At 41.5% G+C, this 115,343-nt stretch carries 88 protein-coding genes and 1 tRNA gene (1 of these 89 running past the window's edge); 50 read left to right on the forward strand and 39 right to left on the reverse strand.

From position 1 onward, the window contains the following. The first annotated feature begins 582 nt into the window (after window positions 1-582). The 5 genes from AC2FA3_RS05215 to rnr all read left to right on the forward strand — a co-directional run bounded on the left by AC2FA3_RS05215 (window position 583) and on the right by rnr (window position 8,079). Window positions 583-1,107 carry a hypothetical protein gene (locus tag AC2FA3_RS05215; protein ID WP_490508633.1) on the forward strand — a complete coding sequence of 175 codons (525 nt, stop codon included), beginning with the start codon at window positions 583-585 and terminating at the stop codon, window positions 1,105-1,107. A 449-nt stretch (window positions 1,108-1,556) separates the two neighbouring features. Beyond that, entirely contained in the window at window positions 1,557-3,491 is a 1,935-nt protein-coding gene (thrS, locus tag AC2FA3_RS05220; protein WP_201612079.1) for a threonine--tRNA ligase, read from the forward strand. 23 nt (window positions 3,492-3,514) lie between these two features. Beyond that, window positions 3,515-4,018 carry a translation initiation factor IF-3 gene (infC, locus tag AC2FA3_RS05225; RefSeq protein WP_201545000.1) on the forward strand — a complete coding sequence of 168 codons (504 nt, stop codon included), beginning with the start codon at window positions 3,515-3,517 and terminating at the stop codon, window positions 4,016-4,018. A 366-nt stretch (window positions 4,019-4,384) separates the two neighbouring features. Continuing rightward, window positions 4,385-5,629 (forward strand): toxic anion resistance protein, encoded by a 1,245-nt coding sequence (locus tag AC2FA3_RS05230; protein WP_490508634.1) that lies wholly within the window; start codon window positions 4,385-4,387, stop codon window positions 5,627-5,629. A 155-nt stretch (window positions 5,630-5,784) separates the two neighbouring features. After that, on the forward strand, window positions 5,785-8,079 hold the full coding sequence (gene rnr, locus AC2FA3_RS05235) for a ribonuclease R (protein WP_490508635.1): 2,295 nt from the start codon (window positions 5,785-5,787) through the stop codon (window positions 8,077-8,079). A 170-nt stretch (window positions 8,080-8,249) separates the two neighbouring features. On the opposite strand, the gene AC2FA3_RS05240 is transcribed toward rnr, so the two are convergent. The 3 genes from AC2FA3_RS05240 to hisA form a co-directional block, all read right to left on the reverse strand. Next, a complete protein-coding gene (locus tag AC2FA3_RS05240) occupies window positions 8,250-8,570 on the reverse strand; it encodes a hypothetical protein (RefSeq protein ID WP_490508636.1) in 321 nt (106 codons plus the stop codon). 119 nt (window positions 8,571-8,689) lie between these two features. After that, the gene (locus tag AC2FA3_RS05245; RefSeq protein ID WP_490508637.1) at window positions 8,690-10,486 is read right to left on the reverse strand and encodes a mechanosensitive ion channel domain-containing protein; all 1,797 of its coding nucleotides are present in this window, start codon (window positions 10,484-10,486) and stop codon (window positions 8,690-8,692) included. A 70-nt stretch (window positions 10,487-10,556) separates the two neighbouring features. Then, window positions 10,557-11,297, reverse strand: coding sequence for a 1-(5-phosphoribosyl)-5-[(5-phosphoribosylamino)methylideneamino]imidazole-4-carboxamide isomerase (gene hisA, locus AC2FA3_RS05250; protein WP_201545005.1), 741 nt, complete (start codon window positions 11,295-11,297; stop codon window positions 10,557-10,559). A 983-nt stretch (window positions 11,298-12,280) separates the two neighbouring features. Between hisA and AC2FA3_RS05255 the strand changes: the two genes are divergently transcribed. The 18 genes from AC2FA3_RS05255 to AC2FA3_RS05340 all read left to right on the forward strand — a co-directional run bounded on the left by AC2FA3_RS05255 (window position 12,281) and on the right by AC2FA3_RS05340 (window position 31,571). Beyond that, window positions 12,281-13,633, forward strand: coding sequence for a Na(+)-translocating NADH-quinone reductase subunit A (locus tag AC2FA3_RS05255; protein WP_490508638.1), 1,353 nt, complete (start codon window positions 12,281-12,283; stop codon window positions 13,631-13,633). 5 nt (window positions 13,634-13,638) lie between these two features. Further along, window positions 13,639-14,874: an NADH:ubiquinone reductase (Na(+)-transporting) subunit B gene (locus AC2FA3_RS05260; protein WP_490508639.1), complete on the forward strand. Its 1,236-nt coding sequence runs from the start codon at window positions 13,639-13,641 to the stop codon at window positions 14,872-14,874. Continuing rightward, entirely contained in the window at window positions 14,855-15,787 is a 933-nt protein-coding gene (locus AC2FA3_RS05265; protein ID WP_490508640.1) for a Na(+)-translocating NADH-quinone reductase subunit C, read from the forward strand. Before AC2FA3_RS05260 ends, AC2FA3_RS05265 begins: the two co-directional genes overlap by 20 nt. Window position 15,788: 1 nt before the next feature. Then, window positions 15,789-16,460: an NADH:ubiquinone reductase (Na(+)-transporting) subunit D gene (locus tag AC2FA3_RS05270; RefSeq protein WP_490508641.1), complete on the forward strand. Its 672-nt coding sequence runs from the start codon at window positions 15,789-15,791 to the stop codon at window positions 16,458-16,460. Then, window positions 16,460-17,068, forward strand: a complete 609-nt coding sequence (gene nqrE / locus AC2FA3_RS05275; RefSeq protein WP_149490233.1) for an NADH:ubiquinone reductase (Na(+)-transporting) subunit E — start codon at window positions 16,460-16,462, stop codon at window positions 17,066-17,068. The genes AC2FA3_RS05270 and nqrE overlap by 1 nt, the downstream gene beginning before the upstream one ends. Before the next feature lie 123 nt (window positions 17,069-17,191). Next, window positions 17,192-18,427 (forward strand): NADH:ubiquinone reductase (Na(+)-transporting) subunit F, encoded by a 1,236-nt coding sequence (gene nqrF / locus AC2FA3_RS05280; RefSeq protein ID WP_490508642.1) that lies wholly within the window; start codon window positions 17,192-17,194, stop codon window positions 18,425-18,427. Window positions 18,428-18,630: 203 nt separating this feature from the next. After that, window positions 18,631-18,882, forward strand: a complete 252-nt coding sequence (locus AC2FA3_RS05285; RefSeq protein ID WP_490508643.1) for a hypothetical protein — start codon at window positions 18,631-18,633, stop codon at window positions 18,880-18,882. 184 nt (window positions 18,883-19,066) lie between these two features. Further along, window positions 19,067-19,867 (forward strand): SDR family NAD(P)-dependent oxidoreductase, encoded by an 801-nt coding sequence (locus AC2FA3_RS05290; protein WP_490508644.1) that lies wholly within the window; start codon window positions 19,067-19,069, stop codon window positions 19,865-19,867. A gap of 181 nt (window positions 19,868-20,048) precedes the next feature. Continuing rightward, window positions 20,049-21,179, forward strand: a complete 1,131-nt coding sequence (locus tag AC2FA3_RS05295; RefSeq protein WP_490508645.1) for an FAD:protein FMN transferase — start codon at window positions 20,049-20,051, stop codon at window positions 21,177-21,179. A 122-nt stretch (window positions 21,180-21,301) separates the two neighbouring features. After that, window positions 21,302-21,547 carry a (Na+)-NQR maturation NqrM gene (gene nqrM / locus AC2FA3_RS05300; protein WP_490508646.1) on the forward strand — a complete coding sequence of 82 codons (246 nt, stop codon included), beginning with the start codon at window positions 21,302-21,304 and terminating at the stop codon, window positions 21,545-21,547. A 391-nt stretch (window positions 21,548-21,938) separates the two neighbouring features. Continuing rightward, window positions 21,939-23,225 (forward strand): MFS transporter, encoded by a 1,287-nt coding sequence (locus tag AC2FA3_RS05305; protein ID WP_490508647.1) that lies wholly within the window; start codon window positions 21,939-21,941, stop codon window positions 23,223-23,225. Between the two features lie 112 nt (window positions 23,226-23,337). Continuing rightward, window positions 23,338-24,168 (forward strand): arylesterase, encoded by an 831-nt coding sequence (locus AC2FA3_RS05310; protein WP_490508648.1) that lies wholly within the window; start codon window positions 23,338-23,340, stop codon window positions 24,166-24,168. Continuing rightward, window positions 24,165-24,902 (forward strand): ABC transporter ATP-binding protein, encoded by a 738-nt coding sequence (locus AC2FA3_RS05315; protein WP_490508649.1) that lies wholly within the window; start codon window positions 24,165-24,167, stop codon window positions 24,900-24,902. The genes AC2FA3_RS05310 and AC2FA3_RS05315 overlap by 4 nt, the downstream gene beginning before the upstream one ends. Next, window positions 24,880-27,486: an ABC transporter permease gene (locus AC2FA3_RS05320; RefSeq protein WP_490508650.1), complete on the forward strand. Its 2,607-nt coding sequence runs from the start codon at window positions 24,880-24,882 to the stop codon at window positions 27,484-27,486. Before AC2FA3_RS05315 ends, AC2FA3_RS05320 begins: the two co-directional genes overlap by 23 nt. A gap of 195 nt (window positions 27,487-27,681) precedes the next feature. Next, window positions 27,682-28,254, forward strand: a complete 573-nt coding sequence (locus tag AC2FA3_RS05325; RefSeq protein ID WP_490508651.1) for a hypothetical protein — start codon at window positions 27,682-27,684, stop codon at window positions 28,252-28,254. Between the two features lie 77 nt (window positions 28,255-28,331). Further along, window positions 28,332-29,660: a reverse transcriptase domain-containing protein gene (locus AC2FA3_RS05330; RefSeq protein ID WP_490508652.1), complete on the forward strand. Its 1,329-nt coding sequence runs from the start codon at window positions 28,332-28,334 to the stop codon at window positions 29,658-29,660. Between the two features lie 262 nt (window positions 29,661-29,922). Then, window positions 29,923-31,254, forward strand: coding sequence for a valine--pyruvate transaminase (locus AC2FA3_RS05335; RefSeq protein ID WP_490508653.1), 1,332 nt, complete (start codon window positions 29,923-29,925; stop codon window positions 31,252-31,254). 14 nt (window positions 31,255-31,268) lie between these two features. Further along, window positions 31,269-31,571 carry a hypothetical protein gene (locus AC2FA3_RS05340; RefSeq protein ID WP_490508654.1) on the forward strand — a complete coding sequence of 101 codons (303 nt, stop codon included), beginning with the start codon at window positions 31,269-31,271 and terminating at the stop codon, window positions 31,569-31,571. A 27-nt stretch (window positions 31,572-31,598) separates the two neighbouring features. Here AC2FA3_RS05340 and AC2FA3_RS05345 read toward each other — a convergent pair whose 3' ends face one another. From AC2FA3_RS05345 to hisB, 3 genes are all read right to left on the reverse strand, one after another. Beyond that, window positions 31,599-31,991 (reverse strand): hypothetical protein, encoded by a 393-nt coding sequence (locus tag AC2FA3_RS05345; RefSeq protein WP_149490242.1) that lies wholly within the window; start codon window positions 31,989-31,991, stop codon window positions 31,599-31,601. 153 nt (window positions 31,992-32,144) lie between these two features. Continuing rightward, window positions 32,145-32,789: an imidazole glycerol phosphate synthase subunit HisH gene (gene hisH / locus AC2FA3_RS05350; RefSeq protein WP_490508655.1), complete on the reverse strand. Its 645-nt coding sequence runs from the start codon at window positions 32,787-32,789 to the stop codon at window positions 32,145-32,147. Continuing rightward, entirely contained in the window at window positions 32,790-33,464 is a 675-nt protein-coding gene (gene hisB, locus AC2FA3_RS05355; protein ID WP_490508656.1) for an imidazoleglycerol-phosphate dehydratase HisB, read from the reverse strand. 422 nt (window positions 33,465-33,886) lie between these two features. Here hisB and AC2FA3_RS05360 point away from each other — a divergent pair, with 422 nt between their 5' ends. From AC2FA3_RS05360 to ilvD, 5 genes are all read left to right on the forward strand, one after another. Continuing rightward, complete coding sequence (locus AC2FA3_RS05360; RefSeq protein WP_490508657.1) at window positions 33,887-34,309, forward strand: hypothetical protein; 423 nt, start codon at window positions 33,887-33,889, stop codon at window positions 34,307-34,309. Between the two features lie 122 nt (window positions 34,310-34,431). Next, a tRNA-Phe gene (locus tag AC2FA3_RS05365) sits at window positions 34,432-34,507 on the forward strand. A 195-nt stretch (window positions 34,508-34,702) separates the two neighbouring features. Next, window positions 34,703-35,203, forward strand: coding sequence for a DUF4385 domain-containing protein (locus AC2FA3_RS05370; RefSeq protein ID WP_490508658.1), 501 nt, complete (start codon window positions 34,703-34,705; stop codon window positions 35,201-35,203). Window positions 35,204-35,304: 101 nt separating this feature from the next. Next, window positions 35,305-35,982: a phosphoglycolate phosphatase gene (locus AC2FA3_RS05375; protein ID WP_490508659.1), complete on the forward strand. Its 678-nt coding sequence runs from the start codon at window positions 35,305-35,307 to the stop codon at window positions 35,980-35,982. 126 nt (window positions 35,983-36,108) lie between these two features. After that, window positions 36,109-37,791 (forward strand): dihydroxy-acid dehydratase, encoded by a 1,683-nt coding sequence (ilvD, locus tag AC2FA3_RS05380; protein ID WP_490508660.1) that lies wholly within the window; start codon window positions 36,109-36,111, stop codon window positions 37,789-37,791. Window positions 37,792-37,952: 161 nt separating this feature from the next. Here ilvD and AC2FA3_RS05385 read toward each other — a convergent pair whose 3' ends face one another. After that, a complete protein-coding gene (locus tag AC2FA3_RS05385; protein WP_490508860.1) occupies window positions 37,953-38,453 on the reverse strand; it encodes a magnesium chelatase subunit ChlI family protein in 501 nt (166 codons plus the stop codon). A 3-nt stretch (window positions 38,454-38,456) separates the two neighbouring features. On the opposite strand from AC2FA3_RS05385, the gene AC2FA3_RS05390 reads away from it, so the two are divergent. The 10 genes from AC2FA3_RS05390 to AC2FA3_RS05435 all read left to right on the forward strand — a co-directional run bounded on the left by AC2FA3_RS05390 (window position 38,457) and on the right by AC2FA3_RS05435 (window position 48,781). Continuing rightward, complete coding sequence (locus AC2FA3_RS05390; protein WP_490508661.1) at window positions 38,457-39,122, forward strand: TnsA endonuclease N-terminal domain-containing protein; 666 nt, start codon at window positions 38,457-38,459, stop codon at window positions 39,120-39,122. Window positions 39,123-39,126: 4 nt separating this feature from the next. After that, window positions 39,127-41,019: a TnsB C-terminal domain-containing protein gene (locus tag AC2FA3_RS05395; RefSeq protein ID WP_201598526.1), complete on the forward strand. Its 1,893-nt coding sequence runs from the start codon at window positions 39,127-39,129 to the stop codon at window positions 41,017-41,019. A 3-nt stretch (window positions 41,020-41,022) separates the two neighbouring features. Then, the gene (locus tag AC2FA3_RS05400) at window positions 41,023-41,925 is read left to right on the forward strand and encodes a TniB family NTP-binding protein (RefSeq protein WP_201598527.1); all 903 of its coding nucleotides are present in this window, start codon (window positions 41,023-41,025) and stop codon (window positions 41,923-41,925) included. Then, window positions 41,922-42,947, forward strand: a complete 1,026-nt coding sequence (locus AC2FA3_RS05405) for a TniQ family protein (protein ID WP_490508663.1) — start codon at window positions 41,922-41,924, stop codon at window positions 42,945-42,947. The genes AC2FA3_RS05400 and AC2FA3_RS05405 overlap by 4 nt, the downstream gene beginning before the upstream one ends. Window positions 42,948-43,224: 277 nt before the next feature. Further along, a complete protein-coding gene (locus tag AC2FA3_RS05410) occupies window positions 43,225-44,220 on the forward strand; it encodes a CBASS cGAMP-activated phospholipase (protein ID WP_201598529.1) in 996 nt (331 codons plus the stop codon). Next, window positions 44,213-45,529 (forward strand): CBASS cGAMP synthase, encoded by a 1,317-nt coding sequence (locus AC2FA3_RS05415; protein ID WP_201598531.1) that lies wholly within the window; start codon window positions 44,213-44,215, stop codon window positions 45,527-45,529. The genes AC2FA3_RS05410 and AC2FA3_RS05415 overlap by 8 nt, the downstream gene beginning before the upstream one ends. Window positions 45,530-45,538: 9 nt before the next feature. Further along, window positions 45,539-47,368: a ThiF family adenylyltransferase gene (locus AC2FA3_RS05420; protein ID WP_490508664.1), complete on the forward strand. Its 1,830-nt coding sequence runs from the start codon at window positions 45,539-45,541 to the stop codon at window positions 47,366-47,368. Continuing rightward, window positions 47,365-47,862, forward strand: a complete 498-nt coding sequence (locus AC2FA3_RS05425) for a Mov34/MPN/PAD-1 family protein (RefSeq protein ID WP_201598537.1) — start codon at window positions 47,365-47,367, stop codon at window positions 47,860-47,862. Before AC2FA3_RS05420 ends, AC2FA3_RS05425 begins: the two co-directional genes overlap by 4 nt. Before the next feature lie 78 nt (window positions 47,863-47,940). Further along, window positions 47,941-48,282, forward strand: coding sequence for an IS630 transposase-related protein (locus tag AC2FA3_RS05430; protein ID WP_490508665.1), 342 nt, complete (start codon window positions 47,941-47,943; stop codon window positions 48,280-48,282). After that, on the forward strand, window positions 48,221-48,781 hold the full coding sequence (locus tag AC2FA3_RS05435) for an IS630 family transposase (RefSeq protein ID WP_490508666.1): 561 nt from the start codon (window positions 48,221-48,223) through the stop codon (window positions 48,779-48,781). The genes AC2FA3_RS05430 and AC2FA3_RS05435 overlap by 62 nt, the downstream gene beginning before the upstream one ends. 256 nt (window positions 48,782-49,037) lie before the next feature. On the opposite strand, the gene AC2FA3_RS05440 is transcribed toward AC2FA3_RS05435, so the two are convergent. The 6 genes from AC2FA3_RS05440 to AC2FA3_RS05465 all read right to left on the reverse strand — a co-directional run bounded on the left by AC2FA3_RS05440 (window position 49,038) and on the right by AC2FA3_RS05465 (window position 64,270). After that, on the reverse strand, window positions 49,038-49,472 hold the full coding sequence (locus tag AC2FA3_RS05440; protein ID WP_490508667.1) for a DUF5376 family protein: 435 nt from the start codon (window positions 49,470-49,472) through the stop codon (window positions 49,038-49,040). Window positions 49,473-49,556: 84 nt separating this feature from the next. After that, window positions 49,557-49,877 carry a hypothetical protein gene (locus AC2FA3_RS05445; RefSeq protein ID WP_490508668.1) on the reverse strand — a complete coding sequence of 107 codons (321 nt, stop codon included), beginning with the start codon at window positions 49,875-49,877 and terminating at the stop codon, window positions 49,557-49,559. Between the two features lie 9 nt (window positions 49,878-49,886). Next, window positions 49,887-59,075, reverse strand: a complete 9,189-nt coding sequence (locus tag AC2FA3_RS05450; protein WP_490508669.1) for a two-partner secretion domain-containing protein — start codon at window positions 59,073-59,075, stop codon at window positions 49,887-49,889. 73 nt (window positions 59,076-59,148) lie between these two features. Beyond that, window positions 59,149-60,966 carry a ShlB/FhaC/HecB family hemolysin secretion/activation protein gene (locus tag AC2FA3_RS05455; protein WP_490508670.1) on the reverse strand — a complete coding sequence of 606 codons (1,818 nt, stop codon included), beginning with the start codon at window positions 60,964-60,966 and terminating at the stop codon, window positions 59,149-59,151. 209 nt (window positions 60,967-61,175) lie between these two features. After that, complete coding sequence (locus tag AC2FA3_RS05460; RefSeq protein WP_490508671.1) at window positions 61,176-62,951, reverse strand: hypothetical protein; 1,776 nt, start codon at window positions 62,949-62,951, stop codon at window positions 61,176-61,178. Window positions 62,952-63,106: 155 nt separating this feature from the next. Next, window positions 63,107-64,270, reverse strand: a complete 1,164-nt coding sequence (locus AC2FA3_RS05465; RefSeq protein ID WP_490508672.1) for a YifB family Mg chelatase-like AAA ATPase — start codon at window positions 64,268-64,270, stop codon at window positions 63,107-63,109. 378 nt (window positions 64,271-64,648) lie between these two features. Between AC2FA3_RS05465 and AC2FA3_RS05470 the strand changes: the two genes are divergently transcribed. Further along, entirely contained in the window at window positions 64,649-67,138 is a 2,490-nt protein-coding gene (locus AC2FA3_RS05470; RefSeq protein WP_490508673.1) for a penicillin acylase family protein, read from the forward strand. 551 nt (window positions 67,139-67,689) lie between these two features. After that, complete coding sequence (hemN, locus tag AC2FA3_RS05475) at window positions 67,690-69,234, forward strand: oxygen-independent coproporphyrinogen III oxidase (protein WP_490508674.1); 1,545 nt, start codon at window positions 67,690-67,692, stop codon at window positions 69,232-69,234. Between the two features lie 117 nt (window positions 69,235-69,351). On the opposite strand, the gene AC2FA3_RS05480 is transcribed toward hemN, so the two are convergent. From AC2FA3_RS05480 to grpE, 6 genes are all read right to left on the reverse strand, one after another. Further along, window positions 69,352-70,728 (reverse strand): esterase-like activity of phytase family protein, encoded by a 1,377-nt coding sequence (locus AC2FA3_RS05480; RefSeq protein WP_490508675.1) that lies wholly within the window; start codon window positions 70,726-70,728, stop codon window positions 69,352-69,354. Window positions 70,729-70,907: 179 nt separating this feature from the next. Beyond that, window positions 70,908-71,768 (reverse strand): SPFH domain-containing protein, encoded by an 861-nt coding sequence (locus AC2FA3_RS05485; protein WP_490508676.1) that lies wholly within the window; start codon window positions 71,766-71,768, stop codon window positions 70,908-70,910. A 15-nt stretch (window positions 71,769-71,783) separates the two neighbouring features. Beyond that, entirely contained in the window at window positions 71,784-72,263 is a 480-nt protein-coding gene (locus tag AC2FA3_RS05490; protein WP_201545037.1) for an NfeD family protein, read from the reverse strand. Window positions 72,264-72,462: 199 nt separating this feature from the next. Beyond that, complete coding sequence (locus AC2FA3_RS05495; RefSeq protein WP_490508677.1) at window positions 72,463-72,993, reverse strand: porin family protein; 531 nt, start codon at window positions 72,991-72,993, stop codon at window positions 72,463-72,465. Window positions 72,994-73,331: 338 nt separating this feature from the next. Next, window positions 73,332-75,275: a molecular chaperone DnaK gene (gene dnaK, locus AC2FA3_RS05500; protein WP_490508678.1), complete on the reverse strand. Its 1,944-nt coding sequence runs from the start codon at window positions 75,273-75,275 to the stop codon at window positions 73,332-73,334. A gap of 253 nt (window positions 75,276-75,528) precedes the next feature. Further along, window positions 75,529-76,128 (reverse strand): nucleotide exchange factor GrpE, encoded by a 600-nt coding sequence (grpE, locus tag AC2FA3_RS05505; RefSeq protein ID WP_490508679.1) that lies wholly within the window; start codon window positions 76,126-76,128, stop codon window positions 75,529-75,531. 503 nt (window positions 76,129-76,631) lie between these two features. Between grpE and AC2FA3_RS05510 the strand changes: the two genes are divergently transcribed. Next, window positions 76,632-78,098 carry an alpha/beta hydrolase gene (locus AC2FA3_RS05510; protein WP_490508680.1) on the forward strand — a complete coding sequence of 489 codons (1,467 nt, stop codon included), beginning with the start codon at window positions 76,632-76,634 and terminating at the stop codon, window positions 78,096-78,098. 126 nt (window positions 78,099-78,224) lie between these two features. Here AC2FA3_RS05510 and AC2FA3_RS05515 read toward each other — a convergent pair whose 3' ends face one another. The 9 genes from AC2FA3_RS05515 to fmt form a co-directional block, all read right to left on the reverse strand. Further along, entirely contained in the window at window positions 78,225-79,361 is a 1,137-nt protein-coding gene (locus AC2FA3_RS05515) for a metallophosphoesterase (RefSeq protein ID WP_490508681.1), read from the reverse strand. Between the two features lie 114 nt (window positions 79,362-79,475). Then, window positions 79,476-80,549 carry a metallophosphoesterase gene (locus AC2FA3_RS05520; protein ID WP_490508682.1) on the reverse strand — a complete coding sequence of 358 codons (1,074 nt, stop codon included), beginning with the start codon at window positions 80,547-80,549 and terminating at the stop codon, window positions 79,476-79,478. A 170-nt stretch (window positions 80,550-80,719) separates the two neighbouring features. Next, window positions 80,720-81,685, reverse strand: a complete 966-nt coding sequence (locus AC2FA3_RS05525) for a TIGR01777 family oxidoreductase (protein WP_490508683.1) — start codon at window positions 81,683-81,685, stop codon at window positions 80,720-80,722. Window positions 81,686-81,916: 231 nt separating this feature from the next. Beyond that, on the reverse strand, window positions 81,917-82,612 hold the full coding sequence (locus tag AC2FA3_RS05530; protein ID WP_490508684.1) for an L-threonylcarbamoyladenylate synthase: 696 nt from the start codon (window positions 82,610-82,612) through the stop codon (window positions 81,917-81,919). A gap of 104 nt (window positions 82,613-82,716) precedes the next feature. Beyond that, window positions 82,717-83,985 carry a DNA-processing protein DprA gene (gene dprA / locus AC2FA3_RS05535; RefSeq protein ID WP_490508685.1) on the reverse strand — a complete coding sequence of 423 codons (1,269 nt, stop codon included), beginning with the start codon at window positions 83,983-83,985 and terminating at the stop codon, window positions 82,717-82,719. 61 nt (window positions 83,986-84,046) lie between these two features. After that, entirely contained in the window at window positions 84,047-85,144 is a 1,098-nt protein-coding gene (locus tag AC2FA3_RS05540) for a LysM peptidoglycan-binding domain-containing protein (RefSeq protein WP_490508686.1), read from the reverse strand. A gap of 348 nt (window positions 85,145-85,492) precedes the next feature. After that, complete coding sequence (thrC, locus tag AC2FA3_RS05545; RefSeq protein ID WP_490508687.1) at window positions 85,493-86,914, reverse strand: threonine synthase; 1,422 nt, start codon at window positions 86,912-86,914, stop codon at window positions 85,493-85,495. Between the two features lie 41 nt (window positions 86,915-86,955). Continuing rightward, entirely contained in the window at window positions 86,956-88,521 is a 1,566-nt protein-coding gene (locus tag AC2FA3_RS05550) for a transcription antitermination factor NusB (protein ID WP_490508688.1), read from the reverse strand. A gap of 85 nt (window positions 88,522-88,606) precedes the next feature. After that, window positions 88,607-89,698: a methionyl-tRNA formyltransferase gene (fmt, locus tag AC2FA3_RS05555; protein ID WP_490508689.1), complete on the reverse strand. Its 1,092-nt coding sequence runs from the start codon at window positions 89,696-89,698 to the stop codon at window positions 88,607-88,609. A 233-nt stretch (window positions 89,699-89,931) separates the two neighbouring features. Here fmt and AC2FA3_RS05560 point away from each other — a divergent pair, with 233 nt between their 5' ends. Then, window positions 89,932-92,904, forward strand: coding sequence for a response regulator (locus tag AC2FA3_RS05560; protein WP_490508690.1), 2,973 nt, complete (start codon window positions 89,932-89,934; stop codon window positions 92,902-92,904). 83 nt (window positions 92,905-92,987) lie between these two features. Here AC2FA3_RS05560 and AC2FA3_RS05565 read toward each other — a convergent pair whose 3' ends face one another. The 8 genes from AC2FA3_RS05565 to rpmH form a co-directional block, all read right to left on the reverse strand. Beyond that, window positions 92,988-93,662: a riboflavin synthase gene (locus AC2FA3_RS05565; RefSeq protein ID WP_490508691.1), complete on the reverse strand. Its 675-nt coding sequence runs from the start codon at window positions 93,660-93,662 to the stop codon at window positions 92,988-92,990. Between the two features lie 529 nt (window positions 93,663-94,191). Then, complete coding sequence (gene ribD, locus AC2FA3_RS05570) at window positions 94,192-95,247, reverse strand: bifunctional diaminohydroxyphosphoribosylaminopyrimidine deaminase/5-amino-6-(5-phosphoribosylamino)uracil reductase RibD (protein WP_490508692.1); 1,056 nt, start codon at window positions 95,245-95,247, stop codon at window positions 94,192-94,194. Window positions 95,248-95,371: 124 nt separating this feature from the next. Continuing rightward, window positions 95,372-95,830, reverse strand: coding sequence for a transcriptional regulator NrdR (nrdR, locus tag AC2FA3_RS05575; RefSeq protein ID WP_149490272.1), 459 nt, complete (start codon window positions 95,828-95,830; stop codon window positions 95,372-95,374). A 113-nt stretch (window positions 95,831-95,943) separates the two neighbouring features. Further along, window positions 95,944-97,404 (reverse strand): tRNA uridine-5-carboxymethylaminomethyl(34) synthesis GTPase MnmE, encoded by a 1,461-nt coding sequence (mnmE, locus tag AC2FA3_RS05580; protein WP_490508693.1) that lies wholly within the window; start codon window positions 97,402-97,404, stop codon window positions 95,944-95,946. Between the two features lie 192 nt (window positions 97,405-97,596). After that, window positions 97,597-99,279, reverse strand: coding sequence for a membrane protein insertase YidC (yidC, locus tag AC2FA3_RS05585; protein WP_490508694.1), 1,683 nt, complete (start codon window positions 99,277-99,279; stop codon window positions 97,597-97,599). A 216-nt stretch (window positions 99,280-99,495) separates the two neighbouring features. Next, complete coding sequence (gene yidD, locus AC2FA3_RS05590; RefSeq protein ID WP_490508695.1) at window positions 99,496-99,870, reverse strand: membrane protein insertion efficiency factor YidD; 375 nt, start codon at window positions 99,868-99,870, stop codon at window positions 99,496-99,498. A gap of 1 nt (window position 99,871) precedes the next feature. Next, window positions 99,872-100,243, reverse strand: a complete 372-nt coding sequence (rnpA, locus tag AC2FA3_RS05595; protein WP_490508696.1) for a ribonuclease P protein component — start codon at window positions 100,241-100,243, stop codon at window positions 99,872-99,874. Between the two features lie 200 nt (window positions 100,244-100,443). Next, window positions 100,444-100,578, reverse strand: coding sequence for a 50S ribosomal protein L34 (rpmH, locus tag AC2FA3_RS05600; RefSeq protein WP_007394757.1), 135 nt, complete (start codon window positions 100,576-100,578; stop codon window positions 100,444-100,446). A 637-nt stretch (window positions 100,579-101,215) separates the two neighbouring features. On the opposite strand from rpmH, the gene dnaA reads away from it, so the two are divergent. From dnaA to AC2FA3_RS05625, 5 genes are all read left to right on the forward strand, one after another. Continuing rightward, on the forward strand, window positions 101,216-102,661 hold the full coding sequence (gene dnaA / locus AC2FA3_RS05605; protein ID WP_490508697.1) for a chromosomal replication initiator protein DnaA: 1,446 nt from the start codon (window positions 101,216-101,218) through the stop codon (window positions 102,659-102,661). 191 nt (window positions 102,662-102,852) lie between these two features. Further along, window positions 102,853-104,028 carry a DNA polymerase III subunit beta gene (dnaN, locus tag AC2FA3_RS05610; protein ID WP_490508698.1) on the forward strand — a complete coding sequence of 392 codons (1,176 nt, stop codon included), beginning with the start codon at window positions 102,853-102,855 and terminating at the stop codon, window positions 104,026-104,028. A gap of 78 nt (window positions 104,029-104,106) precedes the next feature. Further along, window positions 104,107-105,357 (forward strand): DNA replication/repair protein RecF, encoded by a 1,251-nt coding sequence (recF, locus tag AC2FA3_RS05615; protein WP_490508699.1) that lies wholly within the window; start codon window positions 104,107-104,109, stop codon window positions 105,355-105,357. A gap of 573 nt (window positions 105,358-105,930) precedes the next feature. Beyond that, window positions 105,931-108,552, forward strand: coding sequence for a DNA topoisomerase (ATP-hydrolyzing) subunit B (gyrB, locus tag AC2FA3_RS05620; protein ID WP_490508700.1), 2,622 nt, complete (start codon window positions 105,931-105,933; stop codon window positions 108,550-108,552). Window positions 108,553-108,677: 125 nt separating this feature from the next. Then, entirely contained in the window at window positions 108,678-109,286 is a 609-nt protein-coding gene (locus AC2FA3_RS05625; protein ID WP_490508702.1) for a manganese efflux pump MntP, read from the forward strand. Between the two features lie 106 nt (window positions 109,287-109,392). Here the strand turns inward: AC2FA3_RS05625 and rlmF are convergent, their stop codons facing one another. Together rlmF and AC2FA3_RS05635 are read right to left on the reverse strand one after the other, a co-directional pair. Next, window positions 109,393-110,481, reverse strand: a complete 1,089-nt coding sequence (rlmF, locus tag AC2FA3_RS05630; protein ID WP_490508703.1) for a 23S rRNA (adenine(1618)-N(6))-methyltransferase RlmF — start codon at window positions 110,479-110,481, stop codon at window positions 109,393-109,395. A gap of 14 nt (window positions 110,482-110,495) precedes the next feature. Further along, window positions 110,496-111,233, reverse strand: a complete 738-nt coding sequence (locus tag AC2FA3_RS05635; protein WP_490508704.1) for a LysE family translocator — start codon at window positions 111,231-111,233, stop codon at window positions 110,496-110,498. A 203-nt stretch (window positions 111,234-111,436) separates the two neighbouring features. Between AC2FA3_RS05635 and AC2FA3_RS05640 the strand changes: the two genes are divergently transcribed. From AC2FA3_RS05640 to AC2FA3_RS05650, 3 genes are all read left to right on the forward strand, one after another. After that, the gene (locus AC2FA3_RS05640; RefSeq protein ID WP_490508705.1) at window positions 111,437-112,264 is read left to right on the forward strand and encodes a crotonase/enoyl-CoA hydratase family protein; all 828 of its coding nucleotides are present in this window, start codon (window positions 111,437-111,439) and stop codon (window positions 112,262-112,264) included. Window positions 112,265-112,281: 17 nt separating this feature from the next. Next, the gene (locus tag AC2FA3_RS05645) at window positions 112,282-113,268 is read left to right on the forward strand and encodes a hypothetical protein (RefSeq protein ID WP_490508706.1); all 987 of its coding nucleotides are present in this window, start codon (window positions 112,282-112,284) and stop codon (window positions 113,266-113,268) included. Window positions 113,269-113,513: 245 nt separating this feature from the next. Beyond that, complete coding sequence (locus AC2FA3_RS05650; RefSeq protein ID WP_490508707.1) at window positions 113,514-114,695, forward strand: MalY/PatB family protein; 1,182 nt, start codon at window positions 113,514-113,516, stop codon at window positions 114,693-114,695. Here the strand turns inward: AC2FA3_RS05650 and AC2FA3_RS05655 are convergent. Continuing rightward, on the reverse strand, window positions 114,688-115,343 hold the end of the coding sequence (locus AC2FA3_RS05655) for an FGGY-family carbohydrate kinase (RefSeq protein ID WP_490508708.1). It continues 913 nt past the right edge of the window; the window shows 656 of its 1,569 coding nt (coding positions 914-1,569); the start codon falls outside the window, past its right edge — the gene reads right to left on this strand; the stop codon is at window positions 114,688-114,690. The genes AC2FA3_RS05650 and AC2FA3_RS05655 overlap by 8 nt on opposite strands.

Below are 115,343 nucleotides of genomic sequence, written 5' to 3' on the forward strand. Positions count from 1 at the left end.
AACTTTATTTTTTAGCATTCTGAATCAGCAAAAATCCACACAAGTTGTTCTTTAGTTATGCTTTTAAATAGTGTCAAGCTACTGTCGTCCAGTAGTTGATATATAGGGTATTACTTTCACTTCATTGGCTTAAACCATATTGGTTATGCCTTGAAGCGAGCTGACTATCATATCACAATGATTTGGTTTGTCAAGCTTTTTTATAAATTGTTTCAGTAAGTTAGTCAGGTTTGTTATATGTAAATTTACATATAAGTCATTCCGTTTGTCTTAATGAGGTGCGTATTATAGACGTTTAAATCAGTAAGTCAAGTGGTTATTTTAAATGAATCTAAAATTAGAAATAACTTACTTAAAGCTGGTTAGAATTATTTGAATGACAAGTCATTCTCAATCCGCCTTCCCTTCGACTGGGTGGCATTATACGCGGTTTGATGTGGGGGTCAAGGGGGTTTGGACGTTTAAATTAATATATATCCTAACCCCTTGATTGCTTACGATTTAACTTTGAGACTTTAGCTTTATTCTATAGTCTTATAAATCTAAGCTTGTAGTAATGCCAAAACATTATTAAGGATGTTTATGAAATTAGGCTTATTAATAGTTGGCTGGGTCACTCTTTTAGCAACTACTGCTGCGCTTGCTAATATTAGTTCTAATTATACCTCTCTTAAAGAGGAAGACTGCCAAACTTTGAGTATGGTCGAAAATCTATATCAGGCAAATTGCCCTTCAAAAGCTAACTATTTATTGCATACATTCAGTCGTGATTTGAGATCTGGGGTAGATTTAATATATAACAATCACAAGGTATCTTATCAGCCTATACCGCCTTTTCATGTGGGTGAGACTGTTGAGTGGAGATATGAGAAAGTTGGTAATGCACAGAAGTATCATGCTCTTATCTATCGTATTTATACGGCTCAAATAGATCCCTTGGATGGTGATTCGTTTTATTTACCGAGGGAACAGGACAAGCAGCAATTGGTTGTCATTCGTTTAAATAAAGAGAAGTCGTGTTTGTTGGGTGTTATTGAACCAAGTAAAAATATGAATATAGAAGCTCGAAAGCTTGCGGACAATAAGTCTGCTAGATGTATTAAGTAATTCAAAATTTTTTATTACTGTCATGATGCTTATTGATAACCCCCTTCTCTATGTGCATAGCTATCTGTATATTTATCCTTCTTGATATTTATACAAATAGCACCTATATATAAAAACTGACGTAACCCCTTGCTTGCTAGTGTTAATAGACGGTTTTTGCTATAATAGCTGCTTTTATGACATTACTTCATAGCATGTCTGCTTACCTTTATTAGAAGGGTGCTTATTTGACATCATACTAAGTTGATTACGGGTCATTAGATGACTTAATAATTGTCCTACTATATATGATGCTATATAAGTTTAAGCGCAGTGCTTGTAGTTAATGTCCATTTCTTACAACATATCCAACATATCAAAGCGGTTAGATATAATTGACGCAGTCTTACGGTTATATGATTGATGGTTGCAATCATCACTGCCAACGGACGCAAAAAGGTGAATAGATTATGGTAGCGATTACTTTACCCGATGGTAGCGTAAAAAACTTCGAAGGCAATACAACGGTCATGGAAGTGGCGCAAAGTATTGGGGCAGGATTGGCGAAAGCGACGGTCGCTGGGCGCGTAGATGGTCAGCTAGTCGATGCGCACGACCCTATCGCCCATGATGCTAAAGTTGAAATCGTAACGCCAAAAGATGCTGACGGTGTCGATATCATTCGCCACTCGGCTGCCCACTTATTAGGTCATGCCGTTAAGCAGCTATATCCTGATGTAAAAATGGTGATTGGTCCTGTCATTGAAGATGGCTTTTATTACGACATCTATAGTGAGACGCCATTTACGCCTGAGCACATGGAGAAAATTGAAAAACGTATGATGGAGCTGATTAAGCAAGATTATGACGTTATCAAAAAAATAACGCCACGCGATGAAGTTATCAAGATATTTGAAGAGCGTGGCGAAGACTATAAGCTTAAGCTGATTAATGATATGCCTGGCGAAGAAGCTTTTGGTCTATATCATCATCAAGAATATGTCGATATGTGCCGTGGTCCACACGTGCCAAACACTCGCTTCTTAAAAGTTTTTAAACTAACTAAAATGTCAGGTGCTTATTGGCGTGGCGATGCCAAAAACGAACAGCTACAACGTATCTATGGTACGGCGTGGGCAGATAAAAAAGATTTGAAAGCCTATATCCAACGTATTGAAGAAGCCGAAAAACGTGACCATCGTAAGATTGGTAAAGCATTAAATCTGTTCCATATGCAAGAGCAAGCGCCGGGTATGGTGTTTTGGCATGCTAACGGCTGGACGATTTATCAGGTACTTGAGCAATATATGCGTAAAGTACAACATGATAATGGCTATGAAGAAATTAAAACGCCACAAATCGTCGATCGCAGCTTGTGGGAACGTTCAGGCCATTGGGGTAACTATGCCACCAACATGTTTACCACCTCGAGTGAAAACCGTGATTATGCGGTAAAACCAATGAACTGCCCGTGTCACGTGCAAGTCTTTAATCAAGGTTTAAAGTCTTACCGTGAATTACCGCTACGTATGGCAGAGTTTGGCTCGTGCCATCGTAATGAACCATCAGGCTCATTGCATGGTTTGATGCGCGTGCGTGGTTTTACCCAAGATGATGCGCATATCTTCTGTACCCAAGCGCAGATTCAGCAAGAAGTGGCGGACTTTATTAAGCTGACCCTTGCCGTTTATGAAGATTTCGGTTTTGACAATATTATTATGAAGCTCTCGACCCGCCCTGAAAAACGGGTTGGTAGCGATGAATCTTGGGACTTTGCCGAAAAGGCCTTGGCAGATGCGTTAGATAGCTCAGGACTAGATTGGGCTTATTTACCGGGTGAAGGCGCGTTCTATGGTCCAAAAATTGAATTTAGTCTAAAAGACTCGCTAGGTCGCGTCTGGCAGTGCGGTACCATTCAGGTTGACCCAAATATGCCTGAGCGCCTCGATGCCGAATTTGTTAATGAGCAAAATGAGCGTGAAGTGCCTATAATGTTGCACCGTGCTATCTTGGGTTCGTTTGAGCGCTTTATCGGTATCTTAATTGAAAACTACGCCGGTTGGATGCCAGTATGGTTGGCACCACAGCAGGTTGCAGTAATGAATATCACTGATAAACAAGCTGATGCTTGCGAAAATGTGGTGCGTGAGCTGAAAAATGCAGGTCTGCGAGCCACTAGTGACTTGCGTAACGAAAAGATTGGATTTAAGATACGAGAGAAAACATTAGAACGCGTTCCCTATATGCTAGTATTGGGAGATAAAGAAGTCGAATCGGGCAGCGTCAACGTCCGAACTCGTGAAGGTGAAAACCTCGGCGTCATGAGTGTTGCAGAATTTATTACATTAGTACAGACCGCTGTTGGCAAAAAAGGCCGACAGACCCCAAAAACAGATGAGGAGTAATACCTATTAAACAGTCAAACCGTTTGAACATCAACGAAGATATCACAGCCAAAGAAGTCCGTCTCGTTAAAGAAGACGGCGAACAGATGGGCGTGGTAGATATCGATACCGCGATGAAAGCGGCACGTGAGGACAGTCTAGATTTGGTCGAATTGGTTCCAGATGCCAAGCCGCCAGTATGCAAAATCATGGATTATAAGCATTTCCTCTATGATCAAAAGCAAAAAGCGAAAGAAGCTAAAAAGAACCAAAAGCAAACTCAGCTGAAAGAGATGAAGCTGCGTCCTAGTACTGAAGAAGCCGATTATCAGGTCAAACTGAAAAAAATCGTCAGCTTCTTAGAAGACCAAGACAAAGTTAAAATCAGTATTCGTTTCCGTGGTCGTGAAATGGCGCACCAAGAGATTGGTCGTAAGCAACTAGATCGCATCATCGAAGACACTGCTGAGATTGCAAACGTCGAGCAATATCCAAAGATGGAAGGTCGTCAAATGGGTATGCTGTTAGGTCCTACCAAGAAAAAATAGTCTGTTCAATAGCTTGCGATTTGTCGTGGCTATCAGCAGCCTATATAGACATTTAAATAGCTATTTAAATTCAAGCCATCAATATGCTACGGGATATTGATGGTTTTTTAATATATAAACCAGCAAATCATTATTTTTTAATCTATGAAACTTGCGAAACCTAGTTTACAAAACCTATCTTCTCAACCTTTTCATTACCAGTTAATCTAAAGGTCTGTTCTATTACGCTTAAAAGCAATCCAAATAACAATAATCAATAACATAACAATTAAGAGCATAGCCATTAAGAGGACAGCCATAGTCGATACTAAGACTATTAATATCTTTAATAACTACATTAGCTCTTTAAATATTATAGGAAATTCCATGCAAGAACTAACCCCACCCGAAAACGCCTCAACGCCAAGCATTACTTTAACTGCACCTGAGCCGGTGAAAGAAATACAAAAAAGCGAAGCCGATCAAATGGTAAAGCTGGATGAAAGCCATATTCCAGAACTTGATGCCAAGGTCGATGCCTTTGTTGATCACGTGATTAACAACTCGGTACACAGCTCTGAGTTTCAGCAAAACGTGCAATCTATCCATAATTTGGGTAACAAAGAAATCCGTGAATCGGCGCAAGTGTCGAACCGTATGCTTGATCTGCCAGCGAAAAGTCTCAATGAGAGCTTGTTTGACAATTCGCCTATTGCCAAGTCATTGACTGAGTTGCGCGGGATTGTCGAAGATTTAGACCCGAGCAAAAAAGAGCTCACCAGCTCACGTAAGCTATTTGGTCTTATTCCATTTGGTAATAAAGTACAAGATTATTTCCGTCAATACGAATCGGCGCAATCGCATATTAACGCGGTAGTGACCAGCCTTTATAATGGCAAAGATGAGCTGCTCAAAGACAATGCCATGATTGAGCAAGAAAAGGTCAATATGTGGGAATTGATGCAATCAATTCGCCAATATATCTATGTTGGCAAAAAAATCGATGAGCAGCTTGAACAAAAGGTTTATGCTGTTGAAGCCACTGACCCTGAAAAAGCGCGTATTATTAAAGAAGAAATGCTGTTTTATGTGCGTCAAAAAAATACTGACTTTTTAACCCAGTTAGCCGTAAACGTGCAAGGTTACTTAGCTCTTGATACCATTCGTAAAAATAACTTAGAGCTTATTAAAGGCGTAGACCGCGCGACCACGACGACTATCTCGGCACTACGTACAGCAGTGGTTGTCGCTCAAGCAATGACCAATCAAAAACTGGTACTTGACCAAATTACGGCGTTAAATAAAACCACCAGCAGCTTGATTGAATCGACATCGGCAATGCTCAAACGCCAGTCACTTGAGATTCACGAGCAGGCAACCAGTAGCACGATTGAGCTTGATAAACTGCAGAATGCCTTCAATAACGTCTATGATACAATGGATATGATTAGCAATTATAAAATTGAAGCATTAGAAAATATGAAGCAGACGGTCAATACTTTGACAGCTGAAGTTGATAAAGCGCAGAAATATCTCGATAAGTCGAATCAAACAACGGTACTTGAAGTATCGAAAGAGTTAAATATTAAAAAGATAACCAATCAATCAAATACGGTTGATATCGATATTTAGTATTTGGTTTATCTCGCATGTTGAATACTGTTAGCTATTAACGCTAGCAGCGACTTGCTATCTGATGCACATAAGACAATTGACCTAAGATATTACGGCGTTGTTCGTGTTAAGATAGTACTTATTAATAATTTTAAAAATAGATACGGTAATTTATGAGTTGGAATGATCCAAACGCCTCGAATGAGGCACAAAAATACGTCAACCCTATTCCTAGTCGCGAACTGATACTCAGTACGATTAATGAATATGGCGAGGTCACGCATCAACAATTGGCAAAAGCCTTTAATATTGATGACCCTGACCAATTTGACGCTTTAGGCAATCGCCTAAAAGCAATGGCGCGCGATGGTCAAGTAAATCGCGATGGGCGTCCTTATCGCTATCGCACCGTGACCGAGCACGATATTGTCACGGGCACAGTGTCAGCCCATCCTAAAGGTTTTGGCTTTGTTATATTAAGCGATATGCCTGACCTATTCTTGCATGAAAAGCAGATGCGTTGGGTATTTAATGGCGATACAGTACAGGCGGTTGGTACGTCTACGGATAACCGTGGTCGCACTGAAGGTCGTATTGTCGATGTCGTTGAACGTCGCCAAAATAACTTCATTGGGACATTGGCGCATGATGAAGACGGTTACTGCGTTGAGCTTGGTAGTCCAAACAATCATCAGCCGATTACCGTCACTGAAGAAAACGTACAGGCGTTCAATGCCAAGCAAGGTGCGCCAGTCAAAGTCGATATTATCGATTGGCCGAACCAGCATGAATTTGCCACTGGTAAAATCACTGAAGTATTATCTGATGATAATGACCGTGAATTGATTATTGAGACTACCCTACTCAACTACGATATTCCGTCAGACTTTAGCGAAGCTGCGCTACAACAGGCTAATGCGTATCAAGAGCCGACCGAAAAAGATTTGAAAGGTCGTACAGACCTGCGTAATTTACCCCTGATTACCATTGATGGTGAAGATGCGCGCGACTTTGATGATGCCGTATTTGCCGAAAAACGCTCAGGTGGTAACTATCGTGTGTTAGTGGCAATTGCCGATGTGAGTTATTACGTGACACCAAACTCGCCTCTTGATAAAGAGGCTTTCGAGCGCGGAACGTCCGTCTACTTCCCGCATCGCGTCATTCCAATGCTGCCTGAAGTATTATCTAATGGTTTGTGTTCATTGAACCCTGAGCGTGACCGCCTTTGTATGGTTGCCGATATCAAAATATCGCGTGCCGGTAACGTTACTGGCTATGAGTTCTATCCTGGGGTTATGCATTCGCAAGCGCGTCTCACTTATAATCAAGTGAATGCTTACCTTGCTAATCCAAAAGATAACAGCGTACCTACATCATTAACCGGTAATAAAGACGTCAAAAAATCGGTCGATACCTTACATCAATTGTATGAGCTGCTGCTGAAAAAGCGTGAAGAACGTCATGCAATGGAGTTTGAAACGGTTGAAACTTATATTAAGTTTAATGAAAAAGGTGGTATCGAAGCCATTTTACCGCGTACGCGCGGCGATGCGCAAAAGCTTATCGAAGAGTGCATGTTGCTTGCCAATACCTGTGCGGCAAACTTTGCCCTGAGAAATGAGCTGCCTGTTTTATATCGTAACCATGATAAGCCTGATGGCGAAAAATCGATGCGTATTCATGAATATGCAAAAAACTTTGGTCTAAGCTTCCCAGAAGAAAATCCAACGCAAGCGGATTATCAGCGGATTATCGAAGCGACTAAAGAGCGTCCTGACGCGATTAGTATCCATAGCATGCTGCTGCGCTCGATGATGCAAGCGAACTATGCGCCTGACAATATCGGTCACTTTGGTTTGGCTTATGACGAATATAGCCACTTTACCTCGCCGATTCGCCGCTATCCTGACTTAATGCTGCATCGCGCAATCAAAGCGAAAGTGACTAATAGTCAGCAGCCTGTGATGGACTTCTCGCTTGATGCTGCTGGCACGCAAACCTCAGATACTGAGCGCCGCGCTGAAAAAGCATCGCGCTATGTAGAATCTTGGCTTAAGTGCCATTATATGAAAGATCATGTCGGCGAAGAGTTCGATGGCGTCGTGACTACCGTGACGAGTTTCGGTCTATTTGTGACCTTGACTGATTTATATATCGATGGTCTAGTGCACATCTCAAACGTTGGTGATGATTTCTTTGTCTATGACGAGCAGCAACAGCAGCTTATCGGTAAAGACAGAGGCACTGTATTTGGGCTTGGTGATTTGATAAAAGTGAAAGTAGCGGGCGTCAATATGGACCTACTACAAATCGACTTTGACCTCAAAGCCAAACTGCAAGCGAGCCAAATGAATCAAACCAAAAGAGATCAGCCAAAGAAAACTCCGACTAGCAACACTTCGGCTAATAAAACCTCTGCTAAAAGAAGCAGCAGCCGTGGTAAAGGTGCTAGTAAGAAAAGCTAAAGTAGTCTAAAACTTAAGATTAAAAAAAGACTAACGTTATCGTTAGTCTTTTTTTATGTGTCGATTAATTGGTAGTTCATTGAATGGCTGGATTAAGATGCGGGATATTTGAGACCTAAAAACTCTAAGTACTAATAACTCTAAACATTAATTATTCTAAGCTCTAAAAATTATTGCGTGTCCATCATTTGCTCGCTACGTTGTTGGTTTACCTGCTCTGCTTGCTCTATCTGAGTGGTCGCCTTATCAAGAATAGCTTTTGGCTGCTGCCCTAAAGGCTTGCTTGCGATATCTGACGTATTGGTAGTGGGATTAACAGTGCTAGCATTAGCGTCATTGCTCTCAGCTGCATTAGTAGCAGTTTTTTCTACTTCATTACTAGCGGCTATTACTTCTCTATTTTTTTCACGTTGGCTGCCGCTAATCATATTAAATCCTAATAAAATAACCATACCTGCCAAAGCAAAAATAATCAGATGTTTCATTTGCATAAAAAATGTCTCGTCTATTTCGATAAAATGTAGATAGATGTTTCGTTGCATTTTTTATGCCGACTTTTATCTTTAGTATTCACCTTTCTATATGGAATATTTACCATTATCCTTGCGGGCTATTCTTGCGGGCTATTGTTACTTAATAAATCAGTTTCATCTGAATTTTCGGCAATCTCTTGCTCAACTTTTTCCATTAGCTTCTCATCAGGACGTGCATCAAGCACTTCGTCGGCATTCCGACCTTGCAGGATATGTTTCGCACGTGCCTTCGCCTGTTTTTTATCCTTATCCTCAACTGTAGTTTCGACAGCTTGAACTTTATTAGACGTTTTAGAAGCACTAGAGTCGTCAGGAGCGTTAGAAGTATTGGATGTTGCGGTTACCTCAGCGTGAGCGTTATCAAGACTTTGAGTGCTCTGACTACTTTGGAACTGCTCAAACGCTTTTTCTAGCTTATGATTAAAGCGCAACTGATAAATCGGCTCGGGCAGGCTAAAGCCCTCGTCTTCCAACGCATGCTTAGTCTCGCGAATGGCAATACTGCGGGCTTTATAAAAATCAGCTTCTAATTGATTGACCCACACTTGAAACTGCAAAATAATATTTGAGTCGCCAACTTCTTTGATAACCGCTGTGACCTTTGGCTTATCTAGAGCAAAACCCAACTGACATATCGCATCGATACCTACTTTGATAGCAGCAAGCGGATCGTCATTGGCATCTACGCCTAGCTCAAAAGTAAAACGGCGCTCAGGGTTTTTGGTGTAATTTAAAATCGTCGCTTTAAAGACTTCGGCATTGGGAATACGTAACTGGTTACCATCTAAAGTCATCAAAATAGTCGCGCGTGAGGTTAGGCGTACGACAATGCCTTCTTGTTTGTTAATCAAAATATGATCGCGGGCGCGAAACGGTTGGCGAATACTGAGCATGAGCGAGGCAATATAGTTCTCAATCGTGTCCTTGACGGCAAAACCAACGGCGATACCAATAACGCCTGCGCCGCCAAGTAGCGTGCCCAAGATAGTCTCAGCACCAATCAAACTTAACGCTAAGATAAGCCCCAAAACGATAAATATAACTTTGACAGTCTGCGCCAGCAATTCTGCGACAAAAGGGTTGGGCGTGAGACGTTGCCACATTTTTTGCCGATTAGATAACCAACTGCCAAACCAAGTCACCAAGGCAAATAAAAGAATCCCTACCAATAGTAGCGGTAAAGCTTTGACTAAGTTTTTGCTTTGTGCCTTGAGGCTTTGGTAAACGGTCGAGACATTATCTTGCACATCAAGCGTACGATTGATTCTATCTTCTACCGTCACCACGTCCGTTAAACGATTGGTTAAATTAATGGCTTGCTGGGCTTTTTTTTCATTAGGAGTCTCACCCGTTAAGGTAACAACCCCTTGGTTGACGCTTACATTGACCGCTTGTAAGCCTTCAATCTCGGAAAAAATACCACTGATACGTTGACGAATGTCATTGTCTTTTAATGGGGTTGGTGTGGTTTCAATTTGAGCATTATTGGTACTTTCACCACTGATAACCGGTGGTAGCTCAACTGGCGGAGACGTCGACACAGTAGAGTCGGAAGTATTCGGAATCGCAGGCTTGATAGCTATAGTACTATTCAAACTGCTATTTGGGTTATTGATAGCTGTGTCGTTAATAGCTGGTACGGTAGTCGGCTGATTGCTTGACTCATTATCAGTTGTACTATTATTAGCAACCTCATCAGTGACTACAACATTCTCACTTGTGCTACTTTTTTCAGCCGCATAACTGGGCAGGTTTAAAAGGATGCTTAATAGCAATAACAGCTGAGCGCAAGCTTTTGTCGTTATGCGTGACTTGCCTAGCCTGCTGAATCTGCGTAGCCTACGTAATTCGGGCTGGTCAAAATACGCTGCCATAAGCATCCCTTTATTATTCTAGCTTTATGCTACATTGCCAATAACATTATCTAGATATGACCATTAAAAACTATTTACCATCTAGATAAAGCTGAGCTTCACCCAAATCTAGAGTACCTTCATAGATAGCGCGACCAGTAATGATACCTTCGATACAATCACCATAAGGTTTTAGCAATTCAATATCTTTCATATCGGTGACGCCACCTGATGCAATCACAGGTAAGCCGCCTTCACGCGCTAAGTTGACCGTCTGCTCGACGTTGACGCCTTGCATCATGCCATCGCGGTTGATATCGGTATAAACGATTGAAGATACGCCGACATCAGCGAAACGCTTGGCAAGCTCAGTGGCCTTGGTATCAGTGACGTTTGCCCAACCGTGCGTTGCAACCATACCGTCTTTGGCATCGATACCGACGATGATATGTCCGGCAAATTCGCGACAAGCTTCCGCCACAAAATCAGGATCTTCAACGGCTTTGGTGCCGATGATGATATAAGTCAGACCAGCAGTAATATACTGCTCGATAGTTTTCATATTACGTACACCGCCGCCCAATTGAATCGGCAGCTTAGGGAAGGCTTTGGCAATGTCATGGACCACTTGCTTATGGACTGGGATGCCGTCAAATGCGCCATTTAAATCGACCAAATGCAAGCGACGCGCGCCTTCGTTGACCCAACGCGCCGCCATAGCGACTGGATCATCAGAAAATACCGTATCGTCTTCCATACGACCTTGTTTTAAGCGCACACATTTACCATCTTTTAAATCAATAGCAGGGATAATGACAGGGACAGCACACATATAGCATTCCTTATAAAAACGATATGAACAATAAAAAACTCAAAAACAAAACAAGTATCAATAGCTACTTAATCAATAGCCAGTTAAAGGGTGACTAAATAACAGTCATTTAGCATAGCAAATTAGAAGTGGCTGTTAGGAGAAATTCGCTAACTATTAAAATGACAATGAAAAACAAGAAAACTGCCTAAAATTTGGCTCAATAATGGCAAAAACCAGACAATCATAACTATAAGTTTTAGCACGTAGATTCACTGGTAACATTAGGTAAATTCACTTACCAACTGGCAATTTTAGGTCAGTTTAGCGTATAATCCTAGGTAAATTTGTATTTGTGCGATAAAACCTAATCGTCTGCTACCTATTGACGATTTTAATCAGCACAAGGTAAATATAAGCTTAGTATTAATAACCAGATTAATGCTTAGGCTTATAGATTGCGCTTATCAAGCAATTGAATTTACCCTGTAATCATAGGTCATTAAAAAGCGCTTAGATAGTTTTCTAAAAGATGGCTTGCATAAAGCATGAACAAGTCTCTTATTTCTCATTTATATTCACTCGAATGAATAGCGCTGCTTAAATCACAAAGATTCTATGATTTACAGATATTCTGATTTATAGATATTAGGATTTTGAATACTACAAATTTTGAGATTTTAATAAATCGTATGCTAAAACTGTCTTTTATCTAACGTCATTCTAGTTAAGGATAATATTAGATTGGAAGGTTTTAGCATACACCTTGGTAGCCAGTCGTCACTTTGGTCATTCGAATAAGACATTAACGTGTTGTTAAGGAGTCTAAGGTCAGCGTTAATACTCTTACTTGTAGTTATGATGATGTGTTATGTCTAGAGCGCTTTTTCACGCCCTTTTTGGGGCTTGATAAAGGACTTTATTGATGACGCTGTTAGTCATGCTGCCGATATACCAAACAGGACGTCTGGTATCGTTTTAGACTATGGACTAAGTTTTCGCTTATGATTACCATCAAAAAAGGTTTGGATTTACCCATCACTGGTGAACCCTCCCGCGAGATATCTGAGCACAGACCCGCCTATGTGGCACTTGTTGGTCATGATTATGTGGGCATGAAGCCCACGATGAATGTCAAAGAAGGCGACATCGTAGCAAAAGGTCAGCCCGTTTTTGAAGATAAAAAACGAGTCGGCGTTATCTATACTGCCCCTGCTGCTGGTAAGGTCATCGCCGTGAATCGCGGTGAGCGTCGTGTGTTCGAAAGTCTTGTGATTGCGGTCGACCCAAACGGTGAAGAAGTAGAATTTCAGCGCTACGACTCCCAGCAACTTGCTGACCTAGATTCTGAAGTCGTTGAAACCCAACTGCTTGCCTCTGGTGAATGGACCGCGTTTCGTACGCGGCCCTTTAGCCGTGCTCCTGAAATCGGTGCCCGTCCGCATGCCATCTTTGTCAACGCCATGGATACCAATCCATTAGCATTTGACCCGATGTTGATCATTAATGAGCAATTGCAGGCGTTTAATGACGGACTTGCCGTATTATCAACGCTCAGCCCCAAGACCTTTGTCTGCCATCATGGCGATGCTCAGTTGACGCCAGTTGCCAAAACGGCGGCTAATAATGTCACTGAGTATCATAGCTTTGCCGGTAAACATCCAGCCGGTCTTGCTGGTACGCACATTCACTTTTTGCATCCCATCATGCGCGGCGTGACCGTTTGGACGGTTGGCTATCAAGACGTGATTGCCATTGGTAAACTATTTACCACGGGGCGCTTATATACGCGCCGCATGCTTAGCCTTGCCGGTCCTGCGGTCAAAAACCCGCACTTAATCGTCACCGAACGTGGTGCTGATATCACGGCATTGACCAAAGGTCAGCTCGAGGCTGGTGAGAACCGTATTATCTCAGGTTCTGTGCTATCAGGTCGTAAAGTGTTTGGCAATACTGCTTATCTTGGTCGCTTTGATAATCAAGTCAGTGTGCTATCTGAAGGTCGTGAGCGTCCAGCGTTCCATTTCTTAAGCGTCGGTAGCAACCGTTTCTCAAAACTGCCTATCTATATTTCTAAGTTTTTTGGTAGTAAGAAATATAACTTCACAACTACCAGTAATGGCTCACCGCGTGCGATGGTGCCAATTGGGGTTTATGAAGAGGTGATGCCGCAAGACTACCTGCCAACGCAGTTATTACGTGCTTTGATTGTCGAAGACATCATCACCGCCGTCGATTTGGGCGTACTTGAATTGGACGAAGAAGATTTGGCATTATGCACCTTCGTATCTCCTGGCAAATATGAATTCGGCGATATTTTGCGTGATAACTTAACGCGCATTGAGCTGGAGGGCTAACCACGATGAAATTTTTACACAATATGTTCGATCGTATGGAGCCGTCTTTCACCAAGGGTGGCAAACACGAAAAATACTATGCCATCTTTGAGATGTTTGATACGTTTTTGCGTCAACCAAGCTCAACGACATACGCATCATCACACGTACGCGACGGTATTGACCTCAAGCGTATTATGATTACCGTATGGTTATGTACCTTCCCAGCCATGTTTTGGGGTATGTACAATATCGGTCATCAAGCATTAACTGCGATTGCAACGCTTGGCTTACAGCCTGACGGCTGGCGCACTGTTATCACCAGTATGGCAGGCTATAACCCAGACAGTATTTGGGCAAGCTTTGTCTACGGTGCCATGCAATTCTTACCCATTTATCTTGTGACTTTTGGCGTTGGCATTCTCTGCGAGATTATCTTTGCCGTCGTGCGCGGGCATGAAGTCAACGAAGGTTTCTTTGTCACCTCGGTACTGTTTGCACTCTGTCTACCACCAGATATTCCATTGTGGCAAGTTGCCTTAGGTATCATCTTTGGTGTGGTCGTGGCAAAAGAAGTCTTTGGCGGTACCGGTAAAAACTTCCTTAACCCTGCCCTATCGGGTCGTGCGTTCTTATATTTTGCTTATCCAGCTTATATGTCGGGTGACTCAGTATGGACCGCGGTTGATGGTTTCTCAGGCGCAACGCCTCTTGGTCTTGCCGCACTTGGCGTCGTTCCACAAGATTTTGTCGATGTCTATGGTAATGCCATCACCTGGAGCGATGCGTTCTTAGGTAACATGCAAGGCAGTATCGGTGAAGTATCAACCCTAGCTATCTTAATGGGTGCAGTGGTTCTACTGTGGACGCGCATTGCCTCATGGCGCATCATGGCAGGTTGTGTGGTTGGTCTGATTGCCACTTCACTGGTCTTTAACATGATTGGTTCTGAAGACAATATGATGATGAAACTGCCGTTCTATTGGCATCTAGTCATCGGTGGCTTCGCCTTTGGTGCCGTGTTTATGGCAACAGATCCTGTTTCTGCCGCGCACACCAATAAAGGCCGCTGGGCTTATGGTATCTTGATTGGTTTTATGACCGTATTGATTCGTGTCGTCAACCCAGCCTTCCCAGAAGGTATCATGCTAGCCATTCTATTCGCTAACTTATTTGCGCCACTATTTGATTATTTTGTGACGCAAGCAAATATCAAGCGCCAAACAGCACGGAGGGTTCGCTATGTCCAAGCCCAAAAGTAATAATGCAAAAACCATCAGCGTGGCGTTGACGCTATGCTTGGTGTGTTCTGTATTGGTCTCAGCCGCTGCTGTTGGTTTAAAGCCAGCGCAAGTTGAAAACGCGCGCTTAGACCGTAACAAAAACATCTTAGTAGCAGCCGGTATGTTTGACCCGGCTTCCGACACCAATGAAGATGTGGCTGAGCGTTTTGAAGATTTTGAGGTAAAAATTGTTGACCTTAATAAAGGCAACTACCTCGATGACGACGCGTTAAAGACCGCTGGTATTCCTGATCGTAACGCTTACGATGCCAGTCAAGCGACCAAGAACAAAGCCTTAAGTGAAGACTTGGGCAGTAATGATCCTGCTGGTATCGGTCGTGTTCCTAAATACGCCAAAGTCTATGTCAAAAATGATGACGCCGGAAAGCCGGAAATGGTGGTGCTGCCGATTCAAGGTTATGGACTATGGGGTACTATTTATGGTTTCTTAACGCTTGAAAGTGACATGAATACCATCAAAGGTATTAGTTTCTATGAGCATAAAGAAACCCCAGGTTTAGGTGCTCGTATTGAAGAACCAGAATGGCGCGCCATGTGGAGCGGCATTCACTCTTATGACGAAAACGGTGCGGTAGCAACAGGTGTAACCAAAGCCGGTAATCCAAAAGATAACTGGGTCGATGGTATCAGTGGCGCAACCTTAACCGGTCGCGGCGTCAGCAATATGATTCAGTTTTGGTTGGGTGAGCAAGGCTATAAGCCGTACTTAGATCAGCTACGTGAAGAAAGTGGTAAAACATTGGCAGATGCTGAAGTGAAAGCCAGTCAAAGCCCGTATAAAAAGCTGGGTCAGAACTTACATCAACAGCAGACGCATCCCGTAACCAAACTGGTCGCAGTAGTACCAGCAGCACACGGCAAGGAGGCATAACATGGCTGATACAAAAAGTATTTTAACCTCGCCTATTTTTGATAATAACCCCATTGCGCTACAAATCTTAGGTATCTGTTCGGCATTGGCGGTTACCACCAGTGTGGCGAATGCATTGGTAATGAGTGTGGCGTTGACCTTGGTCACCGCATTTTCAAGCTTTTTTATCTCTATTATCCGTAAGCAAATTCCAGCCAGTATTCGTATTATTGTGCAGATGACGATTATTGCGTCATTGGTTATCGTGGTCGATCAGATCTTAAAAGCGGTCGCTTATGACGTCAGTAAAGGCTTGTCAGTATTCGTTGGTTTGATTATCACAAACTGTATAGTAATGGGTCGTGCTGAAGCCTTTGCGATGAGCAATCCACCGATACCAAGCTTTTTAGATGGTATTGGTAACGGTCTTGGGTATTCGGCGGTTCTGCTATTTGTCGCCAGTATTCGTGAAATTTTAGGTGCAGGCAGTTGGTTTGGCATCACCCTTTTACAAACTGCGACCGATGGTGGCTGGTACGTACCAAACGGTCTACTGCTACTACCACCGTCAGCGTTCTTTATTATCGCCCTGTTTATCGTGATTATCCGTACATGGAAACCAGAACAGGTTGAAGAAGCTGAATTTGTAATGAAGCCGCAATCTAAAGGCATGGTACAAGGAGGCGGTCACTAATGGGACATTATGTCAGTTTATTTATAACCTCAGTTTTTATCGAGAATATGGCGCTGGCCTACTTCTTAGGCATGTGTACCTTTTTGGCGGTATCGAAAAAGGTATCAACCGCTATCGGTCTTGGGGTGGCGGTGGTGGTGGTAATGGCAATTACCGTACCGCTAAATAACTTACTGTTTCAGTTCATCCTAAAAGATGGTGCGCTGGCATGGGCAGGTTTCCCTGATATAGACTTAAGCTTCTTAGGTCTACTCAGTTATATCGGTTTGATTGCCGCTGTGGTACAGATTCTAGAGATGTTCTTAGATAAGTTCGTCCCAAGTCTGTATAACGCCTTAGGGATATTCTTACCACTCATTACCGTGAACTGTGCCATTTTAGGTGGCGTGCTATTTATGGTTGAGCGTGACTATAACTTTGGTGAATCGATGGTATACGGCGTTGGCGCAGGCTTCGGTTGGGCATTGGCGATTACCGCCTTGGCGGGTATCCGTGAAAAGCTAAAATACTCAGATATTCCAGCACCGCTGCGTGGTCTTGGTATTACCTTTATCACGGTCGGTCTGATGTCACTTGGCTTTATGTCTTTCGGCGGTATGTCAATTTAAACCGCTACGCTTAAAAGCCTATTTAGCGATTTGACCTATTTAATTCATTTATTCGGTAGGGGTTCAGGAAAAACGCAATGACGTCTTTTCGTACCCCTACTCCATAGATTAAGGATACCTACCATGGATTACGCTACGGCGATTGGTGGCGTTGCTATGTTTACCTTGATCATCATGGGCCTCGTTGCCATTATTTTGGCGGCGCGCTCAAGACTGGTCAGTTCAGGCGATGTTACTATCCATATCAATGATAATCCCGATAATGACGTCGTGACACCGGCAGGCGGAAAACTGCTACAAACACTGGCGAGCGAAGGTATTTTCTTATCTTCAGCCTGTGGTGGTGGCGGTACGTGTGCGCAGTGTCGTTGCCGCGTTATTGAAGGGGGCGGATCTATCCTGCCCACCGAAACGGGTTACTTCACCCAAGGTGAAATCCGTAACCACATGCGTCTTGCCTGTCAGGTTGCGGTTAAGCAAGACATGAAAATCGAGATTGATCCTGAGTTTTTTGATGTACAAAAGTGGGAATGTGAAGTTATCTCTAACGATAACGTTGCTACCTTTATTAAAGAATTGGTGCTTAAAATTCCAGATGGTGAAGAAGTTAACTTCCGTGCCGGTGGCTATGTACAGCTAGAAGCGCCACCACATGAAGTGCATTATAAAGATTTTGTGATTGACGAAGAGTATCGCGAAGACTGGGAAAAATTTGGTATCTTCAACTATGTGTCAAAAGTTGATGAGCCGGTGATTCGTGCTTATTCGATGGCCAACTACCCTGAAGAAAAAGGCCTTATCAAGTTTAATATCCGTATTGCCAGTCCACCACCACGTGGCCCTGACGGTATTCCACCCGGCAAAATGTCCTCTTGGGTATTTAGCCTCGTACCTGGCGATAAAGTGACCGTTTCTGGTCCTTATGGTGAGTTCTTTGCCAAAAAGACTGACGCTGAAATGATTTTCGTCGGTGGTGGTGCGGGTATGGCGCCGATGCGTTCGCACATTTTTGATCAGCTTAAGCGCTTAAATACTGATCGTAAGATTAGCTTTTGGTATGGTGCACGCTCGATTCGTGAGATGTTCTATGTTGAAGATTATGATCAACTAGAAGAAGAGTTTGATAACTTTGAGTGGCATGTGGCCTTGTCTGACCCCTTACCAGAAGACAATTGGGAAGGTCCAACCGGCTTTATTCATAATGTGCTGCTTGAGAATTATCTCAAAGACCATCCAAACCCAGAAGACTGTGAATACTACATGTGTGGGCCACCGATGATGAACGCGGCGGTCATCGATATGCTACATAGCTTGGGTGTGGAAGATGAAAATATCATGCTTGATGACTTCGGTGGTTAAGTGGGTGGTAAAGCAAAGAACGTATCTTTAAAGTCATGAATAAAAAGAGAGTCTCAGTGAGGCTCTTTTTTTGTTTCTAAAACCTTACAATTATAGTAAATATTTGTTAAAATTTAATGCTGGCTTACTACTTATTTTCAGGATTCCAGATCCTTTTTAACTAAGTTTTTGGTCAATAAATCATTTTTAACAAAGGCTATAACATGAAAACTAGTATCTTTACAGGCATAGTCGCCGCTACTTTAATACTATCTGCTTGTTCCTCTGCACCTACTGTTCAACCTACATGGCAAAAAGTAGGCATATCAAAACATGACACACATAGCGCTATACAAAAGTGTCGTTACCAGATTGGTATAGCTAAAGTGAATAATGAAAAAGAAAGTGTATTATTTAACTCTTGTATGGAATCAGAAGGTTATCGTTATACAAGTCAAAGACTCATCGAAAGATAATTCTTGTTATTTAGTTAAATAATTATTATTTGAGATTAAAGGCATCCTTTTTGGTGCCTTTTTTTGCTTTAAATTTACGACACGATATTATTTAACCAGTGGCTTTAAAATTGAAGTATTGTTAAGCTAAAAAATCAGTTGTTTAACTATATGAAAAAACTTCATTATTTAAGAAAGGATTCTTATGAAAACCAAAATTAAAGATTTAACCATTTGGATTACCGGCGCTTCTAGCGGTATCGGTGAAGCATTATCTATCGCCTTTGCCAAACGCGGTGCCACCATTATTTTAAGCGGGCGTGATAAAGAGAAATTAGAGACGGTTAAAAAACGCTGCAAAAATAGCAAAAAACATATCGTCGTCCCCTTTGATATCGCCGATGCTAAGCAAGCAAAAGAAGCCTATGAAGCGGTCAAAGCTAAAACTGAAAAAGTAGACTGGCTGATTAATAATGCCGGCGTCAGTCAACGTTCGCTCATTATGGAAACGACTGAGGACGTCGAACGGCAAATCATGGAGATAGATTACTTTGCGCAAACGCGGCTGACCAGACTGGTATTACCAGATATGATTGCGCAAGGTGGCGGCAAAATTGTCATGGTATCGAGCGTGGCAGGTTTACTTGGTACCCAATATCGCGGCGCTTATGGTGCTGCCAAAGCCGCCATCCATATGTGGGCAAACAGCCTGCGTGCAGAATTGCATGAGCAAGGTATAGAGGTGGCAACGATATTCCCAGGATTTATTCAAACCAATATCTCTATCAATGCGTTGACTGGTGATGGTAGCGTGCAGGGTACGATGGATGAGGCAACCAATAAAGGATTGACGGCGATTAGCTTTGCCAAACAGGTCGTCAAAGCGCTGACTAACGAAGAAGAGTATATTATCATTGCCGGTAATAAAGAAAAGCTCGCTACTAGAGTCAATCGTTTATCGCCGCCAAAGCTTTATAAGCTTATCCGTGAGTCAAAAGTAAAATAAAATAAACTAAGCAAGCTAAACAATTAGGTCTTAATTTGATGATTGGCCTTATGGGTGACAAGGGGTGTAAAATAGGCAACGCTTAGCTTGCTTAGTTATTGAATAACTGTCTTTACTAACGGTTTTTACTAGCTAACGCGCCCCACTCACCCCTTTGCTCTATCAAGCTGTGATGACTCCTATGACAAACTTAACCTCGCTTAGCGCTGCTAACCCATCAATGAAACCCGCCTTTCTGTCTGTGATTGCTATCGGCTCCGTACTTGCTCTTAGCGCTTGCCAGCAAAAGACTGATTATAACAATCTCAGCGGCGAGACCATGGGCACCAGCTACCATATCAGTTATCAATTGCCTAAAGGCGCTGATGAAGCTGCCATACAAGCCGCCATCGATAAGCGCCTGCAAGACATCAATGACAGCATGTCCACTTATCAAGCGGACTCTACCATTTCTAAATTCAACCAATTAGATAAAGATACCCCTATTGCTATCGACGCCGATTTCAGCCATGTCTTAGAAGCGTCTAGGCAAGTCTATGAGCTATCGGGCGGCGCGTTTGATCCTACGGTGATGCCATTGATTGAAACCTGGGGTTTTGGCAGTACCATGACGGTTGAGCGCTTACAAAGTCCGCCGACAGCGCTTGAGATTGCACAAGCAAAAGCATTGGTCGACTTTAAAAGCGTGATACAAAAAGACCAAAGCATTTATAAAACCAAAGATGGCGTCGAGCTTGATTTTTCGGCGGTGGCTAAAGGCTATGGCGTTGACGTTATCGCCGATGTACTCAGAGATGACTATCAGATTCGCAATTATATGGTTGAGATTGGCGGTGAAGTGGCGACCTCTGGTGTCAGTGCTCAGCAGCAACCGTGGCAAATTGCCATTGATGCGCCCATCGAAGGCAGCACGGTGAGCGCGCGCCAAACCGTGGCAGTGATTCGCCAGCCGATTAATATCAGCAATAATATGCATTTAGCCACCTCTGGCAACTATCGCAATTCAGTCGTTTTCGATGGTAAGCACTATAGCCATACCATTGATCCAACGACAGGCAAACCAATTATGGGCGGTGCTCCATCGGTAACCGTCGCTGCAGAAACAGTTGCGCTGGCTGATGCTTGGGCAACTGCTTTGACCGCGATGCCTTATGAAAAAGCGCTAGCAACTGCCAGAGAGCACAATATCGCGGCTTTATTTGTGATTTTGGCTAAAGACGTTTCAGCAGATACCGCTACCGACAGTACTGATGATTGGCAAGTGGTAGAAACTCCTGCGATGAAAACCCTGCGGGCTGATAAAAAGTCCTAATATCAAAAGCCTAGGCTTTAATGTACCTGTTAAGCACAAACGAGCAAGGTGAATTTTTGCTATACTATAAGCAAGTTATCGAGTAGATGACTGTCCCATATTTTAAACGAGAGGTTCCCTCTATGCTTAACCAATTGTTTCCTATGCTTGCCATTACCTTTACCGTCTTCATGTTGTTTTTTATCTTTATGGGTATCGGTTATATGGTCAAGAAAAAGCCGCTTAGAGGCTCTTGCGGCGGTGTGGCGAAATTGATGGGCGACGAACACTGCTCATTTTGTGGTAATGACCCCAATAAATGCGACTCACTGGTCGACCAACAGCAAGAAATCGCGCTTAAAGCTGCCCAACTAGGTAAGTCTGTCTAAACGCCTTATTTGTTACCATACGCTGGTAGCATTCACCTAACATCTGTTCCTATAATAGCGTCTAGTCCTTTGTAATTAATATTGCAAACTAACAGTGACTGACGCTATTTTTTTATGCGTTTAGCGTTTATAGCTTAGTATTGGTATAGAACGCTTTTTATAAGCAAAAAATTAAAGCCATTAGTCATATAGTAAGTTTGCCCTGCTCGATAGAACAACCATTACATATGGCTTGCTTTCGACAAGTGTTTTTATATTCTGAACTCTTACATTCTAATCTATTGTCTCAATCACCTTTTGGGTGACGTACTCTGGTGTTATTTTATAAGCGATGGTGCGCCTGCGCTTTTTAATGACGTGTCCTTTTTCTTATGCTGATAGTCGTGCTGCTATGTCTACCTCTCCTAATGTGCAAAATGATTTGCCGCTCCATTCTTCCGAGTCTCAGTCGGGTGCGCCGTCAAACTTTAAGCTGCCCTCTTCACGCTTTACGTTTTGGCTAGTGCTCTGTGCCATGATTTTATTGGCGACCAATATGCGCTCGCCAATTGTGGCGCTAGGTTCTATTGCGCCAGTGGTTCAAGGGGCGCTAGATATCTCTGAAACCCAAATTGGCTGGCTGGGTGCGGTACCGATGCTGACTTTTGCGCTTGGGGCTTTTATTTCACCAGCCATTGGTAAGCGTTTTGGACTTGAGAACACCCTGATTGCGATGATTGCCTTATTAACGGTAGGCATGATTATTCGTAGCCTTATTCCAACTTGGATTGGGTTTTTAGCTGGCACATTACTGCTGACGTTGGCCATTGGTTTTGCCAATACCCTTGCCGCTCCTGTTATCAAGCAGCGCACACCAAATCATATTCCGTTAATTACGGGTTTATTTAGTCTAACCATGACAGTGTCAGCAGGGATTGTCGCGGGCGTGGTCTTGCCATTATCTGAGCAAGTTGGCTGGCAATGGGCGCTTGGTGGTTGGTCAATTTTGGGCGTGTTTGCCTTAATTATTTGGGTGCTGCTACGGCTACGTTTGGGCTCGTCAAATCATCAGCCAATCATACCGCTTGCTGAAGGCGTAAAGGCCCCGTCCCCTATCTCAATGTGGCGCACACCTTTTGCTTGGCAAATCGCGGTTTTTATGGGTTTACAATCGCTACTTTTTTATACCGTTGCCAGTTTTTTACCTTCAATTTGGCTCAGTAAAGGGCTATCGGCGGTAAGCGCGGGGCAGATGAATTCGGTCTTCCAGTTTATGGCACCGGTAGCGATTTTAAGCTTAACCTGGCTCGTTAATCGCGGACGTCCTATTCAGGCGTTGGCGGTATTTGCTGCCGTCTTAAATGTGATTGGTATCTTAGGAGTCAGCTATTTATCAGCTGATTTGGCGTGGCTGTGGTCAGCGCTGATGGGTATCGGTTGTTCAGCGATTTTTACCTTGAGTATGATGCTGTTTTCGATGCGTACTTATACCGCTAATCAATCAAGCGAGCTGTCGGGTATGGCGCAGGCGGTCGGTTATCTGATTGCATTTTTCGGTCCATTGGGCACAGGCTGGTTGCATGAAGCAACGGACAGTTGGGATTTGCCCTTATTAATCATGTTGGTCTTAATGGTGGTAAACGTGGGTTTCGCTTGGATGGTTAGCCGTCCGGTAATGGTCGATGGTAAGAAGGCTTAATTTTTGCCCTTTATACTGACTGACAGGCGCGCAATACCGTTAACTGTCGCGCCATATTGCTCATAAGCTTAGTTTGCTACACTGGTTTGATTGTAAATAGGACAGCAAAATTATGATAAATATCTCTTCTTATTTGGCTAAACGCTTACCTGCCTCTGTATCCAAACCTTTAATAATAGCGGCAGCATTAAGCGTTACCCTTGCAGTCAGCGGTTGTCAAAAAGAGCCTGATGTTAATAAGGCTGACGATAGCACTCAAACCGTCACTACTCAAAGCACTAGCACCCAAACCAACGAAACCCAGAAAACTACAACTACAACTACAACTGAGCAGCAAGCGCCATTAACGATATTGGCATTGGGTGATTCATTAACCGAAGGGCTTGGCGTCGATAATGATGCCAATTATCCCGCGCAGCTAGAAGCACGCCTAAAAGAGCTTGGCTATAAAAATTTCAGAGTAGTCAATTCAGGCTTAAGTGGTGAAACCAGTACGGGCCTCGTCAATCGCTTAGATTGGGTTTTGCAAACCAAGCCCGATATCACGATTTTGACCGTCGGAGCTAATGACGCCATCCGTGGTATTGATGTGGCAACGGTCGAAGCCAATATTCGCACCGCTGTTAAACGCCTGCAGGACAATGGAAGTGAAGTTATCTTGGGCGGTATGCAGATTTATGACAATCTTGGTTCTGATTATGTAAAGTCGTTTGCCGCGATATATCCAAGAGTGGCTAAAGATATGAATGTACCGCTGATTCCTTTCTTTTTAGATGGTGTAGGCGGCGATCCTAAGCTTAATCAAGCCGATACCATTCATCCAACCAAAGAAGGTTATACCATTATCGTTGATAATAATATCTTGCCAGTGCTTAAGCCTGAAATTGAAAAGCTAGAAGCAAAGCTAACATCAACAAGCACGCCTACTGAGACTACGCAATGACATCTTTAGCTTCAGACTTAGGTTCAACTGCAACAATTACACCCACATCTAAACCTTCCCCATTACTAACGGCCTTACAACTTAATAAAACCGTGCAAGTCGGTGAGCAAAAGCTGTCTATCATCAAAGACGTAGATATCCATGTCAATGCGGGCGAGTTTGTGGTTATCATGGGCAAATCTGGCTCAGGAAAATCCACGTTATTAGGACTATTAGCAGCGTTAGATTATCCTGATAGTGGTTCCGTTGAGTTGGCAGGGCAAACCTTAAGCAACCTTGATGAAGATGCGTTGGCGGTCATTCGCCAACGTGATATGGGTTTTGTCTTTCAATCTTTTCATCTATTACCGACATTGACGGTAGCGGAGAACATTGCCTTCCCGCTTGATATCGCTCGCCGTCCAAACAAAGCGCGGGTAAACGAGTTGATTGCAGCGGTTGATTTGGGGCATAGGCGTGATAGTTTGCCCAACCAATTATCAGGTGGTGAGCAGCAGCGTACTGCCGTTGCCCGCGCGTTGGTTTCACAGCCGAAGATTGTCTTTGCCGATGAGCCAACAGGCAACTTAGATGAGCAAAATGCCAATCAAGTGATGCAGCTATTATTAGATTTACGCCAGCAAGTGGGCTCGGCACTGGTCGTCGTCACCCATGATGCCGCGCTTGCTCAGATGGCAGATCGTGTCATTACCATGCATGACGGTATGATAGATGGATCAAAAATTAATGGATAACATGGATAATGAGTCGAATTACTCGAGTGGCATAATAAGCCAACTATTTAATCGCACCTTAGGCACGCAAGCCTTAAGTCGCAGTTGGTGGCAACGCTGGATTTATCCGCTATTATTTTTATTGACGCTAACGTTATCGCTTGCAACTTACCTCACCCTCGACTCCGTTCAGCAATCGGTTGCTACCTATATCAACGACAATCAGCGTGCGCTCGTTGGCGGCGATTTAATATTAAACAGCAAGCAAGAATGGCCAAGCGAGGTATTAACGCAAGTAGAGACGGTCGCTGATACGCAAATAGTATATGACTATCAGTTTAGCGCGATGGTGGTGACCGATGAGCAAACTTTGCTTGCCAGCGTCAAAGCCGTCTCTCCGGCTTATCCATTATACGGAGAAGCCGAGCTTGCTTCAGGGCAACCGTTATGGCAGCAATTAAGCGCTAAGAATGTCGTCGTCGCGCCTGAAATACTTAACAGCTTAAACGCCAGTGTCGGTGACCAAATCACCATTGGTGATGCTGATTTTACCATTAGTGATGTGCTAACCAAAGAGCCTGACCGTCCGTTGACCGCCTTTGGTTTTGGCGGGCGGGTTTTGATGCATCAAGATGCGCTCGCAGCGACCAATTTATTGGGTCAGCGTAGCCGTATCAACTACCGTATTGAGCTGGCTGGCGAGCCTGAATTAATGGCCGTGCAGCGTGATAAACTCACGCAAATACTAAGCAATTATCCTGATATTGAGCTCTCTGATGCGGAGTCGGCCGATACCTCTGTCTCGCGTATTTCTGATAATGTATTGATGTTCTTAAAGCTGCTCGTCATTGCCGTGCTCTTGTTATCTGCGGTAGCGATGTATGGCGTGATTACCGCTTTTGTGACCAAGCAGCAGTCTAGTAATGCGATTCGCTTAGCATTGGGTGAACCGCTTAGCTCGCTGAAACGCAGCTACTATCAGCTATTGATTGTTACCACTATCATCGCCTGTATTGCCGCAGTTATCGTCAGTTTTGGCTTACTGAAAGTCGGTCAACCTTATCTTATTGCTATCTTGCCTGCTGATGTTGGTCTAGCCATCAATCCTATTAGCGCTATTAAAACCATTATTATCGCTTTAGTGCTGACTTTGCTTATCGCTCAGCGTGGTTTAAACACGCTAAGTACGACCAAGCCTGCTACTTTACTTAATCAAGGAGTAAGCACAAACTCGCAAAATATGCCGTGGTATCGACGCTTGCCGCTATTATGGTATGGGTTGATGCTAATCGGGCTTTATGCGTTTTTTGCTTATGAAGTCAATTCTCTGATACTAGGTGCGCAGCTCTTAATAGGCTTAACTGCCTTCGTAGCGATATTTTGGCTATTGGCGCGCGGTTGGTTATGGCTACTGACTAAGTTTGCTCAGTACTCTAATATCAGCTGGATGCAGCGTATTGCTATCCATAACCTTGCCCGTAAAGGCAATCAGTCCGCATTATTTTTTGTCACTTTATCGCTGTCAGTGGCGGTCTTAACTTTGATTACCACGCTTAATCATAGTATCAATGCGCAGTTTATTAATGCGTATCCTGAAGATGCGCCCAATTTATTTTTGCTCGATATTCAAAGTGACCAGCACGATGAAATTGATAACATCATTGCTGCGCCTGTGAGCTATTATCCCGTTATTCGTGCCCGTGTCGTCACAGCTAATGATGTACCCGTACAAGATATCGAACCTGCTGACGGCTTTGATGACCCTGCGCGTGTTTTTAATTTAAGCTACGCCGATACGGTGATGGATACTGAGTTTATTACTGATTCGCTAGTAAAAAACGAGCTTTACACTCCTATTAAGAATGCAGATAATGAGACAGCACAAACCGTCGAGCCGTTATCGATTTTGGATACGGCTGCTATTTTGTTAAACGTTGGCATGGGTGATCAGGTTCGCTTCAATATCCAAGGGATTGAAATTGTCGGGCAAATCACCAGTATCCGCTCGCGCTATGAGAAAGGACCCAGTCCCTATTTTTATTTCTTATTTGAGCCAGCGGTTTTATCAGCTGCTCCGCAAATCCAATTTGCCACCGCCCACGTCGCAGCGGAAGAAATTCCAAAACTACAAGGCAAACTGGTACGCGAATTTCCTGCTGTAACAACTATCGACGGCACGGCTATCGCGCAGCAAGTCCAAGAGTTGGTGGTGCAAATGAGCCGTTTGGTCTATGTCTTCACCTTACTGGCATTATTGACCGGTATCATGGTCTTGATTAGCTCGCTACTGTCTACCTCACAAGACCGCATGGCGGATAGCGCCTCATTTAGGCTGCTCGGTATGCAAAAGCGCGACCTATATATGCTCAATATCTTAGAGCTTGGCATACTTGGCATTAGTGCCGCCTTATTTGCGGTGATTATCGCTAACATCGGGGCTTGGGCTGCTATTACCCAATGGTTTAACCTGCGCTTTAGTGTGCCATGGGTTAGCTTAGGCATCGGCGGTGTGGCGTTAATTGGTTTGCTGTTTGCCATTGCCATTATTTATGTGCGCTTAGTGATTGGGCGCGGGATTATGGCGCGGGTAAGGGCGATGATTTAATGTAAAAAAGATCTCTAATCAATATGGATAGTCGTACAAATTAAATCGTAATAGAATAATTTTAATTAACAAGTGTTTTCTAATTCATAAATATAAAAAATTAATGTTATTATCTAATTAGCTCTAAAGAACGCAAACAATTTAACAAATTGTAAGCTTATTGTTGATGAGCTTGTCACACCATATGACAGCTATATGACGTACAGTTTCAAACGTGCGCTATATTCAAGTGGCGACATTGTTCAACGCTTAAGAAAGCTGGCTCATAGATTGCGTGTAGCACTTTTGCCCTTGCTACCTTGCACTCAAAAGGACGGAACAATATCTGGTGGTAGTGACATGGTGAATATATCGAAAATAGCTTTCCTGTTAAATAAACTCATTGAGCCTCTCGAATGGCTCGAAAGAGTGGTGTTGATAAACGGCGCACTATCGCCAACAGCACCATTTGCTGCAAAGACGTACATATTTGTAGCAGTATTGATAACAATTGCACACGCTTTTGTGTTAATATATAACAGTGAAATAATACGCAAGAAAATCGCAAAGCTAGTGGATACAGCTCTAGATAACGTTAACAATTTAACTGATTGTAAGGTTGTTGTAGATGAGCTTATCATTCCATATGACAGCTATATGACGTACAGTTTTAAACGTGCGCTATATTCAAGTGGCGACATTGTTCAACGCTTAAGAAAGCTGGCTCATAGATTGCTTGTAGCACTGCACCTTCATCATGGCTATCTAGTGAATAGACCTTTTGCATAAATTCTTTATTTCGTTGGTAATACTTAATATATGAATTTTTGCAAAAGGTTTGTTAAATAGAAGCAAGGGAGATAGTCATGATAGACAAGGTTAAGTTTTCATCCTATGTTCGTAAAAATTTCGAAAAAAATCTCGGTTTACTATCTAAAAAGAAACTGAAATCAGACAATGTTTATCACGCAAAGTATATTTCTGTTAATAGCTACCTAGAACAATTCAATGAAGTTACCCTCACTGCTATATGTCATAAAATAGTACAGCTAAAGTACAATTGTGATCCGTTAACACCCATCATTCTTCCTAAAACAAATTGTCTTAAACACGACGTAATGACGTTAGACAATACTCGTTTGGTTTGTGTCCCCTCAGTACAAGATAGAATCCTTCAAAAGCTGTTTTTGGAATACCTCAAAAAACATTACGATAAAATCTATAATAGATTTTGCGAGTATGATCATGCCTTGAATAAAGACATTCATAAAAAAGTTATAGATACTTTAGATGAGGCAGGGAAACCAAGTAAAAAAACTATAGATGGTATACGTAAAGCCTTAGATGACGTTATAGAATATCGGAGCAATTATAAATACGTTATCAAAGCGGATATTGTTAAATTTTTTGATAATATAAATAGAGAAATCGCTGTAAAGAAATTTGAAAAAGAGTTCATTGGCTTAAATGAAGATAAAGAGCTGATTGCTATTTTTAAAAGTTTTGTTTACTGCGATGCTAAGTTGGATTATGGCGATCTAAAGTACAAAAAACTGATAGAAAAATATTTAGAAGAACTTAAAGATAAGGGCGTTCGCCAAGGTATGCCGATAGCTTCTTTATGCTCTTCAATGTATTTATACGAATTTGACAATTTAATGATTAAGAACAGCATACCGTATATACGTTATGCAGATGATTTCCTAATCTTTGATGACTCTTATGGCAAGGCTAAGAAAATCAAAGAACACGTTCAACAAAATCTCAGAAATATTGGTTTAGACATTGAAAAAATGGCTGGTGAACAGAAAACCAAAATATACGGTGCTAAAGATAGTTTCACATATCTAGGTTTTGATATAGTTTATAGCTCTAAACTAAACTCCTACCAGCGACGCATTCCAAACCCAGTTTTTGATAAAGCTATAGGACGAATAGATAGCTTTAAATCAATGACTAAAGTCAAACGAGAATGTGGCAATTATGTCGATTTTAGTTTGTATCTCAGAATACTTATTTCAGGATATACAAACTTTTATAGTGAAGACTTAGCTGTTAATGGCGCAAAGTTTGAGAGAGATTTGATAGCAGCATCTAAAGATGTTAGAAAAAAACTTATTACAGATAATCTAAATATAGATTTTGAAGACATCAGCTCAGCAAATAAGAGAATGTTTTTCTTTGGTATCAAATAAATATAGTCGTTTTAAAGAGTAGCTTAACCTCGACAGTAGCGTATAGATAAGATATGAGCGCATGGCGGCTCCAAAACCTCAAGCACCTAAAACGTCTTCTATTCATGTAGAGGGCTTTTTTTTGCTTAACAGAGCGTATAGGAAGATAAACCAATATCAGCCATCCGCTTTGCTTATTTTATCGCAACCATTTGCTATACTAGCCCAACTTTATCGATTAAATGACACCTTACAAAATCCTCCAAAACAGCATGGTAGCCTTATGAAATTCTCAAAATTCGGTCAAAAATTCACCCAACCTACGGGTATCTCACAATTGATGGATGATTTGGGCGATGCGCTAAAAAGCGATCAGCCTATCAATATGTTAGGCGGTGGTAATCCTGCCAAAATTGATGCCGTCAATGAGCTGTTTTTAGAGACTTATAAAGCTCTTGGTAATGATAACGATGCTGGTGAAGCCAATAGTAGCGCGATTATCAGTATGGCAAATTACTCAAATCCGCAGGGTGATGCGGGCTTTATCGATGCGTTGGTTGGCTTCTTTAATCGTCATTATGACTGGAACCTCACCTCAGAAAATATCGCTCTCACCAATGGCTCACAGAATGCTTTTTTCTACTTGTTCAATTTATTTGGTGGGGCCTTTGTTGATGAGCACAGTCAGGATAAAGAAAGCCAGTCTGTCGATAAATCAATCCTACTACCATTAACGCCTGAATATATTGGCTATAGTGATGTGCATGTCGAAGGTCAGCATTTCGCAGCCGTACTGCCGCATATCGATGAAGTAACCCATGATGGCGAGGAAGGTTTCTTTAAATATCGCGTCGATTTTGAGGCGTTAGAGAATTTACCCGCGCTAAAAGAAGGTCGTATTGGCGCAATTTGCTGTTCGCGTCCGACCAATCCAACCGGTAATGTATTGACCGATGAGGAGATGGCGCATTTGGCCGAGATTGCCAAACGCTATGACATCCCGCTGATTATCGATAACGCCTACGGTATGCCCTTCCCCAATATCATCTATTCAGATGCGCATTTGAATTGGGATAACAATACGATTTTGTGCTTTAGCCTGTCTAAAATTGGCCTGCCCGGTATGCGTACGGGTATTATCGTTGCCGATGCGAAAGTCATCGAAGCGGTCAGCGCGATGAATGCGGTGGTGAATCTAGCGCCAACACGCTTTGGCGCAGCGATTGCGACGCCATTGGTGAATGATGACCGTATCAAGCAGTTAGCTGATAATGAGATTAAACCCTTTTATCAAAAGCAAGCCACGTTAGCGGTAAAGCTGTTAAAAGAAGCGTTGGGTGATTATCCATTAATGATTCATAAGCCTGAGGGCGCGATTTTCTTATGGTTATGGTTTAAAGATTTGCCGATTAGCACGCTTGAGCTGTACGAGCGTTTGAAAGAAAAAGGTACGATTATCGTTCCAAGTGAGTATTTCTTCCCCGGTGTCGATGTCAGCGATTATCAGCATGCACACGAATGCATCCGCATGAGTATCGCCGCTGATGAGCAAACGCTGATTGATGGTATTCGAGTGATTGGTGAAGTGGTTCGCGAGCTTTATGATGAAAGATAGGTTGGCTTGATAATATGACTTTGCGTGAGGCTTCTATGCGCTACGAATTTGAAAATATGAAAATTAGTAGAGAAAAAAGATACTCGCTAGGTAAAGAAACTACTACCAATAAATATTACTTATCTTTTCCAGTTAGTCCGCCAAATCAGAGGTATGTTGAGTTTGAAGAATATTATGAAATCTCTTCTGAACAGCTTGATGAGTTTTTAGAAAATGAAGATTTATTAATAGAATTTTTGGATAAATGTAGAAGAAGAAAAATGGATCATTTATTTCTCTTTTATCCTATAGCTCCTGTTCGGGGTTATCCAACTTAGATTACCTTCTTGAAGCAAAAAACGGACTTATGAATAGTCCGTTTTTTTCTGTCGTTTAATCATAGGTTTGACGGTGTTGATTGACTGAAATGTCTTTGTCCATACGGTGAAACCATAGATTATATAAGACAGCATACAGGTATTAACAATATCATGGATACTGGCCTTTATTTCTGCAGCTTGTAACCCTGCGAGTCCTAGCTCGGTAATCGTCTGGCGATTATCCAAATACTCACCCAGTAAGGCGATAGCTGTCACCATAATCAAAGCAATAAACGCTCTAACACTGTATTTTTTAAAAATTGGACGTAGCAAGATTAAACTTAATAGGTAGACGCCAATGCCCACATACATATGTAAGGCGTCTTTGTCTAATCCTGTGGCATCCACGACACCGTTTTTAAAGAGATAAAAATCCACGATTTTATTCCGCGTATAAGAGATAGAAAATAACTGAGTATAAATGAAAAACAACTAATTATATATTGAGAATAAAAAAGGTAGATTAAGCATTTGCTAACCTACCTTCCTGTTTAATCAAAACTGTCCAATCAAACATGTAATACATGCTTTTTAGATATTCCAATCTACAAAATTCTTTAGCAGCTGTAAGCCCGCGGTGTGGCTTTTTTCTGGATGGAATTGGGTCGCAAACAAATTATCTTGCAAAATACTGGCACAAAACGGCTGACCGTAGTCACAAACGGCAGCCACTTGCGAGCTATCGGCTGGCGCGCAGTAATAGCTATGGACAAAGTAAAAATGCGCATTATCTTCGATGCCGTTCCACAATGGATGGTCAAAATCCATACCGTTAATCGTATTCCAGCCCATGTGCGGCACTTTAATAGTCGCACCTTGCTCATCTTTCCAAGTAGGGTCAAACGCTTCTACGCTGCCATTTAAGATGCCCAAACATTTTGTGCCACCATTCTCAGCGGACTGCTCAAACAACGCCTGCATACCGACACAGATGGCCATGACGGGCTTATTGAATATCGCCTGACGTATGACCTCATCAATACCGGCCTCGTGCATGCCAGCGATACAGTCGCGCATGGCACCGACACCTGGGAAGAAAATCTTATCAGCCGCCGCGACGACTTTTGGGTCACTGGTAATAACGACTTCCGCGCCTACCGCTGACAATGCCTTGCTGGCCGAGTGTAAATTACCCATGCCATAATCTAATAGTGCAATATTTGTGGCTCGACTCATCTAAAAAGCCTCTTTGGTCGACGGCAAGGTATTAAGCGCACGCTCATCATATTCGCAAGCCATGCGTAGTGCACGAGCAAACGCTTTAAACGTAGATTCGATTTGGTGATGGCTGTTTTTGCCTTTAAGATTGTCTAAATGCACCGTCATCCATGAGTGATTGACGAAGCCGTAGAAGAATTCGCTGAACAAATCGACATCGAAATTACCGACGTGCGAGCGGGTAAAAGGAATGTCCATATGCAAACCAGGACGGCCTGATAAATCAACCACTGCACGGGTAAGCGCTTCATCGAGTGGCGCATAAAAATGCCCATAACGACGGATGCCTTTTTTATCGCCCAATGCTTTGTTGAATGCTTGCCCAAGCGTGATACCCGTATCTTCAACACTATGATGATCATCAATAAAGGTGTCGCCGGTACATTTGATATCTAAGTCAAATAAACCATGACGCTTAATTTGATCAATCATATGATCCAAAAACGGCACACCAGTATCGACAGTGCCTTGACCCGTTCCATCAAGATTAACGGTGCAAGTAACTTGCGTTTCAGCAGTATTACGGGTAACGGTGGCGGTACGAGCTGGGCGACCATGTAAATTTAGATTGGTAGATTGATTTTGCCCAGTTGCATTGGCTGTATTGGTTGTCGTCGTAGAATTGGCAGTCATGGCTACTCTCTATAAATGAAAAGCGGTCAATAAAATAGGGCGAAAAAGCGCCCAAAGCATTCTTACTAGCGTCTAAAATAAATAATAATAAATAATAATAAATAATAATAAATAATATAAAAAAATAAGCTAAAAGTGGGGTCAATGTTTATTCAAAAGGCTTATTCAAATTCTTACTAAAAACACTTATTGAAAAACCCGAAATATTAGGTTTTTTGCGTATAAACCATTGTCTATCCTCATCATAGCAAACCCTAGCATTTACTGCCACGACCAAGCAGTAATCCACGCACAAAATCGCCCTATTCTGCTAAAATAGTGCGTTCAGTATTATCAATCATACGCCGCGCTGACTCTACAATGCTACACTCGATGCCACGCTGTATCACCTTATAGCAACCGATTATTTATAGGAACTGATTATGCCTCTAGAAGCGATCGCCATCAACAGCTTAGATGCACCACTGATTAAAAAACCTGCGCGTGATAATGAACTGTCTGAGCGTCTGCATGCCTTGTATGACAGCGATGACAACCAGCCAAGTGGCGCAGAAGTATTAAATCTCGTTGAGCAAGGTTTTAACCGTGGTCAAACCCTGTATGTCGGCATGTTTAACGACAAGCCTATCGCCGCGGTTGCTTGCTTTGATGATGGGCAAACCGATGCCAAACGCCTGCAATATCTCACGGTACATAGCCAAAATCGAGGTCGCGCCATTGATGCTAAGTTTATCAAACTGGTCTATGATGCCGAAGTGAAAAAAGGCGTGCGCGAGTTTGTCCCGGTAGATGCCGATATTCATCGTATCATGAGCGAGTATGAGCTCCTGCGCGTTAAGGATTAAATACGAGTTTAAAACCTTGTATTTGGCTTATATTTGACTATTTATTGTTTTTTATCGCATATTATGCAAAAACCACTTGACAGTAACGGCTATATTTAGTTTAATAGCGCCTCAACGAAGACGGCTCGATAGCTCAGTCGGTAGAGCAACGGATTGAAAATCCGTGTGTCGGCAGTTCGAACCTGCCTCGAGCCACCATTCGTTTAAGCATTCTAAAAAGCCCCAAACATTTATGTTTGGGGCTTTTTTTATGCTTAATTTATAATTAAAGTCACGATGACACCTACCAAGCACACCTAATAATCGCACTAATAGATAACATTTTTAGGCTGTTTTTGAGGTGTAAATTCTCTCTATACTAAAGCGATGAATGCAACGCTACAGGTAAAAACCATGAGAGAGTTTGATTATGATTTGGATTATAAAAACCTAGACTTGCGCGCGCAGCCCGAGCTGTACCGTGTCGGTCGCGGTGAGCAAGGCGTATTATTGGTAGAGCCTTACAAGTCCGAAATATTGCCACATTGGCGCTTTGCTACGCCTGATATTGCAAAAGAGAGCAGCGAGATTATTTATCAGATGTTTTTAGATTATCTGGCTGCCGATGACTTTGTTGGTGCCGATATGGCGCGCAAATTTATTCAAATGGGCTATACCCGCGCCCGTCGCTATGCCAATCATAAAGGCGGTAAGAAATACAAAGGACCAGTCCCTGATGATAAAAAAGGTCAGAGCGGTGCGCATGGTCGCGAAGAGCTACCGCGGCAAACTGAAGACCCTATCAAAGCAGAATCAGCGCGTATTTTTAAGCAGAAATGGGATGAGTGCCGCGAAAACGCAGACTATTTAAAGATGAAAGACGAACATCGTCAGCGCTATAAAGATATTGAATAATTGAGCAAAAATAAGCTTTGAATGCGTTTATATGACTTCTTGTGCTATGGTTAAAGCATGAATTTAAGAAACAGACGTGATAACCCTAAAGGCTAGCAATAATGGATAAGCAACTTTTAATTTTTGATTTCGATGGCACATTGATTGACAGCGTACCAGATTTAGCTGATGCAACCAATGCAATGCTAACCACGCTTGGCAAAGCACATTATCCTATCGAGACTATCCGTAACTGGGTGGGTAATGGCTCAAAAATGCTGGTCGAGCGTGCCTTGGTCGGTAAGATAGAAGTCTTAGAAGGTGAATTAACCCAAGAAGAAACGGATCATGCTGAACAAGTATTTTTTGATGCTTATAAGAATCTCAGTGGTAGCAAAACTGTCGCTTATCCAGATGTCGATAGTGGATTAAAAAAGCTAAAATCAGCAGGATTTTCGCTGGCCTTAGTCACCAATAAGCCCATTCGTTTTGTCCCTAAAATCTTGCAATCCTTTGGCTGGCAGGATTTATTTAGCGAAGTGCTGGGCGGCGATAGTTTACCTGTGAAAAAACCAGATCCTACGCCGTTATTGCATGTCTGTGAGGCGTTAAATGTCACTCCAGAACAAGCGGTAATGATTGGCGATTCGAGAAACGATATCTTAGCCGGACAAAACGCAAATATGGATACGCTTGGTCTGTCTTATGGTTATAACTATGGGCAAGATATTCGTGAGCTCAATCCTACTGCAGCATTTGATGAATTTTCGGCATTGGTTGACTATCTTTTAGAAGATTAGAGCGTACTTATAATAGTTAAAAATAAGAAGAAAACCTTTTACCTTACACACTTGCAGACTGTGACTAGCCTTTAATTAGCTTAACCTTTAACAAGCCAATAAACCGTACGCTATTGGAGCAAGAGAATGATTAAAAAAGATGACACCAACAGAAAGTACTCCGCTATTTTGGTCGATGGCATTCAAAAAGCACCTGCGCGTTCTATGTTGCGTGCGGTTGGTTTTACCGATGAAGATTTTAAGCGCCCACAAGTGGGAATTGCCTCTACTTGGAGCCAAGTGACGCCTTGTAATATTCATATTAACGGCTTAGCGGAGGAAGTGGCTAAAGGCGTTTATCTTGCCTATGCCAAACCTATTATTTTTAATACCATTACCATCTCTGACGGTATCGCTAACGGTTATCAAGGTATGAAGTACTCCTTGGTATCGCGTGAGGTGATTGCGGATTCTATTGAAACCGTCTCAGGCTGCCAAGGCCACGACGCGATCATTGCTATTGGTGGCTGCGATAAAAACATGCCGGGTTGCCTGATGGCCATGGCGCGCTTAAACCGTCCTTCGCTATTCATTTATGGCGGCACCATTCAGCCGGGTAAAAACCACACCGACATCGTTTCTGTATTCGAAGCCGTTGGTGCCAATGCCCGTGGCGATATGACCGAAGAAGAAGTGTTAGAAATTGAAAGAACAGCTATCCCAGGTCCAGGTTCTTGTGGTGGTATGTATACCGCCAACACCATGGCATCAGCGATTGAAGCGTTGGGTATGAGCTTACCGGGTAGCTCTGCTCAAGAAGCTATTTCCCCTGAAAAACGTGAAGACTGCCGAAAAGCAGGTGAAGCGATTCAGTGGCTCCTTGATAACGACATTAAGCCTAGCGACATTATGACGCGCAAGGCCTTTGAAAATGCTATTACGATGGTTATTGTTTTAGGCGGTTCTACCAACGCTGTACTGCATTTATTGGCCATGGCCGATGCCATCGACGTAGAGCTAAACATCGATGACTTTACCGAAATAGGTAAACGCGTGCCGGTACTGGCCGACTTACGCCCATCAGGTAAATACTTAATGTCAGAGCTCATTAAAATTGGCGGTATTGCCCCATTAATGAAGCGTTTATTGGCAAAGGGTTTACTGCACGGCGATTGCTTAACGGTTAGCGGTAAAACCCTTGCTGAAAACCTAGCTAACGTAAAAGACTACCCAGCAGATCAGGACATTATCAGGCCTTTTAATAAACCCATTAAAGCTGACAGCCACTTGCGTATATTACGTGGCAACATTGCACCGACTGGTTCGGTGGCAAAAATCAGTGGCCAAGAAGGTACTCTGTTTACGGGTAAAGCGCGTGTATTTAACTCCGAAGAAGACTCCATGAGCGCTATTTTAAATGGCACTGTGGTGGCGGGTGACGTGGTTGTTATTCGTTATGAAGGCCCTAAAGGTGGTCCCGGTATGCGTGAAATGCTGTCACCGACTTCTGCCATTATGGGGCGTGGTTTGGGTAATGACGTTGCGTTAATTACCGATGGTCGCTTCTCTGGTGGTAGTCATGGCTTCGTCGTCGGGCACATCACCCCTGAAGCCATGGTTGGTGGCCCGATTGCTATTATTGAAAATAGCGACACCATTACCATTGATGCCGATAATAATGAAATAAACTTAAACATTAGCGAAGAAGACATTCAAAAACGTTTAAGCGCTTGGAAAGCACCAGAGCCAAACGTAAAACGTGGTGTACTGGCTAAATATGCCAAAACGGTTGGCAGTGCCTCACAAGGTGCCATTACTGATAAGTATTAATCGCTATTAAAAACATCTTGGGAAAAGGAATGTCTAAGGTGATTTGTGGCCTTATTATAAAAATGCCCGAACTACCTAAACGCCCTTTAGATAAATATAAAGGTTTAGAAGATTTAGATGGCGTTAGTAATATTACAGGGTTTTTCTAAGTTAATAATACATCACTTACTACGATAACTTAGCGCTTCAGATACATGGGCGCTAGTAATATCAGCACTATCAGCACTATCAGCACTATCAGCGAGGTCAGCAATCGTCCGCGCGACTCGCAAGACACGATGATAGCCACGCGCGGATAAATTTAGCCGTTGCTGAGCAAGCTGTAATAGTTGTTGTTCGGCTTCGCCTAGCTGAATGTATTTATCAATCTCGCTTGGGCTCAGCTCATTATTGACTTTTTCCTGCCGTATTAATTGGCGCTTATGTGCCGCAGATACTCGAGTGCGGACTTGCTCAGAGGTTTCGCCCGCTTGCGCATTTTGCAAATCGGCAATCGGTAACGTAGGCACGGTAATATGCAAGTCAATGCGATCAAGTAATGGTCCTGATAGCTTATCTTGATAGCGTTTGATTTGCTCAGGTCGGCAGCGACTGACAACTACAAAATTAACTGATAATATCGAGGAGCCACCGACTAAAACACTACAAAAATAGATGATAATCTGATGACGATGACTAAATCTACAATACTAAATGATAATTTTCCAGCTAGAATTATCCCTAGAAACCATAGAACCGTGACAGGTTTTATTCATGGTAATAGTAGTACATATTCAGGTTTCGAATCAAGTCTAGAACGTGATGCTCTGATATTGACTGAGTTTAATTTATCAATAGTAAACCATTTAGCTCAACCCAGAACATTTGAGTATTTTTATGATAACAAGAACAGGAAATATACGCCTGATATTTTCATAGAATATAGTAATGGGAAAAAACTATACGTTGAAGTTAAATATAGGGACGACATAAGAAAAGACTGGGCTATTCTAAAGCCTAAGTTCAAAGCAGCTATTAAAGAGCTATCCACCGAGGAAAATACACGATTTAAAATCTGGACAGAAAAAGAGATCAGAAGTCCTTTACTTAAAAACGCTACATTTCTCCTTCCTTATAGACACAGAAGTTTTGAAAACTATCAGCTTGAAATGATTAAAAAAGTAGTTTCAAGGTTTAATGAAACAACTCCTGAAGATGTGATTAGGATATGTTCTAGTAGTTTAGAAGCTCGTGCTGAATTCCTAAATACTTTATGGTACGCCTTATCTAATCAGATAATAAAGGCTGATTTGACTCGTCCCCTAACAATGAACTCTTCTATATGGATTTAATAAGATGTATGAAGTTAAATTAAATGTAGGTGAAGAAGTTTTTAGCGGTAACTCTCGCTATAGAATAACAGCTGTTCTTGATATAGAACACGTATGCGTTCGTAGCAGTTTTACTGGTAAATCAAAAAAAGTCCACATATCTGAGCTGTCTTCAAGTCCTGTCGATGAGGATGACACAAAGATAATACCAGCTACTGAGTTGATGCATATTCCAGATGAGGAATGGGTCGAAATTCACAATAAGGCTGGGCTTTTTAATAACATCCTTCAATCCGATTCTGATGAAAGGCGTGATGAAATAAAAAAAGCTGCTGAGGAACTAGGAGTATCAGAGCCAACACTGTATAGACAATTGCAGAAATACAAAGCGAGTAAGGGGGATCCAACTAGCTTATTAAGAAAAAAGCGTGTGGATAATGGACGCTTTGAGCCTGAGATAGAGACAATAATACAGTCATGTATAACTCAATATCTATCAACAGACAAACTAAAAGTTTCAGATGTTTTTAGAAATCTTGAAACTCAAGTCTACCAATATAACAAACTGCATGGAACTACATTTACAGCACCGCATATCAATACTATAAGGTACAGAATATCTCAGCTTACTGCTGCTGAGATTGGATCAACAAGGCTGGGTAAAAATGGTCAAGAGTCCTATCGTCCTATTATTGGTAAGTTTCCAGAAGTAATAAAACCTTTGGAGATTGTACAGATTGATCACACTCCCTTAGATCTTATGGTTGTTGATGACGTTAATAGACTGGCTATAGGTAGGCCAACAATCACGTTAGCGATTGATGTTTTCAGTCGAATGGTTACGGGTTTTTACATCTCGCTAGAAAAGCCAAACACCTTACTAACAGGATGTTGTATCACACACTCGATCTTAGATAAAAAGAAATGGTTGGCAGATCACAAAATAGATGCTCAATGGCCAGTATATGGCCTAATAGATACTATCCATACTGATAATGGTAAAGAGTTTCATGGTAAAGCCTTAAAAAGAGCATGTGAGAAATATCATATCAATCTAACTAAAAGACCCGTTGGGACGCCAAGGTATGGTGGACATATTGAACGACTGTTTAAAACTTTCAACGATACAGGTATCCATGCATTACCTGGAACGACTAAATCAAATATTGTAGATAAAGGCGAATACGATTCGGAGAAAAAAGCGGTATTAACTTTGTTTGAACTCGAAACTTGGTTTACGGAGCTTGTGGTCAATATCTATCACCATACGGTTCACTCTGAACTTGGAATGACTCCGTTTGAGAAGTATAAAGAAGGGATTTTAGGGAACGATACTACTTTAGGTAGAGGGCTTCCACCTAAGATAGAGCACGAACTACAGCTCAAAATTGATTTCTTACCCTATGAAGAGAGAAGCGTACAAAAATATGGGATCCAGCTTTTTGGTATTCTTTACTACCATGATCTTTTAAGAAAATGGATACGCCAACCTGATAAAACACGTAAAAACTCAAAACAATTTATTATCAAATACGATCCAAGAGATTTAAGCTCAGTATTTTTTTATGATCCTGATATGAAGTCATACATTACTGTTCCGTATAGAAACTTGAGTCGACCCGCGATATCTCTATGGGAGCTAAGAGAGATCAAGAGAAGACTAGCGGACGCTGCTCCAAAAAGTCAGGTTACAGAAGACGATATTTTTGAAGCTAGAATTAAAATGGCAAATATTGTTGAAAACGCATCGAAAGAAACAAAAAAAATAAGACGCTTGAAACAAAAAGAGTCAGTTAGAGTAAAAGAATCTATTCCACAGATGGCTGTGAAAGCTGAGCAACTAGAAGAGGTTCATTTAGAAGAATTTGAGGACTTAGAAGACTTTGATATTCAGCCATTCGAAGATATAGAGGAGTAGTATATGGAACATTTATCTGATAAAGCTCGAAGCTTAATAAATGCTTCAAACGATGAAAAAATATTCTATATAAATACAGATAGGTGGATTGGCTACCCACGATCTCAAGAAGTTCTTAACAGCTTAGAAGATTTAATGTGCTATCCAAAGACAGATAGAATGCCAAACTTATTAATTGTTGGTGATTCTAACAATGGTAAGACAAAAATATTGAAACAGTTCTTAAAACGTTATCCATTTGATATTGATGAAGATACTGCGCTCAATATTCAACCAGTTGTCATGGTATCAGCGCCTTCAAAACCAGATGAAAATAGTTTCTATATTCGTATGCTCCAAGAGCTTCACACCCCTTATGTAAAAAATGAAAGCGCGAGTGTCAAAAGAGAGCGGATTATTCGAGTACTGAAAAAACGTCAAACTAGAATGCTAATTATTGATGAAATTCAACACATTATCGCAGGATCACTTAATGCTCAAAGAAACCTGCTTAATGCGATAAAGGATTTAAGCAACACTCTTCAAATTCCAATTGTTGGCGCTGGTATTGAAGATGCTTTTAACGCTATTCAAGTAGACTCACAGTTAGCTAACCGCTTTCAGTTAGAGGTTCTACCAAGATGGAAAATAAACACTCTAGATGATACTAAGAATTTTGCTCGATTAATCGCATCTATTGAACAAAGCTTAATATTACCAGAGGCCTCATATTTATATAAAAAGCCGTATCTTGAGAAAATTCACTATCTAAGTGAAGGGCTGATTGGTGAAGTTTTTCAAATATTAAGGAAGTTGGCTATTTTTTCAATTAAAAACGATCAAACTTGTATCAACGAAGACACATTTGATTCCGTAACCTTGTCGACACCTTCAAACAGACGTAAATTGTTAAGTCAGATAAGATGAGCTGTAAATATCAAGGTCTAGAGCTATCATATAAATTACAGCTACTCCCAATATATCAGGACGAACTACTTAGATCTTGGATAATACGTAATGCGCTATTCCTTAATATGAAACCATCGCAGCTATCTACTATTATTTTTCAAAATACCGATATTTGGAAGTCAGATATTGATACTCAGCTCTCTACTAAAAGTATTGAATCACTATTAGGTACTGTAGAAATCAAAAAAGAAGATTTGAACAACACTTTAATCTCTTTAAACTGTGACTATTTTTACCCTCATTTGAATGATTCTAAGCAAATAAAATGGGTTCTGAGCATTGGTGTTCATCAAAGAGGTCAAAAAAGTAGTATTCAATATTGCCCATTATGCCTATCTACAGATCAGGCTCCCTACTTTAGAACATACTGGCGGTTCGGGTTTTTAACAAGCTGTCACATTCACAATGTCTGTTTCCTAGATAACTGTTATAGCTGTGGTGCCTCAATAGATTTAGTTCGTTATGATAAGAAAGGTGATGAGCATTTTAAGCAACTTGACTGTCTAAAATGCAGTCAATGCTCTTTTGACTTAAGAGATGCCCCAAAGATAAGACCTCATCATCATGAACTTAAAGCAAATCATGAGCATTTTGAACTGTTAGTCAACGGCTATGGTAGTGTTGGTAACTTACATTTTAATTATTCGCATATCTACTACGATGGTTTTAAGCGAATTATGTCATTTCTACTCTGTAGTAAAAACGGAGTTGAGATGTTCAATCACATTGTTAGTATAAATAACTTAGACCAGAATTTCGTCACCGACAGAAGCATAGTACGTCGGCATTCAGAGCCTGAACACCTATCACTTGATATGCGAAGAGTCAGTATTATTTTCTCATATCATGTAATGAAAGATTGGCCTATAAGCTTTATTAAAATCTGCAAAGAATTTGGAATTACTAAACGATTTATATACTCTCCACATCTTGACTATCCTTTTTGGCTGAAAAAGATTCTAGACTTAGAGTTGGCTTAGAATAGAAGCTTTAGTTACCAAAGTATGAAAGTATCTCAATTCTTGAGTAATGGCGATATAGTTTATATACTTGCTAATATATCCATCAAGCCTATCTACTGAACATTTTCAAAGAAACACCCTCTACAAGTCAGGGTATATCGTTTTTTGCATCGCTATCCAAATCTATTACCCCACTACATCCCTTCATACAAACAATTGTATAACCTTAACCTTTTAAAAATCACTATGCGCCCCAATGTCATCTGCTGTAAATAAATAATAAAAGAGACTCAAAATGGGTAAAGACTTTAGAATATTGACGCTTTCGGGAGGAGGCTATAGGGGATTATACGCTGCTAAAGTTTTGGCTGACTTAGAGGAGCAAACTAATCAGCCTATCGGGCGCTATTTTGATCTTATCGCAGGTACATCGATTGGAGGGATAGTAGCCTTAGCAGTAGCTTACGAGATTCCGATGAAAGATGTCGTTGAAATGTTTAAAACACATGGGCAGGATATATTTAAAAAACAGAAATTTAGTTTTTTTTCTATATTTAAATCTACTTACTCTGGTAATGGTTTAAAGGCTCAAATAAGCAAATTCTTTTTTGACAAAAAAATTGGCGATTTGAAGCATAATGTTATTATACCTGCTATTAACTATTCAGCAGGTGTACCTGTAGTATTCAAAACTCCTCACCATGAAAGCTTTGTTCGTGATTTACATCTCAAAATCGTTGATGTTGCTATGGCAACCTCGGCTGCGCCTATATACTTTCCAAAATATGAGTTCAATCATTCTAACTATGTAGATGGTGGGCTTTTCGCCAATAATCCAAGCTTGTTAGCAATACATGAAGCACAGCACTTTTTTGGTATTCCAAAAGATAATATATCTTTATTACATGTCGGTACTCTTTCTTCCCAAACCTCTGACGTAGTCAAGAAAAACCAAAAAGGTGGAATGACGGATTGGGCAAAAGGCATGTTACTGAACAAAGCGCCTAAAAATATCATAGAGCTTACTCTTGCAAGTCAACAACAAATGATGACACATATGACTAGACATATGTTAAACGAGAAATACTTTAATATAGACGCAAATGTATCTAAAGATGCGAACAGTTACATAGGTCTAGATAGACATGATGAATATGCAACTAATGTATTACTTTCTCATGCTCAACAGTCATCGAAAGAAGCTTTAGGCAATCCATTTATATCAGCTCTACTTGAAAAACAGACTAACGCACCTACTTGGATAAATATTGAGGAACAAATTAATGAATAATGAAATACCTACTAATAATTTTCATCGAGTGTTACGTAATGAACCAGAAGGTTTTTTTACTCAGTTATTACCTACAAGAGATCAGCTAGATATTTTTAAAAACTGCAAAGATCTTGTGCAGGAAGCGCTTGAGATTAAGCTTAAAGAAGAATACGGTACTAAGCCAAAATTTAGATTGCAAGGTTCATGGGCTTATGGCACCTGCAATGTACCAAATCGCGAAGGTCAAGAGATAGATTTTGATTATGGATGTTATCTACCTGAAAAGTGTTTTTCTGGCGATCAAGAGAGTGATGCAGAAGTATTAATAGGCCATGTTAAGCAAAGCTTATCTCAACTTTGTTATGTTGAAAACTGGCAGCTAGACGATACGAACCCAAGTTGTTTACGGATAAGAGGATTTATGGCAGACGCTCATTTTGATATACCCTTATACGCCGTTCCTGACGATATGTTCAATGACCTAAAAGATGTACCTATATCGAGTCGTAAGAACTCAGATGTTGTCGAAAGCAATGAAAGTTTTGATGGTTTATCAAATCGGGGTTATGGAGGATCTTTAAACTTTAGTGAAGATACTCAACCACAGGATCTATCAACTTTTTTTGGAGAGTCTAGCTTCAATCGCAGTTCAGACACTATTAACTTGAGTGAGTCTTTGGAAAGCAACCAATTCGACGGTATACAAAAGAATGAGTCAACCCAACCCTCTATAAAGGATATTTCGCTAATTAGAAATGATGGCAAATGGAAAGTATCTAACTGTGAACGTGTTCGTGAATGGTTTCTAAAGGAATGTAGTAAGCTTCCTGGTGAAGGTCAACAGTTGAGATCTATAGTTCGTTATATCAAGGCGTGGAGAGATTATGATTTTAACCCCAAACATCGTAAAGCACCCACTTCATTAGCGCTTATGATATTAACAGTAGATACGTATGAATATACTCAGCAACGAGATGATAAAGCGCTAACACAAGTAGCCTCAATGCTTCCTAATAGGTTTTTGCAAGACGTGACTTGCAAAGATATAAAAGATCATGAAACTGAGATATTTAATGATTATGGAGACAATACTTATAAGTATAGAGCTGATGACAGTCGTTTAGCTAAACAGTTTTATGAATCACTTGAATATTGTTCGACCAAAGCAACCGTAGCTAAGCAATGCCTCACTCTTTTAACGACCAGTCTTGGCGATAAGATAACGGATAATGAGGATTTAGTTTCTATTAGTGTCAAAGAAACCAATCCTAAACCTGTACAAGTAGCAGCAGCGGCGGCTATTCTCCCATCACAGATCGGTGGTTGATTTAAGCTTATGAATCGTACTGATGTAATGATAGGTATTAGTAGTCTCTATCCTGACTGGACGTTTTCACGTAAAGCGCAACCTTTACCGTATGCCAGAGGACAGGTTCAATTAGGGTCTAAGCAAGCTTATCTTGATACATGGACTATACGTTTTAATGTAGGTAGAAAATGTGAGATAGAGCTACTAATACAAGTGTCCGATTGGGATTTTATAGAGTTGCCTTCTGTATATATAAGGTCTATACCAGAAAGAGCTATCGAAAACATCTTACCTTCGCCTCATCTATTTTTGAAACCATGGGTAGTTGATGATAAAAGCTATTATTATTTATGTTACGCATTAGTTAACACGGTATCGTTTGATACCGATAATAAATTATCTATTATTGAATATTGTTTCAGTCAATCTAAAAATATAGTCACTCAACTATTGACTGATCATCACTATCGTTCCAAAGATACAGTGCAAGAAATAGTCTTCTTATGGGAACAAATGGCGACTTGTAATAGCGAAAATTATCAATATCATCTTAGTAATATTACTGCTGTTAAAGCTGATCCAAAGTATTCAATATACTATGGATCTACTTTGGTTATAAATAATGATACATCAGGTTATCATAGCTTTGTAATCTCAAACTCCCTACAAGAGCGGTCGAATACTTTATGTTTTGTGATTAATTTAGGTAGCTCTTATCAGCCTCATTTTTTTCCTTACCAATTCATAAGTGAAAGCTCATTGAACGGAATCCCATTTAAAATATTTATCAACTGGTTGAAAAGGATTTCTTTGAGCGCCTATTCTCAGCTTGAATCAGCTATCTTTGGATACGTTAAGCATATTAAAGATATGTACATATCTGAAAAAGAAGCCAGCCATCATTTTACAGGATGCTTAATTATAGATAGTGAAACACTTTGCTTTAGAATTGACCTATCTTTATTGAATAAGGCTTATAAAGACAAAGGAAGATTAAATCTCTCAAAAAATCATCGACAACAAATATTGAGTCAAAGCAGACTTTTTCTGCTAAGGTCTTTAAATTATACGCCTCATCACATTTTTGAAAGGAATATTAAAAATTTGGAACAACCCAGTTTGATCGATAAGAAAGTATTGGTAATTGGTTGCGGTGCTATCGGTGGTTATATCGCGTTAGCGTTAGCTCGATTAGGCGCAGGGGCTAATAATGGAAATTTAATATTAATTGATAACGACAAACTATCTTCACTAAACTTAGGAAGGCACGTTCTAGGTAAAAAATATTTATATGACAACAAGGCTGTTGTTCTAAAGAAAGAGATCGAGAATCAATTACCCAATATGAATGTTACAGCTCACCAAGATTCTATTTTAAATAAAATGAATCTCATGGAGGATGTGGATTTAATAATTGATGCTACGGCAAATTCTGGTGTGTCTCAACGTATTAATGAGGCTTACTACCAATCAGATAAAGTAACCGCACCTATCATCCACGCTTGGATTAGAAATAATGGTGAATGTGTTCAGTCTTTGTTTTACGATAAGATGGTTGCAAGTGCCTGTCGCTCTTGTATCAATAAGAACGGGCATCATATACGAGCTGCATATGACGCACTAGAAGGAGACATAAATTCTATTACTGCTATTCGAGCCTGTACTGATTTTACACCTTATGCTGTCTCATCAAGTATGTCTACTGCTGCTTTAGTGACCGATATGGTTTTAGATTGGTTAAAGGGTGATGTTAGTCCAAGATATAGAACTCGATACAATGAGAAGTGGCATTCAAATCATTTAAGAAGTTCAGACTTTCTACCGCATTCTGACTGTCATGTATGTGCTAAACCATGACGAGTAAAACATGGTTTTTTGATAACAAATGCCCTATTCATATAGTAAGTTTTGAATCTAAAGTTCTAGAAGTGATAAATAACTATAGACAAGAAAGATATCGGCAACAGTTAGAAAGCTGTGGCATTTTGATGGGAGAGAAAAGAGGCGTTGATTGCGAAAATGTTAATGTTACGCACTTATCTACACCTGAAGACACTGATGAAAGAACTCCTACTTATTACAAAAGAAATGTGCAAGGCCATCAAGACTGTCTAAATCAACTGCATAACTCTAGCCGTGGGCGTATTCAGTATTTAGGAGAGTGGCATACGCACCCTCAAGACAAAGCGAGTCCATCTCATATAGACTATATGGAGTGGCATAAAACCTGTCGGTACTTTAAAGATATACCCGTATTGTTCTTCATTGCAGGTATACATGAAGACTGGCTTGGCATTCAAAAAAATGAAGTATTGTATTTACCCACTTATTTTGAAAATGGAAGTTATTAATCTTAAGTTTTTAGACTATAGTAGAGCTTTTATAAAATTGGTACAGTGGTTTTAAAATAAGTAAAAAGTAAAAAGATTATGACTTATTCAGCAGACTTTCGAGCACAAGTGCTTAAAAGTGTCAAACAACAAGGTATGAGTATCAGACAAGCTTGTGCATTCTATGACATTAGTAAGGCCACGCTACAGAATTGGCTCAAAGAGCCTAGCATCAAACTAACTCGCAATAAACCACCCAGTAAAATACCTAACGAAGCATTATTAAAAGATGTTGAACAACAACCAGACGATTACATGTACGAGAGAGCACAGCGTTTCAACTGTAGTAAATCAGGCATTGAAGCGGCTTTAAAACGTCTTGGCATTAGCCAAAAAAAAGACTTTAGCGCATCCAAAAGCTTGCCCCCTAAAGAGAGCTAAGTATCTAAGTAAACTTAACGAACACATTGCTCAAGGCTTTGCTATTGTCTACATGGATGAAAGCGGCTTCGAGTCTGAAACCCTGCGTCCCTTTGGTTATGCACCGATAGGTAAGCCTTGTATCGATAGCTATAACTGGCAAGGTAAAAAACGCACCAACGTCATTGGTGCTTTATACGAGAAGATGTTATTCGCGCTTGAATACTTCGAGAAAAACATCGATGGAAATATATTTTACAGTTGGTGCAAAGATACACTAATACCTAGTCTTAAGACCAAATGCGTCATTGTCATGGATAACGCCGGCTTTCACAAACGCGTTCAGAGATTACTCAACAGGCATGGTCATCGCCTGCTATTTCTACCGCCTTACAGCCCTGATTTAAACCCTATTGAGAAAAAATGGGCACAGGCTAAATTTCTACGCCAAGGGTGGATGGAGAATAATCTACCTAAACTCTTCCATGATATGGGATGTACTGATTTTATTCTGGATTGACTATACTATATCTTTAAATCATATAATTATCCGCATACTCTTTTTTTAGATACTCTAATCCAAGGCCCCAATCATCTTTTAGGAAATTAAAGATCAATCTTTCAAAATTGTCTAAAGTAGTATTTGACGCTATAGAAGACTCTAAGTTTGTCTCATCGTAGTGCTAAAAGTATTTAAGATTCATTTTAAACCAAAGTTATTCAGCGAACCAAACATCCAAATATAACTTATAGAACTTTCGGCGTTGAAATCATTACTAACTTTGAGAATCAATAACAATATCAGTGACAGAATCTTGCTTTAAAAAATCAGCCCATGAGACTACAAAACTTTCAAAAGTGTTTCTTTTGATAGTTGCTTTATAGTCATTATTATCTTCATCATGCATAGAACTTAAAATTACATTATCACCGTCTACGACAACTTGCCAAGTTTCAAAACTTATATCAAATAATTTATTGTTCTTATCTTCTAAACTAGTCAGTATGTTCTGTGAAAATTCAATATCTAGTTCTGATAAATAGTAGGAAAGCATTCTCATTTCATTGCTATTATCTAAAGGACGACATGATGGTATAAGCCTATTCCAATCTTTATTTTCAAAATAATAAAATAATATACTCATAACAGCCTCTTCTTCATTGATTTTTGCTAGGATAGACAGTTGTTTTAGGTTCAAGGAAGCCTTCAACCTTTACTCCAGATTGTGTAGTGCCAGACCACCTGTTACCGTTTACTATTTTATTTTTATAAGCGTGATTCAAATTTAATTTTATTATAAAAACCCTGAGTTAGTATTAATTTTATTTAAGATAAAATCAATACTTTCATTGTCTTGTCTGTCAAACTCGTAAACAAAGTTATTTATAAGTTCATTAACTGGATAGTTGTACTTATAGATAACTATGCTAACTTCATTTTGAATCTTGAAAAGATTTTCGATAATTTTCCTATCTTTTTCGATACCTGATTTACCTATCATATCTAAATTATTTTTGATCTCAGTTTCATAAAATCCTAATACAGAATCTATCTCTGATTTGCTTTTAACATATAAGTCTAAAGCGTCTATAAGCATAAGAGCACGGTTGTCCATAACTTCTCCTTATCTAACTGGTTGTATATGCCATATTTCTTTAGTTTTAGGGTTGTAAATCATTTCTAATCCACTGCTTTCATACCTGTAAAATCCTTCTCTACCTCTTGGATCCAGTGTAATCTTAGGATTACTATTAATTATTTCTCTAGCTTGGACAAATGGTGCGGGTCTGCCTTGTTTCCAAACTCTTTCATAATAGTTTGATGATGTTTTCATACCGTCAGCATGATAGTACCCATCTTTCTCAATTATTGGTTTACTTTGATTATGTTTATCACTAATCCTCTCATGTCGAGCCTTATTATAATTTGGATTATTTCTGCCAATATTATTATTACTAGACGCTGCTACTTTTACAGAACTTTGAGAGGGTTTTAAAAGGGATTTACCAATCCCAGCGCCTATAAGAACACCTGCTTCAAAATTGCGTCTAAACTCTGCTAAATTAGAACAAGCATTTACGTTATTACCTGAAGCACAGCTTGCGAGATCATTGTGTCGTAAAGAATAATTAATGACTTGGTTATATGCAGTTTGGTTTTGACCTTTTCCAACTTCCTTTATTAGTTCATTATAATTAACTTGCCCAAATACTTTTTGGAACTTTGGCAAACAACTATCTGGATTACCACTGTTTAAACAGTTATCAAGCGCAATAGTATTTTCATAAATTCTTTTGTTCATGAGTGGTATGATAGTTTCTTGCAAATACTGATAATCATCTGTTCCTCCCTTCTTAGCACGATTCCTTTTCAATAATTCTGAAAAACCATCTATCTGCTTTTGGGTTAAATAATTATCTTCAACCGCAACCTTACTCGTCTCAGCCGCGTTAGCTGCATTACTTGCGCTACCTGTCGTTGCACCAATTCCAACACCCAAAGCGCTGGTAATAGCGCTGACCGTATCTTTTTGCTCAGCCGTTAGCTCGCTTGGCTTGTCAACGCCATACAGATATTTAGATAGTAAAGGCGCGGTCGCTTCTCCTGCTCCCGCTGAAACACCACCAGTCAATGCATCGTTACCTGTAGCATAGCTGATAGCAGCTCCTAAAATACCTTGAGCTAAAATATGAGCAGCACTACCTTGCTCTGATCGGTCACCACCATCTGTACTATTGATGGCTTCATTGGCTTTGAAATAGTCTCCAATTTTACTGGCTACAAACGGACTAGCTGCTTTAGCCACATAACCTGTTACGCCATTAGTATTGGGCCCGTAAATAGCGCCAGAGATGGCATCAAACAATAGGCCTTGATTTTGGACTTTGTCCGCTTGTTCTATAAGTTTATCGCGAGCAGTAGTATTACCTAGCTGTCCTTGTTCTTCTGCCTCTTTACGTAATTTTTGTTCTTTAGCATTAATCTCAGTCTTAATTTTACGACGCTCTTGATCAAAGGCTTGAGTGATTTCAACTTGCGCCCCCAGCTCCTCATTGACTTTCTCTGCATCAAACACATTCTCAAGCGCACCTGCATACTCAGCTTGATTGTCAGTGGTGATACCACTATTACCTGCTATTCCTGTAATACCCGCTTTAGTGATACTGCTATCACTATCACCGTCTGTGCCGTAGCCCAAACCGTTACTATTAGCCTGAGGTTTGTTCTCAGTCATACCCAAACTGACTCCAACCTGAATAGCATCGCCTTTATAACTACTGGTGTTCTCAATATCTTGAGTAGTAATGCCGCCTTTGCTCACATAGTTATTACGTCCAGCGGCTACCGCAGCATCAGTAGTAGTAATCGCGCCACCGATAAGGGTGGTTTTACCATCAACGGCAAGATCAAAGCCACCGTCTCCTGTGAAGATGCCCGACTGCTGACCCACGGCTTTATAGTCCGCGTTAATGTTCGTCTTGCCACCATTGACAGAAAGACTAGATCCTGCACCCTCTAAAGCGACATCAAGCGTGAAGCCCATGTTCTTTTGCTTACTGTCGTAGGTAGCCGTGTCTTGTAGGGACTCGATGTTGACATTGCCACCGATAGTGCCTTGTGCTCTATTCGTGTTGATGACACCGCCTCTGATATTGACATCATTACCGATGTCATAGGTAGTGGTACCACCAACGTTGATTTGGCTGTTGGCATAAGTCACTGAGTCGCTGTTGGCATAGCCTTTACCTCGACTGGCGTTAGCGGTTATACCGACGCCACTGCCTGTAGACGCATAACCACCGATAGCGGCACTTGAGCTCTTATTAACACTACGCGTATTGCTGTTTTGTGCGACACCATTGACGTTGAAGTTGTTGTCCGCTTGGAATAGGGCGTTATTATTTACATCGAATCTACTGCCATTAACGTTGATGTTGCTGTCGGTGCCTGCACCAGTAGCAATCAGGGCTAGGTTGTTAGTGGTAATATTTGAGCCTTGATTGACCTCAGTGTAGCTACTGCTATTTGATTGGCTCTTTTGGCTGCCAAGCGTGGCTTGTATGCGGGTGTTGCCGACGCCTTTAAGGTTGCCATCGAGTAAATCGTAACCCGCGCTATTGGCCTCTTTAGCAAGAGCTTTTACTTTTAATGCTCCAGCAACACCAGCCATACCTTTCATACGTACGCTTTCAGTATTACTGCTAGCGCCAACTAGACTCCCAATACTTTGAGCACTGTCGATGAGGCTGTTTGAGACGGAGATAGAGAGACCACTTTGTTTAAACTTCTGCTCGCTTTGATTAGTGTAGACGTTCAAAGCATTATCGATATTAATTTCTTGCGCACGAACAACGGTGTTGCCGCGATTAGGGTCATTGATGTCTAAACTGCTATCTGCACCCATTCCAGCAATCAGGTTGCTACCCGTTTGCTGATATTTGCCCCCTGCGCTGATAATGACATTGCCATCAAGAGCAGCGACATTGCTTGCGGTATTGGTTAGTGCGGTTTGAGCATTACTATCATCCGTTTGTTGTTTGCCGATAGTGATACTGGCACCGCCTGTACCAAACATGCCTGACTTTTTGACTTGAGTGCTACTGCTTTCGCTTGAGGTATTCTGTGCCGCTAGTATATTGATATCATCACCAGCGCTAAGTGCAGTACCGCGATCACTGATGGCGTTAGTGCCCGTTAGGCTGATGTTATTACCCGCTTGAATAGAGACGGTATTGCCTTCAATATTGCTATTGATCGCATTGTCACTTTCACTGTTGAAACGCTCTTGAGTCGTTTTCTTACTTAAGAAGCCACTGCTGCTCATTTTACTAGCGGTTGAGAAGTCTGTAGTGGCGCGTCCTTCGGTAAAGCTAACATCGTTCTTAGCATAGATGCCCGTATTACCCGTTTGACTGTTAAGAGTCGTGGCGACACCTGTGACGTTGTTGCCCGCTATCGTCAAGTCACCATCACTGGTAACACGGCTACCAATGTCTTGGGTTTGACCATCAGTGTAGTAGTTATTAGCATCTTTAATAGCGCGGATCTCATTGCCAGTGTTAATCGCATTGAAGGTGACATCGCCATCCTCTGAGAGGATTTGCGTGTTGCCGCTTTGGTTACTAGCAACCCCTGCGGCAAACACGATATCATTCTTGGCTGTTATAGATAAGGTGGTTAAGGGGTTGCCATTAGCATCGACTTGACCTTTAAGACCACTGCCAACACTAATTGATCCTACTTGATCGATACCTGTGCGAGTAGAGGTGCTTGCGCCAAGCTGAGTGCTAGTACTATAAGTGCTGCTAGCATTAGTGATGCTAGCAGCACTTAGTCCTAAGGTGTTATCGGCATAAATAGTACCGCCGATGTTGCTAATTGCATTATCAGCGTTGGCTCGAACATCGGCTCCACTTAAGCGACCGCCATTGGTATTATTGACGTTATTAGCGGTTACGTTAAGCGTTTTATAACCGTCAATAAGTCCTTGGTTGTTTAAGTCTTCATTGAGATTGATATTGACTTGGACGGCGGCAATAAAGCTGCCATCGCCTCTAATAGCGCCTTGTTTAGCTCGCACATAAACTTTGGGGGCAAGTACAGTCTGTATACTACCATCTGCTAGCGTGACTTGCTGCTGCTCAAGCCAGACGATGTCACTGGTTAGAGCAGCAACTTGGCTTGCTGTGAGAGCGATACCTGGACGTAGATTTAGTCTCTGCGCGGTAGTCACCCCTGCATCCATAAGACCTTTGTACTGCTGATCTTGATCGCTGTAATTCCCTAAGTAGTAACGCCCCGTCAGCATCATGATCTGGTCGCGAATATATTGCTGCTCATAATAGCCATCACCCAAGCGTTTTTGAGTAATGTTAGGATCAAGTTTGAGACGCTGTAACATATAATCTGAGGTGAGCCAGTTACGATAATTGGCAAAGTCAGGATCCGTCTCTACTAAGTAGCTATTGGTACTATCAGCATCGATAGTGTAGAGGCTGCTATTAGGTAAGCTAGTCGCACCATCGACACTTCTAATCTCATCGCCTGATGGGGAAACGGCTACGGTAATTGAGGTATTATTGGTAGGAGCAGCACCGCCTTGTAGACCTGCTACTAATGAGCCATTACCATTGACCTGATTGTCAACGGCAATCGTATCTTGTGAGGATGGGGATAGATCAGCAAACTGCTCCCATCGCGCTACAGGTAACTTGATGCTGGTTTCTTGCTTATCGGTATAAGCTATCTTGTCATCATAATCACGCTGATGATAACGCTTAAACCCACCGCGCCACCGCGACTTAGTATATTGACTGGTACCGTCTTGAATGACGAGTAACTTACCTTCACCATCCGTTTGCTCAAGAGTATTGGCACTTTCATCAAAATCAATACGACCGCCTGCCAGAATCTGACTTTTGTCATTGAGAAGATAGCCAGTATTCAGTGCGAGGTTACCACCAGCAATGATCTGCGCAGGTGCTGAGTCTAGTACTACACTTTGTTTTTGTTTTTCATTGACTATGATTTGCGTCCATTTTCTGATCTCAATCCTTCCATATCCTTCATTGTAGGCACGAATAGCGTTAACGAGTGCTTCGTACTTGTCACTATCTTGCGCCTCCCAACTACCTACTTCAGCATCGTAAGCTTGTAGGGCAGCATCGTACTCTTTTTGCTGCTGCTGATACTGCTCAAAAGCATTATTGTAAGCACTGCAAGCTGCACTGGTAGGATCGCTACAGCTTTCTTGACCTAAAGGTGGTGTTGGTTCAGTGAGGTTAGGCGCTGGTGGCGCTTCTCTGTTGGGCGGTGTCAGCTCAAAGTATGCCCAGACAGGATCGTCATTCGTATAGTTCAGCGTACAAACGCTATTTTCCCCATCACTGCAACTAGTCGCGTTAGGTATTGGTGACTGACCCAGCTGACCTTCTTCGATAACATTGTCTTTATCCTCAGCGTATCTATACTGACCCGCACGACTCCAAGACTCCCACTTTAATTTATCTAAAGGTATTTTAGTGGCGGTGCCTTCAGGTATGATGAATGTCTTTTGATTCTCACTACCTTCAACCTCTTGGATCTCAGTTTTAAACGATAGATTTTTATTGATCAATTTGTCAGCACTAATTGACATATCGCCAAACGATTCAATACGACCGCTGAGATTATTGACCTCTTTTGCATTGGCCGTAATGACACCCTTGTCATCGATAGCACCGCCAATGGTTAAGTTACCATTGCTTAGTATCCATGCATTATCTTGCGCTTTACTATTAGTGACAGCACCACTTTGATTATTGATCGTATCAGCAATGATCACCATATTACCTCTTGAGGCGATAATAGCGCCTTTAGGGTTTGAACGACCACCTTGATTGTTTACCGTATTTGCTTTAATCAATACTTGGGTACCATAGATTTTTGCACTATCGTTATCTAGATAATTAGCTTGGAGCGTCAAGTCATTAGCGTTGATTAACCCTTTGTTATGCAACGTATTGGTCGCAGTGATATTAAGCTCATCACTAACTATCTTGCCATCACTATCGTTAGTGATATTATTCGCTTGCAGAACCAACTTATTGCCTGCTTTGAGCTCAGCTTGATTACTAAGATTACCTAGTGTTCGAATAGATAACTGATTACTAACTTGCAGGGTATCACCTGCTTGATGAGTAAAGTCTTGCTTGAGAGCAATACTGGCATCGCCTTGACTGATAACGGAGCCTTTAGCATTGCTAAATTGATCAGCAATCACTGTGATATTTTTATCACTTCTTAGTTCTCCAGCAGTATTAGACAGTACTAAGCTTTGCTCCTCGACATCTATACCATCACCTATATTTAGAGATTCTCCACCATAAATATAGCCTTGGGTATTTTGCAAATTTTGTGAGACCCGTAGATCACTAGTATTAGCGCTGATATAACCCTGTGCATTATTCAAGGTTTTAGCGTTGATAGTAATATTTGGTGCTTGTATACCTCCAGTAAAGTTTTTACCATCTAGCTGATCGCTATTGCTAACTTGCTGCGCTGTAATCTTTATTGCTTCATCAGAGAGTAATAAAGAATTCTTACCTGTATTTTTGACGGTATCAAAGCTTATATCTAGCAATCCTTTGCTACGAATAGTGCCCGAATTATTGGTTAGCACCCCGTTTGCGTTTGTTTGGTTTAGACTAATCGTGGAATCGGCGTAGAGACTACCTTGAGTATTGTCTATACTCGATGCCAAGATATCGATCTGATTGGCTGATACTTCGCCATTACTTAAATTGGTATTTTTTACAGAGTTTAACGTCGTTTTATTATCAGCGTAGACTTTGCCATAACTCAGGTCAATATCGCCAGTATTTGCAGATAACTCGATATTTTTGGCTTGCAAAGTGGCTTTATTTAGATCTAACTCACCACCTGTCATAACTAAGTTACCAGTAGCAATAATTTGGCCTTGATTGCTTTGTTTATCTCGACTAGTAATCGTTAAATCGTATTCATTAGTCAATAATGTACCATCCTCACTCATACCAGCAATGGTCTTTGAAGTGGCATCTTGCGCGGTATCTTTTGCTTGAATAGAGAGTCTAGAGCCTGATGCAATAGTTGAATTATCCAGATTATCTAATCGATCTTTGATTTTAATATCTATTGCTTTACCGCTACGGATAAGCGCCTTGTTTTGAGAGAGCAGCGATTGACTGTCAATACTGACATCTTGCTTGGCACTTATAACACCTTGAGTGTTATTAAGCTTACCGCTAATAGTGAGATCAAGTGTATCATCTGCATATAATTTGCCTTCAGTGTTATCAAGCTGAGCCGCTTGAGTGGTTACCGTTTGCCCTTGCATCAAACCTTTGGTGTTATTGATATTGCCTTGAGTATTAAGCGTAATACTTTTTTGACTGGCTAAGACACCCGCTGTGTTATCAATCCCTTGTTGGCTAGTGATATTAAAGCCTTGTTGACTGATTATCTGACCTTGCCTGTTATCAAATCTTGCCAAATTCCAGTCAGCATTACTCACCTGAATACGGCTATTATTATTGTTTAAGCGATTATTCACTTGCTGATTGTCGGTAATAAGCGTATCGACGGCTATACTTGATCTATCCAAATTACCAATGTCTCTTGCTTGTACCTTTAGTTGACCGTTAGCAGTAATTCGCGCATTGCTAGTCTTGTTGCTAATAGTAGTGGCTGTGATTGAGCCATCAGTAGTAACTGGCGCTAGAACAGGAAAGGTGGGTGGGACGTCAGGATTAGTAGGTGGATTTGAGTTTTTAGAATTGTCTACGACCTGATTTTGCGCACCAGTATTAGCCGTACTGGGTGCAGAATTGACACTTGGCGTTGTCGCTATGGGTTGATTGTCATAAAGTGCTTGCCCAATAATCGCCTGATTTTGATTAATAAGTTTTTGGCTTTGTACTTGTAGCTTACCCGTACCTGTCTGCTCAATTAGACCCGTGTTATCAAGATTAACCGTCTTTATATCAAGCTGTCCACTACTGATAGTTCCAGAGTTTTCAATACGTTGCTGAATGACTGCTTGAGTCTGGTCGTAGCTACTGATTAAACCTGAATTAATCAAGTCTTGACTGTCTAAAGTTATGGTCTTTTGACTGCTACTGATAGTACCCGAATTATCGATACTACCCGTTTGTTTGATATTCAGCGCTTCTTTAGAGGATAGCGTACCTGAATTAATGAGGTTACCGTTGTAATCAAGCTGTAATCCACCTGCGTTTGAGGCGATAATGCTACCCGCATTGGTCACGCCCATCCCTTTTTCAGTACCGATAAGACGAATTTTGCCCGCATACATCGCCCCGAGTGCTGAGACATCGAGCGCAACGCCTGTGGCTTGATTGCTACCATCAGAACCTCTAGAAGTAATAATCGAATCTGCGCCATCAGCCTCGTAACTGACTTGATTGCTACCCGTAATGACGTCTAAATTTTTGGCATAAACCGCCGCATTAATTTGGGTGGTTTTTGCGAGTATTTGCGTATAGTCTGAAGTACTGCTATCTAAGCCATCACCATCGACACGAATATTACCTTCTCTTATATCAAAGCCTGTCACGCGGCCTTGATCCATTAGGGCATTACCCGTCGTTAACGTCGTGCGCGCGGCATTGATAAAGCCACAACCTGCGCAAGTAATACCAGCAGGGTTAGCGATGATCAGCTCAGCTCGTCCGCCTGCGATCTCAGTGAAACCAGATAAGCGACTCGGATCGCTTGAATTGACTTCGTTTAGAATGACCCGAGCTTCACCGCGAGCGAGATAGGGATTACCCTCAACCCAACCCGCAAGCTGAGTTTGCGCGTTGACACGGCTATTATTTAAAATAGCGCCATCAGCGCCAACATCGAATTGGCTAAAGACGTTACGTGAGACCCCAGCCGCACTTGGACTTTGGATATTGACCTGCGTCTTACCACTTGAGGTGTTGATTATCACCGCTTGATTGTTAGCCGCTGCATTGCGATCAGCGACTATGTTCGTGGCATCAGCATGGGCCGTTGTTGCCACGATAGTAGCTAGCCCTAATGCTAATAAAAGGTGTGATCTTAGCGTAATTAATTTGCTACTTTGATAACTGCTACTATTGCTATTAGAAGCATCAGTGTGACCAGCCGTCTGACTATTAATCTGAGAACTACCAGCGACTTGACTAATATTGCTTCCACCCTCACTTGTATTACTGGTTTTACCATGAGAACGTGCGGCCTCGGACACCACCATAAGCATACCACGGGCTTTGTTAAAGATAACTCGATAGCATTGCTTATTCATAAAGATGTCCTTGGGTATAATAGAGTCATGCAACTATTTAATTTTAATAACTATTTTGTTTTCAAATATAAAGCTAATACTGCCAGCCTAAACTAAAGCCAGTCACCCAGTCTTTATCACTAAAGTTATCAGGCTGATTAAGTGGATAGCCTGCGAACAGATCATAGCTTGTGCGTAGTGGGGTCACATAACCCTTAACACCAACCACACCACCAATCAAATGATTACCAAGCAGTAAATCATCTTGCACCTCGTTATCAAGCTTGACGTATCCTGCATCAATACCTGCATAAATGGCATGGGGTCTGTCGCCTAAATAAGCGCTCAGCTCTTGTCTAAGTAATGCGCCATGATCGCCGCTTAAACTGCGATCCCCATTAAAGCCGCGCACACTGTAGCGACCACCGATGATAAACCTCTCGTTGGGCACTAATGCTTCAGTGGCATATTGACCTCTAAATGTGGCGCGATAATTTAAAGCTTGCTTAGCAATCGCCATTTCTCGATTGACATCAATATTTGTTTTGATGATACCAGCACGCGCACTACCTTCATTAAATAGTGCTTCAGGCGGATCAATGGCATCAAAGGCACCTGTACCGCGCTGATAAATAATATCGCCTAGCCACTGCGTCTTGCCAATCACCGTCTCATAGCCCACACCGACTTTATAGCCTGCGGTGCGACGACGCTGTACTTCCACCTCAGTATCATCGATAAAGTTGTTTTGCTGCTTGGCAAAGCTGCCAGCTTTTAGGTAGGTTTTACTGTGATTATCACGATGCACGAGTTTCGATACCAAGAGATCAGTATTGTAGGACTCACCGCTATAGACATAGTCTTGATTGACACCTGCGATAGTTTGATCATAGTTATAGCCGCTATGCGTTAGGGTGACTAGCGTATTATCGATAGGCAATACATAGCCGAGGTTATAGCCGTCGCTACCATCACTATCTTCATTACCACCGTCCAAATCACGGTTATACGACACATAAAGCAAGTCGTTATGCCATGTCGGATTGTCAAGGGACAGCGTGACGTTGGCTTGGTAAACACCAGTGCTATCTTGTCCTGAGTCATCTACTGAGGCCGAGAGACGCCAGCGCCTATCCTGTTGCCATTTGACTTTAATATCACTGTAGCCTGGGGTACTCATACGGCTACTTGGCACAATAGAGAAATCCGCATCAGCGGTGGGTACACGTTTGAAGTTCTCAAGCGCTTGTTCGATATCACGTACGTTAAGCAGGTCACCTGAGCGCATCGGCATGGCAGGAGCAAAGTTAGCAGGGTTGCCGGTATTGTCAATATAGATAGGACGAGACGCTTTTATATCGATAGGCGTTATCTGATCAATACGACCAGGAATAAGGGTGAGGAATAAATTACCTGATTTAAGGTTTTGATTATCAACCAGCACACGCGTAGTCACGTAACCTTTTTCAATAATACGATTCTGAACATTAGTGACTAGCTGGTTGATATCATTAACAGATAGACAACGACCTAACATCGATTCTTGGCCTGAGGTATAGGGCCGCAGAGCAAAGTTAAACTGGGCGCTTAGCTCACCAGTGAGATATATATTATTGATGTCAAAGCAAGGGGTGGAGGCAGGATCAGTATTTGGATTAACAGATGACGTTGTAATTTGAAACTCAGTCGTATCAATGTTGACGTTGGGCCTGGACAGCTGTTGTTGTTTTAAGGCCTCGGTGCGCTGTTGTTGAAATTGCTCAGGGGTAATAGTATTAACGCCAACGGCAGAGGGTAAGATATCTTCTGCTGTTGCTAATGGACTGATTATACCTAATATGGCTGCTATGCTGATAGGTAACAGATGTTTGACAAAACGATTTTGATTAACAGTAGCAAGATATGTGTACATAAGTTCACCAAGATTATTATAGGGAAATTATGCTATCAACATATATTCAAAGCAAGACTTATTTATCAGTATTAGATGCCAGGCTACTATTTTAATAAAATTATTTGTAGTTGATTGAATTTTCCATATTACCTTACTTAGTTATAGCGTGAAATGATTAAAATTTGGTTCACAATCAAATTATTTATTTAATTTTTTAAATTTATTTACTAAATAATTTCATTGATTTTATTAACAATTCTATTTTCGATAGGATTATTAACATAACTAATATGTTTCAAAGGTTCTACAATTTTAAACCTAGACTCTAAAATTGACTTAATCCCTTTACCACGGCTCTCACTAATTGTGTTTATGATACCAGCTAGGTTCATCTCATTCGTACCTTGTATAGGGCTTGTAAACAAAAATAAGCTAAATGTTGCACTTTTATAAGGCTCAATATCTAAGCAGTACAGTACAGCCCTGTCTCTTATCTCAACTCTTAGTAGTAGTCCTTTTCGATTTCTCTCATAAACTTCAGACCATTTTGTGCCTTCAAAATCAAATAACCCATAAGGATGAGTATTATCAGTATGATTTAGTGGTAGGGCCGTAACACGCCAATTCTCGTTTGCTGACTCAATTTCGTGAAAGATCTCAGAAATTTCATTAAGAGATTTAATTTCACTTGGCCCTCTTTCAGGAGTTATTTGTACAGGGTTAATTGGATTATTTCTTATGTAATTTTCTTGACCTAGAGATCCTTTATTTACAGCTTCATTATCCTGTAGAGTCACTTGGCTGATACCTATAACATTATAAACAGTCTCTTCTTTGCCATCCTGCTCATGTTTCTTTTGAACTGGTAATGTGTTGAGAAACGGAAAACGTGCACTTTGATCAAGCTCTATAACTAATTCGGTCTTATTAGCACTTGGTCTGTCTCCAGCAGTCAATTCTATTTGATCTTCTTCTACCGTTGCTTGTTCCTTAGATACTCTAACTTCGTATTCTTCTCTCTCACGATCTTTAAATGTTTCGGCACTAATAATATTTAATTTTTTAAATGGCCAAGAGTGGTGACAAGTTTGAATTTTGCGTACTAAAAAGAACCTATCTTCACTACCTTCTATATTTAAGTAGTGTCCTATAACGTCAAGTTTAGTTTTATCTTTGAAAGGTAAAGTTGTTTCTAAGGGTAATCCAGTCAACCTATGATAATAACCCTTTTGTTCTGAATGATTTAAAGCATTATTGGCACGACTATGAATTGATCGCATTGCGAAAAGTGTCGTCTTGTCCAATAAAGCTCGAGCTATGAATGGAACATCACTATCAAGAAAATGTCTGCTATTAAGCTTTACCGAACAAATATCAGAGTTGTCTTCCAAGCTTCCAATAAGCTCAGCTAACTCCACTATTCTATCTTCTTCAAACAATTTAGAAATAAAATATTTTGATGCAGAAAAATAATGTCTAACAATTTCAGAGTAAGGAATAAGTACCGTAGTGTTTTTACCTTCAACGAAAGAATCTGAAATAGCTAATAAGGGTAATTTATTATTTAGATTAAGAGGATTAAATTTAGCAGAAGTATTCAATGATTTATAGACATCTTCTTGAACACATCTATTTCGTTCTATACCAATTTCGATAGTTTCTGAGGTAATAGGCTCAAAAACTTTTTCGATAGATTTAGAGCCTTTAGCCTTCCAAATAGAGCCTGCTGACATAAGATATAAGTACTCAACCCTTATGTCTACACTGATTAATCTTGCACTAAATTTTGCCCCAATAGAATCGAAGTATTTGTTGTAATTTCCAGTTGATTCATGACTCTTTAACTTATCTATTGACACTGTTTCGTGCAACTTAAAAAATTTGACTCTTAAAAATTCAAACGGCTCATGCTTGCTAATATTTTCAATCGCTTCCAACCTATATAGTGCTTTATTTATAAAATAATTATTTTCAAAGCGCTCGTTCTCAAATATTATCTTCACAATAAAACCTTTTCTAATTTATACAAATTTCGTTTGATTAATATAATTTTAAACTTATTTCACCAATTTTTGTCTCAAATGTAAGCTTATACATATTATCAATTATAGTTGTAATTATCATCTAATTTTGTAATTATCATTTAGATTTGTAGTTGTCAGCGACATCGTCCTGAGCCGTCACCATCATAGCCACACGGGCATGGATTCATCGCTGCTACCAATTGAAAATTAGCGGGAAAGGTCATCTGTGAATTAGCGCGGCTAATGGTGATCTGTTTGGCCTCTAACGGCTGACGCAATACCTCTAACACCGCCCGATCAAACTCAGGCAGCTCGTCCAAAAATAAAACTCCTCGATTCGCAAGCGTAATCTCACCAGGTTTAGGACGAGAACCACCACCGACCAAAGCTACCGCAGATATAGTATGATGAACTTGGCGAAATGGGCGCGTACCATAATCGTAGTCGCTGTCTGCCACCGAATAGGTACTAGCAACTTCTAATGCGTCTTCGTCACTCAAGTCCGGCAAAATAGTTGGTAGCCGTGATGCCATCAAAGTCTTGCCTGAACCGGGTGGCCCGGTAAATAATAGCGAATGACCACCTGCAGCGGCTATCTCTAATGCCCTCCGCGCATGATGCTGACCCTTTACATCGGCTAAATCTACTTTATAGCCAGCATGATGCTGCGCCGGACTGGGCGCGACTATCTCCAACCTCTCAAAAGTTACACTTGGGTCTGCTAACGACTGCAGATGACCACAAACTGCTTTTAGGCTTTGAGCGCCTAATATCTCGACGCCATCGACACGGCTTGCCTCTGCACCATTATCAATCGGTACTATTAATTGCCGTAATTGCCGTAATTGCCGTAACTGGTGCGGCGCTTGTTCATCAGCTGTTGCAGACTTTACCACTATCGACTCTGCTTTTATTGCCCGCGCTACCGCCAAGCTACCACTCACCTGTCGCAGCTCACCATTGAGCGCAAGCTCTCCGATAAACTCAAACCCTGACAATACTTCTGGATCTAACTGATCACTCGCCGCCAAGATACCAATAGCAATAGGGAGATCCAGTCTGGCTCCATCTTTTGGCAAGTCTGCTGGTGCTAGATTAATCGTCAAGCGCCGATTAGGGAATTGAAAGCCCGAATTCAAAATCGCTGAGCGCACCCTATCCTTACTCTCACGCACGGCAGCAGCAGGCAAACCGACAATGGTCAGCGCTGGCAAGCCTTGCGATAAATGCACCTCAATAATAACTTGCGGTGCATGCAGCCCGACAACTGAGCGCGTATAGACTTGGGCAAACGACATGAGCGTTTCCTAATATAGATATTTATCGATAATAGAGTATTATTAATCAGCGCGCAAATGTCGTGTTTTAGTTTTTATTAATTCGTTTAAACAATATTGTTCCTAGCATATTATTTAGCTATATAAATGGCATTTCTGTGTATCTTTAAACTAAATGTCAGCCATTAATTCCGTTGGTTTATTCGCTAGTATAGAGGTTTGAAATTGTTATATGATTGATAAATGCTTTTTAATTTATCTTATCTATCATCACGCATGAAAATGCAATATAAGACATAAAAGCATGGCAATAAAAGGAATTTATTGACACTTAAAGCTTGATGGTGGGTTTTTGCCAGCGCTTTATATAATCGTAATTAACCATGGATGGGTAGGATTATGAGCATCAACGTGCTTAATCGGCGTGTACACACACTCACGCTATTGACGATGGCAGTCTCGTTGGGACTGTTTGGCTGTTCGGATAATGATAATTTTAATGGCAATACAGATAGTGATAAGACTTATGAGGCGGATATTCAGCGCACTGAGTTTGGGATACCGCACATTACCGCCAAAGACTATAAAGGGCTGGGGTACGGCGTTGGTTATGCCTTTGCCGAAGATAATATCTGCTCACTGGCACGCGAAATCGTGATAGCGAAAGGTCAGAGTATGCGTTATTTGGGTGATAAAGGGGATGTTGATAGTGATGTCTTTTATACTTGGTACAACTCAGACGTTAAGCGTAAACAGTTTTTAGACGCGCAAGAGCCTGAGGTTTTGGATGCGGTAGCAGGTTATGCCGCGGGTTATAGCCGCTATTTACGTGATAAAGGGGTCGACAATATCGATCCTGACTGCGCTGGTGCTGAATGGGTTCGCGAAATTAAGACCGATGATTTGCTAGCGCTTTACGGTAAGGCTAATTTGCGCGGTGGTCTATCAAACTTTGTTACGCCTATCGCCACTGCGACGCCGACTGTAGCAAAGGGCATCATGGGCAGCTCTCGAATGCGCTCTATGTCTATAGAACCAGAGAACGACTTATCGTCAGAATCGGCAGCGGATTTGGCCTCAGGCTTTGACTTTGATATGAGCACCATCAATGTGACCGATGGTGGTAGCAACGCCTACGCCTTTGGCAGTGAAGTCACGGGCACCAAGAGCGGTATCCTTTATGGTAATCCCCATGAGCCTTGGGATGGTCTACAGCGCTTTTACGAGTTCCATTTGACCATGCCGGGCGAGCTTGATGTCATGGGCGCCGGACAGCAAGGACAGCCCTTCCCCAATATTGGCTTTAATAAAGACGTTGCTTGGAGTCATACGGTTTCTACCGCCAAACGCTTCACACTTTATCAACTCAGCCTAGTAAACGGCGATCCAATGAAGTACAACTATACCAATAGTAAGGGTGTCGTTGAGCAACGTGATATTCAAAAGGATGACGTCACTATTCAATTACCAAATAATCAGACGTTGGTCAGATCGGTTTATTCTTCACATTTTGGTCCTATGATAGCCGTCAATCAAGTCAATGGCTTACTGCCAGCTTGGGGCGCGAACAATATCGCCTTTACCATCCGTGATGCTGCGGCCGAAAATGCCCGCTCACTGAACCAGTGGCGCAGCATGAATAAAGCCACCAGTGTCGAGGACTTAGTTGATAGAATGCAAGATCAGGTTGGACTAGGATTTGTTAATACCATTGCCACCGACCGCTATGGTAAAGCGCTTTATGCTGATATCTCAACCGTGCCGCATGTCACCGCTCAAAAACTCACGAGTTGTACTGCTGGCAAGCCTTATTTACAAGCCATCGTAAGTTTTGGTCTACCAGCATTAGACGGTAGCAAAGCGGATTGCGAATGGGGTAATGATGCTGATTCGCCGCAAGCAGGTATTTTTGGGCGCTCAAATCTGCCTTTCTTAATTCGTGATGACTATGTGCTTAACTCAAACGATACTTATTGGTTGAGTAATTTAGATGAGCCATTAACAGGATTTTCACCGCTGCTACGTCGTCGTTTAACGCCATTCCCTAGTGCAACTAGCCCAGAGGGCGTGCCACTTTCTTTGCGCACACGTATGGCATTTCAGCAGGTTTTAGACCGTCTTGATAACTCAGATAGCTTGGGTGGCAATACTTTTACCTTAGCCAATATGCAAGACGTTGTTTATGGCAATCGTAGCTATGCTGCCGAGTTGGTTCTCGATGATGTTTTAGCAGATTGTAACGCAAACGCTATGTTGCCTCTGACAGGTGGCGGAACTATCGATGGCAAACAAGCCTGTAGCATCTTGAGTAATTGGGATCGTCGCAACAACATCGATAGCCGAGGCGCGCATGTGTTTAGAGAGTTTTGGGGCAAAGCTGGTTTTACCGAATATACAAATGATTCGTTTAAAGTACCCTTTAACGAGGCAGACCCTGTCAATACGCCTCGCGAGCTAAAAATCACCGCACAGACTCGTCAAGCCTTAGGCGATGCGATTGCCTATTTCCAAAATAAGGGCATTGCACTTGATGCAAGCTTGGGTGAACTACAATATGTGCTAGATGCTGGCAAGAACAATCAGCGTATCCCTATGCATGGTGGTTATGGTAGCGAGGGTATCTTTAACGTTGCACGAGGTGCAGGAGTTAATGAGGCTGGTAATTATATTATTAATAATGGGCCAACTTACATGCAAGCGGTGACTTTTGATGCTAAAGGTCCTGTCGTAGAGGCGCTGCTTGCCTATTCACAATCAGGAGATACTACGCGCCCTTACCATCGTGATCAGACTCGTCGTTACTCGAAGAAAGAGTGGATTCGCGTGCCTTTTAGCAGTAGCGAAATCTCCAAACAAGCCGTTGGAGAAGTAATTAAATTAAGAGAATAATCCTAGGGCATGTCCTCAATTCAATCGATGGACATCTAAATGAGCTAAAAATGGCTAAATTTTGCCAAACTTCGCCAAATAGCTGGGTAATATCCCGATATTAACTGCGCTATTTTCCTTGTTTGGCTGCAATTTATCTCATTTCTATCACCATTTTTAAAATGGGGACACGCCCTAGCCAAATTGTTAAGTTTAATAAAAAAGACTTTAGGTTAATCCTGAAGTCTTTTTTTATTCCAGATAACAATACAACTTTATGGGTATATACGAAAACTTGCCGTCCATGCCACTATAACCCATGATTTGTTATACTGCTTATCACCTATTTAGCGTTACTACTTAGCGTTAATATTTAGCATCGATATTTAACAGGACCATTTAGCTTGCTTAATGAGCCATATAGCTTGTCTTAACGCAACTCAGAGCAACCTAATTTCTAGCAAAAATGTATTTAGAAAATCCCACTTAGTAAAGCAATTATCCGAATAAAAAAGCCATGCGCTCATCGCGTAAATAATGGCGATTTATACCGTCAAACCGAGGAATCTCGCATGTCAGAACCATCCGATATCAATAGCACCCAAAACCCTTCTACGCTTACCAACGAGCAGCCTACAACAGCACGCCCTGTAGCTGAGACGCCCAATCCATATGCGAGTACCCGTGGTAGCATTACCAGTAAGCAGCTACCCGCATTCGACGAAGAGATTATTAATAAATACAATCGCTCGGGGCCGCGCTATACCTCCTACCCGACCGCTTTAGAATTCTCACCAATGCCAGAAGGTCTTGAGACCAAAATTCTGCAAGAGCGCGAAGCCCATGCACCGCTATCGCTGTATTTCCATATTCCGTTTTGTCGTCATCTTTGCTATTACTGTGCTTGTAATAAAATTATTACCAAAAAGAACAGCGACGCCGGTGATTATTTAGAATATTTAATGGCAGAAATTAAGCACAAACGTAGCTTATTAAAAACACCAGCCGACGGTAAAAAACCATTGGTCAAACAGCTGCATTTCGGTGGGGGTACGCCAACCTTTTTACAAGATAATGAGTTGATACAACTTTGGAAGTTTTTACAGACCCAGTTTGAATTTTTGCCAGAAGACCAAGGCGATTACTCTATTGAAATCGATCCGCGTGAGTTGGGCGACGAGACATTAACAGTACTGCGCAACTTGGGTTTTAACCGCGTGAGTTTGGGCGTGCAAGACTTAGATGAAAAAGTACAAATCGCGGTCAATCGTATCAACTCTGCTGAACTGATTGAGAATGTGCTTGCTGAAGCGCGTAGATTGGGCTTCCATTCTACCAACGTCGATCTGATTTACGGTTTACCGCATCAAACGCCAACGACCTTAGATACCACGGTACGCCGCATTATCGAGATGGCACCCGACCGCTTATCGGTCTTTAATTATGCCCATCTGCCTGAACGCTTTAAATCTCAACGCCAAATCAAAGAGGCAGATTTACCGACACCAGCTGCCAAGCTTACCATGCTCGGTAATACCATCAATACCTTGAGCGCAGCCGGTTATCAATATATCGGTATCGACCATTTTGCTAAACCTGATGATGAGCTTGCTATCGCCCAGCGCGAAGGCAAGTTACACCGTAATTTTCAGGGTTATACCATCATGGGCGATTGCGATTTATTAGGCTTTGGGGTGTCGTCAATCAGTCAAATCTCTAATGCCAATAGCAGCTATATCCTACAAAATCATACGGATTTGCAGGTATATAAAGAAAACATCGATGCGGCGCGTGATAATCCAGCGATCATGCCAGCGGTCAAGGTGATTAAGACCTCGATTAAAGATCGTCTGCGTGAATACGTGATTATGAATTTATTGTGTCACGACTATATCGACTTTAGAGACGTCAATCAGAAGTTCGGTATCGATGCCATTACCTACTTTATTGATGAAATTCAGCAACTGGGTCAAATGCAAGACGACCGCCTGATTGATATGGATGCTGCTGGTATTCGCGTCCTGCCAAAAGGTCGTCTATTGGGTCGTAATGTCGCCATGGTGTTCGATGAATATCTTGAGAAAAAACATAAAAATCGCTTTTCTAAAGTTATCTAAGACTTCTTAAACCACTATTATTAATAAAAAAAAGACCTCACGTGCGAGGTCTTTTTTATATTTTGCAATCAATACGACTTTTTTATAGTAAATGAATTTATGGTAAATCAGTCCGCTTTACTCTGTCGGCATAACTAGATATAAGCGATTGGCATCTATTATCGTTTTTTCCTTATCGAGATATTTATGTTCAACGCTACTTTTCGGATTGATTATATCCGTATCTGTCATCGCAAAATCATCATCATTGAGTAAACCCAATGAGCCATCTTGCCGTAACCACAACCCTTCAAGCTTATCATGCGGATAATCTAAGCTCGCTAGCACATCGACGACCAAGGTTTTTTTAACGGGCGTGATGTTTATATCTTCAAGCATTTGCCATTTTTTTTCGTCAGCGGCAATAAACTGCTCAAGTGTTTGGCTATTAATGGTCAAGCCAAGCGTATCGTCCTGTTTAACACTTTCATCATTTAAAATAGTTTCAATATCTGTTGCTTGCGCGATATCTACTTTATAAATGAGTTTTTGTGCCGTCTCATCTTGTAGCGGAAATTTGCGATCATGTTCTATTAAATAAAACTCATGGTCACTAAGCGCCACGATACCAGAAGTCACGTGCTGTGCATTATCCAATCGATATAAATACTGCGCTATTTGCCCCGAAACTAAATTAATCGTTACCATACGTACTAAACTAGAGCTACGCCCTGACTTATCGGGATTATCCATGGATGACTCCATGATACCGACCAGCGTGCTTTGGTCGGGCGTAATCGTTAACGCTTCCATACCGCGATTGGCACGGCGTTTGGTAAACTCTGTCGGTAACAAAAGTGTCTTACCATCAACCATCACATTATTACGCTCATCACTGGCAAAAGCATTGATACGCCCAATTTCTAACCCATTGGCATCATAATGCACAAGGTGCGGACCATATTCATCACTGATCCAAAAACTGCCATCTTTAAGCGCTGCCAACCCTTCAGGATCCAAACCATTAATATCGGTTTTGATAGGATTGCTCACTGCATCAAAAGGCAGTTCCGGATTAACCGTCATCGGCTGACCGTTAACATCATAAGGTACTTCATTAGTGCCACCAAAAGCATTTGGGTTTGGTAACCCGGAGATAGGATTGCCATTGCTATCTTTTAGAATTATTTCTTTTACTTTGATAATTTTGCCATCAGCTTGCAATTCAAACAGTCCAATAGATGGCGTATAGTTTGGTACGAGAAACTGCTTACCCTTACCAGCAATTCCGTCAAAGTCAGCATTGGGACCACGATCGGTCAGGACGTAAAATTGATTGGGATTGGTTGGATGTGCCGCAGCATCTGAACCGTAGCCACCACCACGAATCTCTAATTTTTGCTCAGGATAGGCAGCATTGATATGCGTCGCATCAAGCACGGTATAAGGTAATGGGCTGCCTTGCGGAAATTCGTTCATAGGAATGATGGCAGCATTCATATATTGCTTAGTCATTATTATTTTCCTTATTCATTTATTTTCATAGGCATATTTTTATTATTAAACAAAAAACATCGCCCGCTAAAAAGCTACTTAGATGACTACGGCCAAATCAAAGTTAAAAAATAGCCAGCACGTAAAACGCTCACTGACTATTTTTATAAAAGATTTAAATACGCTTAAAATATGCTTAGTTAAACTTTAAGCTTATCACCTACCATGCCTTTGATTGTACTTAGAATGTCAGCGGGTAATACCACCATTTTCGCGTTATCAGACTCCGCCAACTGACGAATCGATTTGATATATTGCTCACCCAATAAGTAGACGATTGGCATCTCTTCCGTGCCCATTGCCGCTGTAATCAGACGAATAGATTCTTCTGACCCTTTCGCCAACACCACTTGCGCTTCAGCATCACGGCGTGACGCTTCCAAACGACCATCGGCTTCTAAGATAGCGGCTTGCTTTTGACCATCGGCACGGGTGACGGTGGCACGGCGTAAACGCTCTGCCGCTGCCTGCTCTTCCATCGATGCTTGCATGGTCTGAGACGGGTTAATATCTTGGATTTCTACTGTTTTTAGGGTAATACCCCAATCAGCGATATCCTCTGAGATGGCATATTTCAATTTGGTTTTGATTTCATCACGGCTCGACAAAGCGCTGTCTAAATCCATCTCACCAATGATTGAACGTAAAGAGGTCTGCACCAAATTTCGAATACCGTACTCATAATCTTCGATACCATAAACCGCTTTATCAGGACGGACGATATTAATATAAGCAACGGCGTTGGCGATAATCACCACGTTGTCTCGCGTAATAACTTCTTGCGAGGGAATATCAAGCACGATATCTTTAGTCGTGACTTTGTAAGCCACATTGTCGACATAAGGGATGATAAGGTTTAATCCAGGCTCTAGGGTTTGGCTATATTTACCGAGTCTCTGCACAACCCATTTATAGCCTTGTGGAACAATTCTAACCCCTTTAAACACTGTAAGTACGACCAGTACGACTAGAACCAACATAACAATACTAAAACTTCCCATATTCCACCCCTATTATTATATTTGACTGTTTTTATTCATCATTGCTTGTGACGTCATCGTACTGACAATCAGCTCATTACCCACTATATCTGTTACCACCACTCTATCACCGACTGCCACTTGCTCTCCGCGCGTACGGCACATCCATTCGGCGGCACCGACAATCGGTACACTAAAGCGCACCATGCCTGCCCTTTCAGGTTGCGGAGCAACGATAATCATACCGGTCTCACCGATAATAACACTACCGCCCAATCCCGCTTTAGTACGATCGACAGACAGAGGCTTGATAAATTTGAACCATGCCAATAAAAATATAGCTGAAAGTATCAACCAAATAATGATTTGCACGGAAACAGAGATAGGTATCAACCATGAGAGAGCGGCAACGATAATAGCCGCGGCCCCAAACCAAAGGCTGGCAAACGTCGGCACAAACATCTCGACGATTAGCAATACAAAGCCTAATACCAGCCAGTGCCAAGGTTCAAGCATCCAAAGCATCTCCATTATTGTTATATTCCCTATTCTTGCCAAACTAGCTTTCAATGTAGCACATTTTGTTATCAAACAACGCCTTAAAAGTTATACGCATAAAAAAACGACCACCGAAGTGATCGTTTTTTATTTTAATTAGAATCTAAGTCTTTAGTGACTAAGTTTCTACTAATTATAGAACTTAAATTTCAATTAATTAGAATTTAAGTTGTGCACCAACGGTCATAAGGTCAGCATCACTACCTAATTTGTCATACTCAGCTTCAACGCTGAAGTTAGGGTTCACTGAATATCCAAGACCTACACCACCAGCTAGACTAGTATCACTTTCAGAATCTGAGAAGCCAGGAACACTGATATCAACTTCGGTCTTTGCAACACCTAACTTACCCTTAGCATATAGACCAGTATTTGGGAAAGCATAACGGTATGTACCGTAAGCACCATAAGTCTTAGCACTCACATCACCAGATCTTCCAAAATCAGCGTCGTCTGAGCCTACGTATTCAGCTTCGATACCGAAGTTAGGATCAAAGTTGTAACCACCGTATACGCCATAAGCAGTTGGCTTATCAGCACCGTCTACGTCTAAGTCAAACTGACCAACTTTTACGCCGACGTATGGTTGTCCAGTATAGCCGTTACCATAAGATACGGCTGCTTGTGCACCCATGCTTAGTAAAGAACCAGCTGCTAGTGCAAGTAGTGTTTTTTGTAGAGTTTTCATGTGTAGCTCCTTAAAAATTAATTGGTACAAACAAGTTATTTATTTATGTGGGCTTTTCGCCATATCGCCTTGTTTGCTAACGATGTATACATAGTAACAAACTATGTCAAAAACTCTGTCAGTGTTTAATGGTAAGAAAGTTAACTTTTGCAAGTGTTTGTCAGCCTTCGGGTTACAAAGGGCGCTATATGAAATCTTTTGTTACAACCATCGGTTTTGAGTAATACTTCCTACTCATTAGCTTTAACAGACTTTATAAAATAAAAGAACGCACCTCGAAAGATGCGTTCTTTATTATATAATCAACTATCAAATAAACGTTGATTTAAGCAATCATATTACTTTTTATCTTCGTCAACTTCAGTGAACTCAGCATCAACCACATCGTCGTCTGCTTGATTACTTTCGCCTGCATTATCCGCACCTTGTTGGAACTGGTTTGGATCCATACCTTCAGCGCTAGCGCCTGCATCAGCATAAATCTTCTGGCTAACTGGCAAGAAGGCATTGTCTAATGCTTCAAGCTTGGCTTTGATTTCGTCGTGGTCGTCTTCTTTAGCAACTGCTTCAAGTTCAGAGATAGCCGTCTCTACTGATGATTTTTCATCGTCAGATACTTTATCTGCGGCTTCTTTTAACGCTTTTTGTACGGCATGGATACGACCATCTGCTTCGTTACGCACTTGCGCAAGGTTAGCAAACTTTTCATCTTCAGCCGCATTGGCCTCAGCATCACGTACCATTTGTTCAACTTCTTCATCCGACAAACCGGAATCCGCTTTAATCTGGATACTTTGTGCTTTGCCCGTACCTTTGTCAGTCGCTGAGATATTCATGATACCGTCAGCGTTGATATCAAAGGTAACTTCGATTTGTGGTAGACCACGTGGTGCTGGTGGAATATCCGTCAAATCAAAACGACCAAGCTGTTTATTTTGGTTAGCGATTTTACGCTCACCTTGATAAACCTGAATCGTTACGGCTGGCTGGTTGTCTTCTGCCGTTGAGAATACCTGTGATTTCTTGGTAGGAATCATGGTGTTTTTCTCAATAACGGGCGTCATAACACCACCCATTGTTTCGATACCTAGCGTCAATGGCGTCACATCAAGCAATAGCACGTCGGTTTTGTCACCAGACAATACCGCACCTTGAATCGCAGCACCAGCGGCAACCGCTTCATCAGGGTTGACATCTTTACGTGGCTCTTGACCAAAGAACTCTTGTACTTTTTGCTGTACCAATGGCATACGAGTCTGACCACCAACTAAGATGACGTCATCGATATCGCCGATTTTTAGACCAGCATCTTCAAGGGCAATCTTACAAGGACCCATGGTACGTTGTACTAACTCTTCGGTTAAGCTTTCAAGTTTTGAGCGGCTAATAGTCACTACCAAATGCTTAGGACCACTGCTATCAGCAGTGATATACGGCAAGTTTACTTCAGTACTTTGGGCACTTGATAGCTCAATTTTTGCTTTCTCTGCCGCTTCTTTTAGACGCTGCATCGCAAGAGAGTCACCTTTTAGGTTAACGTCTTGGTCTTTCTTGAATTCGCTGACTAGAAAGTCAATCAACGCTGAGTCAAAGTCTTCACCACCAAGGAATGTATCACCATTGGTCGCTAGTACCTCAAACTGCTGCTCGCCATCGACGTCAGCGATTTCGATGATTGATACGTCAAACGTACCACCACCTAAGTCATATACAGCAACAGTACTATCGCCTTGCTTTTTGTCCATGCCATAAGCAAGTGCTGCAGCCGTTGGCTCGTTGATAATACGTTTTACATCAAGGCCCGCAATTTTACCGGCATCTTTGGTTGCTTGGCGCTGTGAATCGTTAAAGTAAGCAGGTACGGTTACGACTGCTTCAGTCACCGCTTCACCAAGATAGTCTTCAGCTGTTTTTTTCATCTTTTTCAAGATTTCAGCAGAAACCTGTGGTGGCGCTAATTTCTTACCGTTGATTTCTACCCATGCATCACCGTTATCAGCTTTGGCGATTTTATAAGGCACCATGCCGATGTCTTTTTGTACGACTTTGTCATCAAAGCGACGACCAATAAGACGCTTAATAGCAAATAGCGTATTATTTGGGTTGGTGACCGCTTGACGCTTCGCTGACTGACCAACAAGTATCTCGTCATCTTTATAAGCGACAATCGATGGTGTGGTACGCGTACCTTCAGCGTTTTCGATGATTTTAACTTTATCACCTTCCATCACTGCCACACATGAGTTAGTTGTACCTAAATCAATACCAATTACTTTACCCATAATGAATTGCTCCTAATTTATTTTTAAATAAAAACTTCTATATCATCAGACCTTAGATTATGAATAACTATCAACATCTAATCGGTCACTTGTTGTTTTATATCGGTTTGAGACTTCATTTTTTCAAGTCAATTAGGCGGTAAATATTGTCTTTTATGTGATTTTTTGTGTAAAGCCCCATTAATAATAGGGTTTTACACTGTTATAAACTTATTGTTCAATACTAACACCTAAAATCTCAAGCTTTTGCATCTTACTGTCCGACGCGCACCATCGCTGGGCGCAACAAACGACCATTTAAACTATAACCTTTTTGTAGAACTGTACCGACGATATCGGCTTCGGCTTCAGGGTCAATCCCTACCGCTTCATGCAAGTCGGCGTTGAACTTCTCGCCTTGTGGGTCAACCATATCGATGCCATTTTTATTCAATACATCTAACAATGCTTTATGAGTCAATCTTACCCCTTCAGTGACAGGGTCATCTGCATGGGCATTTTCGATGGCGCGTTCTAAATTATCGACCACTTCTAACAGCTCTTTGGCAAATTTCTGCAGGGCAAATCTTTTGCTTTTATCCGCTTCTTGTTCCATACGTTTTTGTGCGTTGTAAGCTTCAGCGTTGGCGCGAGCGGTGCCTTCTTTGGCTTGCTTGACTTCATCTTCTAGCTCAGCAATACGAGCTTTAAAAGTACCTAAATCAATATCGCTTGGGATAGTGCTCTCTGCACCTGAGTTGTGTTGTGGATCAAACTCTTGCATGGTTTCTTCTAAAATACTGTCAGTATGTTGAACATTGTCATGTGAGACATTTTGGTCAATCGATTCGTGGTTATTATTCTGCTCGCTCATGATAGCTCCTTAATAGGGATATAATTATTAATGGGATTGTTAACTTAATAACGATGGATTGAAAAACATAGCAAATCGGCTAATGGCTAGCCAAACTGTTTTTCTCCATTGCTGACTTAATCAGTTTATCGGCCTTTATAAATGATCTAGCCGTTATCACTCACTTTTTTATAAATCACGGATTTTTATCAATCGTTTCTTAACATACTCTTATAGCTGCTTGATAAAGGTGATGGGGGCAAATTTCAAGCCTAAACTGAGGAATTTTTCTTGATATTGATGAATATCAGAATAACAGCAGGCTACATTTCTCAAAATAGCATTATTAAATTTACGCAGGTTGTCAATAAGTGGTTAATTTAACTAACAAAACCTACAAAAAAGTGGCAGTTATTCCAAATAACTTACTATTAACGTTCAAACTATTACCAAATAACACTCAACTTTATTTCTGCATATTTTATGATTACTATAAATATTATTTAGCGTTTATAGGAGGTGTTATGCCTTATTCAAATACATTATCAGTCAACACCTTACTTAATAAAGCAGTGAGAACACTGAACTTACCTACTGTTGTGGGCCAAGAAAAGCCTGCAAGCGCATTTGATGACGTATCAAATAACGCGTCAAACCGTAATGGATTAAGTAATTTACAAACGGAAACTGCAGCCAGTGCTGAAACTAAGCCATTACCTATTAGAGACAAAATCCTTCATCACAACCTAATGACGACGTATCAGCCGCATCTATTGCATTATGCGATGAAAGGTATCGGTTGCTTACCAGAGGCAGTATTAGAAAGCCTAGTCAGTTATTTAAATGGACCGACCGCTAAGCAATATGAGCATGTTGATGCGCATCTGCGCTTAATACTTGCGGTCAATAGCAAGCTGAAAACCCCTTTACAACTTGCAGAAATGGTCGAGCTGCGTAAACGCTTTGCCGCTGACGCCGTTGCGATGCAAGCGCCAAAGGCATGGCAACAAGCGAGCTCTACTCTATTTAGCAGTATAAAACCCTTTGCTACAAAAGATATAAATTCTGTCAATTGGCAAGACAAAACCATTGCTAATGCCGATGATGGCGATATGACTATTCGTTGCTACCAAAAGCAATTAAACGCCTCGAGTTTTAGTTTTAAAAAGAAAGCCAAACGCAATCCTGACCAAACCGTGATGTTGTTTTTTCATGGCGGTGGATTTTGTATCGGTGATGTCGACACTCATCATGAATTTTGCCATGCCGTCTGTGAGCAAACAGGCTGGCCGGTCGTCAGTGTTGATTATCGTTTGGCACCTGAATTTCCTGCACCGACAGCTTTAAGAGATTGTATTGCCGCTTATGGATGGTTGGCTGAAAACTGCCAAACGCTTGGCGCCTTGCCTTCACGTATCGTATTAGCAGGTGATAGTGCGGGGGGCGGATTATCGACCATGGTTGCCCAGCAAGTCATCAGCCCGACTGCAGAAGCTTGGCATGATTTGGGTGCTGATGGTCAAAAAACTTTTGAGCTATTGCAGCGCCTGCCAAATCCCATGGCGCAAATGCCTTTATACCCTGTGACAGATGTCGAAAATGACTATCCAAGTTGGGAATTATATGGCGAAGGGTTGTTATTAGACCACGCCGATGTGGCAGTATTCGATGCTGCGTATTTGGAAAACAGTCCGCTACCGCGTCAGCATATCCTGACTTCACCTATGCTCGGTGACAATAGCCAAGTCTGCCCTACCTATGTCGTTGCGGCGGAATTAGACGTCTTGCGTGATGAAGCTTTTGCCTATGCTAAGCAGTTAAAGAGCTATGGTATCGCTGTTCAAACTTATACAGTCTATGGCGCGCCACATGGTTTTATCCACTTTATGAGCGTGCATCAAGGGCTTGGAGAAGAGGTTCATTATATTATCGATGATTTTGCCAGCTTTGTACGTGAGGTCATCAGCACACAATCATTATTAGCGGCATAATTAACTAAATAATAGCCATGAGTGATTGCTAAACATGGTTCAAAGTTAAATTTGGTGGGCAGTTGAACAGGATAGAAAATAGAAAAACATCAATTATGAATGGGCTGATTGCTATCAAGCTGACTATTATGAGTTAGCTTTACCGTTCAAAGTAATCAGCCAAATCTCAGAACGTGACCCTAAACGAAATGGTATACCCCAAAACCCATAACCTGAAGACACTACAAAGTGCCGTGTGCCGATTTCTTCATAGCCATACCCCAAACGATTAATAACATTGACGATAAAACTGGCCGGAAAAATTTGACCATTATGGGTATGCCCCGAAACCTGTAAGTCTATTGGTAACTGGCTATGTGCCATAATATCGCTCGGTCTGTGATCTAACAGAATGACTGGCTCAGTCGTATTAACTTGAGCTAGCAGCTCGGTTGTCGCTACACGCTGGCGTTTATGATTATCAAAACGTCCTAGCAGCCAAATAGGCTGGCCTTGATGCGACAGGCAAGTCACATCATCGTTGAGCAACTGCACGCCAGCATCCTGTAGAGCCTGACTAATCGGCTGCTCGTGACCATATAAATCATGATTGCCTAATGTCGCATAGATGCCGTACCGTAAACTGGTAACCAGTTTTGCTAAATCTTCTGCCATATTATAATCAATGAATGCTTGCGTATTGTCGTCCATAATATCACCCGGCATCAGTAATATATCTGCTTGATGACGATTAATAAGAGCGTGCAATTTCGCAATAGCTTTATTGCCAAATAAGCGCCCCAAATGCAAATCGCTGGCTACCGCAATGCGCAGCGGATTGTTAAGTGGTTTATTAATCTTAATAGATAGCTCGCGCACCACTGGCACATAAGCGCTATATAAACTATAAACAAATAGCCCTATAAAAAATAGCAGCGCAAAAATTCGTAAGCCAATAGCGAGGATTTCTGAATCATAAAATGCACTACTAGATAACTCACTTAAAAGCCAAAGCCCTGCATATAATAGACTGGTAGATAATGCAGTCAGCATCATAAAATGCATCACCAACATCCAAGCGCTTATCCAGCGATAACTATTAGCAAATAACTTTATGACGGTAAGCAGCAACAGGCTATTGGTAATCGCAAAAACCATTATCCATGGAACGGTGTGTAATGCAGTATTGCTCCAAGGCTGTAGCCACCACTCTAAACTCAGTGCCGCGCCGAAACTAAATAGTTGTAGCAGCACAATAATGGTAATAATAAATGCGTAGCGCATAACCGATCCTAGCAGTGCTATGTGATGTTAATTAGTGATAGTTAGCGCTTGTACTTATAGTTAGCACTCTCTTGGCAGCTTTTTTTCTAATGACTGTGCCGCTTATTCTGTCACCTATTTTGTAGACTGTAAGGTAATCATCCATATCTCAGAACGCGTACCCAATCTAAATGGCACCGCACCAATACCATAACCTGAAGTCACCAAAAACTGCGTACCTTCAATATTTTTGGCACTATAAACCAGTGGCGTAAACCATTTTAGCAATATTGTTAAAGGAAATATCTGCCCGCCGTGCGTATGACCTGATAGATGTAAGTCAATGTGTAAGCCTTTTATTTGTGCTAAGTCAGCCGGGCTGTGCTCTAAAAATATCACCGGTTTATCAGCCTTCACTTCAGTAAGTAAATCTGTCGCGGCAGGCCGTGCAGGATCTGTCTCATCTGAACGACCGATTAATAACACCGAATCATCCAACCAAACGCTTTTATTATCAATCACCTGAATACCGGCTCGTTCAACGGCTTTGGCAATGGCGACTTCATTACCAGAATAATCATGATTGCCCAAAGTGGCATAAACACCTAGCGGCGCTGTTAATTTTGATAAATGCTCATGCATATTGGTATCGTCATAAGCATCAGTGGAGTCATTCATGACATCGCCTGCAATCACCACTACATCTGGACTTTGGGCATCAATTAACTTGACCATCTTATCTATCTGCCGATTGCCAAACCATCTGCCTAAATGCGTGTCAGATACCAAAGCAATTTGCAGCGGTTGCTTAAGCGGTTTATCTGTCGTTACTTGCAGTCGATGCACAACAGGTGAATAGGCATTAAATACTGCTACACCCACAATACCAACATAAACCACAGCAGTAACGGCTCTAATGAGCATCGGATGATATTTTTGCTTAAGGATATAAACATAAATCAAGGTAATGACAGCGGCTATTAAAACTGCATAGAACATAAAACCTTGCAAAATGCTGATAACTAAATAGACATGAAAACGCTCGTGCCAAAACTCACTCAATCCGTAGAGCAGAAAAGCATTATTAATAATAAAAACGCTTAAGACTAAGCCGAATTTGACCAAGCGCCGTTTTGGTTTGATAAACCAGTACAATATCACGCTACTCGCCATCGCGAGCAGCTGGGTAAGTATAATAAAAGTCCACATAATAAAATAGAATCAGCCAAAGACGGGCTTATAGTACGTCAATATTCTTACCTGTTGTAGACAGCATAATTATTTATTGAAACTTGATAAAGGCTATAAAAGAATATTGTCAAAAGATATTTTATTTTAAGGAGTGGATTGTTTCATGTGAAACAATCCATTGGATAATTTTATACCTGCTGCTCTAAAGCTTGCTTAAGGGTTGGCTGCTTAAACTCAAAGCCCGCATCGAGCAATGCTTGTGGCAACACCTTTTGCCCATCAATCAGCAAGGTCGACATCTCACCAAACATCAGCTTTAATAAAAATGTTGGCAAAGTAAAAAACGTCGGACGATGCAGCCATGCTCCAAGCGTCTTGGTAAAATTATGATTGGTCACAGTATTGGGCGCCGTGAGGTTATAAATCACGGCTGGTGTGCCATTTGCTGATTTCAAAATATTGCCAGTATTATTTAAATGAGCTTGCTGTTGATCAGTAAGATGCTGCTCGATAATAAATATCGCTGCCCTTACCCAATCCTCACGACTAATCCAACTCATGATTTGCTTGCCATTAGCCAATTGACCGCCAACCCCCATCTTAAACGGGGTTAATAACTTACTGACCATACCGCCTTCAGGATGGATAACGACACCAGTACGTACGATGGCCACAGGAACGCCATAATCGGTGGCTTTCAATGCCAACTGTTCCCAATCATCACATAATTTATGCGAAAAATCCGTGTTAAAACCACTGCTCTCAGTTAAAGGCTTATCGCCTTGTACGCCATACCAACCAATCGCTGAACCGCTAACCAGCAGTTTAGGCTTAGTGCTACTACGTGCCATAAAAGCAAGTAGCGCCTCAGTAGGCTTTACACGGCTGGCAAGCAGTTGCTCTTTACGCTCATCACTCCAACGCTTATCCGCAATACCAGCGCCCGCTAGATTCAAAATAACATCAAAGCTCTGACTCGATTTTTCTAGCTCATCATAAGTCATCATCTTAATATCGACAGGGTGCGTTTGGCTACTATCACGCGTCAGCCATGTAACCTGCACCTCTTTATGATCCTTTTGATAACGCTTGATAAGTGCTTCACTAAACGCGCTACCTAAAAATCCTGAGCCGCCACTGATTAGAATATTCATTATTGTTTATCCCTATATATTCATCTTAACTTTTCCTCAGTGTGACAAAAAACCTCCTACAAAAACAAGAGGTTAATTGTAGGTCTAAGGCTTAAAGCAGGAATAAGTATAAATATAAAGATTTAGTGATATCAGCGATTTAAATAGCCAGTGATAAATGGGTAAAAAGGATAAGATAACTTACTAATAGTCAGCGACTATTATAAAAAATCGTTAAGTTTTGAATGGCTACTAACGAATCACGTGACCTGTTAAGGCGTCGCTGATTTGGCTAGGCAATAGATAGCCAAGCGTCTCGCCTTTTAAATAGCCGACTTGTTCGTTTCTACTCATATTAGCTGAGGGTTTGAAATCGATTTTTTGATTAGGATTGATACTATTATCAGCGCTTAGAAAATAAGCCTGCGCTTCTGCTAATGACAAAGCAGGCGGCTGACCAGAGGGGTTACAGCTGGTCGAGACGACAAAACCATAAGGGTTGCGGACAGAAACCACTTGTTGACACAACTGCTGTACCAAAGGATGGTCGATAACTCGCACCGCCACACTATTATGAGCGCCGGTTATCCATGCAGGAATAGCAACAGGCAAGTTTGGCGCTAAAGGCAACAACCAAGTATGCGCCTGCTTAGTGCTAGCATTAGCATTAGAGTCTTTATGCCAGCTGTCTAATACTAACTGGCATTGCTCATCACTTAGATAGTCTAACAATGCCGTTAGTCGGCTGGCGCTATCAGTGACCACTATCATGCCCTTCTCTAGCGGGCGTTGCTTTATTGTCAAAAGCTGCTGTACCGCTTGTTGATTAAAGGGATCACAGCCGATACCCCAGACGCTTTCCGTTGGATAAGCAAGCAGCTGTCCCTCTTGAAGCCAACGCGCAGCTTCAATGACAGAATCGGTAATGAGTGGTTTAGATATAGACATAGCTGAAGGGGATAGAAAAAGGTGAGAGGATATAATACAACTTTAATGATAAGCAAAATAGTATGTTTAAAGATTTCTCAAAATCGCGTTAAGCTTAAAAAAAGTTACACGCGTAAATAACGCCCACCTTGCACACTAATAACCCCTAACAACTCAAGCTCCATAAGCTGCCCAATCAGTTGCGGTGGCGTCAGGTTATTAGTAGTGCCTAATAATGCATCCAAATCTTGCCCATGCCAGTCAAGCTGCTCATAAACCTGCGCTAAATGCTCAGGGATAACGATACCATTGGAAGAAGATTTAATATTAGACTGCGGCGACTGACCAATAGTAGGAGTAGAATTTCTGTCTGTATTTAGAGTATGAGAGATTTGGCTAAGATTTTCTTGAGTACTGTTTTCTTGAGTACTACTAGCTTCTGTATTGTCCGATGACTTGTAGCTATGGTTTTGATAGCCCAATTGACTGTTGATATCTTCCAGGACTTGCTGCGGATGATAAATCAAAGTTGCGCCCTCACGTATCAAGTGATGACAGCCTTCGGCATTGCTATTATCGATATGACTGGGAATCGCAAACACTTGCTTACCTTGCTCAGAGGTTAAGCGCGCAGTAATAAGCGAGCCACTTTGAATAGTTGCTTCGGTGACAATCGTCGCGAGGCTAAGTCCTGCAACTAGGCGATTACGGCGCGGAAAGGTATGCTTATGTGGCAGTGTATGCGGTAACAGCTCGCTAATAATACAGCCACCTTGATCGATAATTTGACTAAATAATTTATCATGATGATTGGGATAATTGACATCAATGCCTGTACCCATCACGCCGACTGTGCGACCTTGATACTCCGCATCAACTTGGGTCAAAGCACCTAGGTGTGCGCGCTTATCGACGCCCATAGCAAGGCCGCTAGTGATAATATAACCGGCTTGCGCTAAATATTGCGCCATATCAAAGGTGATTTTTTGCGCGTGGGCAGTAGGTTTACGGCTACCAACGATGGCGATTTGCGCTTGCTGCAAACGCGCTTTATCGCCGCGATAAAATAATAAGGGTGGTGGGTCATAGATTTGCGAGAGTTGTGCAGGATAGTCGGGCTGATTTGCAAATAGCAGACCGTATTTGTTATCTAGTAATGACTGTTGGATATTATCTATAGTGGCTTGCGTTTGCTCTGGATTTTCATGACGTTTGATATGCGTACTATGAATACCAAGCTGTCGCCATTCCTCTACTTTCGCACCCCAAGCAAGCTCTGCATTACCAAAAAAGGTGATAAGCTTATGATAAGCCGATAATGACGCATTCACTTCAGTCCACAGCGCTAATACTGCGCGCTGCTCAGCGAATAAAAGAGAAGTGACTGCGGTCATAATCATCTAGCTCATCTAGTCTAAATTAGAGTGTGCCTCTCAAAAATAAGCATTGCACTCATTATAGGTACGGCGGTGGTAATAACTGATCACCGACGTTAAGTGGTAGCTCAGAATCAAGCACATAAGCATAGCTGATATTATCAAAGGTATTAAACACCATCACCATACCAGTTGGCTCGCTTGGCAAACGTACAGGGGTGTCATTGTCTTTGATATCGCGTATGACTGCGCCTTTTTGATAAACGGTCAATACATCACCAGGTTTAGCGCCATGTGTGCTACCTAAATTAATAGCAACCACACTACCTTTAGCGGCTGAACTGATAGAATCCATGACGCGGACAATCATACCGCCACGGTTGACGACAGCAGGCGCTGGATAAAATACTGGTGGGATAGAATTGTTTAATTCTACAAAAACGCGGTCGCCTTCGCGGACTTCTTTGCCATAACTGTCAATAAGCTGCAAGCTCGTGACACCATTGTTTTCCGTAGAGGTGACCAAACCAGTAGCAACTTGGGTGACTTCTAGACCAATGATATTTTGTGTTTTAGGGTCAACATATTTCTCGCCTTCACGGTAAACACCATAGCGCTGGCCAACGATAAGTGGTACGCCTTTGGCATAGACTTTATCGCCACTTGCTGTAATCAAATTGCCTTTTTTCGAGGCTAAGATATATGGCGTGGTATTAAAATCTGCTGGATTAACAATGATGGTCTTATCGAGCCAATGCTGAATCGCAGACCATGGAATAGGCGGGATACTATTAGCGGTCGAAGTGACTGAAACTGTGCTAGACACTACATTGCCCGTCAACTGCTTCTCAACGCCCGCACAGCCCTCGCCTGTATCAACGCCAATTAAAGTCTTACCTTGAATCACACATAAAATAAGAATGTCATTAGGATAAATAAGGTTAGGATTTTTGATTTGCTTATTGGTCGCCCAAATCTCTTTCCAGCGCCATGGACTGTCTAAATAACGACCTGAGATATCCCATAAGGTATCGCCTTTTTTGACGATATAGCGATTGGGTGCGTCCGCTTTAATGGTCGGCGGTGGATTATTAGCATGGGCAGTGGTCATCAACATTGCACCACTAAATGTCGTCACCAATAGTGCTTTTGCTATATTTTTTAAGCTCATCTTCATTGTTATATCCACAATATGTAGCGCTATTAGCGTCGAATCTGGTCTACTTAAGTCTATTACTTAGGTTTAAAATCTAATTCTAATTATTAAATAATGATTAGAAAATAAAAACATAAAAGGCTTAAGTATCACCATAATAAAGCTTCTAGAGCAGCTGTTCAGTGTTGTCGACTGATATGATTGACGGGTTTGATTGCTAAAAAAGCGCCGAGCATAATGATGACTCGCCGACGCTGTTTCTAATATTACAATTATATCTACCATAACACAATCATAAACACTTTATTACAATAGCGTAACCTTAAATTGGATATTAATTTCAAGGAATATTCGATATAAATGGGCTGACTATACTGGATTTGGCGTAACGTATTGGCGGATTTGTTCAGCGACCAATTCGGCATTATTATCTAATACCACTACGTGCTGCGGTAAATCCTCTAAGCCTTCGGTATGGGCTGGACGAGCAATATCTATCGCTCCAATAGCTTCCACAATCGTATCAGCAAACTTAACTGGCAGCGCGGTTTCAGCACAGACAATTACCTCACCCTCGCGCTGTAATTCTTTAGCGACCTTTATACCATCAGCCGTATGCGGATCGACCAATTCGCCATGCTGCTTATAAAGCGCTTTAATGGTTTGCAGGCGGTCACTATGGGTCGATTTACCCGCCGCAAAGCCATAACGAGTATGAACCGCTTGCATCAAGTCAGATAAATCAAAACCCTGCCCAGACTTCACCCCTTCAAACAACTCATGAACGCGGGCACTGTCTTTATCGAGTAGTAGATAGACAAAGCGCTCAAAGTTAGAGGCTTTAGAGATATCCATTGAGGGGCTCGAAGTGATATAAGTTTTAGCAGTTGGTCGCGGCTGATAAGCACCTTGATTAAAGAAGTCATTGAGCACATCGTTTTCATTGGTCGCAACGATTAAACGTTCAATAGGCAAGCCCATTTCGCGAGCAATATGACCAGCACAAATATTACCAAAGTTGCCTGATGGCACACTAAAACTAACTTTTTCATCGTTACTTGAAGTCACGGCAAAGTAAGCTTTAAAGTAGTAAACAATTTGCGCAAGGATACGACCCCAGTTAATCGAGTTGACCGTGCCTAAATTATAAGCGGCTTTAAATTCCGCATCTTGTTGCAGCGCTTTAACGATATCCTGGCAATCATCAAACATACCGTCGATGGCGATATTGTGAATATTATCATCGGTCAGACTATACATTTGCGCGCGCTGGAATTCGCTCATTTTGCCATGCGGTGACAGCATAAAGACTTCGATATTATCTTTACCACGCAGGGCATATTCTGCTGCACTGCCTGTATCACCACTGGTCGCACCAATAATGGTAATGCGCGCGTCTTTTCTTTTAAGCACATATTCAAAAGCATTACCCAAAAACTGCATGGCAACATCTTTAAATGCCAATGTCGGACCGTTCGACAAGCCTAAAATATACAAATCATCTTCAAGCTTACGCACAGGAACAATCTCATCAGAGCCAAATATCTCAGCGGTGTAAGTACGCTCAATAATATCCTGCAAATCAGCCGCAGGAATATCAGTGGCAAAGCGCTGCATAATCGCCATCGCAAGCTGTGGATAGCTCAGCGCGCGCCATTCCGTAAGCGTCGCACTATCAATATTCGGATAGTGCTCAGGCAACATCAAACCACCGTCTGGTGCAAGACCCATTAATAACACATCACTAAAATCCATCGGCGCTGTCTGACCACGGGTACTGATATATTTCATTAGATTGTCCTGTCTACAATGAGATGATTAATTAAAACAGTTTATTCAGCAGTTTTTTGCAGTAAGGCATAATAAAAACCATCGCCGTTCTCGCTATCTATTGGTAAACACTGGCGACCAATCGCTTGTTCGATACCCCAATTGCAATCGTCGCTAAACTCAATGGCTTCTACATTATTATAGTAAGTCATGAAATCCTGCATCTGCTCGACGTTTTCTTGCTTCAAGATAGAGCAAGTGACATATAACAGATAACCACCAACTTTAAGCTGTGGCCAAAGATTATGCAAGATATCCGCTTGTAAGAGTGCCGTTTGCTCGACGTCTTCTTCGGTACGCAAGATACTGATATCAGGATGACGTCGAATCACGCCAGTCGCCGTACAAGGTGAATCTAGTAATATAGCGTCAAATACAAGTTTGCTCTTTTTCTTACCAGCCCCTTGCCATATCGTCGCGTCAGCACAGACAATATTGAGCTCAATATTTTTCCCATCTTGCTGTAAGTCATGCTGGCTTAAGTTCAAGCGCTGTAAATTAGTGTGAATGCGCTCGATACGTGGCGCTTCATTATCTATCGCAGTAAGTTTCACTTTCGAAACTACATGTGTTGTTTTATTTTCTTGTTTCACGTGAAACAACGAAGACTTGTTTGAGCTGATTAATTCTAGCCAATGAGCAAGCTTACCACCTGGCGCGGCACAAGCATCTAAAATGCGGATCTCGTTGTTATTGGTATCGCCTTCTGCATCATCTTTTTTAACACTTAGCTTATTGAGTAGAGCGTTATGAATAAGCGGTGCTGCAAGCTGAGCATGCATGTCTTGTACGCTAGCAGCCCCTTCAGCGAATTGCGGTAAGGCATTGACTGCGGTAGTTTGATGCAATCTTAGCCCTTTGGTTAATATGCTATTAGATGCGGCTGCATCCGATGAGTTGGGTAAATTCAAGCCACTCGTTAACTCAACCAAGTCTGCTTCAACTTCAAACTCCACCAATGCTTGCTGATAATCCTCTACCGAGGTAACCGCTGTATTCACTCGTAAAAACATCGGCGCAGGTTGACGTAAACCCTGCATCAGATCGTCATACTGCTCGCTCCAATCTTGCTTAAGCTGATAGGCAAGCCAATTCGGTAAGCTGTGTTTTTTATCACACTTCTTACGGAACTTACTTGGATTCTTAGCGACTTTACGTAAAATGGCATTGATTAAACCTGTCGCATGCGCAAACTCAATTTCTTTTGCCGCTTCAACCGTTTCGTGAATCGCGGCATGGTCAGCCACTTGCAAATAGAGCAGCTGCGTCAAACCTACTTGAATAGTCGTACGTACTTCTTTTTCATCAATCGGGTTATCAGCCAGACTATCGAGTAGGCGCTCAAGGGCATACCACTGGCGCAACGTCGTTAGCAATAACGCATGAGCAAACCCTTTATCACCATCATGTAAACTGTTTAATAGCGGATCAAGAACGCTTGCTAGCGATTGACCATTCTGAATAGCCAATAAAGTGCGAATGACGCGAACGCGAACGCTACCATTCATGATAAGGTTGCTTGACGGTTTGAGCTTATTGTTTCTTGGCGCAGTGTTGGTTTGTCTCATTAAATTGAATTTCCTTGACGTCTGGTCTAGAGCGTCTGATAAAAGTTGGATTGCTTATTATTAAAGTAGAGTAAGCGTAATCGAATTATTTTAATTCCTGAGTAAATCTGTCACCATCGTTTAGCTGATTACCATGGCAAACTTGCTCAGCGGTCATCGGCTTACCACCCGCGAACTGCAAATGAGTAATCGCCAAAGTCGTGGCTGATTGCTCTGTCTCACTCTCCTTGCCACAAGCTACTAATATAGCTTTGCGTCCTACGCTAATGACGGTGCCAGCAGGCTCATTGGTTTGCTGTGATGCATTTACTGGCAAGCTGGCTAAAATTTTGACGCGCTGCCCTGCCAAAAAAGTATAAGCACCTGGCCATGGGGTCAAGCCGCGAATTTGTCGTTCAATAATAGTAGCTGATTGCGTCCAATCAATTTCGCCTTCGGTTTTGACCAGTTTTTCAGCGTAATTGGCTTGATTATCATCTTGTGCTATAGCTTGCGCTTGATACTTTGGCAAGTCTTGCAGCACAGTAATAATGGCGGTCGCACCAAGCTCAGCCATTTTATCATGCAGGCTAGCAGTCGTATCATCAGACTCAATATGTGCGCTGACTTTATAAATCATATCGCCAGTATCCAAGCCTTTATCCATTTGCATAATAGTAATGCCAGTCTCACTATCACCTGCCAGTAATGCGCGGTGAATAGGTGCCGCACCGCGCCAGCGTGGTAATAATGAGGCATGAATATTTAGGCAGCCTAGCGTCGGCGTGGTCAATACGCCAATCGGTAGTATTAGGCCATAAGCAGCGACAATCATGACATCAGGCTGGTAGCTTCGTAAAGTTTGGCGCGCCGCCAACCCTTCAGTGCTAGATTTTTTAAAGGTTTCAGGTTGTTCAACCGCTATATCATTTGCCAATGCCACTTGCTTTACCGCCGACGCGGCCAGCTTTTGTCCGCGACCTGCCTTACGGTCAGGCTGCGTATAAACGGCAACGATATCTATATTAAGCGCTGATTGCTGCTTGATAAGCGCTTCCAGGCTAACAGAAGCAAACTCAGGCGTTCCAGCAAAGACCACTTTGAGTGGCTTAGCGACAGTCGGTACTGCGATTACGGTGCTTTGCTGAGGTTGAGTGGCGTCAGTAGATACATTAGTTTGTGCAGCAAGTGTGGTCATAGTCAGGCATTATTTATGGTTAATTTGCCTATTATAGGTGAGTTTGTGGTGTTGTGCCATGATTGTAATAGCAGCAATCATGCGCTACTAATGAGGCGTTTTATCTCTATAATAGTAAGTAAGCTCAGCTAGTTATCTATCATATAAAGTATAGGCAGAAAATCTGTCAGATTTATCATTATTTTACGATGCGCCATCACACCGACTTATGGTCGATTTAGGGTCATGCTTTTATGCAACAATTTCAATCTCTACAACGCTTGCTAATTTTTTATACACTGACATTATTGGCGATGTTGACAGTGTATTACGGCACCATGTTTTATGAGATGAGGCAGCATAAAGAGCAGCACAGTATAGAGAGCTTTCGTTCATTAGAGCATGAGGTTATTGGACTTAATAGCCCTACGAATACTGAGATTAAAAAGATATTGGAAAAGCCTTTTCTAAAAGATATCAGCTATCAGCTAATCTTTATGAAGCCCTCTGGACAGACGTATATTCACCGTCATACCCGTCCTAATGAACGGGAATTTGCCGGTATCACCTTTCCCAATGTCATCACCTCACTACCTTCTAATAATAATCACTATAGTGCCTATACGCTGAGCAATCGTAATTTGGTCGGCACCATTGAGCTTGAGAGTGGTCATAAAATTTACACGATATTGCGTCATGAGCCGCTTGATATTAATTGGATATCGTATCACTATTGGCTACCTTTGATGATAGCCATTATGTTTTTCACCCTAGCATTACTATATACGCTAAAGCGCAGTGCCAATTGGCAACAACTGCTCATTTATACCGATGAGTTAAGTAGCCATGCCAAAGATGCTTACATCACGCCACCGTTTATTGAAAAGAGAACCACGGCTGAATTTTTGCGCTTGGGGCACGCCCTCAGCCGTATCAGCTATCAGCTACATAATAATCATCGACGCATTACCACGCTAAAACACCGTCTAGAGCGTTTGGTTGATCATGCCCCACTGCCGATGCTAATGATTATGAGACACGGTCAAATCAGCTTTTTTAATCAGCGTTTTGAGCAAGTATTTGCAATGCCTTTTCAAAGCGATAGCCATTATCAATTGACCGACTTTGTCTTTGCTGAAGATGAGGCTACCCAGTCACTGCTACAAAAACTGGCAGATTTGCGGGTCACGCGCACGCTGCTGGTTTATGGATTGCATAATAAAAAAGCTTATCAGTTGCATGTTACCCCTTGGTTTGGCGAGCATGGACAAGTACATGGCTTTACAGTGCTGCTAAATAATATCCATGAGTTGGTCAATCAAAGCGAGCAATTACAACAACAAAACCAGCAGTTACAACGCCAACTTAATGATTTTAATACACTTAAATCAACCATGGGTCACGATTTACGCCTACCGTTAGAGGCAATGATTGACACCTTAGAGCCGATTGACCCCGAAACGTTAACAGTTGCTCAAAATGAGATTTTAAACACCTTAATTCAGACCAGTCATTCGATGCTTACCATGCTGAACGATATGCTAGATATCGGTGAGATAGAGGTCCGTAAAACACGCTTAAATATTAAAGCAGTCGATATTTATAAACTTGGGCAAGAGGTCAGTCAGTCACTTATAGATAGAACTAGGCAGCAAGGGTTAGAGTTACTTTATTTCTTTACACCAGACAGTCCGCGTTGTATCGATACCGACCATAAGCGCCTGCAGCAAATCTTGCACAATCTATTAGACAATGCGGTTAAATTTACCAATTCTGGTTATGTGGCATTAACCATTGAAACGGTAAGTAACGCAGAAGTATTGACCACTAAAAATAGAACGTTGATAGACATTAATAAAGACCCTAATATTTCTAAAATTACTGATATCAATAAAGACAATAGCAGTCATGCAGCACACGACTGGGTTCGGTTTAGTATACAAGATAGCGGTATCGGCATCGATATAGCAAAGCAGCATCAGTTACTGACTTATCTCAATCAGAACAATAATAACAGCCAAAACAGCCAAAACAGCCAAAACAGCAATCAAGTCAATAATACAAGTAGAAGTCAAAATGTTAACTACATGCAAAGATATACGACTGAGAAAGGACTTGGGTTAAATAATGCCAATAGTTTTGCACGCTTATTAGGTGGTTTTATTGAAATAAAAAGTACGGTGACTAAAGGCAGTACTTTTAATCTTTACCTACCTTGTAAGCATCCAAATTATCAGCCAATCTACCATCTTAATCCACACCTAAGCCAGATTCATCTGCTTGCGGTAATCAAGCAACCACTACGTGCCAAACATCTGCGCGATTTGTGTGCTTACTTATCTATCCCAGCCACTATTTTGACCTTTATAGACAGAACAGCGTTACAGCAAATAAAAGATAATTTGACGCAAGATGAGCAGAGACTTGCTCCTATTTTTCTACTAGATTATGAATATTATGAAGAAATCACGCTCGCATTATCGCCTCAAATAATCGCTGACGATAAAAATATAGAAGCTGAAAATAAATTAGAAAATAAAGCACGCGTAGATATTGATAGACAGCAAGCTTTAAACAGCTTATTGGCTAATGCTTCATTGCCAAAGATATTAGTTAGCATGAAAGCTGAACGGCGCATTCCGTCTATATTGTTAGATAGATGTGATGGCCTTTTAAACAAACCGCTAGATGTGGCATTGTTACTCTCTGAATTATTGCGTTTGACGTTGCCCGTCAGACAAACCCTAATACAACCAGAAAACATTCAAGATAATATCAAAGGTGAAACCAAACAGAACAGCCAAAAAAATACTAGCCAATTAGGCGCAGCTGTAAATGAATCTAACAGCGAAACTCTAGCGCCATTAATTTTAGTAGTAGAAGACAGTTTAACCAACCAAAAAATAGCCTGCAAAATTTTGGAAAAAATCGGCTATCGTAGTGTGGTCGCAGAAGATGGGCAGCAAGCGCTAGATAAATTAAAAGAGCAGCGCCAAGAAATTGCGCTTATTTTGATGGACTGCCGGATGCCAGTGATGGATGGACTACAAGCAACCCAAGCGATTCGCGCGCAAGGTGATGATATTCCTATCGTGGCATTGACAGCAAATAATACCGAAGAAGATCGCGCCGCCTGCTTGCAAGTCGGCATGAATGAATTTTTAGCCAAGCCTATTAATAAACTTAAACTACAAGAGATTTTGCAAACGTTTATTAAAACATCATGAGCGTTTACAAAAATTACCCACCTTTTCAGGGCAGCATTACCGTCCAGCAGCATAAATATAGACATGACTTTAGACTTTGGTCCCTACTTCATAAAACCATTATCTGCCAAAAATGCCTCGGTAATCTTGCTCTGTGGACTGCTTGTATTTGAGCTATCCGCTTGTGATTTATTCAATAGTCGCTCTAAATAACGCGCCACGATATCCACTTCCACATTGACTTTATCGCCTACCAACCAATGCTGCGCTATATTGGTCACTTGCGCGGTATGCGGAATGATATTCAAGGAAACGATATTGTCACGTACTAAATTTGTGGTCAAGCTGATGCCATCAAGGGTGATAGAACCTTTGGTCGCCGTGTAATGCGCTAACTCGTGTGGTATCTCAATTTCGATATAAAGTGAGCGTGCATCTTTTTGCAGCTTACTGACCACGCCTACGCCATCGACGTGACCGGCGACGATATGCCCACCAAAGCGCGTGGTTGGTAGCATGGCTTTTTCTAAATTCACGATATAATCCGGCTTTAATGCTGCTAAAGCAGTACGAGCAATCGTTTCACGTGAAACATCAACAGAGTAATAATTACTGCCAAATTCGACCACGGTCAAACAGATGCCATTAGAAGCAATCGAATCTCCCAGTTTTACATCACTAAAATCCAAACCATCCGATTCTATCGTCAGACGGATATCACCGCCAGTCGGCTGCATAGATTTTACTTTTCCAACGCTTTCTATAATTCCGGTAAACATATCAACCTCTTTTCATTTTTTATTGCCTTTTAAAGGCAGAATATATTATTTGAGTCTGTTCTTTTTTCTAAAACCATCTATCTATCTATCTATCTATCTATCTATCTATCTATCTATCTATCTATCTATCTATCTATCTATCTATAATGGCAACTGTTAGACTTTATAATGGTTATAATATTTATTATACGCTTAGCAAAAATAAGAATAATTATAGGATAAGTTGTGGATAACTAACGATAATTCAAGAAGCAGTAGAGTAAAACCTTTGTTTATAAAGAGTTATCCACAGTAAGTCTATTTCTTACCAATTATTAACCAAGTTAAAATACTAAATACAAGTGTTTGATTTTAAATGAATTATTATAAAAAAATATTATAATACCTCCTCATAAGTTTCATGTGAAACAAAGTTATACACAGTTTCATGTGAAACCTTTGATAAACTATTATATTTATCCATACCGATCGTTTATGAGTATAACCTTGTGGATAAAGCATTGAACAACAAGAGTATCTGTTAGAAGGTTTATAAAGGTAGCAAGGTAAGCTTAAGATCAGAACCCAGTTGCTCATGCCTTTGAATATCAAAACGTAGCTGCTGCGCTAACGATAATGGATTGATACCAACCATAGGCCGTGCTTGCGTACCTAATAAGCAAGGTGCTTGATAGACAATAAGCTCATCTACTAGTTGCTGTTGTAAAAAACTACCTGCTACGCTTGCGCCTGCCTCTACCAACACCTCATAGCATTGATAGTCACGCACTAAAATTTTTAGTAATTCGATTAAACTCTTTTCACGCCAATATAGCGTATCTGCTTGAGTGCATAACTGATAGTCAGATTGCAAATCGTATTTCAGTCGCCCTCGCCTATCTAGTATTACTATCTTAGGTGTTGGAACTTGCTCAGGTGCGACACCTAACTGACTAGAGCGTACATTTAATTGCGGATTATCAACAGTGACCGTTTCACTGCCCGTAATGATAGCGCCACTTTGCGCACGTAATTTCTGTACATCTTCACGCGCAGCAGTGCCGGTAATCCATTTCGACTCTCCAGATGCCATCGCCGTACGACCGTCAAGACTGGTGGCAATTTTAAGTCTGACATAAGGCATTTGGCTGCGCATCGCCTTTAAAAACCCTTTATTTAAGGCTTCTGCTTGCGCGGTTAGCACGCCAACGGTTACAGCAATGCCCGCTTCTTCTAACAGTTTCACCCCGCGACCAGCCACTTGTGGATTGGGATCGAGACCGGCGATTACGACACGTTTTACACCAACTTCAATAAGCGCTAGTGCGCAAGGAGGTGTACGTCCAGTATGACTACAAGGCTCTAAAGTTACATAAGCGGTTGCGCCAATAGCTCGCGCACCAGCATCTTTTAAGGCGAAAACCTCAGCATGCGGCTGCCCAGCTTTAGGGTGAAAGCCTTGACCGACTACCTGGTCTGCTTGCACAATCACACAACCTACTGCTGGATTGGGGCGTGTCGTATACAAACCACGCTTGGCCTGCTCAATGGCAAGCATCATAAAATAGCGGTCTTTAGCATTTTGAGAATGATTCGAGTTCGGCATAAAGGCGTACTTAATAGAGGATGGAAATGGTTTTTATAAATATTTAATAGTTCCAGAAATTTTGAATTAAGAAAGTTATTCAATATTTAGTCAAATTTCTCGACTCATTAATATTTAAATCAGTCTATTTTTCGTTTGGGCGGATGTTAGCAATTTCTTGATGAAAGGCGTCGATATCTTGAAAGTCTCGATAGACACTGGCAAAGCGCACATAAGCGACATCATCGAGCGTTTTAAGCTCGCTCATGATAATTTCGCCCAACACTTTACTACTCACTTCTCGCTCACCCATTTGCCGTACGCGCTTTTCGATACGGCTAATCATTGCTTCTTGTTCATCAATAGTAATTGGACGTTTTTGTAAGGGTAACAAGATCGAGCGGCGCAATTTATCATTATCGTAAGGTTCGATTTTGCCACTTGATTTGATAATACGCGGCATCACTACTTCTACCACTTCAAAGGTCGTAAAGCGTTCCTGACAGCTATTACATGAGCGGCGGCGACGTACTTGCGCACCTTCAGCAGCCAGCCGTGAGTCGATAACTTTGGTATCTGACGCATTACAATATGGGCAATGCATACGCTTTTCCTTAGTTTAATAATGAAGGCACACATAATTATTGATAAAAATAAATTTTCTAAAAACTGATACTTCTTATCAGGCAATTCAATATACAAAGAGCCTTTTGCTCATTATTTACCAATACAAAAACTACCAAAAATCTTGCCTAATAAATCGTCAGCGCTAAATTCACCGGTAATCTCACCCAAACTATGCTGCGCTTGGCGCAAGCTCTCTGCGACCAACTCTCCGGCTTTAAATACCGTGAGCTGCTCATGCGCCTCTGCCAACGAATCAGCGGTACGTCTTAGCGCATCTAGATGACGTGTACGGGCGATTAAGCTGTTTTCTGGCGGATAAAAACCTACTTTAGCACATAAAGTTTCGACTAAATCATCAATCCCTGCGCCTGTTTCACATGAAACATTGACCTGTTCGTAGCCACGATTTTTTATTTCAGCCTGCGAAATAGACGTTATTTCTTTGCTGCTATTATCGTTTAATAAATCGCTTTTATTGGCAATAATCAGTAAGCGCTTGGCTTCTGGCAACTCACCGAATAGCTGCTCAGCGAGCTGTAGCGGTGTGCTGTCACTTTCAAGGTCACGAGTTACATCATAGACCATCAGCAGCATATCAGCCTGTGTGATAGCCGTACGAGCACGTTCAATACCGATACGCTCGACCGTATCTTCAGTCTCGCGCAGACCTGCCGTATCGGTTAAATGCAGCGTCAAGCCATTTAGCACCACGGTTTCTTGCAGGGTATCGCGCGTTGTCCCAGCGACATCGGTAACAATAGCACGCTCTTGCCCTGCCAGACGATTCAGCAAGCTTGATTTACCAGCATTTGGTCTACCAGCAAGCACCACATGAATGCCGTCGCGTAATAGCTGACCTTGCTTGGCGGTCGCTAATACTTGCTGTATTTTGGCTTGTGTTTGCTCAAGCTTATCTTGAATAACCCCATCAGATAAAAAATCAACATCTTCTTCATCGGGGAAATCAATCGCGGCTTCAACGTGTAAGCGCAAATGAATCAATTGCTCAAGTAACTGATTAATTTTTTGCGAAAACTCACCGCTAAGTGAGCGAATCGCACTACTGGCAGCGGCGGCGCTGGTGGCATCAATCGCGTCAGCGATGGCTTCTGCTTGCACCAAATCCAATTTATCATTATCAAAAGCACGGTAAGAAAACTCCCCTGCGCTCGCTTGTTTTGCGCCCAATTCAAACGCCCGCGCTAGCAGCTGATTTTGCAAAATCATGCCACCATGACCTTGCAGCTCAATCACATCTTCGCCAGTGAACGAGTGCGGACCTTTAAAGTACAGCACCAAACCTTCATCAATGGTCCTACCATCAGCCTGATAAAAACGGCAAAAACTGGCCATACGCGGCGTGAAAGCCGACTTACCAGTAAGCTGACAAGCAATATCATAGGCACGTGAGCCCGATAGACGAATAACACCAACGCCACCACGCCCAAGCGGTGTTGCAATCGCCGCGATAGTCGGAAGGCTAGATAAATTAGAATTTTTAGGTGACTCATCTAAATTATCAGCGGCTAATGCCATCTCTAAAGAATCCACAATCACTCTCAATAAGCAAAAACCCCATTATAGACGGCTTAAGGCACACTGACAAAGCAAACTTCAATAAGCCGTTTTTTACAGCAGTGATACATGCATATTTTCTTCAATTATTAATTTAAGAAAATGCCATTGTTTAGCACATAAAAAACCACCGCCGTAGCGATGGTTTTTTATCAGTTCAAGTGTTGTTTAGTCCAAAACTTTAACGGTACGACGTTTTTGCTCTTCTTCAACTTTTCGGTTGATTAAGTACTGTTGGGTCATACTGAATAAGTTATTCACGGTCCAGTATAGTACCAAACCTGCGGGGAAGAACAACATGAAGGCGGTGAAGATAATCGGTAAAAACTTCATCACTTTCGCTTGCATTGGATCAGCGGGCTGCGGGTTTAGCTGCTGCTGTATAAACATTGATGCACCCATGATGAGTGGTAAGATAAACCACGGATCCATCGCTGATAAATCCCGAATCCATAAGATCCATGGCGCATGACGCAGCTCAACACTCTCGACCAACACCCAATATAGCGCCAAGAAAATCGGCATTTGCATTAAGATAGGTAAGCAACCCGCCATTGGATTGACTTTCTCTTCTTTATAAATCGCCATCATTTCTTGCGACATTTTCATACGATCGTCGCCGTGCTCTTCTTTTAATATAGCAAGCCTTGGGGCGATTGCACGCATCTTCGCCATTGAATAGTAGCTCTTATTAGAGACCCACATCAAAGCGATTTTAACCAGCAGCGTCAACAGAATAATTGACCAGCCCCAGTTACCGATAACTTTATGAATACCATCCAAAACCGCAAATAATATCTTTGATATTGGCCATAGCAAGCCATAATCGACAGTTTGGTTAAGACCTGCTGCGACTTCTTTTAACTCAGCCTGTACCTTTGGACCCGCGTACAAGGTTGCTTTTAAGGTAATTTGCTTGTTTGGCGCCACATTAATAGGCTGGCTGTTAAAGCCAATAAAGTAATCATTACCTGTTTCACGGCTAAAGAACTTACCGGTAAAGTTTTCAGGCGTCCAAGCAGAAACGAAGTAATGCTGTACGATGCCCACCCAACCTTTATCACTGCTAGTAGTCAACTCACCATCATTAAACTTACCAAACTTCAGCTTATTATAGGGATCGTCAGGTGTGCCCCAAGCGCCGCCCAAATACGTCGCCATGCTTAGCGCGCCTTTATCAGACATCCCAGGATCTTTACTATCGTCACGCTTTAACTGCGCAAACATCTGCCCTTGCCATGCATTGGCAGAAGCGTTTTGGATTTGATAGCTAATATCAATCGGATACTTATCTTGAGTAAAGGTAAAGGTTTTAGTAACCGTCACACCGTCTTTTTGATAAGTAAGTGGCACGGACAAGGTTTGCTGACCTTTTTCCATCACATAGTTGTTAGCCGTGTGGCTGTAGGTGGCGCGACCTTCTGCAGTATCGATACCGTTTTGACCAATCAGACCCGACTGAGCCACGTAAACGCGATTGCTGTTATTTTCTAGCAAGACAAAAGGCTTATCGCTATCGAGCGTCGCATCATACTGCTTTAGCGCAGCGTAAACGATATCACCGCCTTCTGGATTGATTTTGATGTCATAGCGATCAGTCGTGACCGTGATTAGGCCTGTGTTTTCAGCAGGTGTCGCTGTTACAGTACCGGAATCTACTGGCAATGTCTGTGTTGGAATATCACCTGCTGCACCAACCGTAGAAGGAATATCAGCTCCTACTGATGTTGCAATTTTTGGCACCGTGTCTACAGCTGGCGCATCGGCATAATCATCTCGCCATGCCAAAATCAGCAGATAAGCGGTGATTAGCATCGCAATGATGATCATCACCCGAAATATCTTTTGCATAAACCTTTCCTAGATTAAAAAATTAGGGAATGAAAAATCAGGCATGTATCATGACCACCACACAGTATCAACCCCTGTTCTCAGCGGTAATATCAGCAGTCAATCACATAAAATGTTCATCATTTTACTAAAAAACCACTCTAAATGATACCAAGAGTGTGGATAACTTGTGGGTAACTAAATAGATATCCACAACTGCCCAATGCATAACAAAACTCAAGTCAATTTCATCAACTGATTTAGACGAGAAACATAGCTTGTCGTATCTCTAAAAACACATAGACCTTGAGCTTTTACGCTAGCAAGTCCGATAGGGGGTAAATATTGATAATAATAAGAAGATAAAGGTAATGGCACAAAATCAACGCCATGTCCACCTAACGGATGACAACTGCTAATACGTTTTAATAACAGCCAACTACCTGACCAAACCCCATGCCACGCTAAAGCTTGTTTGCCATAATTTGAGCACGTTGGATAATAACGACATCGAGCAGGTAAAATAGGACTAATTATCTTTTGATAAAAAATAATAAAATTATAAAATAAATTGTAAAGAAATTTATTTATTATTTTCAATAAATAATTCATTCTATTTTTTTTCTATTTTTTTAAAAATATTATTAATTTCATTAATTAATTCTTTATTACTTAAACCTTTTATAGATTGTTTGACAATGAAAACAATATCTTTGTTTTCTAAGTTACTAGCTTTTACGCGAAACTGCTCACGTACTTGACGTTTGATTAAATTTCGTGCAACAGCAGTAGGTACTTTACGTTTAGTAATCGCCATACCGACTCGAGGTTGCTCATGAGTATTGGTACGTACAAACGCCATTAGATGGCTCTGATGAAGCTTACGCTCAGGTGCATCAAATACCTCACGGAAGGCAGTAGGCGTGAGTAGGCGCTGCGCTTTGGTGAAGCGAGCATTAGGTAGGGCTGAAACAGTATTAGACATAGTACAACCTAGTATAGGAGCTAATAATATTAGCAGAAATAATAGCGTAGAAACGAAGGTAAATTATAGAGACAAAAAAAGCGCCGATGTGGGCGCTTTTAATATATGGCTAAGTGTCAGTTGTGATGATTGACGATCGCAATCTATAAATAATAGATACACAACAAGCACTAACAGCCATGCTTATCGCAATCTACTGATTATACAGTAAGGCGATGACGTCCTTTAGCGCGGCGACGAGCTAAGACCTGACGGCCTTTTTTAGTTGCCATACGAGCACGGAAACCGTGAGTACGTTTACGCTTGATCACGCTTGGTTGGAATGTACGTTTCATAACTCACCTATCAAAATAATGGACTAAATTCGTAATAGCGAAGGATTATACCACTACACAGTATTTTGGTCAATCAACTAATTGACCCCATGTTTTTACAGATGCATTTTATAACAGATAAAATTCTTTTTTAAATTCTTCATATTTACTTGTTTGGTGTTAAGAATATTGATAGCTACTAGCTCTATTTAACTTCTTAGAAAATCTATTTTAGTTTTTGAGTGATGGAAGTTATCCACAGTTTGTGTCGGTCTCTATAATAATTAATTGTTAATATATATAGATATTGTTGTTGTTGGGAGCAGTATTATCTGTGGTTAAGTCTATTTTTCTCTTTAATATCAAAAAACTAGACTATGGGTAAGGTTGTGGATAACCTGTGGGTGAAATATGGATAACTCATGTTGTTTACTTATCCACAAAACTATCCACAGTCTTATCCACAAAAAACAAGGTGTTATCCACAGGCTGTTTGTGTTAGATTAGCCCCCTAGCTGGTGTATGATTTTAAGTAATCTCACCGTAGAGACTTTTAGTTGAGAAACGAGAAGCTCTACGGGTAAAAATTCAGTGATTTTCACAATAAAAAAAGTTGTTTTTTGACCAATTATTTTGGACTATGGGGTTAGTATTTTTCATGATTGATACAGCAACTATTTGGGATAAATGCCTAAATGACTTACGTTATCACGTTAAAGACAACGTCTTTACGATGTGGTTAAGACCATTATCAGCGCATCAAGAAGCCAGTAGCTTGATTATTCTTGCTCCTAATGATTACTTTGTAACCTATATCAAAAAGAATCATTTGCAAGATATCCAGCAGCTAGTCACTAAACATAGCCAAGGTAGTATCGAAGAAGTTATTGTACGTGTTGATAATGCTGGTCGCGACATAGATGACAGCCATCAATTACAGTCAGGCTCATTGTTTGAAGACGATAAGCCCTCCTCTCCCCCTGCAGATCACAATTTCCAAACCACCCATAATAATATTGCTAGAGCCGATATTGATGCCAATATGCGTCATGCAGAACTGATTGAGTCTGCCGATGCCAAATCATTAAGCTATCTAAATCCCGATTTTACCTTTGAGACCTTTGTTACTGGTAAGTCTAACAACCTGGCTTACAAAGCTTGTTATGAGCTTGGAAAACGTCAATCAAAAAATCGGCACAATCCTTTATTTATATACGGACCTTCTGGTTTGGGAAAAACGCATTTAATGCATTCTGTAGCGCATCGCTATTTAAAAAACAATCTAAGCTTTTATTATTTCACTTCTGAAAAATTTATTAATCAATTGGTTTATTCATTAAGAAATAATAAAATTGAAGATTTTAAAAAGAAAATAAAAAAAGTAGATTTATTAATTGTAGATGATATTCATGTATTAGCAGGAAAGACAAAAAGTAGTAATGAGTTTTTGACTTTGTTTGCAGACTTTACCAGCGGTGATAAGCAATTGATTTTGGCATCAGATCGTCATCCATCACAAATGACTGAGTTTGATGAACGTTTTAGATCTCGCTTTTCGTGGGGTTTGACGGTTGCGGTTGATCCTCCAGAGATCGATACACGTGTACAAATCTTACAGAGAAAAGCGGCATCCTACGGAATGAGTCTCCCTAAAGAGTGTGCCTTATTTATCGCTCAAAATGTGGTTTCTAACGTGAGGCGTTTAGAAGGTGCGCTCAATCAGGTATTTGCCAATGCCAATCTTACGGGCGCCCCCATTACGCTTGAGATGGTGCAATACGCGCTAAAAGACATCGTTGCGATGCGCGTACAAGCGGTAAATATGGATAATATTCGTAAAGTAGTCGCTGAATATTACGATATTACGATCAAAGATATGATGGGAAGAAAACGTACGCGCAGTATAGCAAGACCGCGTCAAATCGCAATGGCATTGTCACGTGAGCTAACCAGTGATAGTTTTCCTGAGATTGGGCAGTCATTTGGCGGTCGCGACCATACGACAGTGATGCATGCTTGTGATAAAGTAAATGAGCTACGCGCCGCCGATCCGGCGTTTGATAAGGATTACAAAACCTTAGCTTTGATGCTGCAAGCGGGTTAGAAGCTTGTGGTGTGACGATGTTGTTATGAGTCGTCATGGTTTATAATAATTAGATTGTCAGTAGACACAAGCTTTATGGATTATCGTTAGTAGACAGGGTATTATTAAGCCATTATTTTAAAAACATATAATTTAAAAACATATAAAAAATCCTTTTAATAAGAGCAACTAATAAACAAGAGTAACTAAGCATGCAATTATCGATTAATCGAGAGTCGTTACTAAAAGCTATTAACTTGATCGCCAAGGCTGCTGATAAGCGCCACAATATGGTTATTCTGGGTAATATTAAGCTTCAGTTGTCTGAATCAGCGCTGATTTTGACCGCATCTGATTTAGAAGTAGAGCTGACATCGACGTTGAAATTGCCTGCCGGTGCTTGTATTGAAGCTGGTACAACGACGTTACCTGCGACCAAACTGAAAGATATTTGTAAATCACTGCCGTCGCAAGCGCAAGTTAATCTTACCACGCAAGAAAATGAGCGTTGCCTGTTGACCAGTGGCAAAAGTCGTTTTACTTTAGGGACATTACCTAGCGAGGACTATCCAAGTCTTGGTAATCCTGAAAATATCACACCTTTGACCATTAGTCGTAGCCGTTTAACCGACTTGATTCATAAAACCCAATTTGCAATGGCTATCCAAGATGTTCGCTATTATCTAACTGGCATGTTATTTGATGTTTCACAGCAGCAGTTGACGACGGTTGCAACCGACGGCCACCGATTGGCGTTAGCACGTAGCGTTATTGACGTTAGCGCAGATTTAAATATGCAGGCAATTTTACCACGTAAAGCCGTAATTGAGCTTGAGCGCTTAGCCTCTGAGCTTGGCAAGATGTTAGGTGATAAAGACAATGCAGTCACACTAAGCTTTGGTCGTGAATTCTTGCAAGTTAGCTTGCCGTTTGGTGATGTGGATAGTGCAGGGCAGGTGAGTGATAACTTAATGGTGACCTTTACCGCACGTCTTATTGACGGTAAATTCCCTGATTATCGCCGCGTCATGCCAAGCAATACGGATAAATTGGCGTTGTTTAACCAAGAAAAAATGACTGATGTGCTGCGCCGTGTATCGATTTTAAGTAATGAAAAATCTCGCGGCGTGGTATTCAACTTTGCCAGTGATGGTATGGTAGAAGTACGCGCCAATAACGCAGAGCAAGATGAAGCAGTTGAGATGATACAAGCGAAGTATCAAGGCGAGCCGATGGAGCTGTCATTTAATGCTGCGTATCTGCAAGATGTCTTAAGTGTGATTCAAGGTGATTTACAGATGCATATGAGCCAATCAAATGCCTCAGTTCTGGTTAATCAGCTCAACGATGAGTTCCACCAGTATGTCATTATGCCAATGCGTATATAGTTTTATATTATAATAAATATTAATTAATGGACTTTTGCCTGATAAATAGTGGGCGTAATATAGGCGGCTGTCACTGTTATGATTGAACGTCTACAAATTTCACATCTGCGTAATCTAACCCAAGTAAATCTACAATCTGCTGCTTGCAACGTTATTATCGGTGCAAATGGCAGTGGTAAAACCTCCTTGCTTGAAGCGATATTTTTGCTTTCAAGAGGTAAAAGTTTTCGCCATCATCAGCCTAAACGCTATATTCAGCATCATCAAAAATATGCAACGGTGCATGCTATGCTCAATGATAGAAGTACCTTAGCTATCCAAAAACAAGCCGACGCAACGACGGTTTTACGACTCAATCAAACCACGGTTTACAACCAAAGTATCTTAACTGAGCAGCTACCCACACTACTGATAGATCCATCGACGATGGATATGTTAGAGCAGGGTAGTGCCAGTCGCCGGCAGCTATTAGATTGGCTAGTGTTTCACATGAAACAAGGTTTTCACCCACAGTGGGTAGCCTATCAACGTTTACTAAAACAGCGCAATAGTTTACTAAAAAAGAGCCGCCATCTAACACAGGTACAGCTTGCTGAGCTAAAATCCTGGGATAAAGGGCTTGGTAATCATGCTGCGCTTATTCATCATTATCGTGAGCGTATCTTTACAGAGTGGCAGCCTTATTTTGCTGAGAGTATCGCGCAATTATTACCTACATACGCTGAGCAACTAAGCTTGAGCTATAATGCCGGCTATGACACCATTGTAGCGCTTGATGTGCAGCTTAACGAGCGTTTAGAACAAGATTTACAACTGGGTTATACCCGTATCGGTAGCCATCGTGCTGATATTCATGTGCATTGGCGCTCTAGTGATGTATCAGAAACGACAAGTGACGATGCAAAGGATGCTAATTCAAATTCAACCGCAAACACAGACCTCAATACCAAACTACCAACTTTAAGAGAACAAGCAGCCAATGTGTTGTCTCGCGGTGAGAAGAAATTGTTAATTACCGCTCTACGCTTATCACAATTGCCGTTATTGCTTAATGACGGAAAGACCACATTTGCTATAGGAAAAGACGGTAATAGTGATATCGCACCCAACCTCCATACCAAATCAAGAGCCACTCCAGTGGTTTTGCTCGATGATATTACAGCAGAGCTAGATGATAGGGCGATAGAGATTTTATTGTCGACGTTAGCGCAGCTGCCATGTCAGGTGTTTATGACCAGTTTGACCGATGAAATTTTACCGTTGGTGCATCAATATTGGTCAGAACCTAAGATGTTTCATGTGAAACAAGGGAGTTTAACACTTTTATAAATAACAATTTATAAAAAGTTATTTTTAATGACCAATATCAGCTTAGTTTGCGCTTAATCCTTAGCACATCTTTATAATATCTTTCCTGAAATATCATTATTGCGCTTACCTTTTTAGCAAAATAATTCACATCCCAAAATACTTGCTCAATATCGATAAAACTGTCAGTAAACAGTGACTTAGCGGCGAAAAAATGCTAAAATAGAGCTTTATTTTTATCCTATTATCAGCAAGTTATCTTACAAATTTTCATCAGTATTGTTTAAGGTTTTCTTAACACTTATGGGCACCTAAGTATTTGATAAATATATGCTTAATTTTACTTATCTTTAACGATAGGTAAAATAGAATAGAAGCAGATATGAAAAACGGTGATCTAAAAACAGGTTAGGCTTAGAGCTGATTTTTTAACCCTGTTTTATAATCCTTTAAACAATATCTGATAACGTTTTATCGAATACTATAACTAAATATTTTAACCCTAAACGTTAAATCTAAGATAACGTCATTCAGTATTGCCGCCGTGGTGAACTGATGACAAATAGCTGACGATGGCTAGATTAAGGAATGCACATGAGTGATTCATTACCTACCGACCACGAGCAACTGATGCCAGACAATGCTCTAGATACTATTGCACCCGCTGCCGTCCCTCAAGGATTACCCTCTGATTATAGCTCCAAAGATATTCGTGTATTGCGCGGGTTAGAAGCAGTGCGCGTACGTCCTGGTATGTATATCGGTGATACTGACGATGGTACCGGCTTGCACCATATGGTCTTTGAGGTGGTGGATAATTCGATTGATGAGGCGTTGGCCGGTCATTGTGACCAAATTGACATTATTATTCATGAAGACGAGTCTGTCAGTGTGATGGATAACGGTCGCGGTGTCCCTGTGGATATCCATCCAGAAGAAGGGGTGTCGGCAGCACAGGTTATTATGACCGTACTGCACGCCGGTGGTAAGTTTGATGACAACAGTTATAAGGTATCAGGCGGTCTACATGGCGTCGGTGTTTCTGTTGTTAACGCCTTATCTAAAAAGCTTGAGATGAATATCTGGCGTGAAGGCTATCATTATCATCAAACTTATACCGATGGTGTACCAGACGGCGATATCCAGCAGATGGAAGCGACGGATCAGACAGGTACGCAAATTCGTTTTTACCCAAGTCATGATGTCTTTACCGGCACTATTTTTGAATATGATATTTTAGCTAAACGTCTACGTGAGCTGTCTTTCTTAAACTCGGGTGTGCGTATTGTTTTGACCGATGAGCGTATCGATAAGCGTCATGAGTTCGAACATAAAGGCGGTCTGTCAGAATTCGTCAGCTATATTAATGCCGGTAAAGACGGCATCAATGATGTCTTTCATTTTGTCAGTGAGCAAGATGACGGCATTAGTGTCGAAGTGGCGCTACAGTGGACAGATACTTATAACGAAAAAGTATTGTGCTTTACCAATAACATCCCGCAGCGCGATGGTGGTACGCATTTATCAGGCTTCCGTTCGGCGCTGACACGCGTTTTAAACAGTTATATGGACCGCGAAAACTTATTTAAAAAAGAAAAAGTGGTCGCGACTGGTGATGATGCGCGTGAAGGTTTGACGGCGATTGTTTCTGTGAAAGTGCCAGATCCTAAGTTCTCAAGCCAGACCAAAGATAAGCTGGTTTCAAGCGAAGTAAAATCTGCTGTTGAATCAGCAATGCATGATAAGTTTAACGATTATCTGTTAGAAAATCCAAGTACTGGTAAAGCAATCGCTAGTAAGATTATTGATGCTGCCCGTGCCCGTGATGCGGCGCGTAAAGCCCGCGAGATGACGCGCCGCAAGACCACGTTAGATATCGCAGGTTTACCGGGTAAATTGGCGGATTGCCAAGAAAAAGATCCCGCATTGTCAGAGCTTTATATTGTGGAAGGTGACTCTGCAGGTGGTTCAGCAAAACAAGGTCGTAGCCGTAAGACCCAAGCAATTTTGCCGTTAAAAGGTAAAATTCTTAACGTTGAGCGTGCTCGTTTTGACAAAATGCTGTCTTCTGCTGAAGTGGGTAACTTGATTACGGCGCTAGGTTGCGGCATTGGTCCGGATGAATATAATCCTGACAAAGTACGTTATCATAAAATTATCATCATGACCGATGCGGACGTTGATGGCTCGCACATTCGTACGTTGCTGTTAACCTTCTTCTTCCGTCAAACGCCGGAATTGATTGAGCGTGGTTATATTTATATCGCTCAGCCACCACTTTATAAGGTGAAAAAAGGTCGTCAAGAGTTGTATCTAAAAGACGATGAAGCCCTAAAAGCGTATTTATTATCATCAACGATTGATAATACTAGGCTACATATCAGTGCCGATGCGCCTGCCATTACTGGTCAAGCGCTTGAGACGTTGTTAAATGACTATAACCAAACCCAGCTTATAAAAGCGCGTTTGCAGATTCGTTATCCAGCGGTGTTATTGGATGCGCTGACACATACGCCAAAGCTCAGCACTGATATGACCTATGATAAATCAGCAATGGAAGCGTGGAAAGCATCATTACAAACGCAGCTTGAGCACTTCGGTAGTGATTTAAATCCTGAGATTGAATTGGTCAATATCCATGCGCCGCAACCAAAAAATATGGATGCCGCTGCGGCCGATTTATTGGGTATGAGACCTGTCATTGAGCCTGAAGCGGGTGCTGCGTTAGATAATGACGGTGAAGCACAGTCTGCTAAAGCCCAATGGTTGCCACGTATTACCGTTTATGTGCATCAACTGGCGCATCATTATTTGCTAGATGCCAGCTTTATTAATTCAGGTGAGTATACTAAGCTGCTGCGCTTATCAGCTGAATGGAATACATTACTTGCAGAAGATGCGTTTATCCGCCGTGAAGCAACTGTAGGTACGACCAAAGACATCCCAGTACGCGACTTTGATTATCTATGGCAGCAAATGATGCTTGATGCACGTCGTGGTCTGGCGATTCAGCGCTATAAAGGTCTGGGTGAGATGAACGCTGATCAGCTGTGGGATACCACGATGGATCCTGAAAACCGTCGTATGTTACGCGTGACGATTGAAGATGCGATTGCCGCTGACCATATGTTTACCTGCCTAATGGGCGATCATGTCGAGCCACGTCGTATTTTCATCGAAGAGAATGCATTAACAGTATCTAATTTAGATATCTAAATTGGCTATAAAAAGTTGCTTAATGACTATTAGTTAATAAAAATACCGCTTTGGCATCCAAGGTGGTATTTTTTTAACATTAGATTTGTTTCACGTGAAACTTAGAATAATAAGCGAAAAATAAAATGATTGAAGTCATATTACTTGCCATTGCGCTTGCGATGGATGCGTTTGCCGTCGCAATTGGGCTTGGCGCTAAGTCGCAAAAACAGGATAAGCATTATTTGCTGCGTTTGGCGATTTATGCGGGTTTATATTTCGGTATTGCGCAGGGGGTGATGCCACTGATAGGTTATTTATTGGGTGCAGTATTATTAGGCTGGTTAGCGACTGCTGCACCGTGGATTGGTGGTGGTATCCTTATTGTGCTTGGCGGTAAAATGCTTTATGAAGTGTTTTTAGGAGATGGGGAAGAGGCTGTAGATAAAGCGTTGCATATAAATAATCAGACAGTTTCTGTAAATGACAGTCTAAAGAAAAACATCAATCATCGCACGATGTTTACATTGGCTATCGCTACCAGTATTGACGCGATGGCGGCAGGCTTTACTTTAAACTTACTGACGCTTAATGCATGGTTAGCTTGCTTAATCATCGCTATTATCACTGCTGTTTTTAGCGTCTTTGGTATTTACTTGGGTAAAAAATCAGGTACGCATCTTGAGGATAAGGCGGAAGCGCTTGGTGGGCTGGTTCTTATAATTATTGGCTTAAAAGTAATGTTTTTCAGCTAGTTTATTAACTTCTATCTTTTACTCTATAAAAAAAACCGCTTCGTTTATCAAAGCGGTATTTTTTTTGTTTCACGTGAAACTATAACTGTTCTATATTAGTTATTGTTTATGCTTCGTCAGTATCAAAACGCCATGCCAATATACGCGTGCTTTTTTGACCTTGGCTCATCTCGATGATACGCATTTGGGCGACGCCAAGTTGTTTTAATAGTAATTGCAACGGTTTTACATTTTCAGACTTTGACACTAAACTTGTGAACCAGCCAACATGCTCAGCAAAATCTTGACTCTCTTTTGCCATCTTGGTTAAGAAGGCAATCTCACCACCCTCAGACCACAACTCTTTATGCTGACCACCAAAGTTTAGGTTTTGCGCGGCATTGCCTGACTTAGTTGAGCTACGGCTGATTTGTTCATTCTCATTCTTACCACGATGTCGTTGCAAATTATGCTGCTTACGACTATTGGCCTCCATCGCTTCCTCTAATGACGCATGAAACGGCGGATTACAGACCACCACATCAAAGTAGTCTTGGCGCCCTATGATATTTTTAAAGATAAATTTAGGCTCAGTCTGTAGTTTGACTTTAACCGCGCTTTTTAGCTTGGGATTAGCCTCACAAATAAGCGCGGCGGTATTGACTGAAATAGGGTCAATGTCTGAAGCCGTAAAGCGCCAGCCATAGCTTTGGCTACCAACAATAGGATAAATCGCGCTGGCACCGGTGCCAATATCGAGGGCGTGAATCTCTTTACCTGTTGGCGGTGTATTGTCTTTATTCACGTGTGTCGTTTGCGCAAGCAAATCGGCAATATAATGGATGTAGTCGGCACGACCAGGGATCGGTGGGCAGAGATAACCTTCAGGAATATCCCAAAATTTAACACCGTAATAATGAGCCAGTAACGCCTGATTAAGGACGCGAACGGCTGCACTGTCCGAGAAATTAATCGTCGACTCGCCTTTGGGGTTGGTAATGGTATGATTAGCAAGCTCAGGTAAGGCACGGGTCAATACTTCAAAGTCATAGCGACCTTGGTGCGGATTGCGCGGGTGTAGCTGCCCTAATTTTTTGGCAGTTTCAGGCGATCTGTTTCTGTGGTTGTTGGCGGTCGGGCGATGGTTTATAGGCTTACTGGTCATAGTATCGGGCTTTGATGTTTGAATATAATGCACCATTTTAGCAGATTTCACGAGTCACTAGCGCCTTATCGACTACGTAAAATAAGATTTAATCCCAGTACTATCATCGCTGTACCCAATATGCGGTCGATCCAATGCTCAAAACGCTGAAAGCGACGATGGATAGCAGGAATAGACAGTAACATCACCACGGTACTAAACCATGCCATCTGCAAGACCATCATCCATACGCCATAAATAGCCAGTTGCCAAAGCGGTATATCGGGTGATAGGACAAGGGTAAATATCGCGACGAAATATACTGGCGCTTTTGGGTTAAACACATTACAAAAAAAGCCACGGCGCAGAATGGAAGCGGTCGATTCTGTATCGGTAGGCGGTTTCTTATTAGAAATTGCTTTATCAGAAAGCGCTGTGTGAGTGCCAAGTGTTGTTTGCTTGGCAAGTGTATCTTGCGAAACGTGAGCGCCTGAATCTGTTGGTGCTATTGAATGCGCCAAATCTGCTGACTTTTTAGGTTTGGCTTGAATACCTTGCCATCCTAGATAAATAAGATAACTGCCACCCAACCATTTAATAGCGGTCAATAATGGCTGCGAATGGGCAATCACCGTTGCCAGTCCTAGCACAGAATAAGTGATATGTATCGCAAGACCCAAGGTAATACCAAGGCTACAAATCAAACCTGTGCGTCGCCCTTTTGCTAGGGTTTGCTGCGACACCAATACAAAATCAGGGCCCGGAGAGGCGGCAGCGAGTAGATGGACGCTGGTGATAAGCAAAAAACCGTGCCAAAATTCCATAAAATGCTCTGAGTCATGTCTTGAGTTGGATAATAGTTGCACTTATCGTAAATGAGGTCAACTGATATCGATATTGCCGCTGATATGGTGCTTGCGTTGCACCGGACGTATGTCTATATTGAAAGGAAGGTTTATTAGCTGTACTAATATCAATTTAGTATAATTTTTACTTTATAAATGAATGCTTTAAAAAGGATAAGATCATGACTATGGAAAGACACAATAGCAATGATGCTGTAAATGACATTGGCAATGACACTCGCATTACCTATGACATCCAAGATTACATCTGCTTGATCGGGCTCAATCGTGCAGATAAACGCAATGCCTTTGACAGCCATATGATTAAGCAACTCTCTGAGGCACTCACTCAATACGAAAATGATGCCAATCTTCGCTGTGCGCTGATATTCGCCCATGGGGAGCATTTTACCGCAGGGCTTGATTTGATGGAGCTACAGGATAAGTGGGATAAAGGCGCGTTTGAGTTTAATGATAACGAGATTGATCCGTGGGGAATCGGTGGCAAATTACGCAGTAAGCCAGTCGTCGTCGCAGTACAAGGCACGTGCTTTACCGCTGGTATTGAGCTTATGCTCAATAGTGATGTCGTTATCGCAAGTGATAACTGCAACTTTGCGCAAATGGAAGTCCAGCGCGGTATCATGCCGTTTGGTGGCGCAACGGTACGCTTCGTACAAGCTGCAGGTTGGCAAAAAGCCATGCCGTATTTGCTGACTGGGAAAGCATTTGACGCGCAAACCGCTGATAAGCTTAATCTAGTTAGTGAAGTCGTAGCAAATGGCAAAGAGTATGAACGAGCGATGTCTATCGCAAAAGAGATTTGCCAAGCCGCACCGCTTGGCGTACAAGCGTTACTATCATCAGCGCAAGATGCCAGCCGTAATGGCGCGAGCGCGGCATTGGCTAACATTCATACCTATCTGCCACCGCTATTTCATTCAGAAGATGCGAAAGAGGGTGCGATGGCGATGGTTGAGAGACGGGAAGCTGAGTTTGTGGGGAAGTGAAATATAAGGTCTAATTTATGTGGAAGCAAAAAATAATAGCGATATGGTCTAAGTGTTTTTTAAAAATTTCAAAAAGTTGGCAACCAGACTTTGAAGAGCTTTCACCTTATATCTCTCCAGATATTCTATATTTCTTCACTGTAGATAAAAACTCTTCATATTGCATATCATGGAATACTACGTATTCAGAACTATTAGCGCTTAATTTAGGACATCTAGAAACAGATATCAATGGTGTGCAATTTTATCATTTTGATCTACCTATTATAGTAGGTCACATCAAATTTAATCATGCAAAGGTTTTATGGAACTCTACTTCATTAGCGTCGCCAATCCAGCATTATATAGTCGATATTAGAGGGGGGTTAAGACATACAGACACTTACTCAAAGCTAGCAGGAATGCTCTCTAAATATAAGACGTACGCGCAAAAAAATACCGATAATACGGTTATGGATGAAGACTCTTTCAATTTGTGCATAAAAGATATCTTTTACGTTCTTAATTATTCGATACCTGATAGGTGTACTCGCTTAGATATTTATAATAAGAGAGATTATGCTTATCCTATTTTACTAGATAGTAATTATCAGCATCAAGGCACTGTTAGCAAAATTCACTATATGAGCTATGGGCTTAAAATTGAGCAATATCATCACTATTATGATTACTGTATAAAACCTGTACCAAGCTTTGTTACGGCATTACTCAAGTATGATGAAGATAATATTGTTTGGGTTGATAATGTAAATGAAGTAATAGGCTTTAAGGGTGATAATTTTTGTTTGATATTACCTAATAAAATTGAAAGTATTCAGATTGATAACTTACATCCAGCAAAAGGTTGGGGTGGTTGTTGGATGCAGATTAAAATAGAGGGATTTAAAAGTAGTATTCGTATTTATCAAGTAATAGATGTTAATCAATTAGATAAATATACAGACGAATTTTCTGCTTTTTTTGGAGTTGATATTGTTATTAATGATAGAGGTTATGACTGTTAGATTAATAACGCCTCTTTAATTTCGTACGCTAAATAATCTATAGGTTAAACAGTAATAGCGGATCGCAGGATTGGCTATTTACTTAGATATAATCAAATGCCTAGACCACATTTCTAGTGTTTCACAGCATCAATCTTCTAGCCTTAATCTCAGAGTACGTCTATGCAAACCTCATAAAGCGATTGGCGATGACGCCATTCGTGTTGTACCCTAAGCTATTATTTTTTCTAACTTAGGAGAATACAATGCTGTACAACTTTGATGAAGTAATCGAGAGACGTGATACAGGGTCAGTCAAATGGCACTATAGCGATGAGACGATTCCGCTATGGGTCGCGGATATGGATTTTAAGACCGCCGAACCTATTTTAAAGGCGATTCAGCAAGTGGCGCAGCATGGCATATTGGGTTACACCGTGCCGACCGAGCCGTTGTATCAAGCGATTATCGACTGGCATGGCAGTCGTTATGACTTGTGGCTGGATAAGCAGGATATCCTTTTTTCGCTGGGCGTTGTGCCAAGCTTAGCACTGATGATGAACGTTTTTACCGAAATAGGCGATGCGGTACTAGTTAGTGATCCTATTTATACGCCTTTTATGACCAAGGTTGAGCAAAACGGTCGCACGCTTGTGACTTCTGCATTAAAGGAAGTCGATGGTAAGTATTATTTAGATTTGGCTGATATCGAAGCTAAGATTGTCGAGAATAAGGTTAAGCTTTATTTATTGTGTAACCCGCACAATCCGGGCGGGCGCGTGTGGACGACCGATGAGCTTCAAGCGCTGCTTGCGCTTTGCAAAAAATATGATGTGGCGATTGTCAGTGATGAGATTCATCAAGATTTAACCTTAAGCGATTACACTTTTACGCCTTTTTTAAAACTAGCAGAAATAGAAGGCTATGAGCATAAAGTCGTCAGCCTAACCTCGATGACCAAAACCTTTAACGTGGCTGGTATCAAAGGCTCGATGATCTTTGCTAAAGATGAGGCGTTGCTCAGAAAAATCAGTCAGCAGCAGCGTTTAAATGATGAGTATGAGCTTAACTTATTTGCTTATGAGGTGATGCGTAATGCTTATGAAGAAGGTGGTGAATGGTTAGCGCAGGCGCTTAATTATATTGAAGCCAATATCGACTTAACCCTGCAGTTTTTAGAAGAAAATCTGTCCAAAGTTAAGGTCATGCGCCCAGAAGCCTCGTATTTGATATGGCTGGATTGCTCGGCGTATGCGCAAGAGGATCAAGTGCTTTATGACACTCTGAGAGACGCTAAGGTTGAGCTTAATGCGGGTAACAAATACGGCAAGGAGGGTCATCTTAAAATGCGCCTTAATGTAGCGTGCCCTAAAGTGCTGCTGTTAGAGGGCTTAAATCGCATGCATAAAGCCTTAAATGGCGATGTTTTAAACAGTAATGTCATTTAGCAGGATAACCGGTAATATCCTGAATGCTTTGATATAAAGGTTTTAAGCGCTCATACATTTTGAGATAAACTTCATTATAAAGGCGTTTATAGAGCTGGACATTGGCGTCAATGGGCACAAATTCATCGCCCAAATGGGTCATCGCCTCGCTTGCAGTCGCGTGATCAGGATAAATGCCAAGTCCCACCGCACAGTTAATGGCAGCGCCTAGTCCCGAGGCTTCATAAGTATGAGGTCGATAAGCGGGCATGCCGAAGATATCGGCGGTAAGCTGCATCGCTGAGTCACTTTGAGAGCCGCCACCTGAGACGCGTAGGTGTTTGATGTTTTTGCCTGTGCGTTTTTCAATGGTATCGAAGCCTAGTTTTAGCTCGTATGCGAGCCCCTCCAAAATGGCGCGATAAACATGCGCTCGCGTATGTACATCGCCAAAACCAATGAGTGCGCCTTTGCCTTCAAGCCCTGGATGACGGACACCGGGCGACCAATACGGCTGCATCATTAATCCCATACAGCCTGCCGGAATGTCTTTTACCGCTTGATCGAGGAGTTTTTCGGTATCAATGCCTTGCGTCTTTGCTAGGTGTTCTTCATATTGAGCAAATTGTTCTTTAAACCAGCTGACCATCCAAAAGCCACGATAAATCA

The sequence above is a fragment of the Janibacter sp. CoH_79_TC_3 genome, assembly GCF_058197955.1.

Coding starts and splice junctions, on each gene's coding strand:
- AC2FA3_RS05215 (WP_490508633.1), top strand. CDS start 583: ATGAAATTAGGCTTATTAATAGTTGGCTGGGTCACTCTTTTAGCAACT.
- thrS (WP_201612079.1), top strand. CDS start 1,557: ATGGTAGCGATTACTTTACCCGATGGTAGCGTAAAAAACTTCGAAGGC.
- AC2FA3_RS05230 (WP_490508634.1), top strand. CDS start 4,385: ATGCAAGAACTAACCCCACCCGAAAACGCCTCAACGCCAAGCATTACT.
- rnr (WP_490508635.1), top strand. CDS start 5,785: ATGAGTTGGAATGATCCAAACGCCTCGAATGAGGCACAAAAATACGTC.
- AC2FA3_RS05240 (WP_490508636.1), bottom strand. CDS start 8,570: ATGCAAATGAAACATCTGATTATTTTTGCTTTGGCAGGTATGGTTATT.
- AC2FA3_RS05245 (WP_490508637.1), bottom strand. CDS start 10,486: ATGGCAGCGTATTTTGACCAGCCCGAATTACGTAGGCTACGCAGATTC.
- hisA (WP_201545005.1), bottom strand. CDS start 11,297: ATGTGTGCTGTCCCTGTCATTATCCCTGCTATTGATTTAAAAGATGGT.
- AC2FA3_RS05255 (WP_490508638.1), top strand. CDS start 12,281: ATGATTACCATCAAAAAAGGTTTGGATTTACCCATCACTGGTGAACCC.
- AC2FA3_RS05260 (WP_490508639.1), top strand. CDS start 13,639: ATGAAATTTTTACACAATATGTTCGATCGTATGGAGCCGTCTTTCACC.
- AC2FA3_RS05265 (WP_490508640.1), top strand. CDS start 14,855: ATGTCCAAGCCCAAAAGTAATAATGCAAAAACCATCAGCGTGGCGTTG.
- AC2FA3_RS05270 (WP_490508641.1), top strand. CDS start 15,789: ATGGCTGATACAAAAAGTATTTTAACCTCGCCTATTTTTGATAATAAC.
- nqrE (WP_149490233.1), top strand. CDS start 16,460: ATGGGACATTATGTCAGTTTATTTATAACCTCAGTTTTTATCGAGAAT.
- nqrF (WP_490508642.1), top strand. CDS start 17,192: ATGGATTACGCTACGGCGATTGGTGGCGTTGCTATGTTTACCTTGATC.
- AC2FA3_RS05285 (WP_490508643.1), top strand. CDS start 18,631: ATGAAAACTAGTATCTTTACAGGCATAGTCGCCGCTACTTTAATACTA.
- AC2FA3_RS05290 (WP_490508644.1), top strand. CDS start 19,067: ATGAAAACCAAAATTAAAGATTTAACCATTTGGATTACCGGCGCTTCT.
- AC2FA3_RS05295 (WP_490508645.1), top strand. CDS start 20,049: ATGACAAACTTAACCTCGCTTAGCGCTGCTAACCCATCAATGAAACCC.
- nqrM (WP_490508646.1), top strand. CDS start 21,302: ATGCTTAACCAATTGTTTCCTATGCTTGCCATTACCTTTACCGTCTTC.
- AC2FA3_RS05305 (WP_490508647.1), top strand. CDS start 21,939: ATGTCTACCTCTCCTAATGTGCAAAATGATTTGCCGCTCCATTCTTCC.
- AC2FA3_RS05310 (WP_490508648.1), top strand. CDS start 23,338: ATGATAAATATCTCTTCTTATTTGGCTAAACGCTTACCTGCCTCTGTA.
- AC2FA3_RS05315 (WP_490508649.1), top strand. CDS start 24,165: ATGACATCTTTAGCTTCAGACTTAGGTTCAACTGCAACAATTACACCC.
- AC2FA3_RS05320 (WP_490508650.1), top strand. CDS start 24,880: ATGGATCAAAAATTAATGGATAACATGGATAATGAGTCGAATTACTCG.
- AC2FA3_RS05325 (WP_490508651.1), top strand. CDS start 27,682: ATGACGTACAGTTTCAAACGTGCGCTATATTCAAGTGGCGACATTGTT.
- AC2FA3_RS05330 (WP_490508652.1), top strand. CDS start 28,332: ATGATAGACAAGGTTAAGTTTTCATCCTATGTTCGTAAAAATTTCGAA.
- AC2FA3_RS05335 (WP_490508653.1), top strand. CDS start 29,923: ATGAAATTCTCAAAATTCGGTCAAAAATTCACCCAACCTACGGGTATC.
- AC2FA3_RS05340 (WP_490508654.1), top strand. CDS start 31,269: ATGACTTTGCGTGAGGCTTCTATGCGCTACGAATTTGAAAATATGAAA.
- hisH (WP_490508655.1), bottom strand. CDS start 32,789: ATGAGTCGAGCCACAAATATTGCACTATTAGATTATGGCATGGGTAAT.
- hisB (WP_490508656.1), bottom strand. CDS start 33,464: ATGACTGCCAATTCTACGACGACAACCAATACAGCCAATGCAACTGGG.
- AC2FA3_RS05360 (WP_490508657.1), top strand. CDS start 33,887: ATGCCTCTAGAAGCGATCGCCATCAACAGCTTAGATGCACCACTGATT.
- AC2FA3_RS05370 (WP_490508658.1), top strand. CDS start 34,703: ATGAGAGAGTTTGATTATGATTTGGATTATAAAAACCTAGACTTGCGC.
- AC2FA3_RS05375 (WP_490508659.1), top strand. CDS start 35,305: ATGGATAAGCAACTTTTAATTTTTGATTTCGATGGCACATTGATTGAC.
- ilvD (WP_490508660.1), top strand. CDS start 36,109: ATGATTAAAAAAGATGACACCAACAGAAAGTACTCCGCTATTTTGGTC.
- AC2FA3_RS05390 (WP_490508661.1), top strand. CDS start 38,457: ATGACGATGACTAAATCTACAATACTAAATGATAATTTTCCAGCTAGA.
- AC2FA3_RS05395 (WP_201598526.1), top strand. CDS start 39,127: ATGTATGAAGTTAAATTAAATGTAGGTGAAGAAGTTTTTAGCGGTAAC.
- AC2FA3_RS05400 (WP_201598527.1), top strand. CDS start 41,023: ATGGAACATTTATCTGATAAAGCTCGAAGCTTAATAAATGCTTCAAAC.
- AC2FA3_RS05405 (WP_490508663.1), top strand. CDS start 41,922: ATGAGCTGTAAATATCAAGGTCTAGAGCTATCATATAAATTACAGCTA.
- AC2FA3_RS05410 (WP_201598529.1), top strand. CDS start 43,225: ATGGGTAAAGACTTTAGAATATTGACGCTTTCGGGAGGAGGCTATAGG.
- AC2FA3_RS05415 (WP_201598531.1), top strand. CDS start 44,213: ATGAATAATGAAATACCTACTAATAATTTTCATCGAGTGTTACGTAAT.
- AC2FA3_RS05420 (WP_490508664.1), top strand. CDS start 45,539: ATGAATCGTACTGATGTAATGATAGGTATTAGTAGTCTCTATCCTGAC.
- AC2FA3_RS05425 (WP_201598537.1), top strand. CDS start 47,365: ATGACGAGTAAAACATGGTTTTTTGATAACAAATGCCCTATTCATATA.
- AC2FA3_RS05430 (WP_490508665.1), top strand. CDS start 47,941: ATGACTTATTCAGCAGACTTTCGAGCACAAGTGCTTAAAAGTGTCAAA.
- AC2FA3_RS05445 (WP_490508668.1), bottom strand. CDS start 49,877: ATGGACAACCGTGCTCTTATGCTTATAGACGCTTTAGACTTATATGTT.
- AC2FA3_RS05450 (WP_490508669.1), bottom strand. CDS start 59,075: ATGAATAAGCAATGCTATCGAGTTATCTTTAACAAAGCCCGTGGTATG.
- AC2FA3_RS05455 (WP_490508670.1), bottom strand. CDS start 60,966: ATGTACACATATCTTGCTACTGTTAATCAAAATCGTTTTGTCAAACAT.
- AC2FA3_RS05465 (WP_490508672.1), bottom strand. CDS start 64,270: ATGTCGTTTGCCCAAGTCTATACGCGCTCAGTTGTCGGGCTGCATGCA.
- AC2FA3_RS05470 (WP_490508673.1), top strand. CDS start 64,649: ATGAGCATCAACGTGCTTAATCGGCGTGTACACACACTCACGCTATTG.
- hemN (WP_490508674.1), top strand. CDS start 67,690: ATGTCAGAACCATCCGATATCAATAGCACCCAAAACCCTTCTACGCTT.
- AC2FA3_RS05480 (WP_490508675.1), bottom strand. CDS start 70,728: ATGACTAAGCAATATATGAATGCTGCCATCATTCCTATGAACGAATTT.
- AC2FA3_RS05485 (WP_490508676.1), bottom strand. CDS start 71,768: ATGGGAAGTTTTAGTATTGTTATGTTGGTTCTAGTCGTACTGGTCGTA.
- AC2FA3_RS05490 (WP_201545037.1), bottom strand. CDS start 72,263: ATGCTTGAACCTTGGCACTGGCTGGTATTAGGCTTTGTATTGCTAATC.
- AC2FA3_RS05495 (WP_490508677.1), bottom strand. CDS start 72,993: ATGAAAACTCTACAAAAAACACTACTTGCACTAGCAGCTGGTTCTTTA.
- dnaK (WP_490508678.1), bottom strand. CDS start 75,275: ATGGGTAAAGTAATTGGTATTGATTTAGGTACAACTAACTCATGTGTG.
- grpE (WP_490508679.1), bottom strand. CDS start 76,128: ATGAGCGAGCAGAATAATAACCACGAATCGATTGACCAAAATGTCTCA.
- AC2FA3_RS05510 (WP_490508680.1), top strand. CDS start 76,632: ATGCCTTATTCAAATACATTATCAGTCAACACCTTACTTAATAAAGCA.
- AC2FA3_RS05515 (WP_490508681.1), bottom strand. CDS start 79,361: ATGCGCTACGCATTTATTATTACCATTATTGTGCTGCTACAACTATTT.
- AC2FA3_RS05520 (WP_490508682.1), bottom strand. CDS start 80,549: ATGTGGACTTTTATTATACTTACCCAGCTGCTCGCGATGGCGAGTAGC.
- AC2FA3_RS05525 (WP_490508683.1), bottom strand. CDS start 81,685: ATGAATATTCTAATCAGTGGCGGCTCAGGATTTTTAGGTAGCGCGTTT.
- AC2FA3_RS05530 (WP_490508684.1), bottom strand. CDS start 82,612: ATGTCTATATCTAAACCACTCATTACCGATTCTGTCATTGAAGCTGCG.
- dprA (WP_490508685.1), bottom strand. CDS start 83,985: ATGACCGCAGTCACTTCTCTTTTATTCGCTGAGCAGCGCGCAGTATTA.
- AC2FA3_RS05540 (WP_490508686.1), bottom strand. CDS start 85,144: ATGAAGATGAGCTTAAAAAATATAGCAAAAGCACTATTGGTGACGACA.
- thrC (WP_490508687.1), bottom strand. CDS start 86,914: ATGAAATATATCAGTACCCGTGGTCAGACAGCGCCGATGGATTTTAGT.
- AC2FA3_RS05550 (WP_490508688.1), bottom strand. CDS start 88,521: ATGAGACAAACCAACACTGCGCCAAGAAACAATAAGCTCAAACCGTCA.
- fmt (WP_490508689.1), bottom strand. CDS start 89,698: ATGACCACACTTGCTGCACAAACTAATGTATCTACTGACGCCACTCAA.
- AC2FA3_RS05560 (WP_490508690.1), top strand. CDS start 89,932: ATGCAACAATTTCAATCTCTACAACGCTTGCTAATTTTTTATACACTG.
- AC2FA3_RS05565 (WP_490508691.1), bottom strand. CDS start 93,662: ATGTTTACCGGAATTATAGAAAGCGTTGGAAAAGTAAAATCTATGCAG.
- ribD (WP_490508692.1), bottom strand. CDS start 95,247: ATGCCGAACTCGAATCATTCTCAAAATGCTAAAGACCGCTATTTTATG.
- nrdR (WP_149490272.1), bottom strand. CDS start 95,830: ATGCATTGCCCATATTGTAATGCGTCAGATACCAAAGTTATCGACTCA.
- yidC (WP_490508694.1), bottom strand. CDS start 99,279: ATGCAAAAGATATTTCGGGTGATGATCATCATTGCGATGCTAATCACC.
- yidD (WP_490508695.1), bottom strand. CDS start 99,870: ATGAATTATTTATTGAAAATAATAAATAAATTTCTTTACAATTTATTT.
- rnpA (WP_490508696.1), bottom strand. CDS start 100,243: ATGTCTAATACTGTTTCAGCCCTACCTAATGCTCGCTTCACCAAAGCG.
- rpmH (WP_007394757.1), bottom strand. CDS start 100,578: ATGAAACGTACATTCCAACCAAGCGTGATCAAGCGTAAACGTACTCAC.
- dnaA (WP_490508697.1), top strand. CDS start 101,216: ATGATTGATACAGCAACTATTTGGGATAAATGCCTAAATGACTTACGT.
- dnaN (WP_490508698.1), top strand. CDS start 102,853: ATGCAATTATCGATTAATCGAGAGTCGTTACTAAAAGCTATTAACTTG.
- recF (WP_490508699.1), top strand. CDS start 104,107: ATGATTGAACGTCTACAAATTTCACATCTGCGTAATCTAACCCAAGTA.
- gyrB (WP_490508700.1), top strand. CDS start 105,931: ATGAGTGATTCATTACCTACCGACCACGAGCAACTGATGCCAGACAAT.
- AC2FA3_RS05625 (WP_490508702.1), top strand. CDS start 108,678: ATGATTGAAGTCATATTACTTGCCATTGCGCTTGCGATGGATGCGTTT.
- AC2FA3_RS05635 (WP_490508704.1), bottom strand. CDS start 111,233: ATGGAATTTTGGCACGGTTTTTTGCTTATCACCAGCGTCCATCTACTC.
- AC2FA3_RS05640 (WP_490508705.1), top strand. CDS start 111,437: ATGACTATGGAAAGACACAATAGCAATGATGCTGTAAATGACATTGGC.
- AC2FA3_RS05645 (WP_490508706.1), top strand. CDS start 112,282: ATGTGGAAGCAAAAAATAATAGCGATATGGTCTAAGTGTTTTTTAAAA.
- AC2FA3_RS05650 (WP_490508707.1), top strand. CDS start 113,514: ATGCTGTACAACTTTGATGAAGTAATCGAGAGACGTGATACAGGGTCA.